Source organism: Azospirillum lipoferum 4B (assembly GCF_000283655.1).
Lineage (GTDB): Bacteria > Pseudomonadota > Alphaproteobacteria > Azospirillales > Azospirillaceae > Azospirillum > Azospirillum lipoferum_C.
Genome location: NC_016585.1, coordinates 5001 through 120343, shown reverse-complemented (window position 1 = coordinate 120343; position 115343 = coordinate 5001). Strand labels below are relative to the sequence as shown.

The 115343-nt window shown below is 67.8% G+C and carries 89 protein-coding genes, 1 tRNA gene and 1 pseudogene (2 of these 91 cut by a window edge); 36 read left to right on the top strand and 55 right to left on the bottom strand.

Annotated elements, in window-relative coordinates:
- Both AZOLI_RS14385 and AZOLI_RS14380 read right to left on the bottom strand, forming a co-directional pair.
- Nucleotides 1-804, bottom strand: the beginning of a protein-coding gene (locus tag AZOLI_RS14385) for a DUF6538 domain-containing protein (protein WP_065814230.1). 1341 nt of this gene lie to the left of the window's left edge; only the first 804 of its 2145 coding nucleotides appear in the window; the start codon lies at nucleotides 802-804; its stop codon lies off the left edge, out of view.
- Nucleotides 805-934: 130 nt separating this feature from the next.
- Nucleotides 935-1008: transfer RNA gene (locus AZOLI_RS14380), tRNA-Gln, on the bottom strand.
- Between the two features lie 216 nt (nucleotides 1009-1224).
- On the opposite strand from AZOLI_RS14380, the pseudogene AZOLI_RS33260 reads away from it, so the two are divergent.
- Both AZOLI_RS33260 and AZOLI_RS31170 read left to right on the top strand, forming a co-directional pair.
- Nucleotides 1225-1503 (top strand): annotated as a pseudogene (locus AZOLI_RS33260) (transposase); the annotation flags it as partial.
- Nucleotides 1431-1979: an IS5 family transposase gene (locus AZOLI_RS31170; protein WP_244442499.1), complete on the top strand. Its 549-nt coding sequence runs from the start codon at nucleotides 1431-1433 to the stop codon at nucleotides 1977-1979. The pseudogene AZOLI_RS33260 and the gene AZOLI_RS31170, both read left to right, overlap by 73 nt.
- A gap of 32 nt (nucleotides 1980-2011) precedes the next feature.
- Here AZOLI_RS31170 and malQ read toward each other — a convergent pair whose 3' ends face one another.
- The 6 genes from malQ to treS all read right to left on the bottom strand — a co-directional run bounded on the left by malQ (nucleotide 2012) and on the right by treS (nucleotide 15383).
- Complete coding sequence (malQ, locus tag AZOLI_RS14365) at nucleotides 2012-4201, bottom strand: 4-alpha-glucanotransferase (RefSeq protein WP_014187893.1); 2190 nt, start codon at nucleotides 4199-4201, stop codon at nucleotides 2012-2014.
- Between the two features lie 110 nt (nucleotides 4202-4311).
- On the bottom strand, nucleotides 4312-5382 hold the full coding sequence (locus tag AZOLI_RS14360) for a response regulator (protein WP_014187892.1): 1071 nt from the start codon (nucleotides 5380-5382) through the stop codon (nucleotides 4312-4314).
- Between the two features lie 160 nt (nucleotides 5383-5542).
- Nucleotides 5543-7681, bottom strand: coding sequence for a glycogen debranching protein GlgX (gene glgX / locus AZOLI_RS14355; protein ID WP_014187891.1), 2139 nt, complete (start codon nucleotides 7679-7681; stop codon nucleotides 5543-5545).
- A gap of 138 nt (nucleotides 7682-7819) precedes the next feature.
- Nucleotides 7820-9280, bottom strand: coding sequence for a class I SAM-dependent methyltransferase (locus tag AZOLI_RS30400; protein WP_014187890.1), 1461 nt, complete (start codon nucleotides 9278-9280; stop codon nucleotides 7820-7822).
- Between the two features lie 273 nt (nucleotides 9281-9553).
- Nucleotides 9554-11857, bottom strand: a complete 2304-nt coding sequence (gene glgB / locus AZOLI_RS14345) for a 1,4-alpha-glucan branching protein GlgB (protein WP_244442578.1) — start codon at nucleotides 11855-11857, stop codon at nucleotides 9554-9556.
- A gap of 148 nt (nucleotides 11858-12005) precedes the next feature.
- Nucleotides 12006-15383 carry a maltose alpha-D-glucosyltransferase gene (treS, locus tag AZOLI_RS14340; protein ID WP_014187888.1) on the bottom strand — a complete coding sequence of 1126 codons (3378 nt, stop codon included), beginning with the start codon at nucleotides 15381-15383 and terminating at the stop codon, nucleotides 12006-12008.
- A 283-nt stretch (nucleotides 15384-15666) separates the two neighbouring features.
- Between treS and AZOLI_RS14335 the strand changes: the two genes are divergently transcribed.
- Nucleotides 15667-16596: a glycosyltransferase gene (locus AZOLI_RS14335; protein WP_014187887.1), complete on the top strand. Its 930-nt coding sequence runs from the start codon at nucleotides 15667-15669 to the stop codon at nucleotides 16594-16596.
- Here the strand turns inward: AZOLI_RS14335 and AZOLI_RS14330 are convergent.
- Nucleotides 16593-18086, bottom strand: coding sequence for a PLP-dependent aminotransferase family protein (locus tag AZOLI_RS14330; protein ID WP_014187886.1), 1494 nt, complete (start codon nucleotides 18084-18086; stop codon nucleotides 16593-16595). The two genes, AZOLI_RS14335 and AZOLI_RS14330, sit on opposite strands and share 4 nt — an antisense overlap.
- A 121-nt stretch (nucleotides 18087-18207) precedes the next feature.
- On the opposite strand from AZOLI_RS14330, the gene AZOLI_RS14325 reads away from it, so the two are divergent.
- Complete coding sequence (locus tag AZOLI_RS14325) at nucleotides 18208-18882, top strand: pyridoxamine 5'-phosphate oxidase family protein (protein ID WP_014187885.1); 675 nt, start codon at nucleotides 18208-18210, stop codon at nucleotides 18880-18882.
- A gap of 152 nt (nucleotides 18883-19034) precedes the next feature.
- Here the strand turns inward: AZOLI_RS14325 and AZOLI_RS14320 are convergent, their stop codons facing one another.
- The 7 genes from AZOLI_RS14320 to AZOLI_RS14290 all read right to left on the bottom strand — a co-directional run bounded on the left by AZOLI_RS14320 (nucleotide 19035) and on the right by AZOLI_RS14290 (nucleotide 24225).
- Nucleotides 19035-19646, bottom strand: coding sequence for an OmpA family protein (locus AZOLI_RS14320; protein ID WP_014187884.1), 612 nt, complete (start codon nucleotides 19644-19646; stop codon nucleotides 19035-19037).
- A 170-nt stretch (nucleotides 19647-19816) separates the two neighbouring features.
- Entirely contained in the window at nucleotides 19817-20353 is a 537-nt protein-coding gene (locus tag AZOLI_RS14315) for a gamma carbonic anhydrase family protein (RefSeq protein ID WP_014187883.1), read from the bottom strand.
- A 165-nt stretch (nucleotides 20354-20518) separates the two neighbouring features.
- A complete protein-coding gene (argC, locus tag AZOLI_RS14310; protein ID WP_014187882.1) occupies nucleotides 20519-21595 on the bottom strand; it encodes an N-acetyl-gamma-glutamyl-phosphate reductase in 1077 nt (358 codons plus the stop codon).
- A 150-nt stretch (nucleotides 21596-21745) separates the two neighbouring features.
- Nucleotides 21746-22234, bottom strand: coding sequence for a 30S ribosomal protein S9 (rpsI, locus tag AZOLI_RS14305; RefSeq protein ID WP_014187881.1), 489 nt, complete (start codon nucleotides 22232-22234; stop codon nucleotides 21746-21748).
- Between the two features lie 2 nt (nucleotides 22235-22236).
- Nucleotides 22237-22701, bottom strand: coding sequence for a 50S ribosomal protein L13 (gene rplM / locus AZOLI_RS14300; protein ID WP_014187880.1), 465 nt, complete (start codon nucleotides 22699-22701; stop codon nucleotides 22237-22239).
- A gap of 181 nt (nucleotides 22702-22882) precedes the next feature.
- Nucleotides 22883-23389 (bottom strand): PaaI family thioesterase, encoded by a 507-nt coding sequence (locus AZOLI_RS14295; RefSeq protein ID WP_014187879.1) that lies wholly within the window; start codon nucleotides 23387-23389, stop codon nucleotides 22883-22885.
- 74 nt (nucleotides 23390-23463) lie between these two features.
- Complete coding sequence (locus AZOLI_RS14290; protein ID WP_014187878.1) at nucleotides 23464-24225, bottom strand: glycine zipper 2TM domain-containing protein; 762 nt, start codon at nucleotides 24223-24225, stop codon at nucleotides 23464-23466.
- A gap of 190 nt (nucleotides 24226-24415) precedes the next feature.
- Here AZOLI_RS14290 and AZOLI_RS32510 point away from each other — a divergent pair, with 190 nt between their 5' ends.
- The gene (locus AZOLI_RS32510; RefSeq protein ID WP_014187877.1) at nucleotides 24416-24583 is read left to right on the top strand and encodes a hypothetical protein; all 168 of its coding nucleotides are present in this window, start codon (nucleotides 24416-24418) and stop codon (nucleotides 24581-24583) included.
- A 96-nt stretch (nucleotides 24584-24679) separates the two neighbouring features.
- On the opposite strand, the gene AZOLI_RS14285 is transcribed toward AZOLI_RS32510, so the two are convergent.
- Entirely contained in the window at nucleotides 24680-25201 is a 522-nt protein-coding gene (locus AZOLI_RS14285; RefSeq protein ID WP_014187876.1) for a ferritin-like domain-containing protein, read from the bottom strand.
- A 243-nt stretch (nucleotides 25202-25444) separates the two neighbouring features.
- Here AZOLI_RS14285 and AZOLI_RS14280 point away from each other — a divergent pair, with 243 nt between their 5' ends.
- On the top strand, nucleotides 25445-26416 hold the full coding sequence (locus AZOLI_RS14280; RefSeq protein WP_014187875.1) for a formylglycine-generating enzyme family protein: 972 nt from the start codon (nucleotides 25445-25447) through the stop codon (nucleotides 26414-26416).
- Nucleotides 26417-26468: 52 nt separating this feature from the next.
- On the opposite strand, the gene AZOLI_RS14275 is transcribed toward AZOLI_RS14280, so the two are convergent.
- Both AZOLI_RS14275 and AZOLI_RS14270 read right to left on the bottom strand, forming a co-directional pair.
- A complete protein-coding gene (locus tag AZOLI_RS14275; RefSeq protein ID WP_014187874.1) occupies nucleotides 26469-27245 on the bottom strand; it encodes a transporter substrate-binding domain-containing protein in 777 nt (258 codons plus the stop codon).
- A gap of 207 nt (nucleotides 27246-27452) precedes the next feature.
- The gene (locus tag AZOLI_RS14270) at nucleotides 27453-28352 is read right to left on the bottom strand and encodes a LysR family transcriptional regulator (RefSeq protein ID WP_014187873.1); all 900 of its coding nucleotides are present in this window, start codon (nucleotides 28350-28352) and stop codon (nucleotides 27453-27455) included.
- Nucleotides 28353-28463: 111 nt separating this feature from the next.
- Here AZOLI_RS14270 and AZOLI_RS14265 point away from each other — a divergent pair, with 111 nt between their 5' ends.
- From AZOLI_RS14265 to AZOLI_RS14255, 3 genes are all read left to right on the top strand, one after another.
- Nucleotides 28464-29096 carry a glutathione S-transferase family protein gene (locus AZOLI_RS14265; protein WP_014187872.1) on the top strand — a complete coding sequence of 211 codons (633 nt, stop codon included), beginning with the start codon at nucleotides 28464-28466 and terminating at the stop codon, nucleotides 29094-29096.
- 32 nt (nucleotides 29097-29128) lie between these two features.
- A complete protein-coding gene (locus tag AZOLI_RS14260; protein ID WP_014187871.1) occupies nucleotides 29129-30025 on the top strand; it encodes a pyridoxamine 5'-phosphate oxidase family protein in 897 nt (298 codons plus the stop codon).
- Between the two features lie 107 nt (nucleotides 30026-30132).
- Complete coding sequence (locus AZOLI_RS14255) at nucleotides 30133-30999, top strand: 5'-nucleotidase, lipoprotein e(P4) family (RefSeq protein ID WP_014187870.1); 867 nt, start codon at nucleotides 30133-30135, stop codon at nucleotides 30997-30999.
- A gap of 52 nt (nucleotides 31000-31051) precedes the next feature.
- Here the strand turns inward: AZOLI_RS14255 and AZOLI_RS32885 are convergent, their stop codons facing one another.
- From AZOLI_RS32885 to urtA, 7 genes are all read right to left on the bottom strand, one after another.
- Nucleotides 31052-31204 (bottom strand): hypothetical protein, encoded by a 153-nt coding sequence (locus AZOLI_RS32885; RefSeq protein ID WP_014187869.1) that lies wholly within the window; start codon nucleotides 31202-31204, stop codon nucleotides 31052-31054.
- 181 nt (nucleotides 31205-31385) lie between these two features.
- On the bottom strand, nucleotides 31386-31778 hold the full coding sequence (locus tag AZOLI_RS14250) for a hypothetical protein (protein ID WP_044551706.1): 393 nt from the start codon (nucleotides 31776-31778) through the stop codon (nucleotides 31386-31388).
- Nucleotides 31779-31895: 117 nt separating this feature from the next.
- Complete coding sequence (urtE, locus tag AZOLI_RS14245; protein WP_044551703.1) at nucleotides 31896-32591, bottom strand: urea ABC transporter ATP-binding subunit UrtE; 696 nt, start codon at nucleotides 32589-32591, stop codon at nucleotides 31896-31898.
- A gap of 14 nt (nucleotides 32592-32605) precedes the next feature.
- Nucleotides 32606-33352 (bottom strand): urea ABC transporter ATP-binding protein UrtD, encoded by a 747-nt coding sequence (gene urtD / locus AZOLI_RS14240; RefSeq protein ID WP_014187866.1) that lies wholly within the window; start codon nucleotides 33350-33352, stop codon nucleotides 32606-32608.
- 3 nt (nucleotides 33353-33355) lie between these two features.
- A complete protein-coding gene (urtC, locus tag AZOLI_RS14235; RefSeq protein WP_014187865.1) occupies nucleotides 33356-34519 on the bottom strand; it encodes an urea ABC transporter permease subunit UrtC in 1164 nt (387 codons plus the stop codon).
- 4 nt (nucleotides 34520-34523) lie between these two features.
- A complete protein-coding gene (urtB, locus tag AZOLI_RS14230) occupies nucleotides 34524-36146 on the bottom strand; it encodes an urea ABC transporter permease subunit UrtB (RefSeq protein WP_014187864.1) in 1623 nt (540 codons plus the stop codon).
- Between the two features lie 227 nt (nucleotides 36147-36373).
- Nucleotides 36374-37624, bottom strand: coding sequence for an urea ABC transporter substrate-binding protein (urtA, locus tag AZOLI_RS14225; protein WP_044551701.1), 1251 nt, complete (start codon nucleotides 37622-37624; stop codon nucleotides 36374-36376).
- 412 nt (nucleotides 37625-38036) lie between these two features.
- Between urtA and AZOLI_RS14220 the strand changes: the two genes are divergently transcribed.
- Both AZOLI_RS14220 and AZOLI_RS14215 read left to right on the top strand, forming a co-directional pair.
- A complete protein-coding gene (locus AZOLI_RS14220) occupies nucleotides 38037-39542 on the top strand; it encodes a L,D-transpeptidase family protein (protein ID WP_014187862.1) in 1506 nt (501 codons plus the stop codon).
- Nucleotides 39543-39549: 7 nt separating this feature from the next.
- The gene (locus AZOLI_RS14215; protein ID WP_014187861.1) at nucleotides 39550-39930 is read left to right on the top strand and encodes a VOC family protein; all 381 of its coding nucleotides are present in this window, start codon (nucleotides 39550-39552) and stop codon (nucleotides 39928-39930) included.
- A 13-nt stretch (nucleotides 39931-39943) separates the two neighbouring features.
- Here AZOLI_RS14215 and AZOLI_RS14210 read toward each other — a convergent pair whose 3' ends face one another.
- The 8 genes from AZOLI_RS14210 to AZOLI_RS14175 form a co-directional block, all read right to left on the bottom strand.
- Nucleotides 39944-40171, bottom strand: coding sequence for a formate dehydrogenase subunit delta (locus tag AZOLI_RS14210; RefSeq protein ID WP_014187860.1), 228 nt, complete (start codon nucleotides 40169-40171; stop codon nucleotides 39944-39946).
- Nucleotides 40172-40195: 24 nt separating this feature from the next.
- Entirely contained in the window at nucleotides 40196-40978 is a 783-nt protein-coding gene (gene fdhD, locus AZOLI_RS14205; protein ID WP_014187859.1) for a formate dehydrogenase accessory sulfurtransferase FdhD, read from the bottom strand.
- Nucleotides 40979-41043: 65 nt separating this feature from the next.
- Nucleotides 41044-43899, bottom strand: coding sequence for a formate dehydrogenase subunit alpha (gene fdhF, locus AZOLI_RS14200; RefSeq protein WP_014187858.1), 2856 nt, complete (start codon nucleotides 43897-43899; stop codon nucleotides 41044-41046).
- Nucleotides 43900-43923: 24 nt separating this feature from the next.
- On the bottom strand, nucleotides 43924-45504 hold the full coding sequence (locus AZOLI_RS14195) for a formate dehydrogenase beta subunit (RefSeq protein WP_014187857.1): 1581 nt from the start codon (nucleotides 45502-45504) through the stop codon (nucleotides 43924-43926).
- Entirely contained in the window at nucleotides 45501-46034 is a 534-nt protein-coding gene (locus AZOLI_RS14190) for a formate dehydrogenase subunit gamma (RefSeq protein WP_081505962.1), read from the bottom strand. Before AZOLI_RS14190 ends, AZOLI_RS14195 begins: the two co-directional genes overlap by 4 nt.
- A 194-nt stretch (nucleotides 46035-46228) precedes the next feature.
- Complete coding sequence (locus AZOLI_RS14185) at nucleotides 46229-47179, bottom strand: LysR family transcriptional regulator (protein WP_014187855.1); 951 nt, start codon at nucleotides 47177-47179, stop codon at nucleotides 46229-46231.
- Nucleotides 47180-47181: 2 nt separating this feature from the next.
- Entirely contained in the window at nucleotides 47182-48087 is a 906-nt protein-coding gene (locus AZOLI_RS14180; RefSeq protein ID WP_014187854.1) for an SMP-30/gluconolactonase/LRE family protein, read from the bottom strand.
- 205 nt (nucleotides 48088-48292) lie between these two features.
- Entirely contained in the window at nucleotides 48293-49000 is a 708-nt protein-coding gene (locus tag AZOLI_RS14175) for a hypothetical protein (protein WP_014187853.1), read from the bottom strand.
- A 510-nt stretch (nucleotides 49001-49510) separates the two neighbouring features.
- On the opposite strand from AZOLI_RS14175, the gene AZOLI_RS31160 reads away from it, so the two are divergent.
- The 3 genes from AZOLI_RS31160 to AZOLI_RS32505 all read left to right on the top strand — a co-directional run bounded on the left by AZOLI_RS31160 (nucleotide 49511) and on the right by AZOLI_RS32505 (nucleotide 52081).
- Nucleotides 49511-50470 carry a RimK-like protein gene (locus AZOLI_RS31160; protein WP_081505961.1) on the top strand — a complete coding sequence of 320 codons (960 nt, stop codon included), beginning with the start codon at nucleotides 49511-49513 and terminating at the stop codon, nucleotides 50468-50470.
- A complete protein-coding gene (locus tag AZOLI_RS31155) occupies nucleotides 50455-51318 on the top strand; it encodes a hypothetical protein (RefSeq protein ID WP_014187851.1) in 864 nt (287 codons plus the stop codon). The genes AZOLI_RS31160 and AZOLI_RS31155 overlap by 16 nt, the downstream gene beginning before the upstream one ends.
- A 136-nt stretch (nucleotides 51319-51454) precedes the next feature.
- Entirely contained in the window at nucleotides 51455-52081 is a 627-nt protein-coding gene (locus tag AZOLI_RS32505; protein ID WP_162488199.1) for a hypothetical protein, read from the top strand.
- 171 nt (nucleotides 52082-52252) lie between these two features.
- On the opposite strand, the gene AZOLI_RS30680 is transcribed toward AZOLI_RS32505, so the two are convergent.
- The gene (locus tag AZOLI_RS30680; protein ID WP_014187850.1) at nucleotides 52253-55453 is read right to left on the bottom strand and encodes a response regulator; all 3201 of its coding nucleotides are present in this window, start codon (nucleotides 55451-55453) and stop codon (nucleotides 52253-52255) included.
- Between the two features lie 294 nt (nucleotides 55454-55747).
- On the opposite strand from AZOLI_RS30680, the gene AZOLI_RS30395 reads away from it, so the two are divergent.
- On the top strand, nucleotides 55748-57682 hold the full coding sequence (locus AZOLI_RS30395; protein ID WP_014187849.1) for an ATP-binding response regulator: 1935 nt from the start codon (nucleotides 55748-55750) through the stop codon (nucleotides 57680-57682).
- 156 nt (nucleotides 57683-57838) lie between these two features.
- Nucleotides 57839-58450, top strand: a complete 612-nt coding sequence (locus AZOLI_RS30390; protein ID WP_014187848.1) for a hypothetical protein — start codon at nucleotides 57839-57841, stop codon at nucleotides 58448-58450.
- 88 nt (nucleotides 58451-58538) lie between these two features.
- Here AZOLI_RS30390 and AZOLI_RS14155 read toward each other — a convergent pair whose 3' ends face one another.
- The 4 genes from AZOLI_RS14155 to AZOLI_RS14140 form a co-directional block, all read right to left on the bottom strand.
- Nucleotides 58539-60092 carry an ABC transporter substrate-binding protein gene (locus AZOLI_RS14155; RefSeq protein WP_014187847.1) on the bottom strand — a complete coding sequence of 518 codons (1554 nt, stop codon included), beginning with the start codon at nucleotides 60090-60092 and terminating at the stop codon, nucleotides 58539-58541.
- 158 nt (nucleotides 60093-60250) lie between these two features.
- On the bottom strand, nucleotides 60251-61105 hold the full coding sequence (locus tag AZOLI_RS14150) for a ParB/RepB/Spo0J family partition protein (RefSeq protein WP_014187846.1): 855 nt from the start codon (nucleotides 61103-61105) through the stop codon (nucleotides 60251-60253).
- The gene (locus AZOLI_RS14145; RefSeq protein WP_014187845.1) at nucleotides 61095-62117 is read right to left on the bottom strand and encodes an AAA family ATPase; all 1023 of its coding nucleotides are present in this window, start codon (nucleotides 62115-62117) and stop codon (nucleotides 61095-61097) included. The genes AZOLI_RS14150 and AZOLI_RS14145 overlap by 11 nt, the downstream gene beginning before the upstream one ends.
- A gap of 348 nt (nucleotides 62118-62465) precedes the next feature.
- Nucleotides 62466-63413, bottom strand: coding sequence for a replication initiator protein A (locus tag AZOLI_RS14140; RefSeq protein ID WP_014187844.1), 948 nt, complete (start codon nucleotides 63411-63413; stop codon nucleotides 62466-62468).
- Nucleotides 63414-64477: 1064 nt separating this feature from the next.
- On the opposite strand from AZOLI_RS14140, the gene AZOLI_RS14135 reads away from it, so the two are divergent.
- Nucleotides 64478-65278 (top strand): MarR family transcriptional regulator, encoded by an 801-nt coding sequence (locus AZOLI_RS14135; protein ID WP_162488198.1) that lies wholly within the window; start codon nucleotides 64478-64480, stop codon nucleotides 65276-65278.
- A 580-nt stretch (nucleotides 65279-65858) separates the two neighbouring features.
- Here the strand turns inward: AZOLI_RS14135 and AZOLI_RS31145 are convergent.
- Both AZOLI_RS31145 and AZOLI_RS14125 read right to left on the bottom strand, forming a co-directional pair.
- On the bottom strand, nucleotides 65859-66146 hold the full coding sequence (locus AZOLI_RS31145; protein WP_014187841.1) for a DUF2218 domain-containing protein: 288 nt from the start codon (nucleotides 66144-66146) through the stop codon (nucleotides 65859-65861).
- Nucleotides 66147-66181: 35 nt separating this feature from the next.
- Nucleotides 66182-68176 (bottom strand): TonB-dependent receptor domain-containing protein, encoded by a 1995-nt coding sequence (locus AZOLI_RS14125; protein WP_014187840.1) that lies wholly within the window; start codon nucleotides 68174-68176, stop codon nucleotides 66182-66184.
- 209 nt (nucleotides 68177-68385) lie between these two features.
- Between AZOLI_RS14125 and AZOLI_RS14120 the strand changes: the two genes are divergently transcribed.
- Complete coding sequence (locus AZOLI_RS14120; RefSeq protein ID WP_014187839.1) at nucleotides 68386-69429, top strand: helix-turn-helix transcriptional regulator; 1044 nt, start codon at nucleotides 68386-68388, stop codon at nucleotides 69427-69429.
- Between the two features lie 217 nt (nucleotides 69430-69646).
- On the opposite strand, the gene AZOLI_RS14115 is transcribed toward AZOLI_RS14120, so the two are convergent.
- Nucleotides 69647-74485 carry an NAD-glutamate dehydrogenase gene (locus AZOLI_RS14115; RefSeq protein ID WP_014187838.1) on the bottom strand — a complete coding sequence of 1613 codons (4839 nt, stop codon included), beginning with the start codon at nucleotides 74483-74485 and terminating at the stop codon, nucleotides 69647-69649.
- 994 nt (nucleotides 74486-75479) lie between these two features.
- Here AZOLI_RS14115 and AZOLI_RS14110 point away from each other — a divergent pair.
- From AZOLI_RS14110 to AZOLI_RS14095, 4 genes are all read left to right on the top strand, one after another.
- Nucleotides 75480-76505, top strand: a complete 1026-nt coding sequence (locus AZOLI_RS14110; RefSeq protein WP_014187836.1) for an ABC transporter substrate-binding protein — start codon at nucleotides 75480-75482, stop codon at nucleotides 76503-76505.
- 5 nt (nucleotides 76506-76510) lie between these two features.
- Nucleotides 76511-77542: a FecCD family ABC transporter permease gene (locus AZOLI_RS14105; RefSeq protein WP_014187835.1), complete on the top strand. Its 1032-nt coding sequence runs from the start codon at nucleotides 76511-76513 to the stop codon at nucleotides 77540-77542.
- The gene (locus tag AZOLI_RS14100; protein WP_014187834.1) at nucleotides 77539-78300 is read left to right on the top strand and encodes an ABC transporter ATP-binding protein; all 762 of its coding nucleotides are present in this window, start codon (nucleotides 77539-77541) and stop codon (nucleotides 78298-78300) included. Before AZOLI_RS14105 ends, AZOLI_RS14100 begins: the two co-directional genes overlap by 4 nt.
- 127 nt (nucleotides 78301-78427) lie before the next feature.
- The gene (locus AZOLI_RS14095; protein ID WP_014187833.1) at nucleotides 78428-79624 is read left to right on the top strand and encodes a porin; all 1197 of its coding nucleotides are present in this window, start codon (nucleotides 78428-78430) and stop codon (nucleotides 79622-79624) included.
- A gap of 190 nt (nucleotides 79625-79814) precedes the next feature.
- Here the strand turns inward: AZOLI_RS14095 and AZOLI_RS14090 are convergent, their stop codons facing one another.
- Both AZOLI_RS14090 and AZOLI_RS14085 read right to left on the bottom strand, forming a co-directional pair.
- Complete coding sequence (locus tag AZOLI_RS14090; protein WP_044551269.1) at nucleotides 79815-80384, bottom strand: GNAT family N-acetyltransferase; 570 nt, start codon at nucleotides 80382-80384, stop codon at nucleotides 79815-79817.
- A gap of 5 nt (nucleotides 80385-80389) precedes the next feature.
- The gene (locus AZOLI_RS14085; RefSeq protein WP_081505978.1) at nucleotides 80390-81655 is read right to left on the bottom strand and encodes an MFS transporter; all 1266 of its coding nucleotides are present in this window, start codon (nucleotides 81653-81655) and stop codon (nucleotides 80390-80392) included.
- Nucleotides 81656-81730: 75 nt separating this feature from the next.
- Here AZOLI_RS14085 and AZOLI_RS14080 point away from each other — a divergent pair, with 75 nt between their 5' ends.
- Both AZOLI_RS14080 and AZOLI_RS30385 read left to right on the top strand, forming a co-directional pair.
- On the top strand, nucleotides 81731-82642 hold the full coding sequence (locus AZOLI_RS14080; protein WP_014187830.1) for a LysR family transcriptional regulator: 912 nt from the start codon (nucleotides 81731-81733) through the stop codon (nucleotides 82640-82642).
- 115 nt (nucleotides 82643-82757) lie between these two features.
- Nucleotides 82758-85268, top strand: a complete 2511-nt coding sequence (locus AZOLI_RS30385; protein ID WP_162488197.1) for a PAS domain-containing hybrid sensor histidine kinase/response regulator — start codon at nucleotides 82758-82760, stop codon at nucleotides 85266-85268.
- A gap of 18 nt (nucleotides 85269-85286) precedes the next feature.
- Here the strand turns inward: AZOLI_RS30385 and AZOLI_RS14070 are convergent, their stop codons facing one another.
- A complete protein-coding gene (locus tag AZOLI_RS14070) occupies nucleotides 85287-85691 on the bottom strand; it encodes a 6,7-dimethyl-8-ribityllumazine synthase (RefSeq protein WP_014187828.1) in 405 nt (134 codons plus the stop codon).
- A 425-nt stretch (nucleotides 85692-86116) separates the two neighbouring features.
- Between AZOLI_RS14070 and AZOLI_RS14065 the strand changes: the two genes are divergently transcribed.
- On the top strand, nucleotides 86117-87223 hold the full coding sequence (locus AZOLI_RS14065) for a hypothetical protein (RefSeq protein ID WP_014187827.1): 1107 nt from the start codon (nucleotides 86117-86119) through the stop codon (nucleotides 87221-87223).
- Complete coding sequence (locus AZOLI_RS14060; RefSeq protein ID WP_014187826.1) at nucleotides 87220-88650, top strand: hypothetical protein; 1431 nt, start codon at nucleotides 87220-87222, stop codon at nucleotides 88648-88650. The genes AZOLI_RS14065 and AZOLI_RS14060 overlap by 4 nt, the downstream gene beginning before the upstream one ends.
- Before the next feature lie 63 nt (nucleotides 88651-88713).
- On the opposite strand, the gene AZOLI_RS14055 is transcribed toward AZOLI_RS14060, so the two are convergent.
- Nucleotides 88714-89709 (bottom strand): bile acid:sodium symporter family protein, encoded by a 996-nt coding sequence (locus AZOLI_RS14055; protein ID WP_014187825.1) that lies wholly within the window; start codon nucleotides 89707-89709, stop codon nucleotides 88714-88716.
- Between the two features lie 302 nt (nucleotides 89710-90011).
- Between AZOLI_RS14055 and AZOLI_RS14050 the strand changes: the two genes are divergently transcribed.
- The 9 genes from AZOLI_RS14050 to AZOLI_RS14010 all read left to right on the top strand — a co-directional run bounded on the left by AZOLI_RS14050 (nucleotide 90012) and on the right by AZOLI_RS14010 (nucleotide 101655).
- Complete coding sequence (locus AZOLI_RS14050; protein WP_014187824.1) at nucleotides 90012-91184, top strand: isovaleryl-CoA dehydrogenase; 1173 nt, start codon at nucleotides 90012-90014, stop codon at nucleotides 91182-91184.
- A gap of 55 nt (nucleotides 91185-91239) precedes the next feature.
- On the top strand, nucleotides 91240-92421 hold the full coding sequence (locus AZOLI_RS14045) for an acetyl-CoA C-acyltransferase (protein WP_014187823.1): 1182 nt from the start codon (nucleotides 91240-91242) through the stop codon (nucleotides 92419-92421).
- 168 nt (nucleotides 92422-92589) lie between these two features.
- A complete protein-coding gene (locus tag AZOLI_RS14040; protein ID WP_014187822.1) occupies nucleotides 92590-93723 on the top strand; it encodes an acyl-CoA dehydrogenase in 1134 nt (377 codons plus the stop codon).
- Nucleotides 93724-93781: 58 nt separating this feature from the next.
- A complete protein-coding gene (locus AZOLI_RS14035; RefSeq protein ID WP_014187821.1) occupies nucleotides 93782-95389 on the top strand; it encodes a carboxyl transferase domain-containing protein in 1608 nt (535 codons plus the stop codon).
- 10 nt (nucleotides 95390-95399) lie between these two features.
- Nucleotides 95400-96182 (top strand): enoyl-CoA hydratase/isomerase family protein, encoded by a 783-nt coding sequence (locus tag AZOLI_RS14030; protein ID WP_014187820.1) that lies wholly within the window; start codon nucleotides 95400-95402, stop codon nucleotides 96180-96182.
- A 5-nt stretch (nucleotides 96183-96187) separates the two neighbouring features.
- Nucleotides 96188-98191, top strand: coding sequence for an acetyl/propionyl/methylcrotonyl-CoA carboxylase subunit alpha (locus AZOLI_RS14025; RefSeq protein ID WP_014187819.1), 2004 nt, complete (start codon nucleotides 96188-96190; stop codon nucleotides 98189-98191).
- 3 nt (nucleotides 98192-98194) lie between these two features.
- The gene (locus AZOLI_RS14020; RefSeq protein WP_014187818.1) at nucleotides 98195-99094 is read left to right on the top strand and encodes a hydroxymethylglutaryl-CoA lyase; all 900 of its coding nucleotides are present in this window, start codon (nucleotides 98195-98197) and stop codon (nucleotides 99092-99094) included.
- 147 nt (nucleotides 99095-99241) lie between these two features.
- Nucleotides 99242-100636 (top strand): YcjX family protein, encoded by a 1395-nt coding sequence (locus tag AZOLI_RS14015; protein WP_014187817.1) that lies wholly within the window; start codon nucleotides 99242-99244, stop codon nucleotides 100634-100636.
- Nucleotides 100633-101655 carry a TIGR01620 family protein gene (locus tag AZOLI_RS14010; RefSeq protein WP_014187816.1) on the top strand — a complete coding sequence of 341 codons (1023 nt, stop codon included), beginning with the start codon at nucleotides 100633-100635 and terminating at the stop codon, nucleotides 101653-101655. The genes AZOLI_RS14015 and AZOLI_RS14010 overlap by 4 nt, the downstream gene beginning before the upstream one ends.
- A gap of 8 nt (nucleotides 101656-101663) precedes the next feature.
- On the opposite strand, the gene AZOLI_RS14005 is transcribed toward AZOLI_RS14010, so the two are convergent.
- The 9 genes from AZOLI_RS14005 to AZOLI_RS13965 all read right to left on the bottom strand — a co-directional run bounded on the left by AZOLI_RS14005 (nucleotide 101664) and on the right by AZOLI_RS13965 (nucleotide 113263).
- Nucleotides 101664-102194: an arsenate reductase ArsC gene (locus tag AZOLI_RS14005; protein WP_014187815.1), complete on the bottom strand. Its 531-nt coding sequence runs from the start codon at nucleotides 102192-102194 to the stop codon at nucleotides 101664-101666.
- Nucleotides 102195-102425: 231 nt separating this feature from the next.
- On the bottom strand, nucleotides 102426-103124 hold the full coding sequence (locus tag AZOLI_RS14000) for a pirin family protein (protein WP_014187814.1): 699 nt from the start codon (nucleotides 103122-103124) through the stop codon (nucleotides 102426-102428).
- Nucleotides 103125-103243: 119 nt separating this feature from the next.
- On the bottom strand, nucleotides 103244-104692 hold the full coding sequence (locus AZOLI_RS13995) for an ATP-binding protein (protein ID WP_014187813.1): 1449 nt from the start codon (nucleotides 104690-104692) through the stop codon (nucleotides 103244-103246).
- A gap of 97 nt (nucleotides 104693-104789) precedes the next feature.
- Nucleotides 104790-105470: an RluA family pseudouridine synthase gene (locus tag AZOLI_RS13990; RefSeq protein ID WP_014187812.1), complete on the bottom strand. Its 681-nt coding sequence runs from the start codon at nucleotides 105468-105470 to the stop codon at nucleotides 104790-104792.
- Between the two features lie 7 nt (nucleotides 105471-105477).
- Nucleotides 105478-105795, bottom strand: coding sequence for a CcdB family protein (locus tag AZOLI_RS13985; protein ID WP_014187811.1), 318 nt, complete (start codon nucleotides 105793-105795; stop codon nucleotides 105478-105480).
- Nucleotides 105792-106034, bottom strand: coding sequence for a type II toxin-antitoxin system CcdA family antitoxin (locus AZOLI_RS13980; protein ID WP_014187810.1), 243 nt, complete (start codon nucleotides 106032-106034; stop codon nucleotides 105792-105794). Before AZOLI_RS13980 ends, AZOLI_RS13985 begins: the two co-directional genes overlap by 4 nt.
- Nucleotides 106035-106161: 127 nt before the next feature.
- Entirely contained in the window at nucleotides 106162-107787 is a 1626-nt protein-coding gene (locus AZOLI_RS13975) for a fumarate hydratase (protein ID WP_014187809.1), read from the bottom strand.
- Between the two features lie 340 nt (nucleotides 107788-108127).
- Entirely contained in the window at nucleotides 108128-112240 is a 4113-nt protein-coding gene (locus AZOLI_RS13970) for a Pls/PosA family non-ribosomal peptide synthetase (RefSeq protein WP_014187808.1), read from the bottom strand.
- 543 nt (nucleotides 112241-112783) lie between these two features.
- Nucleotides 112784-113263 carry an Lrp/AsnC family transcriptional regulator gene (locus tag AZOLI_RS13965; RefSeq protein ID WP_014187807.1) on the bottom strand — a complete coding sequence of 160 codons (480 nt, stop codon included), beginning with the start codon at nucleotides 113261-113263 and terminating at the stop codon, nucleotides 112784-112786.
- Between the two features lie 132 nt (nucleotides 113264-113395).
- Between AZOLI_RS13965 and AZOLI_RS13960 the strand changes: the two genes are divergently transcribed.
- Nucleotides 113396-115343, top strand: partial view of a transketolase gene (locus tag AZOLI_RS13960; RefSeq protein WP_014187806.1) — the 5' portion only. It continues 464 nt past the right edge of the window; only the first 1948 of its 2412 coding nucleotides appear in the window; the start codon lies at nucleotides 113396-113398; its stop codon lies beyond the right edge, outside the window.

Sequence of the window (115343 nt, the reverse complement as noted above, 5' to 3'; positions counted from 1 at the left end):
TTGGCGCTCCAGGACGCCGCGGCTGTTCGGATGGACGGTGATGCCCTCCGCTTCAAATCCGTCGAGAGCACGCTGCACATGAGCCTGCGCCATCTGGCGGTCGTTACGGCGCGCGGCATCCAGGTACGCTCCCTGCACGCCTTGGGCAATGGTCGCGCGGATCGTCGAGGCGGCGCGCGCCGTTGTCAACTCTGCCGGCGGCGCAGGGTTCGCGGCGACGAAGTCGCGAATGGCGCGGTCCAGCTCCGGCGGTAGCCAAAGGCCGCGGTGGACGGGCCCACCGTCGGCGGGCTCCTCCACCATAGTGGCGGTCTGGTCGTTGCTGTCCTGGGCAGGAGCGTCGGCCGTTGGACCCGCCGCAATCCCGTTGGCCCGGCCCTTGTCAGGATCCTTCAGGTCGGCGTCGTCGATGCCGGCCATCGACCCTTGTTGGGCCAGCCAGTGCAGCAGGGACTGGGCGAGATCCTTCGGAGCGACAATGCGGCGCGCCGCCGTAGGGCGTGGCACGAACCCCAGATCCGGCGGCTGCTGGGCGCGTTCGGCCTGCTCGGTGGCCAGGGCGTCGTCACGCACCTTAGCGAGGATGGAGGTCAGCACGGCGGGGTCTAGCGGTGCGTGCAGCATGCGCAGGTCCTCCATTGCCAGATCGAGCGCCAAGCCGACGCGCCGGGCTGCTCGGAGGACGCTCGTACCGAGCGATAGGCTTAGTCTCCCGCGCGGAGACGTCAGCTGCAAGTCAGACGGAACGCGGCGGCGCCAGTGCCAAGTCTGGTGGCGGAGGACGAGGTGCGCGGCTTGGCCCATGCTCGGTACTCTGACGGGACCGGGCGGCGCGTTGGGCAGCAGCTTTGGGCTACAACCATGGGCACCACCTGCGGATCGTTGCAGGAGCGGCGGAACCAAGTGGCTGTTTCCAAAGGGAAGTCGTGAGAGTTGGTTGGGGGACTAGGATTCGAACCTAGGCTGGCGGAGTCAGAGTCCGCTGTCCTACCGCTAGACGATCCCCCAGACCGTCACCGGGGCGGCTTGTTTGCCGTGCCCCGTGGTGTGGGCGGGTTTATAGCGACCACATGTCGGGCTGTGAAGAGCTTTTTTCATTCCGGATGCATTTTTTTCCGAAGCAGTCCGCCGGCCCGGTTTTCCTAGGGCGTGTCGTCAGTTATGGGATTCCCAGCGGTAGGAATGCGTGATTCATAGAGGGTCGGCTGACGGGAGGGCCGACGAATGCGACGCTATGCTTTGCGCGACGATCAGTGGGAGCGGGTCCAGGATTTTCTGCCGGGGCGGGTAGGCCATGTCGGGGGGACGGCGAAGGACAACCGCCTGTTCGTCGAGGCGGTGCTGTACCGTTACCGGGCTGGCATTCCCTGGCGCGACCTGCCCACCCGGTTCGGGGATTGGAAGAACACCCACCGCCGCTACCGCCGCTGGTGCGAGAGCGGGGTGTTCGAGCGCCTTTTCAAAGCCCTGGCCGAGGACAGCGACAACGAGTACATGATGCTCGACGCGACCATCGTCCGCGCCCACCAGCACAGCGCCGGGGCGCGAAAAAAGGGGGCGCCTGCCAAGCCATCGGCCGATCACGAGGGGGGCTGACGACGAAGATCCATGCCATCGTGGACGCCTTGGGCAACCCGGTGGCGATCTCCCTGACCCCCGGTCAGGCCTCTGACTTCAGCCAAGCCGCCCCTCTGCTCGACGCGGTCGAGCCGCAGGCCCTCATCGCCGACAAGGCCTATGATGGCGACGCCCTGATCGACGCATTGAAGGAGCGCGACATCGTCCCCGTCATCCCGTCCAAGGCTAATCGGCTGATCGCCCGCGATACCGATTTCGCCTTGTACCGCGAACGTAATCTCGTCGAGCGATTCTTCAACAAGCTGAAGGGCTTCCGAGCCATTGCAACTCGATACGACAAGCTTGCCAGCACTTTCTTGGCGGCTGTTTACCTCGTGTCGGCTGTCATCTGGCTCAACTGACGACACGCCCTAAGGCCGGCGGCAACTGTCGGTCAGCGCAACGCTATGTTTGTCATCGGGGCGAGGATCCGTCGGAGATCGTCGTCGGCCTCCAACTCCTCCAGCTTGCAAGGAAGGCGGCGACGCCAGTTCGGATGCTGGTCGACGGTGCCGGGAAGATTGGGCTGCTCGTCGTCCGCCAGCGCGTCCTCGATCTGCACCATCACGATGCGGGACGGGGTACGCGCCAGATAGGCGTGGACAGCAGCGGACAGTTCGATGCGGAAGGGCTGGTCGCCGTCCTCGGTCGGATAGCTGTCCGGGCGCAGCCCCTCGCGGGACAGGGCCTGCAACAGGCGCCAGCGGTCGACGCCGCGGTCCCAGCGGTCCTTGTCCCGGCTGGCATCGTCGGGATAGAGGCTGAGACGCTGGCGCCAGTCGAGGTCTCGGCCGGTCCAGAAGCCCTTGAAGGGTGCCAGATCATGCGTGCTGACCGTCGCCATGGAACCGGCGGGATAATCGCCGGGAGGCTTGAAGCCGCCGTCGGCAGTGCGTTCGAAATACAGCACGCGGTAGCTGAGGATCCCGGCCTGCTCCAATGCCGGCCGGAAGCCCTCCGGAACGGTGCCAAGATCCTCGCCGATCACGACGCAACGGTTGCGGCGGCTCTCCAGCGCCACGATGCGCAGAAGGTCGTGGAAGGGATAGGCGACATAGGCGCCGTCGCTGCCGTCCTCCGGAATCCAGAACAGGTGCTGCAACGCCATCACATGGTCGATGCGAAGCGCCGCCGCATGGCGCATGTTGGCCCGCAGGAGTTCGACGAAGGGGCGGTAGGCGGCCTCGCGCAGGCCCAGCGGCGACAGCGGCGCCAAGCCCCAGTTCTGGCCCTTCAGATTGAACTGGTCGGGCGGAGCGCCGACATTGGCGCCCTGAACCAGCATCGACGGATCGGCCCAGGCGGAACCGCCGCCGGGATGGGCGGCCACGGCGAGGTCGCGGTAGAAGCCCATGGCAAGGCCTGCGGACGTGCCGCGCGCCGCCGCCTCGCCCAACTGGCGGTCGGCCTCGAACTGCGCCCAGGTGAAGAAATCGACGCGGTCTGCATGGTCTGCGGCGAAGGCGGCGACCTCGGCGCTCCCCGGATCCTGGAAGGCCGCGGGCCAGCTGCGCCACATCCACAGCGACGGGTCCTTGCGGAAGAAATGCTCGTGCAGGGCATCGAACAGGGCATGGCGGTCAAGCGCCACCCCCATCTTCTGCCGGAAGCGGGCATAGGCAGCCTTGCGCGGGTGGTCGTCGGGCAGGTTGCGGAAGCGCGCGTGCAGTTCCTCCAGCACCGGAAGCTTCAGTGCGGCGACCGCGGGGTAATCGACCAGCTCCGCCTGCCGCGCCGCGGCCAGCGCGGACTGGAAGGCGGGGTCCGCGATCCGGGCACGCAGGTCGTCGGCGTCCGCCAGCTCGGGAACGGAGGACGGGTCGATGTAGAGGATGTTGAGGAATTGGCGGCTGGACGGCGAATAGGGGCCGATATGGTTCGGGTCGGCCGGGAACAGGGCATGCAGCGGGTTCAGCCCGACCAGCCCGGCGCCCAGCCGGCCGGCGACCTCGGCAAAGCCGGAAAGATCGCCGAAATCCCCCATGCCCCAATCGCGGTCGGACCGCAGGGAATAGACCTGCAACCCGATGCCCCAGCAGCGGCCGGCCGGCACCATCTCCTCCACTGTCACGCAACGGTCGGGCGCCACGATCAGGGTGGTGGCACCGGATGGACCGGCGCCGCCAGGGGCCTCCACATGCACGGCCAGCCGGTGGTAACCGATGGGCAGCGACACCGGCAGCAGGCCGCCGAGCGCGCGGCGCTCATAGGCCGTGCCGTCCAGCATGGCGCGCTGCTCCACCGGCAGGTCGCGGACCGTGACGCGGCCACCCTGGGCGCTCGCCCCCTCCGGCGTCAGTTCCCATACCAGCGTGGCATCGTCCAGGCCGGCCGGCAGGGCGACGCCCAGCCCGATGCCCTGCCCTTCCCCGGTGACCAAGACCGGCGGCAACGGGCGGCTCCAGGATCGCCGCTCCACCGTGCGCAGGCTGGCGGCGACCTCCTCGTCCGTGGCCGTCGGCAGCCCCATGGCGGCGACCAGCGCCCGCTTGGTGGCGGCGGAGGTCTCGCGCCGGTTGCCCCAGATGTCATGGTAGAGGGGTTCTACCCCAAGCAGATCGGCCAGCCGGTCGAGATCACTCATGCAGGGTCCCCGCGGGTTGTACGGAAAGGGTGTTGGTGCCAAGGGTTTGGGACGCAAGGGCGCTTGGCGTCAATGCAGAGCGGCGGCCTATGCCATCGGCGCTTCCCCCGTCACCCCGCCGGAAGGGCGGATGCCGCCTGCCCTCCGGCACCCGGCGGAGGGACTGCGGAGGAGAGGGAAGCGTCCTCGGCCGGAACCGCCGGCAACGCGGCCGCCGCCTTGGCCTGAGCGATCTGCTCCAGCCGGCTGCGGTAGCCGGTGACGGCGGCGGACACCTCACGCGTCATCGATTCCAGCGGGCGGTCGGGATCGACGGCCTGCATCAGGGCGCGCGACAGGGCCTGCAACTGCTCCCGGTCGTCGACGGGGACCGGCCCGGTCTCCGCGGCGGCGCGGACCTTGTCGGCCAGCGACTTGACGGCGCGGGCCACCGCCTCCACCGGGGCATGGTCGCCGTCCTCGCCCAGCCGGCGCAGCAGGTCGTCCAGGAAGCCGCCGATGCGGCCGACATGGTCGATGGCCATGCGGTCCGGCACCGGCCGCGCCAGCCCGGCCAGGGCGAATTCCACCAGGAAGGCGACCTGGATGCTGGCGCGCAGCCGCTTCTGGGTGGTGACGGTCGCAACCGCCTCGTTCAGCAGCATGCGGGCGCCGGACTGGGTCCATTGGCCGGTGGCCTTCAGGCGCAACGTGTTGGGGGCGTCCAGAACCGGCACCTGGGCGCCTTCGCGCGGAGATTTGCGGCGGTCGGGGCCGGTGTAGTCGGCGGTGACGACAAAGCCCTTGCGCGCCTCGATCAGGCTGACGATCCGGTCGCGCACCTGCTTGGGCGACACCGGCTTCATCAGCAGGTCGTCGCCGCCGACATTGGTGACGCGGGTCAGCAGAGCCGGAGTCGGCGCCCAGGTGGTGACGATAACGCAGGCGAAGGGGTTCGGCACGGCCGGTTCGTTGCGCAGGGAGCGGATGAAGCGGAAGGCTTCCGAATCCTCGCCGTCGGCGTCGAGCAGCACCAGATCGGGCATGGCGGCGGTCAGCAGGCCGGCGGCGGCCTTCACCGAATCGAACAGCTCAACCCGGCGAAAGCCCAGGCGGATCAGCACGTCGCGGAACACGCGCGCGGTGTTGAGCTGACTGTCGATGATCGCCGCGTCGACCTGCGAGAAATCGTAATCCGGCATCGCCCTACCCGAAGCTCCGCTGCGATCGTGACGGCAACACGTCCAGCAGGTTAACACGCATTGTCTCCGCCCGTCGCGGTAGCATCTTCACCGGGGAAAAGAACAGTGGGCAAAGGACCGCAGGCACCGGTGCATGCCGTACTGCCGCCGCCCCCACCGTTCACATCCCCGCCTGTTCCACCAGGGTGAAGACCAGCACCGTCCGCCCGTCGACCAGCACCGACCGGCCGGCCAGATGCATCCGCTCGTCCCCCGCCCCATCGGCGACGCGGGTGTCGAGCACGCAGCGCCAGCCCCGGCCGCCCGGCACGTCGGGCAGGGTCACGGTCAGGATGTCGGCATGGGCGTTCAGTACGATCAGCAGCACGCCGTCGGACAGAGGCTGCCCGTCCGGCCCGGCATGGGTGCCGGCGCGGCCGTTCAGCAGCAGGACGATGCAGCGCGCCTGGGTGTTGCGCCAATGCTCGGCGGTCTTCTCCACCCCTTGGGCATTGTACCAGACGATGTCCTTCAGCCCGTTGGCCGCCGTTTCCTGTCCATGCAGGAAGGTGGGGCGGCGCAGGACCGGGTGGGCGCGACGGAGCGCGATCAGCCGGCGGACGAAGGACACCAGCGCCCCGTCGCGCTTCGCCCAGTCCAGCCAGGTGATGTCGTTGTCCTGGCAATAGGCGTTGTTGTTGCCGTCCTGGCTGTGGTCCAGCTCGTCGCCGGCCAGCATCATCGGCGTGCCCTGCGACAGCATCAGCGTGGCCAGCAGGTTGCGCTTCTGCCGCGCCCGCAGCTCGTTGATGCCGGGGTCGGCCGTCTCGCCCTCCACCCCATGGTTCCAGGAACAGTTGGCGGAATGGCCGTCGCGGTTCTCCTCGCCGTTCGCCCAATTGTGCTTGTCGTTGAAGGCGACGAGGTCGTGCAGGGTGAAGCCGTCATGGGCGGTGATGAAGTTCACGCTGGCCCAGGGCCGGCGCCCGCGCTTTTCGAACAGGTCGGCGGAGCCGGCGATGCGGCCGGCCAGTTCCGGCAGCATGCCGTCGTCGCCGCGCCAGTAGCGCCGCACGGTGTCGCGGTAGCGGTCGTTCCACTCCGCCCAGCCCGGCGGGAAATTGCCGACCTGATAGCCGCCGGGACCGACGTCCCACGGCTCGGCGATCAGCTTGACGTCGGCCAGCACCGGGTCCTGCCGCACGGCGTCGAGGAAGCCGGAACCGGGGTCGTAGCCGTAGGGCTCCCGCGCCAGCACGGTGGCGAGATCGAAGCGGAAGCCGTCGACATGCATCTCCGTCACCCAGTAGCGGAGGCTGTCCATCACCATCTGGACCACGCGCGGATGGCTGAGGTTCAGGGTGTTGCCGGTGCCGGTGTCGTTGATGTAGTGGCGCGGGTTGTCCGGCATCAGCCGATAATAGCTGAGATTGTCGATGCCCTTGAAGGACAGGGTCGGCCCCAGATGGTTGCCTTCGGCCGTGTGGTTGTAGACGACGTCGAGGATGACCTCGATCCCCGCCTCGTGCAGGCGGGCGACCATCGTCTTGAACTCCGACAGGACGCCGGTGGTCATGTAGCGCGGCTCCGGAGCGAAGAAGCCGATGGTGTTGTAGCCCCAGTAGTTGGTCATGCCGCGGGTGACGAGGTGCTGCTCGTCGGCGATGGCCTGGACCGGCAGGAATTCCACCGAGGTGATGCCGAGCGCCCGCAGATACTCGATCACGCTCTGGGTCGACATGCCGGCGAAGGTTCCGCGCAGATGGGCCGGCACCTCCGGATGGCGCATGGTGAAGCCGCGGACATGGGTCTCGTACAGCACCGTGTCGGTCCAGGGCACCCGGCGGTGGCGGTCATGGCCCCAGGTGAAGGCGCCATCCACCACCCGGCATTTCGGCATGCCGCGGGCATTGTCGCGCCGGTCGAAGGATAAGTCCTCCTTCGTCGAGCCGACCCGGTAGCCGTAATGGGCATCCGACCATTTGAAGCCGCCGAACAGCGCCCTGGCGTAGGGATCGATCAGCAGCTTGTTCGGGTTGAAGCGGTGCCCCTCCTCCGGCTCGTACGGCCCGTGGACGCGGTAGCCGTAGAGCAGGCCGGGGCGGGCATCGGGCAAATAGCCGTGCCAGACCTCGTCGGTGTGTTCGGGCAGCGTGACCCGCTCGACCTCGCGCTGGCCGGTCTTGTCGAACAGGCAGAGCTCCACCCGCTCGGCATTGGCGGAGAACAGCGCGAAATTGACGCCGAACCCATCCCAGGTGGCGCCGAGCGGATAGGGCTTGCCGGGCCAGACCGGGGTGCGGGCGGAGGTGGGGGGCATGCGGACTACCGGTGTGGGAAGACGGGAGAGGATGGCGGGAAAACCACAGCCGGCTCAAGCGGATACGCGATCCGGCACCGCCGGGTCACGAAAATTCCGCTGTACATGGCACCCGCGGAAGGGATCGGCCGGTCCTGGCTAAAGACCGAAATCATGACGGAGCACTCCGACACCGAAGACGCATTCGGTCAGGTGGCGGTCCATGAAATCGGGCTGGTGGAAATCCATCAGTTCCAGCCCGCCCGGCGGAAAGCCCCAGGCGGCATTGTGCGCGATGCGAGCGGGCAGCCAGGGATCCTGCGGCAGCAGCCGTCGCTTCGGATAGGATTTCATCAGGAACCGGTACGGGAAATCGCGCCGGCCGATGAACAGCGGCGCACAGCCGACGGTATCGGCCAGTCCGACCGGATGGGAATCCGGCTGGATCCAGGCGCGCGTCAGGTGGCGGGAGGCCGTCGAGCGGGCAAAGGAACAGATGCCGAAATACGCCTCGGCATCGAGCGCCCGGCTATAGCCGCCGTCTACGGGATGGAAATCCAGCCCGGTGAAGCTCACCGCGTTGAAGCCGCTGGCCTCCACCCCGGCCAACGCCGACCGCAGGGATGGCCCGAGGCCGGTCGGAACCGGCCGCTGGCTTCCTTCCAGCAGCAGCATCCAATGACCTGGGCAGGACGCCGCCACATCCTCCACATGATGCCAGAAACTGTCGAGCTTGCCGTCATCGGCGACCCGTGGGGTCGCGATGTGTTCCAACGCCGCCAGCTTTGCCGACTGGCCGACCAGCAACTCATGGGTGCCGTCGGTCGACCCAAGATCGATGGCGTGGATGCGGATTCCGTCGGCGTGCAGCCGGCCGACCAGCCCCTCGACATGCTCGGCATCGTCGCGGGTCACCAGCACCGCAGTCACCGGACGTTCCTGCCGGGCCATCGCGGCCGGGCGGGCATTGCGGTCGATCACCGCCAGAATGGTGCTCTTCGGCCGGCCGCGGTTGTGCGAAGCGGTCAGTCCGGCATGCATCACCGGCAGGCCGAAGCGGTCCAGCAGGGCGCGGAACTCCGCCAGGGTCCATTCCCGCACATGGCAGGGGTTGGGCGGCGGCCCGGCATGGCCGGGATGATGGGTGCGCTCGCGCTCCGGGGTCGAAACCAGACAGGCCCGCACCGCGGGCGCGATGCCGGCCAGAACCTTCAGCAGCCCATCGGGCCGGACCAGATGCTCGATCACGTCGGAACAGACGACGACGGCGTCGGCCAGGGTTTCCGGACCCAGCGACCGCAGGGCCTCGGCCAGCGCCGGCACTTCCTCCCCATCCAGGTCTACGGTCAACCAGCGGCCGAATGGATAGGTGGCGCGGCAATACTCGATGTTGCCGCCGTAATCGATGCCAATCACCGAATACCGTCCGGCGAGCAGCCCCAGCTTCTTCGCGCCGCCGCAGCCGATATCGATGACGGTGCGGGCGCCGTACCGGTCGGCCAGCACCGCGGCCGCGGCATAGACATCGGGTTGCCAGACCACCCGGCTGCCGGCGGTATCCTCGGTGTAGGCGGGGTCGAGCCGGTGGCGGTAGCCGCTTGCGATGCAATAGTCGTTCATGGGCGCCGCCGTGATCCGTCGGGTTGGGTCGATGGAGTCGCGATGGGCGTTTGGAACAGGATGGAACAGTTTTCCGGCATCTGTTCCACTGTTCCATCCATCGTCCCGACGGAAGGGCGGCGCATCCTGCGTTCGGTCGTCTGGCTGGACATGCGGAAGCCTCCTTCATCCGGGATCGGACTCGTCCCATCTGGGACACTTCCTATCACGGACGGGCGGCGGCGGTAAGTCCGGCACGGCAAACCGGCCGGACTTGCCGCACATTCCGCCCTGCTACTCCGCCTTCCTCTCCAGAATCAGCGTCGACAGCGGCGGGATGGTCAGGTCGAGCGAGTGGGTGCGGCCATGCCAGGGGGTTTCCTCGGCATAGATGCCGCCGCCGGGGTTGCCGACGCCGCTGCCGCCATACTTCGCGTCGTCGGTGTTGATCCGCTCCACATAGCGGCCGGGCAGCGGAACGCCGACGCGGTAGCCGTACCGGGGAATCGGCGTGAAGTTGCAGACGGCGATGACGATGTGCCCGGACTCGTCGGCCTTGCGCAGGAAGGTGAAGACCGAGTTCTCGTTGTCGTTCGACTCGATCCACTCGAAGCCGGACGGGTCGCAGTCGGTCTTGTGCAGCGGCTCCAGCTCGCGATAGACGCCGTTCAGGTCGCGCACGAGGTCGCGCATGCCCCGGTGCATGGGCTGGTCCAGCAAATGCCAGTCCAGGCTCCGCGCCTCGCTCCACTCGCTCCACTGGGCAAACTCGCCGCCCATGAACAGCAGCTTCTTGCCGGGGTGGGCGAACATGAAGCCGTAATAGGCGCGCAGGTTGGCGAATTTCTGCCAGTCGTCGCCCGGCATCTTGTTGATCAGCGAGCCCTTGCCGTGGACCACCTCGTCATGGCTGAGCGGCAGGACGAAGTTCTCGGAGAACTGATAGATCAGCCCGAAGGTCATCTGGTGGTGATGGTAGCGGCGGTGGATCGGGTCGTTCTGCATGTAATGCAGCGTGTCGTGCATCCACCCCATGTTCCATTTGTAGCCGAAGCCGAGACCGCCGAGATAGGTCGGCTTCGACACCATCGGCCATGACGTGGATTCCTCCGCCACCGTCATCGCGCCCGGCTGCTGGCCATAGACCAGCTCGTTCATGCGCTTGAGGAAGGCGATGGATTCGAGGTTCTCGCGACCGCCGAACTTGTTGGGGACCCACTCCCCTTCCTTGCGGCTGTAGTCGAGATAGAGCATGGAGGCGACGGCATCGACGCGAAGCCCGTCCAGCTTGTAATGGTCGAGCCAGAACAGCGCGTTGCCCAGCAGGAAGTTCTGCACCTCCGTCCGGCCGAAATTGTAGATCAGGGTGTTCCAATCCTGGTGGAAGCCCTGGCGCGGATCGGCATGCTCGTAGAGATGCGTGCCGTCGAAATCGCCCAGCCCGTGCGGATCGGTCGGGAAATGGCCGGGCACCCAGTCCAGCAGCACGCCCAGCCCGGCGCGGTGGCAGGCGTTGACGAAGTCCTTGAAGTCCTCCGGCGAGCCGTGGCGGGCTGTCGGGGCATAGAGGCCGATGGGCTGGTAGCCCCAGGACCCATCGAACGGATGCTCGGTGATCGGCAGCAGCTCGATATGGGTGAAGCCCATGTCCTTGGCGTAGGGGATCAGCCGCTCCGCCAGTTCCTGATAGGTCAGGAAGCGGTTGTCCTCCTCCGGCACCCGTGCCCAGGAGCCCAGATGCACCTCGTAGATGGAGATCGGCGCGGTGCGGTCGGAGGTGGCGACCTTGCGGCTCTGCCACTCCAGGTCCCGCCATTCGTAGGACGGCAGGCCGTGGATGACCGAGGCGGTGGCCGGGCGCATCTCCGCCTGGAAGGCGTAGGGGTCGGCCTTGGCCGGCAGCAGGTTGCCGTTGGGCCCGCGGATCTCGAACTTGTAGCGCTGGCCGGCATGGGCGCCGGGAACGAAGATCTCCCAGACGCCGACCTCGACGCGCCGGCGCATCGGCAGGCGGCGGCCGTCCCAGTTGTTGAAGTCGCCGACCACGCTGACGCTGCGGGCGCTCGGCGCCCAGACGGCGAAGGACACGCCGGCGACGCCGTCGACCTCGCGCGGGTGGGCGCCCAGCTTCTCGTAATTGCGCAGGTGGGTGCCCTCGGCCAGCAGATGGACGTCCAGCTCGCCCAGCATGTTGCCGAAGCGGTAGGCGTCCTCGAACTCCTGGGTCGCCAGCGGGTATCGGGCGCGCAGGCGGTAGCGGAAGCGCTCCGTCCGGTCGGGCATCACCGCGAGGTAGAAGCCGTCCTGGTGAATGCGCTCGGCCTCGCCCGCCGGTTCGCCGGTGGCGCTGTCGATCACCCACAGCTTTTCTGCGCCGGGCACGAAGGCGCGGACCTCCACCGGCCGGCCGGGCGCCTCCTGCTGCATGCCCAGCACGGCGAAGGGATCGCCATGGTCGGCCCGCGCGATGGCGTCCGCCGCCGCACGCAGGGCCTCGGCCCGGTGATCGGCGGGCCGCCGATTCGCGGCCTCCTGTTCGTTGGAACGGCTTTCGGGGACGCCGGTCTGCGCCTGGTCCTTGCGGGTGTCCGTCGTCATGTCGCTCGCCATTGGCCAAGTGCCCTTCTTCGTGGAGGCCCCGATCGTCTTCATGGACCAAAACTGTCCCGACGCCGGGACGCCTTCTCCGGACGTGAACATACCCGCGGCGGTTTCGTCACACCATGCCCGCCGCGGATTTGTCCTCTCACCCCTTCGCGCCCGCCTCATCGGCATCGTCGAGCAGGCCCAGCACGCCCTTGACCGGGATGCCGATCCAGCTGGGCCGGTTCGCCGCCTCGTAGCCGATCTCGTAGAAGGCCTTTTCCAGCAGGAACAGGGTCAGCAGGCCGCGCGCAGCCTCGTCGCCGGTCCCATTCCCCGCCGGCCAGACCGGGCAGCCCTCGATGGCCGTGCGGTAGCCGTCGAGGAAGGAGTCGATGCTGCGGCGTTCCCAGTCGAGGGCGGCGGCCAGCGCCGGGCTGTCACCGCTGTTGGCGCCCTCGCCCGCGCTGTCCAGCCGGAACAACGCCGCCCAGGCGGCATAGTTGAAGGAGCGCAGCATGCCGGCCACGTCGCGCAGCGGGCTGGACTTGGCGCGGCGTTCCTCCAGCGTCTTCGCCGGCTCGCCCTCGAAGTCCAGGATGTACCAGTCGTTCTGCGCCCGAACGACCTGACCCAGGTGATAGTCGCCGTGGATGCGGGTCTTGACGCCGTCGATCCGCATCCCCGCCAGCGCGTCGAGCCGCCCCATCGCTTCGGCCCGGCGGGCCAGAAGCTGTTCGGCATCGCCGCTCACATTGGCCGGCAGACGGTCCAGCGTTCCGGGCAGGGCGGCGAAGGCCGCCTCCGCCTGGGCGCGGGCGGCATCGGCCCAGCGGGCCAGATCGTCGGGCGTGATCGGCTCCGGATCGAAGGCCGGCTTGCCGGTGGCCTGGGCCAGCGCCCGGTGCAGTTCGGCGGTGCGCTGCCCCAGCGTGGTCATCATCACCAGATGCATGCCGAAAGGCTCGCCCGATTCGGCGGCGTCCTCGGTGGTGCCGGCGACGCCGAGGCGGATGTCCTCCAGCTGGCGTTCCAGCTCCTCCACCGTACTGGCCCAGCCGTCGCCCTGGTTGCGGACGAAGGCCTGCGCCACCGCCAGCGCGGTGGGCGTGCCGTCGGCCGCCACCTGCTCCACGGTGCCCAGCAGGGCCGGGGTGTTGGCGAAGCCGACCTCCGTCAGGAAGCGGCCCATCTCGACCTCCGGATGCTCGCCCTCCACCAGCCGGCGCAGCACCTTCAGCACGATCTGGCTGTCGACCAGGACGGAGGTGTTGCTCTGCTCCACGCCCAGCCGCCGCACCTCGGCTTCCTCCGACAGGTCGATGGCGGCCAGCGCGTCGGTGGCGGTGAAGCGGATGCTGCCGCTGCCGGCCATCCACTGCCCCGACATCGCCTGCAGCGTTTCGCCACGCCTGAGAGCCTCGATCAGGGCGAGCGCGAAGCCGTCGGCCTGCACCGCGTCATAGATGGCGCCGGTCCTGGGACCCCGCCGCACCTTCGCCAGCGTGTAGGGAAGCAGCGGCCAGCCGGTGCCGCCCGCCCCGCTCTCCCAGCTCATCGCCATCGGCAGGAAATAGCTCTGGTCGGCGGCATCGCCGTCCCCCCCAACCCCACTGAGGCCGACCTGCGTCCTGACCAGCATGAAACCGTCGCCCGGTCCCGGCAGCTGGGCGGCCATGGTGACATGCGAGCGGGTGATGCGGCGGTCCTTGGCGGAGAACCAGCGCTGCTGCGGCAGGAAGGCCTGCAGGATATCGCGGCCCAGCTCGTCCGCCGCCTTGCCGCTGGTCAGGCTGTGCCAGCCGTCGCGGACGACCACGGTCAGCAGGTCCGGCACCGGCTCCGGCGGGGTTTCGTGCCAGGTCGGCAGCTCCGCCTCCGCGGTCAGGGCGAACCAGTAGAAGCCGTAGGCCGGCAGGGTCAGCAGATAGGGAAGGTCGCCAATCGGCGGGAAGACGGTGCGGCCCAGAAGCTCGACCGGGATGCGGCCTTTCCAATTCTTCAGGTCCAGCTCAACCGCCTGGGCCGAGCGCGACAGGTTGGCGACGCACAGCGCGATCTCCAACCCGTTTTCCGTCTCCAGGCAGCGGACATAGGCCAGGACCTTGCGGTTGCCGGGATAGAGCAGCGAGAAGCTGCCGCGGCCGAAGCTCTGGCGCTGCTTGCGCACCGCCACCAGCCGCTTCATCCAGTTCAGCAGCGAGGAGGGGTTGCGGGCCTGCGCCTCCACATTGACGGCCATGAAGCCATAGATCGGGTCGAGCACCGCCGGCAGATAGAGCCGGGCCGGGTCGGCGCGCGAGAAGCCGCCGTTGCGGTCGATGGACCATTGCATCGGCGTGCGCACGCCGTCGCGGTCGCCGAGATAGATGTTGTCGCCCATGCCGATCTCGTCGCCGTAATACAGCACCGGCGTGCCGGGCATCGACATCAGGAGGCTGTTCAGCAGCTCGATCTTGCGGCGGTCGTTCTCCAGCAGGGGAGCGAGACGGCGGCGGATGCCGAGATTGATCCGCATGCGCCGGTCGGCGGCGTAGAAGTTCCAGAGATAGTCGCGCTCGCTGTCGGTGACCATCTCCAGCGTCAGTTCGTCATGGTTGCGCAGGAAGATGGCCCATTGGCAGTCGGCCGGGATGTCCGGGGTCTGGCGCATGATGTCGGCGATGGGATGCCGGTCCTCCATCGCCACCGCCATGTAGATGCGCGGCATCAGCGGGAAGTGGAAGGACATGTGGCATTCGTCGCCGCCCTTCGCAGGATCGCCGAAATAGGGCAGCACGTCCTCCGGCCACTGGTTGGCCTCGGCCAGCAGCATGCGGTCGGGGTATTCGGCATCCAGCGCGGCGCGGATCGCCTTCAGGACGTCGTGCGTCTCCGGCAGATTCTCGTTGTTGGTGCCCTCGCGCTCCTTCAGGTAGGGGATGGCGTCGAGCCGCAACCCATCCACCCCGATGTCCAGCCAGAAGCGCATCACCTTCAGCACCTCCTCCAGAACCTCGGGATTGTCGAAGTTCAGGTCGGGCTGGTGCGAATAGAAGCGATGCCAGTAATAGGCGTTGGCGACCGGATCCCAGGTCCAGTTGGACTTTTCCGTGTCGCAGAAGATGATGCGCGTGCCCTGGTATTTCTGGTCGCTGTCGGACCAGACATAATAGTCGCGGTGGTTGGAGCCGGGAGGCGCCTCCCGCGCGCGCTGGAACCAGGGATGCTGGTCGGAGGTGTGGTTGATGACCAGCTCGGTGATCACCCTGAGGCCGCGGTTGTGGCATTCCTCCATGAAATGCCGGAAGTCGTCCAGGTTCCCGTAGGTCGGGTTGACCGAGGTGTAGTCGGCGATGTCATAGCCGTCATCGCGCAACGGGGACGGATAGAAGGGCAGAAGCCACACCGCCGTCACCCCCAGCTCCTGGATGTAGTCCAGCTTCTGGGTCAGGCCGGCGAAATCGCCGATGCCGTCATTGTCGGCGTCGAAGAACGCCTTGATGTGCAGTTGGTAGATGACGGCGTCCTTGTACCAGAGCCGGTCCTGCCGATCGATCATGAGTCCAGCACTTTCCAGAGGCGATTGACGGAACACGTGTCGCGGGAACACGGGACGGAAACAAGCCACCCGCTCGAAGGTTTCACCCGGCAAGCCATCCCGCAACCCCTGACTTCCGGATAGGCTCGACGGCGAAAGTCAGGGGCCGCAACGGCCGGGAAGAGTTTCGGGGCCACGGTTCGAATGCACGGCAAGCCGGATTGGACGTGGATTGACGCCAAAGAGTTATCCGGGCAGGGTAGGGTCACATAAAACTTTGCGCATAAGGCGTAGCGGTTAGATCATGCTGAGTTCCTTCATCGTCGTGACCGGCGGCGATTCCCGCTATCACCCGCTGATCCGCGAGCTGATCGCCTCGCTGCGGGCTTTGAGGCCGGCGGCGGAGTGCCCCATCGGCGTGATCGATGCCGGGCTGACCGAGGAACAGATCGCGGAGCTGAAGGCGCAGGGCGCCGCGGTGGTGACGCCGCCCTGGCCGGTCAGCATCCCGGCGCACAAGCTGCGCAACCGCATCCACCTGAAGGCCAACCTCGCCAAGCTGCATCTGCCGACCTATTTCCCCGGCTACGACACGCTGATCTGGATCGACGCCGACGCCTGGGTGCAGGATTGGGAAGCGGTGGAGATGCTGCGGCGGGGGGCGGCGTTGAACCGCTTCGCCATCGTCGCCCAATTCGGCCGCTTTTCGGAGACGGAGCTGCGGCTGGACTGGCTGTTCGGCCGCTTCGCCCGGGTGCGGTCCATCCTGTTCAAGAACTCCAGCCGCGCCGGACTGACCACGGCGGAATGCCGGGCGCTGGCAACCCGCCCGACCCTGAATGCCGGCGCCTATGCGCTGAGGGCCGACGCCCCCCATTGGGAAGCCTTCCAGCGCTGGCAGAAGCGGGTGCTGCGCAAGGGCCGCCTGTTCACCTCCGACCAGCTGGCGATGGCGGGCGCCATTTATCTGGACGGACTGCCGGTCGAGCTTCTGCCGGAATGGTGCAATTACATCGGCCCCTGGCGCTTCGATCCGGAGCGGCGGGAGCTGGTGGAGTATTACCTGCCCAACCGCCGCCTGGGCATCGTCCATATGGCCGGCGAGGACGCCATGCGCGCCGACCCGTCGGTGCTGCGCCCGGTTCTGGACATGCAGGACCGCACCCACCAGCTGAGCCTGCGCTACCCGGCCTGGGACGTGCCGGCGGCGGAGCGGGTGACGGAAGCGGTTTAACCCTTCGGCAGCTCGGCCACCAGCCGCGCCAGATCACGCACCGCACGGTCGAGCATCGCCGGGTCATGGGCGGCGAAGCCGAGCAGCAGGCCGTTGCCGGTGGTCCCATCGGCGTCACGGTGGTAGCTGGACAGGGCTGGCGTGGTCAGGCCGATGCGGGCCGCACGCTCGGCCAGCATATGGTCGGGGCAGTCGGGCGGCAGGCGGAGCAGGACATGCATGCCGGCCTCGCCGGCTTCGGCCGTGGCGAAGCCGGCGAAGGCGTCGGCGATCGACTCCAGGATGGCGGTGCGCTTGGCGGCATAGAGCGAGCGCATGGCCCGCAGGTGCGAGGCGAAATGGCCGTCGGCCAGGAAACGGTGCAGGGCCGCCTGCGGCACCACGCTGGTCCCGCCGTCGAAATGGCGCCGCGCGGCGCGCACCGGCTCGACCAGATCGGGCGGCACCACGACATAGCCGAGCCGCAGCGCCGGGAACATCACCTTGCTGAAGCTGCCGACATAAATGACGCGCCCGGCACCGTCCAACCCCTGGAGGGCGGCCAGCGGCGGGCCGGCATAGCGGAACTCGCTGTCGTAATCGTCCTCGACGATCCAGGCGTCGCGCGCCGCCGCCCAGTCCAGCAGGCGCAGGCGGCGCGCGAGGCTCATGGTCACGCCCAGCGGGAACTGGTGGGAGGGGGTGACCAGCGCCAGCCGGGCGCCGGCGCCTTGGGCCATGCCGGCGGCGACGTCGATCCCCTCCCCGTCCACCGGCACCGGGACCAGCCGCGCCCCGGCCCCCAACAGGGCGGCGCGGTTGCCGGGCCAGCCCGGCTCCTCCACCCAGGCCTCGTCGCCGGGGTCGAGAAGCAGTTGCGCCAAAAGCGCCAGCCCCTGCTGCGCGCCGGAAACGATGACGACCTGCTCCGGTTCGCAACGGACGGCACGGACGGCCCGCAGATAGGCGGCGATCTCCGCCCGCAGCGGAGCGTGGCCGAGCGGATCCGGCTCGGTCGCCAGCGGCCGCCCGCCCTGGCGCCAGCTGCGGCCGAGAAGCTGCGCCCACAGGGCGAAGGGAAAGACGCCGAGGTCCGGCGTGCCGAGCGCGAAGGGCCGCCCCACCCGGTCGCGGGCGATGGCCGGCGCCTCGGCCAACACACGGCCGCGGACGGACAGGCCGACACCCCGGCGGACTTCGTCGCGGGCGGGAATGCTGCCGGGCACCGCATCGGGAAGGGAGGCGGCGACGAAGGTGCCGGCCCCCACCCGCCCGGTGACGTAACCCTCCGCCAGCAGCGTGTCATAGGCGGTCACCACGGTGTTTCGCGACAGCCCCCAGTCGGCGGCGAGCGCCCGGCTGGGCGGCAGCCTTTCCCCCGGGCGCAGCCGTCCGTCCAGCACCGCCTGCCGCAGCGCACGGTAGAGTTGGCGGTGCAGCGGCTCCGCACCGGCGCGGTCGAGCGCCACCGGCCCAAGGCTGGAGAGAACCGGAACTGCCGCGCGGGCCATGGCGATCCTCCGAAGGGAGAAGCAAATTGGCCCCTATGGAATTGACATTCCGGACCTTTCGAGAGAACCATTCTGCCGGTCATTCTGGGGCATCGCAACAGTTCCGGCTCCGAGCACGTCCATGACCAGCCTTCTCCCCGATACATCCGCCACCGCTTCTCCCACTACGCTGGCCCAGACGCCGCGTACCCGGCCGGTTCGGCTGGGCGACCGCGGCAGCCATGACGTCGCCCTGATCCACGCCATCATCGACGAGGCGCCGATCTGCCACGTCGGCTTCGTCGACGACTCCATCAAGGGCCTGGGCACCCCCTCCCCCATGGTGATTCCGACGGTTCCCTGGCGCGTGGGCGACGAGCTGATGATCCATGGCGCTTCCTCCAGCCGGATGATCCGCCGGCTGCAGGAGGGGGGCGAAGCCTGCATCACCCTGTCGCTGATCGATGGCTGGGTGCTGGCGCGGTCGGCCTTCCATCACTCCGTCAATTACCGCTCGGTCATGCTGTTCGGCCGGCCGCGGCTGGTGGCGGAGGAGGCGGAGAAGCGTGCCGCCCTGGATGCCCTGATGGAAAAGATCGAACCCGGCCGCAGCGCCAAGGTGCGGGCGCCCAATGTGCAGGAGCTGAAGGCCACTTCCGTGTTGGCCTTCCCGATCGCCGAGGCATCGGCCAAGCGGCGCTCCGGCCCACCGTCCGACGATGCGGAGGATATGGGCCACCCGGTGTGGGCGGGCGTGGTGCCGCTGCGGCTGACTGCCGGCGATCCGGAACAGGACCCGGCCCAACTGGCGGGCTGAGGGGTTTTTGCCTGAGGGATCTTCGGCCGAGAGCAGGCAGAAACGGAAAAAGGCCGCGACGGGCTAACCCGGCGCGGCCTTTTTCCTGCGGTTTCTTCCGCTGGCGGGAAGGCCGATCCGAAACCCCCGGAGCGGCCCCCTGCCTACCGTCCTTAGGACGACGGAGCGTTCATCAGGCGCGGCAGGATCTGCGCACGACGGTTGGACGGCTCACGCACGTTCGGGCCGGTCTGGACCAGCAGCTGGCTCTCGCCCTTGCCTTCGGTCGTGATGTTGGCATTCTGGATGCCCTTGGCGACCAGAGCCTTCTTGACCGCGTCGGCACGACGCAGCGACAGCTTCTGGTTGTAAGCCGGCGAGCCCGACGTGTCGGTGTGGCCGACGACGTGGATCTTGGCGCCACCGTTCTTCAGGATGGCCGACACCGCGTCACCGATCACGCGATCGGCGGCCGGGGTGATGGTCGACTTATCCCAGTCGAAGAACACCAGATATTCGCTCTGAACCGCGGCGACGGCGGCCGGAGCCGGAGCGGCGGCGGCCGGCGGGCACGGATAGCTGCCCTGATGGATGACATAGCCGCCGCTGGAGGTGCGGGCGGCGACGCCTTCCTTGACCTGACCGCTCCAGCCGACGACCGGGTTGCACCACTGGGCGCCGGTGCCGACCTTGCTGGCGTCCTGGGCATTGGCGGCAGCCGACAGGCCGAAAGCGACGATGGCGGCCGGAATGGCAGCCAGACCCGCGCGAACAATAGTCTTCATTGTCTTCACTCCCTTCCAGAACCCTTCCCCATCAGAGTGCCTGCGGGGGATGAACCTATCAATCGAAGCATCCGCCCAAGCGCAAGCGCGGCGACGACCATCCCAACATGTGGTGCACGGCTGTGTTCCGACACCTCAGCCGATTGGCCGAACCGGACCTGTTCTTGGACCTATGCTCCACTTCCATAGCAGCTTTTCCGGTAGGTTTCCGCCAAATCCGTATAACGGTGGCTGAGGACCGGAAAAACCGCGAGATCCTTTTCCGTCAGCTCGCGAACCGGTCTAGCAGGGCAGCCGGCCCACAAGAATCCGGACGTCACCCGCTTTCCAGGTGTCACCAGAGCACCTGCCGCGACCATCGCCCGCGACTCGACATAGGCCCCATCCAGGATGCAGGCCTTCATGCCGATGAAGCAGCCGTCTTCCAGCGTGCAGGCGTGCAGCAACGCCATATGGCCGACGGTGATGTCGTCCCCGATGTAGGTGCCCTGCCCTTCGGCGGCCACGTGGATCACGGTGCCGTCCTGGAGGTTGGTGCGAGCGCCGATTCGGATCTCGTTGACGTCTCCACGCACGGTGCAGCCGTACCAGATGCTGCTGTTCGCCCCGATCACGACATCGCCGATCACCGCCGCCGTTTCCGCGATGAACGCGGTCGGGTCGATGGTGGGCAGGATGCCGTTGAAGGCGCGGACAAGGCCGGTCATCAGGTCGTACCGAAGTCGTGCATGACGGGCGGGATTGAAACACCGTAAGGCTTAAGGCACCACCTGATTTCGCATTGACAGGGCAAAGCAAATCCCGATTGGTGCCTCCGTGCAACAGTGCGGACAGGGGGCCACAACGCTGTCACAGCCCCCCATACGGACCTGTTACGGGAAAAGCGGCGCCTGATCGATGCCGGTGGTCTCGCCCAGCCCCATCATGACGTTCATGTTCTGGATGGCCTGGCCCGAGGCGCCCTTCACCAGATTGTCGATGACCGACACGATGATGGCCCCGCGCGGGGTGCGGTCGGCAACCACGCCGATCAGGTTGTGGTTGGACGCGCGGACATGGCGCGTCGCCGGCACGACGCCGGCAGGCGTGACCCCGACGAAGGGCTCGTCGGCATAGCGGGCGGCGAGCGTCGCGCGCAGGTCGTCGGCGGTGACGCCGTCGGCCATGCGGACATAGATGGTCGCCATCATGCCGCGGTTCATCGGCACCAGATGCGGGGTGAAGGAGACGGTGACCGGACGGCCGGCGGCCAGCCGCAGCTCCTGCTCGATCTCTGGCATGTGGCGATGGTGGCCGACGCCATAGGCGTTGAAGCCCTCCGACACCTCGGTGAACAGGTTGGCCTGCTTGGCGTCGCGGCCGGCGCCCGACACGCCGGACTTGGCGTCGATGATGATGCCGCCCGGCTCGATCTGGTTTTCCATCAGGAGCGGCAGCAGCGGCAGCAGCGAGCAGGTCGGGTAGCAGCCCGGATTGGCCACCACCCGCGCCTTGCGCACGCCCTGGCGGTTGAACTCGGTCAGGCCGTAGGCGACTTCCTTCTGGAGATCGACGGCGCGATGCTCATGCCCGTACCAGATGGCGTATTCGGCCGGGTCGCTCAGACGGAAATCGGCGGACAGATCGACCACCTTCAGCCCGCTGGGCAGGCCGGCGATGACCTCCTGCGTGGTGCCGTGCGGCAGGGCGCAGAAGATGAAGTCCAGGCCGTCCCACTTCAGCTGCTCGATCTTCACCAGATCGGGCAGGCCATAGCCGCCCAGATGCGGGAACACCTCCGCCATCGGCTTGCCGGCCTGTCGTTCGGCGGTCAGGGCCGAGATCTCGACGTTCGGGTGGCGCAGCAGCATGCGCACCAGTTCGGCGCCGGTGTAACCGGAAGCGCCCAGGATGCCGACGCGGATTTTCGAACCGCCGGACGTGCTGCCGAGAATGCTGGTCGAGGCCATGGAGGCAATGTCCTTCGCTGAAGACGATCTGAAGACGGGTGAAACCTGTATCCGGGATAAGCGAAAGCGTGATGACAGAGCAAAAAGAAAGGGGCGCCCCTTTCGGGACGCCCCTCGCTTGTACCGTAAAGACGCGGGCCCGTGTAGGGATTAGCGCTTCGAGAACTGGAAGCTGCGGCGGGCCTTGGCGCGGCCGTACTTCTTACGCTCGACCGTACGGGCGTCGCGGGTCAGGAAGCCGGCGGCCTTCAGCGGCGGGCGCAGGGCCGGCTCGAAGTAGGTCAGCGCCTTGGAGATGCCGTGACGGACGGCACCGGCCTGGCCCGACAGACCGCCGCCGGCGACGGTGGCGACGACGTCGAACTGGTCCAGACGCTCGGTCACGCCGAACGGCTGGGCGATCATCATGCGCAGCACCGGACGGGCGAAATAGACCGACTGGTCGCGGCCGTTCACGGTGACCTTGCCGGTGCCCGGCTTGATCCACACGCGGGCGACGGCGTCCTTGCGCTTGCCGGTGGCGTAGGCGCGGCCCTGGGCGTCCAGCTTCGGAGCGGCCAACTCTTCGGTGACGGTCGCGGTGGCGGCGGCGCCCGTCAGATCCTTCAGGCTGGAGAGGGTGGTGGTGACCTGAGCCATGCTTACGCGCTCCGCTTATTCTTCGGGTTCAGGGCGCCGATGTCGAGGGCGACCGGCTGCTGCGCATCGTGCGGATGCGTGGCGCCCTTGTAGACCTTGAGATGGGTCATCTGCTGACGGCCGAGCGGACCGCGCGGAACCATACGCTCCACGGCCTTCTCGATCACACGCTCCGGATACTTGCCGTCCAGGATCTGGCCCTTGGAACGGCCCTTGATCCCGCCCGGATAGCCGGTGTGCCAGTAGAAGATGTCGGCATCGCGCTTGTTGCCGGTCAGCTTCACCTTTTCCGCGTTGATCACGACGACATGGTCGCCGCAATCCATGTGCGGGGTGTAGGTCGGCTTGTTCTTGCCACGCAGGATGTTCGCCAGGATGCTGGCGAGCCGGCCGAGAACGAGGCCGTCGGCGTCGACGACGTACCACTTCTTCTCGATTTCGGTCGGCTTCAGATTGAAGGTCTTCATCGCCACACTCGTTTCTTCGAATACGGATCGGCAGGCCGCCGATACCGGGGCGCCGAAGCGGACGGCTTTCTACGGGCAGCAGCACGCGCTGTCAATAGAAAAATTTCTCTTTAGTATCAACATGTTGCAGTCGCGGTAATTGGATACCCGATCTACAAACCCATTGATATTAAACGGATTTTTATGAGCCCTCATTGATACGGTAATGAGATACCGCGACAGCGACCGGGTCGTGAGGGGGGATGGAGTAGGTGCCGGTGACATGGGCGACCGGCTCCGGATCGCCTTCGGAGAACAGCAGGATCTCGCCATAGGCCAGCCGCTTGCCCAGCTTCAGGACACGCGCCTCGGCGATGATGGCGACGGGGGGCGGACGGCGCAGGAAGTTGATGGTCATACTGGTGGTCACCGCCAGTTCCACCCGCCCGATCAGGCTCAGCACCGCGCCATAGAGCGCCACATCGGCCAGCCCGAACATGGCGGGCCCCGTGACCGTGCCGCCGGGCCGGACGAAATCGTCCTTGTAGGGCAGGCGCAGGCGGATCGTGCCGGCACCGAGGCTGTCGACGACGATGCCGAAGTTGCCGACCAGGGGAACCCCCTCGCGGATCAACTCCTCCAACTCCTCCTTGCTCATGGCTGGAGTGGGGGCCGGAGTGACGTTGTGTGCGGATTCGACGGCGGACATGGACCCTCGGCCGGTGATCTTACGGTTGGATCACCGGACTGTGCGCCATCCCGTCCATTCGGACAAGTATGGAGCTACCCGGCAGGCTTCGCTTCCGCCGGAACGGGAGCCGGAAGCGGGTCGGCGGAGGGGGTGGACGCCGCGGGCGCCGGGGTGTCGACGGCAGGGGTATTGTCGGTGGGGGCGGTCAGGCGAATGGGACCGCCGCCGCCGGTCGGCGCGGTGCCGGCGGCGGAGTCCGGCGGGGCCGGTGCTGCAAGCGGGGCGAGCGGCACCGCCTTGATGTCCGATTTCGGCGTTTCCGGCTTCGGGAGTTCCGGCTTCGCGGCGTCCGTCTTGGGGGCGTCGGTCTTGGCCGGTTCGGGATCGGCGGGGGTGGAATAGTCGGGCACGATGCGGGCCTGGCTGCCGGTGATGACCAGAACCTTCTGGCCGATGGGCAGCGGCTGCGGCTCCTTCTGGGTCAGCGACAGCAACTCGCCGTTGGACTTGCGGACGATGTATTCCCAGCCGGTGGTGTCGCCGGCGATATGCTCCATCGCCGTGCCCAGCAGGCCGCCGATCGCCGTGCCGCCGACGGTGCCCAGCGCCGCGTTCATGCCGCCGGAGCCGACCTGCGCCCCCAGGATGCCGCCGGCCGCACCGCCGCTGACGGCGCCGACCGTGCCGTTGGCGCTGATCGCCACCTGACGGAATCCGACCACGACCGCCGGCTCCACCTTGTTGGCCTGCTGGACCGCGCTGGAGGAGTAGGTGTTGGGCGAATAGTCGGAGCTGCAGCCCGCAAGACCGCCGGCCGCGACGATGAACAGGCAAAGGGAAAACGATCGGAGCACGGGGAGGGATCCATCCGTATTGAGACCCGTCCTGTCTCTTACGGCAAAGCAAGCCTGCTCGTCACCGGGCAAAAACCGGACAAGGCCGGAAGGCTGCATTGCGGCGCGGCGATGTCCGATGACGGATCGTTGGCAACCGCTGCGCCCCTGCGCTGTTGGAAAGGCATCGCCACAACCGGGAGCGACCACGATGAACGATGCATCCAAGCAGGAAAAGCCGGAAAACGATACGGCCAAGGCCGGCAAACCATCCACCGCCGGCACCGACCAGGACCGTGACAAGACCCTGACCGAGAAATCGGAGGAAAAGGCCGGCGGCGCCAACAAGAAGACCCCAGGCCCCATCTACGACGTCTGATTTCCGCCCGGCGCCACGGACGGGGCGCAACGGAAAACGGCCGGGGAAGAGCCTGTCTTCCCCGGCCGCCTCATTGCGGGCGGATCGTGTCCGGCGTCAGCGGCCGGCGGTCTGGTCTGCGGCCTTCAGCGACAGGTACTTCAACGTCAGGGTCGGCACATTCTCGATCACCCAGGAGGCCATCGCCTCCTCCTCGCGCAGCGAGGTCTGCAGCAGCGGAACGGCGAAGGCGAAGTTGCCGGCATCCGCCACGGTCAGCAGCGACCGGTAGCTCGCCACCTCGAAATTCTCGAAGGCGTAGTTGGCGAATGAGTTCTTCAGGATTTCGTCCTCGGCGAAGCTGTGGCCCAGCGCCGCCAGATTGCCCATGATCGACAGCGCCGTGTCCTTCAAGCCGGAATGGTTTTCCTGCAGCTGGTCCAGAATCTGGTCGAGACGGGTGATCTGCGCCTCGGTCTCGCCACGGTGCATGCGCAGATGGTCGGCGACCTCCGGGTAGTTCACCAGACGGTCCAGCTGGCGGTCCATCAGTGCAAGCGCCTGCTGTTCGACCGCGTGGGCGTTGCGCAGGCCGGTGACGAACAGCGCGCGCGTGAGGTCGGCGGGATAGGCAGCCATGAATGTCCTCCTTGTGGTGTCGGTGCTCCGTTGAACGCCTGCCCGCACCAACAGGACGGCCACGCTTTCGACGCCCTACCGATTTGGACCTACCCCGATGGGACGGGCGGGCGGTCCCTTGGCTGGCGGACCGGCCGGGAGGTGCCCCGAGCAGGACACGGACGCACGGTTGCCGGAGGCGGGTTGCGCCGCGGAAATGACGGGATGACCCACTGCACCTCCCCTGCAAAAGATATCCCCACCATGAAATCCGCCCTGCCCGGCCCGCTCGGCGCCTTGACCGTCCTGGTCCTTCTGCTGGCCGGGCTGACCGCCTGGCGCCGGGCGGAGCCGGAAGACCTGACCGGCTGGCGCGACGAGCGGCTGGCCGCTTTCCAAGGCTGGCAGGCCGCCGGCCCGGCGCGCGAGATCTGGGACCATCCCGACGCCCCGGCGCTGGTGACGGTGCCGGCCGGCAGTTCCCTTCAGGGTGCGCCGGAGACGGAGGCGGAACGCTTTCCGGATGAGCCGCCGCAACGGACGGTGTCGATCCGGCAGCCGTTCGCGCTCGGCAAATACCCGGTCACCCGCGGCGAGTATGCCCGCTTCGTCGAGGACAGCGGATACCGGTCACGGACCATCTGCCGCGGTTATGCCGGGGAAACCGAACTGCTGCCGCGCTGGCATTTCTCCTGGCGCCGGCCGGGTTTCGACCAGACGAACAGCGACCCGGCCGTCTGTATCAGCTGGTACGACGCCAAGGCCTATGCGGAGTGGCTCAGCCGCCGGACCGGCAACGCCTATCGCCTGCCGACGGGGGAGGAGTGGGAGTATGCGGCCCGTGCCGGCACCCGGACCGCCCGCTGGTGGGGCGACGACCCCGCGGCGGGATGCGACGCCGCGAACGGCGCCGACCTGAGCGCCAAGGACCGCTTCACCGATTGGGAGGTGGCGAACTGCCGCGACGGCGCCCTGTTCACCGCCCCCGTCGGCAGCTATCGGCCCAACGGCTTCGGCCTCTACGACATGCTGGGCAATGTCTGGCAATGGGTGGAGGATTGCGCGGCGGACGGATCGGCAGGGTCCGGCGAGGCCGGTGAGACTTGCCCGCGCCGGCTGATGCGCGGCGGGTCGTGGCACAGTCACCCACGCTATGTGCGCTCCGCCGTGCGGCGGGCGGATAGAGCGGAGAGCGGGTATGCCGCCTACGGCTTCCGCGTCGCCCGCGACCCGTAAGCCGCGGACGGCGCCACCTGCCGCTTGTGCCGGATCCTTTCCCGGTTGCCGCTCACTGCATGGCGGCGTCGAGCTTGGCTTTCCACAGCCCGCTGGTCAGCGCCTTGGTCATCCAGGCATCGACGGCCTGCTTCAGCTCCGGGTCCTTGCGCAGCAGGTAGGCGTTCTCGAAATGGGTGAAGGGAGCCGCGACCGGGACGGCACAGAGCACGCCGGCGTTCAGCTTCGCCTGCATGTCGGCTTCGATGCCGTCAGTGACCATGACGTCGGCCTTGCCGGCGGCGATCTGTCCGAAGATGGTCTTGTTGTCGGGCCAGACCTCGATCGGCGCCTTGGTGAAAGTGGCGCGGGCAAACTTCTCGTTGGTGCCGCCGGGATTGACGACGACGCGGGTGGTCGGCTGGTCGATCTTCTCGACGGACGTGAATTTCTCCTTGTCGGCGCAGCGGGCGATCGGGCGCTTGCCGTCGCTGACGTTGGGAACAGAGAAGTCGCCCACCGCGGCACGATCGGGATTGACGGTGATGCCGCCCAGCGCGATGTCGAACCTCTCCGCCTTGAAGTCCTCCATCAGCGTTTTCCAGCTGGTCTGCACGAACTCCACCCGGACGCCCAGCGCGGCTCCCAGCTCCTTCGCCATCTCGATGTCGGCGCCCACCAGCGCGCCGTCGGCCCCCTTGTAGCTGAAGGGCTTGTAGTCGCCGGTGGTGCCAACCCGGATCACCCCGGCCTGCCGGATCGTCTGCAGCACACCGTCGGCCGCAAAGGCCGCCGGAACCATGGTGATGGTCGCGGCAATCATCGCGGCGGCCGTCAAAAGAGCCTTCATTCTGATCCCCTGTCGTTGGTCGTCTTCTGTCATTCTTCGCTGCGGCCGTCTCTCCGGCCGCCTCCCGCCACGGGAGTGCGCCAGTATGACGCCGGGTTCGGCAAATGCATGGTCGGAAAATGCCGATCTGCCATGGGTTCGCGGCAGATCATTGCGCGATCCCGGCCTTCCCCGAGCAATTCCTCCCGAGGCCTGTCGATGCGATGATCAGGCGCGCAGAACGGCCAGCCGCTCCAGTCCCTGGATCGCATGGTCGAGAAAGGCGCGCACCCGGCCGGGCATCAGCCGTGCCGTCGGCACCACGACATGGACCGGCAGCGGAGCCGGCTCGGCATGCGGCATCAGGCGCACGAGGGTTCCGGCGGCGATGTCGTCCGCCGCCTGATAGGACAGCGACCGGGCGATGCCATGCCCGTCGCGCGCGGCGAGCAGGGCCGGCTCGATATGGCTGACCGCCAGCCGCGGCGTGACCCGCACCACCCGCTCCCGCCCATCGACCAGAAAGCGCCAGTCCGGCGGACCGGGCCGGGCCATGGACAGGATGATGTCGTGACCGGCCAGATCCTCCGGCATCGAGGGCGTGCCGCGCCGCGCCAGATAGCCGGGGCTGGCGACCAGATAGCGCGCGACCTGCCCCACACGCCGGGCGACGAGGCCGGAGTCGGGCAAGGGGCCGATGCGGATCGCGACATCCAGCTCCTCCTCGATCAGGTCGAGGTTGCCGTCGGACAGCACCAGTTCGACACGGATGTCGGGGAAGGCGCGCATGAAGTCGAGCACCAGCGGCGTCACATGCTTGCGCCCGAACATCACCGGAGCGGTGATGCGCAGCCGCCCGCGCAGCGGCCGGTCGGTGCCGGTGGCCGCCAGCGCCTCGTCATAGTCGGCCAGCAGCCGGCGCGCCTGCTCGGCCAGCCGCCGCCCGGCGTCGGTGGGTGCAAGGTTGCGGGTGGTCCGTTCGATCAGCCGCAGCCCCAGCCGCTCCTCCAGACCGGACAGCGCGCGGGTGACGGCAGGGGCCGAGCGCCGCAGCCGCTTGGCCGCGCCGGCGAGGCTGCCGGCCTCCAGGATCGCGACGAAGATCGCCAGTTCGTCCAGCCGGTCCACGATTCTTCCGGTTGCTGAAAGAGTACCTTTCGATCAAAGCGCATTCCTGCCGAAGCGCGCAAGTGGTTGGCTGTGGGCATCCGCGAAACAGTCGATGAAGGGACCTGTCCGATGAGCACCACCGCCGAACCCGCCATCACGCTCTACGGCACGCCGCTGTCAGGGCACAGCCACCGGGTGGAAGCCTTCCTGAACATTCTCGGCCTGCCTTACCGCTTCGTCGAGGCCGGCGCGGAACTGCGGCGGTCGGAAAGCTTCCTCGCCCTCAACCCCTTCGGGCAGATACCTGTACTGGTCGACGGCGATCTCGTCCTGCCGGACTCCGTCGCCATCCTTGTCTATCTCGCCGACCGCTACGACGCCTCCGGCCTGTGGAACCCGAAGGCGCCGGAGGAGGCGGCGCGGGTGCAGCGCTGGCTGTCGGTCGCCGCGGGCGACCTGCGCTTCGGGCCGGCGCTGGCGCGCATCCTGACGCTGTGGGGCGGGGCCGCTTCGCTGACCGACGCGCAGGCGGTCGCCGGACGCGTCCTGCGCTTCATGGACAGCCATCTGGCAAGCCGTGACTGGCTGGCGGCGGAGCGGCCGACCATCGCCGACATCGCCTGCTACGCCTATGTCGCCCGCGCCCCGGAAGGCCGCATCCCGCTCGATCCCTATCCGGCGGTTCGCCGCTGGCTGGAGCGGGTGGAGGCGATCCCGGCGCTGACCCCAATGGCCCAAAGCGCCATTCCGCAACCCGCCTGAACGCCCTTCACCCCAAACACAGGAGCACGGCCATGGAGCAGGACCGCATCCCCGATCCCTTCCATCCCGGCGAGCGGGCGGCGCAGGCGCGGGCCGGGTTCCGCGTGCCGTCGGCGCCGATCCGCGACCGGCTGATCTCGCAGCACCGGGAATTCTACCCGCTGCTGCCCTGGCTGCTGGTCGCCACACGGGACGAGGCCGGCGATCCGGCGGCCGGAGTGCTGACCGGCGCTCCCGGCTTCGTCGCCGCCTCCGATTCCAGAACACTGTGGGTGCGGCCGGACCATGGCGCGTGGCAGCCCTGGCCGGCCGGGCCGGCGGTCGGGGATCCGGTGGCGGCGCTGGGCATCGACCTCGGCACCCGCCGCCGCAACCGCGTGAATGGCCGGGTGGTGGCGCGCGACGGGACGGCCTTTGCGATAGGGGTGGAGGAGAGCTTCGGCAACTGTCCGCAGTACATTCATGTCCGCAGGGTGGAAACGGCACCGGCAGCCTCCCCTGGTGCCATGGAAATGCTGACCGGTCTGGACGAGGAGGCGCGGCGCCTGATCGGAAAGGCCGACACCGCCTTCGTCGCATCGGCTTCGTCGCCGGCTGGCGATGCCCGGCTGGACGTGTCGCACCGGGGCGGACCGGCAGGCTTCATCCGGGTCGACGGCGACCGGCTGATCGTGCCGGACTATGCCGGCAACCGCTATTTCAACACGCTGGGCAACATGCTGCTGAACCCGCGCGCCGGGCTGCTGCTGGTCGATGTCGCCAGGGGCGATGTGCTGCACCTGACCGGGGCGGTCGGCATCGACTGGGAGCCCGACCCCGAACTTCCCAACGCCCAGCGAAGCTGGAGCCTGCATGTCGAGCGCGGGTGGCGGCGGAAGGCGGCGATTCCGCTGCGCTGGAGCGAATTGGAGCGTACCGGGACACCGTGACGCAAGCGTACCAGGACACCGTGACGCAAGCGTCACGGGATCATCGCCAAGCGACCTGAACTGTGCTTCGATGACAGTTCCATGACACTTGATGGATGGGTGTGTCGATGCGCAAATCCGCCTGTTCCGGGCGCTGGTCGCTGCTGTCCGGTGCGATTGTCCTCTCGCTTCTGGCCGGCCCTGCCCTGGCTGCCGATCCTGTGCCGCAAAGCGATCTGCTGAACGCCGAGTTGTGGATGCAGCGCTCGGTCGAATACAAGGCGAACGCGCTGGCGGTCTATGCGCTGGGCAGGATCCAGTTGGACAAGGCGCTGGCGGACAAGGCCTGGACCGCGGCGACCGAGCAGACCGGCAATTTCCAGGAGCTGCCGCCGGCCGTGGTGCTGGATTTGGACGAGACGGCGATGGACAACTCCGCCTACCAGGCCGGTCTTGTCACCTCCGGCACCGATTTCTCGCCCAAGACCTGGGATGCCTGGGTGAGGGCGGAAAAGGCGACGGCGGTGCCGGGCGCGGTGGAGTTCACCCAGTATGCCGAGTCGAAGGGCGTCAAGGTCTTCTACGTTACCAACCGCAGCGCCGACCAGGAGGAGCCGACCCGCCGCAACGCGCAGGCGCTGGGCTTCCCGATGGGCGGCAACGTCGATACCTTCCTGATGTCCAAGGAAAAGCCGGACTGGAGTTCGGCAAAGAGCACGCGGCGCGCGGCGATCGCCAAGGATTACCGGATCGTTCTGCTGTTCGGCGATAACTTCGGCGACTTCTCCGACGCCTACAACGGCAGCGAGGCGGAGCGGCTGAAAGCCTATGAAGCGGCGAAGGAGCATTTCGGGCGCGACTGGCTGATGCTGGCCAATCCCGGCTACGGCTCGTTCGAGAGCGCGCCCTATGGGCACAATTTCAAACTCTCGGCCGACGAGAAGCGGGCCAAGAAGATAGGCGCGTTGGAACCCTGGGTAGCGCCAGCCAAGTAAGGGGCCGGATACGGGCCAAAAAACGGGCCAAAAAACGGGAGGTGCGCCGTTCTCAGAAGAACAGGCGCACCGCCTGCACGATCACCACCCAAGGCGCACCGATCATCACGGTCCACACCGCCAGCCGCGGCAGACCGTGCATCTTGCGGACCTTCGGTTCGGCGGAGGGCGTGGCTTCGAACGAGACGGCGTTGTAGATCGACATGGCCTGCTGCTCCATGAGCAAGATGACGGTGAGGACATCTTGCGGTTTCGATCCTTAACGACCATTAAAGAGCGCCGCCTGCGAAGCCGATGTTTGCGAATTACCTCAACAGGATAAGAACACCTCGAAAGATCGCGGCGCCGTGGGGCGGAATGACCACCACGACACCGCGGATTGGGCCTTACGGCTTCGCCACGTGCCAGACATTGTTCACGCCGTCACCCGTGGTATCGCCGGGCTTCATGTCCTTGGCCCAGGTGTAGAGCGGCTTGCCGTCGTAGGCCCATTGCCGGGCTCCGTCGTCGCGGGTGACGACGCTGTATTTGCCCATCGGCTTGGCGGAAGCGGTAGCCATCAGCGGCGGCCAGTTCGTCGCGCAAGGCCCGTTGCAGGCCGATTTGCCTGCCGTGTCCTTATCGAAGATGTAGAGCGTCATGCCCTTCGCATCGGTCAGGACAGGACCCATTGCGGTCTTACCCGTCATGGCCGGTTCCTTGTCCTGAGCGAATGCCGGAGTGCCGAACAGGACGGCGCCCAGGCCGACGGCGGCGACGGTGACACGGAATGCGGACATCATTGCGTGGTTGCTCCCCAAATACCGGTCCGCCGGATGGCGGACCCGATGGATGAAAGACGCAATGGAAACGCGGTTATTCCGTAGACGACCCGTCGAAAATCGCCGCCATCGGCATCACACCGTCAGGTACTTGCGCACCTCCTGCTCGTCCAGGTCGCTGCGGGGACCGGACAGCATCACCTCGCCACGCTCCATCACTACCCAGTCGTCGGCGAGGTCGCGGGCGAAATCGAAATACTGCTCGACCAGCAGGATCGCCATGGTGCCCTTGTCGCGCAGGTAAGAGATGGCGCGGCCGATGTCCTTGATGATGGAGGGCTGGATGCCTTCGGTCGGCTCGTCCAGCACCAGCAGGCGCGGGCGCGTCACCAGGGCACGGCCGATGGCGAGCTGCTGTTGCTGCCCGCCCGACAGGTCGCCGCCGCGGCGCTCCAGCATGGATTTCAGCACCGGGAACAGCTCGAACACCTCGTCGGGGATCGAGCGTTGCGAGCGCGGCAGCGGGGCGTAGCCGGTCAGAAGATTTTCCCGTACCGTCAACAGCGGGAAGATCTCGCGCCCCTGCGGGACATAGGCGATGCCGCGGCGTGCACGGTCGGCCGGCGCCATCTTCGTCACGTCGGCACCGTCCCAGCCGATGGAGCCGCCCGACACCGGCTTCAGCCCGACGATGGCGCGCAGAAGGCTGGATTTGCCGACGCCGTTGCGGCCGACCAGACAGGTGACCTTGCCGATTTCGGCCTTCATGGAAACGCTGCGCAGGGCCTGGGCGGCGCCGTAATGCAGATCGAGGGAACGAACGTCGAGCATCATGGGGTCTCCCGTCAGCGGCCGAGATAGGTGTCGATGACCTGTTGATTGGCGCTGACCGCGTCCAGCGAGCCTTCGGCCAGGACGGAGCCCTCGGCCAGCACCGTCACCTTGACGCCCAGCGCGCGGACGAAGCTCATGTCATGCTCCACCACGATCACCGAATGCTTGCCGGCAATGCTGCAGAGCAGTTCGGCGGTCTGTTCGGTTTCGGCATCGGTCATGCCGGCCACCGGTTCGTCCACCAGCAGAAGCTTGGGGTCCTGGGCCAACAGCATGCCGATCTCCAGCCACTGCTTCTGACCATGGGACAGGCTGCCGGCTTGGCGGCCGCGCAAAGCGGACAGGCGGGTGACGTCGAGGATTTCCTCGATGCGGGCGCGGTCGTCGCGGCTGATGGCGTAGGTCAGCGTCTTCAGCGGCCGGCGCGGCGCCTTCAACGCGAGATCCAGATTGTCCCACACCGTGTGAGGTTCGAACACGGTGGGGCGCTGGAATTTGCGGCCGATGCCGAGATTGGCGATGGCCGCCTCGCGCAGGCGGGTCAGGTCGGTCTGGCCCTCGAACAGGATGGTGCCGGTGTCGGGGCGGGTCTTGCCGGTTATGACGTCCATCATGGTGGTCTTGCCGGCGCCGTTGGGGCCGATGATCGCCCGCATTTCGCCCGGCATCATCACCAGCGACAGGCTGTTCAGCGCCTTGAAACCGTCGAAGCTGACCGACACGCCATCGAGATAGAGAAGGGTGGATTCCGTGCTCATGGGTCAGGCTCCCTTCTGGCCAGCGGTCTGGTTAGCGGTTTGGGCGTTGGGAAGGGCGGCGGTCTTGTTGCGGCGGGGCAGCTTTGCGGTCAGCTGCCCCCACAGCCCGAGCAGGCCCTTGGGAAGGAACAGCGTGACCGCCACGAACAGGCCGCCGAGAGCGAACAGCCACAGCTCCGGCAAGGCGCCGGTGAAGTAGCTCTTGCCCATGTTGACCAGCACCGCGCCGAGGATGCCGCCGGCCAGCGTGCCGCGCCCGCCGACCGCGACCCAGATCACCGCCTCGATCGAGCTGGCCGGGGCGAATTCCGACGGGTTGATGATGCCGACCTGCGGGACGTAGAGGGCGCCAGCGACGCCGGCCATGCAGGCCGACAGGGTCCAGGCGAACAGCTTGTAGCTTTCGGTGTCGTAGCCCATGAAGCGCACGCGGCTTTCCGCATCGCGCAACGCCACCAGCACCTTGCCCAGCTTGGACGCGATGACGCCGGACGCGATCATGTAGGAGAGCGCCAGCGCCGCCACCGTCGCCACGAACAGGGCGACGCGGGTGGTGTCGGCCTGGATGTCGTAGCCGAGGATGTCCTTGAAGTCGGTCAGGCCGTTGTTGCCGCCGAAGCCCATGTCGTTGCGGAAGAAGGCCAGCAGCAGGGCGAAGGTCAGCGCCTGGGTGATGATCGACAGGTAGACGCCGGTGACGCGGCTGCGGAAGGCGAACCAACCGAAGGCGAAGGCCAGCGCGCCCGGCACCGCCAGCACCATCAGCGCCGCGAACCAGAACTGGTCGAAGCCCCACCAGTACCAGGGCAGCTCCGTCCAGTTCAGGAACACCATGAAGTCGGGCAGCTCCGGGTTGCCGTAGACGCCGCGCGGGCCGATCTGCCGCATCAAGTACATGCCCATGGCATAGCCGCCGAGCGTGAAGAAGGCGGCATGGCCGAGCGACAGGATGCCGCAATAGCCCCACACCAGATCGAGCGCCAGCGCCAGCAACGCGAAGCACAGGTATTTGCCCAGCAGCGAGACGGTGAAGACCGACAGGTGGAAGGGCGAGTCCGCCGGCACCCACAGCGTCATCACCGGAACCGCCACCGCCAGGAATGCGAGGATCGTCAGAACGATTCCGGCCTTGCGGTCCAGCCCCATCAGGAAAAAGCGCAGCAGCATCGGATCAGGCCTCCACCGCGCGGCCCTTCAGCGCGAACAGGCCGCGCGGACGCCGTTGGATGAACAGGATGATGAAGATCAGCACCAGGATCTTGCCCAGCACGGCGCCGGCATAGGGCTCCAGGAACTTGTTGATGGAGCCCAGCGTCAGCGCGCCGACCAGCGTGCCCCACAAGTTGCCCACACCGCCGAAGACCACGACCATGAAGCTGTCGATGATGTAGCCTTGCCCCAGGTTCGGGCTGACATTGTCGATCTGGCTCAGCGCAACCCCGGCCAGGCCGGCGATGCCGGAGCCGAGGCCGAAGGTCAGCGCATCCACCCGCGCGGTGCGGATGCCCATGGCGTTGGCCATCGGCCGGTTCTGCGTCACCGCCCGGATCGACAGGCCGAACCAGGTCCGCTTCAGCGCCACCAGCAGGGCGGCGAAGACGGCGAAGGCGAAGATGACGATCCACAGCCGGCCGTAGGTGATGGTCAGGCCACCCAGTTCGAAGGCGCCGGACATCCAGCTCGGCGCGCCGACCTCGCGGTTGGTCGGGCCGAAGATGGAGCGGACGGCTTGCTGGAGCACAAGCGACAGGCCCCAGGTGGCGAGCAGCGTTTCCAGCGGACGGCCATAGAGCCAGCGGATCACGCTGCGCTCGATGACGATGCCGACACCGCCGGAGACGAGGAAGGCGGCGGGCAGCGCCACCAGGATCGACAGGTCGAACAAGCCGGGGGCGTAGGCGCGGAAGAGTTCCTGCACCAGGAATGTGGTGTAGGCGCCGATCATCACCATCTCGCCATGGGCCATGTTGATGACGCCCATCACGCCGAAGGTGACGGCAAGCCCGATGGCGGCCAGCAGCAGCACCGAACCCAGCGACAGCCCATACCAGAGATTTTGCAACGCAGCCCAGAAGGCCAGCTTCTGTTCCAGGGTGGAGACGGCGGCGGCAGCCGACCGCTTGGTGATGTCCGACGCGCCGGATCCGGCAACCATGTTCAGCAGGACCAGCGCGTCGCGGTCGCCACGGGCGGTCAGCGTGTCGGTCGCCGCCTGGATTTCGGCATCGGTCATCATCGACGCGGCCTCGCTGGTCAGCAGGATGGCGGCGCGCGCCTGCTCCATGGCGGCGCGGACGCTCTTGTCCTGTTCCTTGGCGATGGCGGCGTTCAGCGTTTCCAGCGCCTGGGCGTCGCGGCTCTTGAACACCGCATCGGCGGCGGAGCGGCGGACGCCGGCATCTGGGCTCATCAGGGTGAGGGCACCCAGTGAGGCGTTGATGGCGCGACGGAGCGCGTTGTTGATGCGGATCTTCTCGACCGCGGCGGCCGGCGCATCGCCGAGCGCGGCGCGGGTGAGCGGGTCGGTCAGGGTATAGGCGTCGCCGGCCCTGCGGGCGATCACCACGGTGCCGTCGGCCTTGCGAACGAAGAGGTCGCCGGCCTGCAGCGCCTCGATCACCGGCACGGCGGCCGGATCGCCGGCCTCCGACAGTTGCGCCAGGGCCTTTTCGGTTCCGGAATAGCCGCCGCTGCCCAGGGCCTGGACGAGGGGACGGAGGTCGGCGGCATAGGCGGCGGTCGATGTGGCGACCACCACACAGAGCGCCATCAGCCAGCGGAGAGCGCGTCGCATCGCGGGTCCTTCGGTGCGGGGGGCATACAGACGTGCGACGCTTGCCCCCACCCTAACCCTACCCCGCTCTCGGCGGACCTACGGTCCGCCTGCCGCGTCAGCACAAAGCGGAGCTTTGTGCGAGAGCTGGGCGGGGGAGGGGATCTCTCCCTCCCCCGCTTCGCAGGGGAGGGCCGGGGTGGGGGCAAGCGTCGCGACCACTCAGATCAGAGGACGGACACCAGCCCTCACGACCCCTTGCCGCCGCACTTGCCGGTCTTCACGTTGAAGTTGCCGCAGGACATCGGCTTGCGCCAATCGGCGATCAGGTCCTTGCTGTCCGGCAGATAGTCCGACCACTCGTCGCCGGGGACGAGGCCCGAGGTTTTGGAGACGACGTCGAACTGGCCGTTCTCCTGCACTTCGCCGATCAGGACCGGCTTGGTGATGTGGTGGTTCGGCAGCATGGCCGAATAGCCGCCGGTCAGGTTGGGCACGGCCACGCCGATCATGGCGTCGATGACCTTGTCCGGCTCGGTCGTGCCGGCCGCCTCGACCGCCTTAACCCACATGTTGAAGCCGATGTAATGGGCTTCCATCGGGTCGTTGGTGACGCGCTTGTCGTTCTTGGTGTAGGCCTTCCAGGCCTTGATGAAGTCGCTGTTCGACGGCGTTTCGACCGACTGGAAGTAGTTCCAGGCGGCCAGATGGCCCAGCAGCGGCTTGGTGTCGATGCCGGCCAGCTCTTCCTCGCCGACCGAGAAGGCGACGACCGGGATGTCCTCGGCCTTCACGCCCTGGTTGCCCAGTTCCTTGTAGAAGGGAACGTTGGCGTCGCCGTTGATGGTGGAGACGACGGCGGTCTTCTTGCCGCCCGAGCCGAACTTCTTGATGTCCGCCACGATCGACTGCCAGTCGGAATGACCGAACGGCGTGTAGTTGATCATGATGTCCTCGGGCTTGACGCCCTTGCTCTTCAGGTAGGCTTCGAGGATCTTGTTGGTCGTGCGCGGATAGACGTAGTCGGTGCCGGCCAGCACCCAGCGCTGGACCTTTTCCTTCTGCATCAGGTAATCGACGGCCGGGATCGCCTGCTGGTTCGGGGCGGCGCCGGTGTAGAAGACGTTGCGGGAGGACTCCTCGCCCTCATACTGGACCGGGTAGAAGAGGATGTTGTTCAGCTCCTCGAACACCGGCAGCACCGACTTGCGGCTGACCGAGGTCCAGCAGCCGAACACGGCCGACACCTTGTCCTTGCTGATCAGCTCGCGTGCCTTCTCGGCGAACAGCGGCCAGTTGGAGGCCGGATCGACCACCACCGGCTCAAGCTTCTTGCCCAGCAGGCCGCCCTTCTTGTTCTGCTCGTCGATCAGCATCAGCATGACGTCCTTCAACGTCGTCTCGCTGATCGCCATCGTGCCGGACAGGGAATGCAGGATGCCCACCTTGATCGTGTCCTGCGCCATCGCCGGCGCGGACATCGCAGCCATCGCGCCCATGGCCAGACCGGCCAGCGCGCTGATCCCGAAGCTCGACGTCAGTTGCTTGGTCCGCATGAAGTTGCCCCCTTCCTTTGGCGCCCCGGTTGCTCCGGGGCTTCGCCACATCGTCGGAAGGAAGGCTACCGCGCATGCGAAGGACCGTATCTACGTCAAATGACACATACGGACGTGCCCCGGCATTTCAGGCGGTACCACCGGCGGCGGTTCGGAATAAAACCGATGCGGCGGCGTCCACCTGTTTGATGAGCGCGTGTAACGACGATGGCTTCCCGCGAGTGACGCGGCGATGCACGGGAGCAACAGTGTGAACAGCAGAGCTGACGACACCAAATGTCGCTTGCGGATCCCGGATGGCTGGCTGAAGGATACAGCGCTCGATCCTTTCCGTTCACGTTCCGGTCCCATTGCCATGCATGATCGCCGCCGCCCGATCTCCCGCCGCTCCGCCGCCCTCTGCATGGTCGGCGGGCTGGTCGGCGTCATCCTGAGCGGTGCTGCGCTGGCCGCACCGCAGAAGGAGGCGGCCCATGCCGCCAAGCCTCCGCTGGTCGCCGGCTGGGCCGCGGCGCTGGAACGGCGTGCGCTGGAAATCCAGAACGCGCCCAAGGCGCCGGCCACCCGCATCGGCTATGGCGCCGTCGTCAAGAAGGGCGACGGCGGCATGATCGAGGGTGTAGCCCCGGCGGTCGAGCTGCCGTCGGCGGAGGTCCAGCAGGCCCAGGCCCCCACCCTGCCCGGCCTGGAGCCGGTGGAGCCGGCCCCGCCGGTGGTCATCACCGTGCGCTCGCCGCTGGCCGACCGGGTCGGACGGGTGTCGCGCCGCCTGATCGAACTGGGCTATCTGCCCGCCGACAAGTGGACCGACAGCTTCAACGACGATGTCGAGACCGCGGTGCGCGCCTTCCAGCTGGCTGAAGGGCTGCAGCCCGACGGCAAGGTGGGCGAGGTGACGCGGCAGGCGATGGACCGCACCCCCGCCCAGACCGTCGCGCTTCTGCGCCGCGCCGCGGCGGCGATGCGGGCGCAGCAGGCCTCCATCCCCGAAACCACCATCCTCGTCAACCTGCCCGGCCAGTCCGTCACCCTCATCGAGCATGGCCGCCCGAGCTTCACCATGCGGGCGGTGGTCGGCCGACCGTCACGCAAGACGCCGCTGCTGCAGGACAAGGTCACGAGCGTCACCATCAACCCGACCTGGACCGTCCCGCCGACGGTACTGAGCGAGGACAAGTTGCCGGCCCTGCGCAAGAAGGGCACCACCGGCATCAAGAACGCCGCCGTCTATCTGGACGGGACGGAAGTCGTCAACACGCAGTCGGTCAACTGGTGGGGGGTCGATCCCGGCCGCGTCCGCATCGTCCAGAAGCCGGGCGACGACAACGCACTTGGCCGCTTCCGCTTCAACCTGACCAACGGCGACGGCATCTTCCTGCACGGGACCAACGACCCGAAGCTGTTCAGCCGCGACCTGCGCGCCGCCAGTTCCGGCTGCGTCCGGCTGGAGGATGCCAGGATGATGGCGGAAACCCTGCTGGGCGCGGCGAAAATGACACCGGCCAGCATCGGCCAGCAGCTCGACACCGGAGAGACCAAGACGATCCGGCTGCCGAACGCCATCCCCGTGCGCTTCGTCTACTGGAACGCCTCGGTCGACACCGCCGGCGTGGTGCGCGTCCATCCCGACATCTACGAGGATCCGCCCACCCTCGCCACCCCGGCCGGCCAGTCCGGTTCGACTGCTCCGGCGATGTCGGCAAATCCAGCTGGCAACACTGCCGCGACCCCGGTTTCGACGCCGCGCCCGCTTTCCAAGCCGGCGCCGCTGCCGGTCCCGGCTGCCCACGCGCCGACCCCGCTGTCCTCCGCCTCGGTCCCGGCGCCGGCAAAGCCGCTGCCGGCATCGACGGGAATGTGAGATCGCCTTGAAGATCAGCCGCATCGACCATTTCGTGCTGACGGTCGCCTCCATCGAGGCGACCTGCGCCTTCTACCGCGACGTTGTGGGGATGGAAGTCTTCACCTTCGCAGGCGGCCGCCACGCCCTGTCCTTCGGCACGCAGAAGATCAACCTGCATGAGGTCGGACGGGAGTTCGAACCCAAGGCGGCACGCCCGTCCGCCGGCAGCGGCGATTTCTGCCTGATCGCCGACACGCCGCTGGAGCAGGTAATCGCCGAACTCCAGGCCCGCGGCATCGCCATAGAGGAAGGCCCGGTGAGCCGCACGGGCGCCACCGGGCCGATCCGTTCCGTCTACATCCGCGACCCCGACGACAATCTGGTCGAGATCGCAAACTACGTGTGAGGGCGTTATTCCCTCACCGCGCCTGTAGCACCCCGACCGCCCCGCGGGCAACCTCGTGCAGGTCGGCTTCGCCGCCGGCCTGGACATGGGCGAACAGGCCGGCGCGCATGCGCGGATCCCAGAATTTGCGGATGTGGGTCGCCGTCTCCGTCACCGCCTCGTCATGCGGGTAGGTGGCGAAATGGACGGCGATCTGGTTCGCCATCCGGACCAGATCCTTGGCATGGTTCGTGTGGCTCATCGATGTCTCCGGAATGGGTTGAAATCAACGGAACAGGATGACGGTGTCGCGGCGCGACAGCGCACCCAGAGTCAGTTTGGCGTTGCGCGCCAGTTCCAGCGCCAGCGCCGTCGGGGCCGAGATGGTCGCCAGCAGCGGGATGCCCACCGCGGCGGTCTTCTGCACCAGTTCGAAGCTGCAGCGGCTGGTCATCACCACGAAGCCGGTGGCCGGGTCGGCGCCGGAGCGGACGACGGCGCCGATCAGCTTGTCCAGCGCGTTGTGGCGGCCGACATCCTCGCGGGCCATGCGGATGGCGCCGTCCGGTGCGCACCACGCCGCGGCGTGGACCGAGCGGTTGGCCCGGTTCATCGGCTGATGGTCCGGCAGGGCGCGGAAGGCGGCGGCCACGGCGGCCGGGTCCACCTCCAGCGAGGTTTCGATCTTGCGGGGCTCCCGAACGGCGTGGACAAGACTGTCCACGCCGCACAGGCCACAGCCGCTCCGCCCCTCCATGGAGCGGCTGCGCAGGCTTCCACGCAGGAGACGCAACGGGTCGACCGTCAGGTTGACGACGAAGCCCAGCGGCGTTTCCCGCACGGCGATTGTCTCGATATCGGCGGCGGACCCGACGATCTCTTCGGCGAGGCTGAAGCCCAGCGCGAAGTCCTCCAGATCGGCGGGGGTCGCCATCATCACGGCATGGGAGCGGCCATTGTATTCGAAGGCAACCGCGGTTTCCTCCGGGACCTGCCATTCGACGTCCGCGCCCTCCTCCCCCCCGACACCGGCGGAAAAGCCGGTGCCGGTGACGGCGATGGAGCACATGAGGCTATCGTCAGGACGGATGGAACCAGAAGGCATCGCGGTCATGCTTCCCACTCCCCAGGACTTTATTCGGCGGCGAGGACGTTGGCGGCGGCGATGCGCTTGCGCTCGACGTCGTTCTTCGCGTAGTCGACCTGCCAATCCGACGGCTGGTTGCTGCGGGCGACCTGCACCGCCGTCACCTTGTATTCGGGGCAGTTCGTCGCCCAGTCCGAATTCTCGGTGGTGATGACGTTGGCCCCGGTCACCGGGTGATGGAAGGTGGTGTAGACGACGCCGGCCGGCATGCGGTCGGAGATGACGGCGCGCAGCGTCGTCGCCCCCATGCGGCTGGCGAGCGACACCATGTCGCCGTCCTTCACGCCGCGGATCTCGGCGTCCACCGGGTTGATCTCCAGCACATCCTCCGGATGCCAGGCCACGTTGGCGGTGCGGCGGGTCTGGGCACCGACATTGTAGTGGGCGAGGATGCGGCCAGTGGTCAGCACCAGCGGATACATCCGCGTGGTCCGCTCGTCGGTCGGCACATACTCAGTGATCACGAAGCGGCCGAGGCCGCGGGCGAAGCTCTCCTCGTGCATGATCGCCATGCCGGTGTCGTCGTCCTCCAACCCGGTGCAGGGCCACTGGACGCTGCCGACACGGTCGAGCTTCTCGAAGCTGACGCCACGGAATGTCGGGGTCAGCCGGGCGATCTCGCCCATGATCTCGGACGTGGTTTCATAATGCATCGGGTAGCCCATGGCCGTCGCCAGCGCGCAGGCGACCCAATGCTCGTCCTTGCCCACCTTCGACGGCATCGCCTTGCGGACGCGGTTGATGCGGCGCTCGGCGTTGGTGAAGGTGCCGTCCTTCTCCAGGAAGGAGGTGCCGGGGAAGAAGACGTGGGCGAAGGCCGCCGTCTCGTTCAGGAACAGGTCCTGGACGATGACGATGTCGAGCGATTCCAGAGCCGAGGTGACGTGCGTGGTGTTGGGATCGGACTGGACGATGTCCTCGCCCTGCACGAACAGGCCGCGGAAGCTGCCGTCATGCGCGCTGTCGAACATGTTGGGGATGCGCAGGCCGGGTTCCGGATCCAGCGTGACGCCCCAGGCGGTCTCGAACTCGTGGCGGACGAGATCGTCAGAGACGTGGCGGTAGCCCGGCAGCTCGTGCGGGAAGGAGCCCATGTCGCAGGAGCCCTGCACATTGTTCTGGCCGCGCAGCGGGTTCACGCCGACGCCCTCGCGGCCGATGTTGCCGGTCGCCATAGCGAGGTTGGCGATCGCCATCACCGTGCTGGAGCCCTGGCTGTGCTCGGTCACGCCCAACCCGTAATAGATCGCGGCGTTGCCGCCGGTGGCGTAGAGGCGGGCGGCGGCGCGGACCTGATCGGCCGGGACGCCGGTGCGCGATTCCAGATATTCCGGCGAGTTGCGGTGCTCGGCGATGAACGCCTCCCACTTCGCGAACTCCTTGGGATCGCAGCGCCCCTCGACGAAGGCGCGGTTGACCAGCCCTTCGGTGACGATGACGTGGGCGAGGGCGTTCACCACCGCGACGTTGGTGCCGGGCTGGAGCTGGAGATGGTATTCGGCCTGGACGTGCGGGCTGCGCACCAGATCGATGCGGCGCGGATCGACGACGATCAGCTTGGCCCCGGCGCGCAGCCGCTTCTTCATGCGCGAGCCGAACACCGGGTGGCCGTCGGTCGGGTTGGCGCCGATGACCAGGATGACGTCGGACTTGTCGACGCTGCGGAAATCCTGGGTGCCGGCCGAGGTGCCGAAGGTCTGCGACAGGCCGTAGCCGGTCGGCGAATGGCAGACGCGGGCGCAGGTGTCGATGTTGTTGGTGCCGAAGGCGGCCCGGATCATCTTCTGGACGACATAGACCTCCTCATTCGTGCAGCGCGACGAGGTGATGCCGCCGATGGAGCCGCGGCCATACTTGGCCTGCACCGCCTTCAGCCGCTCGGCGGCATAGGCGATCGCCTCCTCCCACGACACTTCGCGCCACGGGTCGGTGATCCGCTCGCGCACCATGGGCTTCATGATGCGGTCCTTGTGGGTGGCGTAGCCCCAGGCGAAGCGGCCCTTGACGCAGCTATGCCCCTCGTTGGCGCCGCCGTCCTTCCACGGCGTCATGCGCACCACCGTGGTGCCCTGCAGCTCGGCCTTGAAGGAGCAGCCAACGCCGCAATAGGCGCAGGTGGTGATGACGCTGTGCTCGGGCTGGCCGTGCTCGATGATCGACTTCTCGGTCAGGGTCGCGGTCGGGCAGGCCTGGACGCAGGCACCGCAGGACACGCACTCGCTGTCCATGAAGCTCTCCTTGGCGCCCGGAGACACCGAGGAAGCGAAGCCGCGCCCGTCGATGGTCAGCGCGAAGGTGCCCTGGGTCTCCTGGCAGGCGCGGACGCAGCGCGAGCAGACGATGCACTTGGAGGCGTCGAAGGTGAAGTAGGGGTTGCTCTCGTCCTTCGCGGCGGCGCGATGGTTTTCGCCGTCGAAACCGTACCGCACGTTGCGCAGGCCGACGGCACCGGCCATGTCCTGCAACTCGCAGTCACCGTTGGCGGCGCAGGTCAGGCAGTCGAGCGGGTGGTCGGAGATGTACAGCTCCATCACGCCACGGCGCAGCTTGGCCAGCTTGTCGGTCTGGGTGTGGACCTTCATGCCGGGGGCGACGGGGGTGGTGCAGGAGGCCGGGGTGCCGCGGCGCCCCTCGATCTCCACCGCGCAGAGGCGGCAGGAGCCGAAGGGTTCCAGGCTGTCGGTCGCGCACAGCTTCGGCACGGTGATGCCGGCGTCCATCGCGGCGCGCATCACAGAGGTGCCTTCGGGAACCGTGATGCTGCGGCCGTCGATCTCCAGCGTCACCAGGGTCTCGGAGACGCGGGCGGGAGTGCCGTAGTCGGTCTCGTGGATGAGGGTCATCTCGGGTGCTCCTGGGGGCGCTCGTTATTCGGCGGCGATGTGGGTGACGCGGACGGCGTGCTGCTTCTTGCGGAAGTCTTCCGGGAAGTGCTTCACCGCGCTGCGCACCGGATAGGGCGTCATGCCGCCCATGGCGCAAAGCGAGCCGTCCACCATCACGTCGCAGAGGTCGGCGAGCAGTTCGAGGTTCGCATCGACGTTCTTGCCGGCGATGATCTTATCCAGCGTCTCCATGCCGCGGGTCGAGCCGATGCGGCAGGGGGTGCATTTGCCGCAGGATTCCGCCACGCAGAACTCCATGGCGAAGCGGGCCTGCTGGGCCATGTCGACGCTGTCGTCGAAGACGACAATGCCGCCATGGCCGACCATCGCCTCCTGCGCGGCGAAGGCCTCGTAATCCTTGGGCAGGTCGAACTGCGAGGGCGGCAGGTAGGCGCCGAGCGGGCCGCCGACCTGCACCGCGCGGATCGGCCGGCCGGTGATGGTGCCGCCGCCGAAGTCGTAGAGCAGCTCGTGCAGGGTGATGCCGAAGGCCTTCTCGACGATGCCGCCATGCTTGAGGTTGCCCGCCAGCTGGAAGGGCAGCGTGCCGCGCGACCGGCCAACGCCGAAGTCGCGGTAATAGTCGCCGCCCTTGTCGAGGATGATCGGCACCGAGCAGAGCGACAGCACGTTGTTGACCACGGTCGGCTTGCCGAACAGGCCTTCCAGTGCCGGCAGCGGCGGCTTGGCGCGCACCATGCCGCGCTTGCCCTCCAGGCTTTCCAGCATCGCGGTCTCTTCGCCGCAGATATAGGCGCCGGCACCGACGCGGACGTCGAGGTGGAAGGTGCGGTTGGTGCCGTGGATGTTGTCGCCGAGCCAGCCCTCGTCATAGGCGAGCTTGATGGCATGACGCAGGGTCGCCGTGGCGTGCGGGTATTCCGACCGCATGTAGACGTAGCCGGAGGTGGCGCCCACCGCGATGGCGGCGATGGTCATGCCCTCGATCAGGCAGAAGGGGTCGCCTTCGATGATCATGCGGTCGGCGAAGGTGCCGCTGTCACCCTCGTCTGCGTTGCAGCAGACGAACTTCTCGTCCGCCTTGGCCTGCATCACCGTGTTCCACTTGATGCCGGTGGGGAAGCCGGCGCCACCGCGGCCGCGCAGGCCGCTGTCGGTCACCGCCTTGACGATCTCCGCCTGGGACATCGCCAGCGCGTTCTCCAGCCCGCGGAAGCCGCCATGGGCGCGGTAATCCTCGACCGACAGCGGGTCGATGATGCCGCAGCGGGCGAAGGTCAGCCGTTCCTGCTTCTTGAAATAGGGGATTTCCTCGGTCAGGCCGTGGCCGAGCGTATGCTCCCCGCCGGTCAGGAAGCCGGCGTCGAACAGGCTGGGGACATCCGCCGCGGTCACAGGGCCGTAGGCGACGCGGCCTTCGGGCGTCTCCACCTCGACCAGCGGTTCCAGGTAGAGCATGCCGCGCGAGCCGTTGCGGACGATGCGCAGCGGCAGGTCGCGCTTGGCGGCTTCGGCGCGGATGGCGGCGGCGACCGCATCGGCGCCGACCGACAGGGCGGCGGAGTCGCGCGGGACGAAGACGGTGATCAGATGGCCGCTCATTGCGCATGCCCCTTATGCTGGCTGAGGGCGCGGGGGATTTGCTGATGGGCCTGCGGGTTGGTCCGCGTCTCGGCCGCCAGCTCGTCGAAGCGGTCGGGAGAGACCCGGCCGTGCAGGTTCTCGTCGATCATGACGGCGGGGGAGAGGGCGCAGTTGCCCAGGCAGAAGACCGGTTCCAGCGTGAAGGCGCCATCGGCGGTGGTGCCGTGGAAATCGACCTGCAGGCTCTTCTTGATGTGGTCGACCAGGGCGTTGGCGCCCATCGACTGGCAGGCCTCGGCCCGGCAGACCTTGACGATGTGGCGGCCGGGCTTCTCGCGGCGGAATTCGTGATAGAAGGAGACGACGCCATGCACGTCGGCGCGCGAGAGGTTCAGCTCCGTCGCCAGCAGGGGGATGGCCTGTTCGTCGATATAGCCGAACTCTTCCTGCAGGGCGTGGAGGATCGGCAGCAGGGCGCCGCGCAGATGCCGATTGTCTTCGACAATCGTCATGGCGCGCTCAGCGCTCCACGGATGGCAAGCGTTCACGGGTATCCCTCCTTGCGATCGTCCGCGCCGCACTTGGGGTTTCCCCTTGGGTCGGCGTCGTTCTGGCTTGGCTCTGTTGGCTTTTTCCGGGCAACTCTCAGCGCCCGGCACCGTCAGAGTGGCGGAGGATACGGTATGCCAGCAAATTTTATTTTCCGATGAGCCGATAGCTTTTGGCTATCAAGAATGGCCCGTCAGCGGATCGCCACCCGCCAGGGGATCATCGCTTCGGCGATGCCGATGGCGACGCGCTGGGCGATGTCGGCGTCGGATGCCGCGACCGCCAGCGCCTTGGCGAGCGGCGGCGGCGGGTCGCGGTCGGCGTAGGCGAGGCCGACGACATGGCTCAGTTCGGGGTCGACCAGCGGCAGGGCGACGATGTCCGGGTGGGGCGGCACGAAGGTCAGCAGCTGGCCGGGGACGATGCTGGCGCAGCTGCCGGCGCGGACGATGGTGTAGAGGGTGACGATGGAGTTGGTCTCCATCGCCGGCTGCACCGTCCGCCCGGTCATGCGGAAGGCGGTGTCGGCGATGCGGCGGTTCTGCATGTCCGGGGTCAGCAGGCAGAGCCGCAGACCCGCCGCCGTTTCCCAGGTCACGGCGCCCTGGGCGATCCGCTCGTCGGACAGGTCGTCGCGGCGGGCCAGCAGATGGTAGCGCTCGGTGTAGAGCGGCAGGGTGCGGACGTTGTTCAGCGGTTCGTTGTCGAGATAGGTGATGGCGGCGTCGAGTTCGAATTCGTCGAGGCCGCGCTGGATCTCGCGCGAACTGAGCGAGACGACGGTGGAGCGGATGTGCGGGAAGCGGGTGGTGAAGGGCGCCAGCACATGCGGCACCACCGGCAGGGCGGAGGGAATCGCCCCCACCCGCAGATGGCCGGTGACGCCCTGGGCGAGCGCCAGCAGCTCGTGGCGCAGGTTGTCGCGCTCGCCGACGATGCGGCGGGCGTATTCGAGGACCGTCAGCCCCTCCGGCGTGAAGCCTTCGAACTTCTGGCCGCGCTCGACGATGGGGACCTGAAGCTCCTCCTCCAACTGGCGGATGGCGTTGGAGAGGGTGGGCTGCGAGACGTGGCAGCTTTCCGCCGCGCGGCCGAAATGCTTCTCGCGCGCCAGGGCCAGCAGATAGACGAACTTCCGGAACATCGTCAGACTTCCGGGTCGAAGGGCGGGACCGGCAGGCCCGGCACATCGACCGTCATGGCGAACAGGCCGCCGGACTGCGGCAGGCGCTCCAGCTCGTCGGCGGGGCGGCCGGCGCTGGCGGTGGTGACGTAGAGGGTGCGCAGGTCGGGGCCGCCGAAGGCCACCATGGTCGGGCAGCGCGCCGGCAGCGGATGCTCCGACAGCAGGTCGCCGGCGGGGGAGAAGCGCGCGACCCGCCCGCCCTCGTACAGCGCCGTCCAATAGCAGCCATCGGCATCCACCGCCGCGCCGTCCGGCCGGCCGCGGTCGCCGTCCTTCGGCTCCAGCCGGACGAAGACCTCGCGGTCGGAGACGGCGCCGGTGGCGGGATCGTAGCGGTAGCGGTGGACGGTGAAGGTCGGGGTGTCGGCATGGTACAGGGTCCGCCCGTCCGGGCTGAAGGCCAGACCGTTGGAGGTCAGCAGCCCGCCGGCCAGCACCGCCAGCCCGCGCCGGTCATAGCGGTAGAGATGCGCCTTGCCGCCGGCCTTGGGCTCGTCCAGCGTGCCGGCCAGATAGCGGCCGGCGGGATCGGTCTTGCCGTCGTTGAAGCGGCTGGCGCCCTGGTCCTCCGGGTTGGCGGCGAGGCAGGCGACCGGTCTCCCCTCCCCGTCCAGCTGCCACAGGCCGGAGCGCAGGCCGGCGATGAAGCCGCCGCCCTTGCGCGGGGCGACGCAGCCGATCTCCTCCGGCAGAGCCATCGCATGATTGGTCCCGCTGGCCGGATCGAAGCGGTTCAGCGCCCGGCCCTTGATGTCGACCCAATAGAGCGCCTGATCGTCCACCGACCAGACCGGCCCCTCCCCCAGCCTGGCACGGGCGTCGAGCACACAGGTGAAGCCTGGGGTAAAGGCGGGGCCGGCGGTCATCGCGTGATCCTCGGGTATTCGAACGGACACGCAGGGTCGGACAGATCGGCGGCGCGATCAAGCATCCCGGTCGGACAGTCCGGCGGGGCCGGTCAGGGTGGGGGTATCGAGGGTGGGGGTATCGGCGGCCTCATCGGGAGCGTGGGAGAGGGGTGGAACGGCGTGGAACAGGATCCGGCGGATGTTGCATCGGCCGGGGGAGCGGTCAGAGGCGATGGGAGAAGGGACCGGCGGCGCGGCGGCTGACCGGGCCGGGGTTGAGGTTGGGGAACTCCTCGTACTCGTTGACGGTCCAGGGGAAGATGCCCTTCGGACCTTCGCCCTCCGGCCGGGCCAGGATGGCGGCGATCATGGCCGGATCGGGCGCCATCCGCTCGCGCAGCTCGCCGGGGATGTCGTCGTCCAGTTCGGGGATGGTGACGGCGGGCGGATCCTCAGGCCTGGGGGCGGACCTGGGGGCCGGCCGGGGAGCGGGCGGCGCGTCCTGTTCGGCGGCTTGCCGCCTGGAGGCCGGGCGGTCGAGGCCGTCGAACAGGCCGAGCCGTTCGGCCATCCAGCGGACGGTGGTGGGATCGCCGGAGGTGACCAGCCGCTCGATCTGCTCGGCCACCAGGATGCGCAGCGAGGACAGGCGCAGCTCGGCCTCGCGGTTCAGCGCCTGCCGCTCCCACCACACCCTGTGACGGAAATCCTTGGAGCCGTAATAGGCCCGCCAGAGCGTGGTGCGGCTGCACCCCATGGCGCGGGAGACCTGAAGGAAGCTGTTGCCGCGCGCCAGCATGCCGGCGGCCATGATCCACTGCTCGTCATGGAACTGCGAACCGGGGACCAGCGAGCCTTCGGACGGCACCGGCGGCTCTTCGGCCCAGGCGGGGAAACGGTCGTTCTGGAAGGTACGGCTGTCGAGGGGCATGGCGCGGCTCCGCGAAGGGGTGGGACCTGGGCGGAGAGGATATAGGAATTTGGTCCGGGGTTGGGGGAGTTTTGTGAAAATGGGGGGTGGAGTAGGTGAAAGCAATCGCCTCTTACCGGAGCAGATACATCAAAGCGCGATACAAGTTGACGCTTACTGCTGCAGCAGGAAAACTTCTCATTCTATAGCTAAATTTCAATTACGCGCCCGACATATGCTCTTGCAGATGGCAAGACTACCATGATATCAAGCCTTTTGTGTTTGATTCATGCGTTTCCCTCAATCTCAAGAAGCATTTTTTAGAGGAGGAAGTGACAATGCACGTCCTGCATCGTGAGGCAAGAACGACAGAACTCAGGGAAATCGAAGGGCCGGAAGATGCGGTATATGACTTCGCATCCGGAGTGTGGCGTAGCAAGGAGGGCCTAATCGCTTACGATTCTCGATATGGCAGGCAGACAAAGAAGAACGACCTTGAGACCGGTGAGGATCAAAAGGGACAATAATCATATGACGGGCGATAGCGTCGATGTTCTTATTCTATCAAGCTTGATGGATTATTCCACCGATAGAATTTGCGACCACCTCTCTCGGCAAAGCGTATCATTTTTACGCATCAACCGGGATCAACTTGCTGATTTGAGGCTCTCCATTGACCCTTTAGCTGCCACCATGACTTGCCGCTACGGTGGAAAAACTTGGTATGTTGGAGCCGGACTGCGTTCGGTGTGGTGGCGACAAGCAACCTTCCAGAGAAATACGCCAAGCCGTGCATTGACAACAGCGGAACAGCTTGAGCGCTCGCAATGGTCGGGAGCCATGCGCGGCATGATGTTGTTCGACCATGCAGTTTGGATGAACCATCCGGCAGTGACATATCAGGCAGAGTCTAAACCCTACCAGCTAAGACGCGCGGCTAATCTCGGTTTTGATGTTCCGCCGACATTAGTGACAAATGACTGCGAGGCTGACGTACCAAGCTTGATTGGCACTCGAGTTGCTCTGAAAAGCGTCGATACAGTACTTCTGCAAGATGAACATCATCAGCATTTTGGCTACACGAGTTTGATTGATTGGAAGGCATGCGCGGATGAGCATTTCCATCTCGCACCCGCAACCTGCCAAAGAATCATCGCCCCCAAGTTAGATCTACGTGTCACACTTATCGGCGACCGCTTATGGTGTGACGCTATCACAGATGAGCATGGAGGCATTGATGGCGATTGGCGAGTACGCCCCAAGAATAAACTGATTTATAAGGATTATGACCTGCCAACCGATGTTGCCGAGCGCTGTCGTTTACTTGTTAGTGATCTTGGCCTGCGATATGGCGCAATCGACCTTGCGTTCTCGGATGATCGCTATTGGTTCATCGAGATAAACCCGACGGGTGAATGGGGATGGCTTGACCGTGACGGACGCGGCTTATCGGTGGCGATTGCGGAGGAACTGGCATGCCCCTCCTGTTAAAGTTACGGCAATGGGCGTGGTGGGCGGTACCCGATGCAATTGGCATGTTTATCGTTAATCGGAACCTAGAGCGCCGGCTTGAATCCTGGAATACAGCTGAGGATTTTGCCGACATCAGGGCTCTCGATACCAGTCAGCTGGAAAAATACCTTGAGACTGAGTGGACGCGCGCTAAGGAGCTCGACGAGAAATTAAATAAACTAACGGCTGCACTGTCGGTGGCCGTCACGGTCGGAGGCGTGGTTTCCAAAACCATTTTCGATGGTCTGGCCGCCACGCCAGCGAAGACAGCCATTGCGGTTCTTCTGTTCGTTTCGATGGGCATGTTTCTATTCGGTGCCATGATCGGCTTCAGCGGCCTACGCCCGAAGCCACGCTTTGGCTACGGCGCAGGTTATCTTCGCGTCATTGCCAAAGGCGGCGATGAGGCTGCGGATGAGATTGTGAAGGCCGCAAGTGGCTTCCAAATTATGAATACTATTCGATCAAACGAAGCATCAACAGCGATCGGACTTATTCGCAACGGCGTGGTCGTGTTCACCCTTGCCATTGCGGCCAGCTTTTTTGCACCCGCCGCAGGACAGGAAACTGTGATGCCACCAGCCTCCACTGCCAGAGCGATCCCGGTCCAAACGCACGAGTTACGGCCGGCAACGCCCGTTCCTACGTCCGCAATGAACACCACAATACCCGAGCCGCTAGCAGAAAATAAAACTACCGATCAAGGAGCATTACTGAATTGTGAGGCGTCATTTCCAGCAGTTCTGCCAGAGCGAGAAAAGAACCCCGCTAAGGACATCACCCCACATCCGTCTACAGAATTAAAATCGCCACCTCCTAAAGAGTAACGCACCTCGGCAGCCTCCGAATGCCGAGACTGAACAGCGGAAGTAGATTTCGGTAGGTTCTGTTGTTACAGAATTCGTTGCAATGGACTGCTTTTTGAGCTCGTTTCCTATACATACAAAAATCGTGGAGATATTAATGGCCAGTGATGCAATGCTTCCTGTAGATCGCCCTAACTTCATTCTGATGCTATTGGAGGGACTTCCTGACGATATAGAGTCAGAATTTCGCACGCAGCTAGGAAAATCGAACTCAAACCTGATGGTAATTCGTCAGCCACACGTTCCCTACGCTGGGATCGAACTCTATCTACCCACAGCCATCGCCTTATTCGTCACGGCAGGATTCTTCAACGGTGTTCTTCAGGAGTTGGGCAAGGACGCATACGGCGCCCTAAAAAAGGCGGCATTCGCGCTGTGGAAGCGCGCCGATGAACAAAATATCACTTTGATCGGCAGTGCCGGCAAAGTGCCCCCTATTCGCCGTTATTCGGCAGCCTACTCAATAACTGGCGAGATTTCACCCGGCATTAAATTCAAATTTATTGTTCAGACCGATATATCTGCTGATAACGCCGAAAGCGGGATTGAAGCATTCATCACGTTGATCGACAACATTATTAAAAACCGCATCAGTGAAGAAGATTTGAATGCACTCCTCACTTACCAACCCATCGGCAGAACTGTACTCGTCACTTTTGACTCAGTAAACCGTAAGATTATTCCTGTCGACGCCCTCGCTGACCGACGTCCGCCTGCCGATTAATTCTACTCATAACATAGCAAAAATGAAGAAATTTAATATACATAAAGTCAATACAGAATATTTTATGGCACTACTCTCAAAGGTGCGACCGTTCTCAGCACAAAGTTGACTGCGTGTGCAGTTCGTCAATTGGTGATTTTTCAGGTACCTGCAGAGATTCACGCCTCCCCCCTACCCCTCCCCCATCGCCTCCACCGCCCGGCGCGAGGCGACGCAGCGGGCGATCTCGGTCAGCAGCAGCACGCGGTCGATGGGCTTGGGCACATGGCAGTCCATGCCGGCCTCGTAGCAGCGGGCGATGTCGTCGGGGAAGGTGTTGGCGGTCAGCGCCACGATGGCGACTCGGCCGGCCGGGCCGGGCATGGCGCGGATGGCGCGCGTCGCCTCCAGGCCGTCCATCACCGGCATGTTCACGTCCATCAGGATCGCGTCGAACGGCTCGCGCCCATCCGCCGCCGCGGTCGCCGCAACCGCCTGCGCCCCGTCCTCCACCGCCGCGACGCTGTGGCCGGCCTGCTTCAGCAGGGTGACGGCCAGCAGGCGGTTCATCTCCACATCCTCCGCCACCAGGATGCGCAGGGAGCCCGGCGCCGATGCCGCGGGGCCGGGCGTTGCGGCAGGCGGCGGGGCGGCGGACGGCGGGGCGGCGGGCGGGATTGAAGGCTCGGCAGGGGGCTCGGCGGCGGGCTCGGGCATGGCCTCGGGCACGGCCTCGGCGATGGGCGGCGGCGGGGCTTCCGCGGCCGGCTGGACCGGCGGGGCGGGCGGCGGGGGGGATGGCTGCGGCGGGGCCTGGGGTGAGGCCAGGGGTGAGGCCAGGGGCGGAGACGGGGCCAGCGGGTGCAGGCGGGCCAGACGGTCGCGCAGCTCCAGCGGGTCGTAGGGCTTGGCGATCAGGTCGTAGCCGCCCAGCGCCACGTCGTCGGCCACCACCGCATGGGCGGCGAAGCCCGAGGCCAGCAGAACCGGAAGGTCGGGGCGCAGGCGCCGCGCCTCGCGCGCCAGCTCCGCCCCGTTCATGCCCGGCGGCATCACGATGTCGCTGAACAGCAGGTCCAGCGGCTCGTCCCCGCGCAGCACCGGCAGGGCCTCGCCCGCGCCGGACGCGCCGATCACCCGGTGGCCCCAGCTGCGCAGCAGGGCGCAGCCGTTCTCCAGGATGTTGTGGTCGTCCTCCACCATCAGGATCGACAGGCCGGGCCGGTCCGACGGCGGGCGGACGCTGCCGCCGCTCTCGTCGGCCAGACGGTCGGGCGGGAAATGGATGGTGACGGTGGTGCCCTGCCCCACCCGGCTCGACAGCGTCATGGTGCCGCCATGCAGCTCCACCAGCCGGCGGGTCAGCGGCAGGCCCAGCCCGGCGCCCTCGGTCTGGCGGTTGGCCGGGCTCTCGACGCGGGTGTAGGCCTGCAGGACGCGGCCCAGATCCTGTTCGGGAATGCCGATGCCGGTGTCGCGCACCTCCAGCAGCAGGCCGCCGTCAGGAGCCGGGCCGGCGGCCAGCGATACGGCGCCGCCGGAGGGCGTGTATTTGACGGCGTTGGACAGCAGGTTCAGCAGGATCTGGCGGAGGCGGCGCTCGTCGCCGCGCAGGAAGCGGGCGGCGGGGTCCACCGTTGCCGAAAGGGCGATGCCGGCGCGGGCGGCGCGCGGGGTCAGCAGGCGGATGGCGAAAGTGGCGGCGGCGTCGAGATCGACCGGCTCGTCCTCCAGCACCAGCTGCCCGGCCTCCGCCCGCACATGGTCGAGGATCTCGTTGATCAACTCCAGCAGATGCTGGCCGCTGTCGCGGATGTTGACGGCGAAGTCGCGGTAATGGGCGTTGCCGACCGGCCCCTCCGACTCCCGCGCGATCAGGTCGGCGAAGCCGATGACGGCGTTCATCGGCGTGCGCAGCTCGTGGCTCAGGCTCGCCAGGAACTCGGTCTTGCTGCGGCTGGCCGATTCCGCGGCCTGGCGGGCGTCCTGAAGCTCCGCCTCCATGATCTTGCGGGCGGTGACGTCGCGCTCGACGCTGACGTAATCCTGCGGCGCGCCCCAGTCGTCGGTGACCAGCCGCACCGCCGCCTCGATCCAGACCCAGCGGCCATCGGCATGGCGCAGGCGGTAGGTGGTGTTCAGGGTCGGGCGGGCGGGCGTCAGCTGCGCCAGACCGGCGGACAGGGCGGCGCGGTCGTCGGGGTGGACCCGCTCCACCAGCGGGCGGCCGATCAGGTCGATGGGGGCGCAGCCAAGGCTGTCGCGCGTCGCCTCCGAACAGAAATTCCGCACGCCGTCCAGACCGATGCGGCCGATGATGTCGGTGACGCTGCGCGCCAGCAGGCGGTAGCGCGCCTCGCTGGCGCGGATCGCGCGCTCGGCCTCGTGCCGGCGGGTGATGTCGCGGGCGCCGACCGACAGCATGACGATGGCGCCGCTGCAATCGCGGATCGGCACCTGCGACACCTCCCACCAGCGGGTGACGCCCTGGTGGGTGTGCTGCTCCTCGAAGCGGGTGGGGGCGCCGGCGTCGATGCAGGATTGCAGGTCGGCCATCGCCTTGGCGGCCAGATCGGGCGGCAGCAGGCTGTCCAGCGGCTTGCCGGCCGCGTCGGCGGCGCGGTCGCCCATCGCGCGCAGGGCGGCGGCATTGGCGCTGTGCAGGGTGAAGCCGCCCTTTTCGCCGACGCGGACGATCGCCAGGCTGTCGGCGGAGCTGTCGAACACGGCGCGGAAGAGGGCGGCGCTCTCCGCCAGGGCGTTCTCGTCGTCGACGCGCCGGTGCTCGCGCGCCAGCATGGTGCCGAGCAGGCCGATGCCGAGCGCGGTGAAGGCGGTCAGCGGCAGCGCCGCCTCCTCCAGCACCCGCAGGGCGAGCCTGGAGTCGGGCAGCAGCATGAAGGCCAGCAGGGTCAGCGGGGTGATGGCAAGGCCGAACAGGGCCAGCAGGCCGAAGCCGTAGGCGCCCTTCACCTGCCGCTGCCCCTGCCCTGGCGCGCGGTGGGCGGCGGCCCATCGCTCCATCGGCCGGGCCAGCAGCGGCGCCACCAGCGCCGTCAGCAGGATGCCGACCAGACCGGTCAGCGAGCCCATGCCGCCAAGCCACAGCCGCACCCCGCCGGCCGCAAGGGCGGAGATCAGGGCGGCCGGCCAGCCGCCGAACAGCCCGGCCAGCCCGATCATCACGTTGCGCAGGTCGACCAGCACCCCGCTCTCGACCGGGTAGGCATCCAGCATCGAGACGGCGGCGGCCACGCCGAACAGCAGGCCGGACAGCAGGGCGAAGGGCAGGCGCCGCGTCCCGAACCGCCGCAGCACATAACGGTAGGCGAGCAGGACCAGCGCCAGCAGCCCGACGCCATGCGCAAGGGCGATGATGATGCCGGTTCCCATGCTCCGCCCCCCAGCGGCAATCCCGATCCCACCCCAATCCCGGAGTCCGAAATCCGGGGCGAACTTTTACACATGCAATCAAACAAGAAAAAGAAGCGATTCGAAACAGTCATATGGGCTTTTTATCTGGAGCCGCCGCCGAATGCGGTCGAACCGACCTCTTTTGCTGGCGGCCGGGGCCGGACCGGGGCCGCAGCGGGACAGGCGCCACGCGGCTGTCGTGTTCGGCCGCCGATTCGGCTAGGATGGCCCGCGCGAATTGTTCGTGGTCGTCGTGTCTTCGTAGGCTTCGGCATGCTGTTCAAGGTTTTTTCACGGAGCCTGGTCGCCCGGACGACGGCATCGGCGGTGCTGCTGGTGTCGGTGCTGATCGCCGTGCCGATGGTGGTGCTGATCCAGGCCGACGTGCGCAACACCCGCGCCGAGCTGGCCATCCGGGCCGAGATGGCGACCAGGATCGTGCTGGACGACGTGGCGAACGCGCTGTGGGACCTCGATCCCGAGGAAGCGGTGACGGCGCTGATGCCGCTGCGCTCGATCGACAGCTTCGCCGAGGCGGTGATCCTGGGCACCCATGGCGAACGCTTCGCCACCTTCCGCAAGCCGGGCGTGACCATCGTCAGCGAGGCCGCCGCCACCGCCGCCGCCGTGACGCTGACCCACCAGGACCGGACCGGCGCCGTCCGCAACATCGGCACTCTGCTGGTCCGGCTCGATACCGGGCCGACCGACGCCGCCATCCGCCACCATGTGATGGTTCTGGGCGGGGTCGGCGCCGTCACCCTCCTGCTGGTGGTGCTGGGGGTGGTGTGGGCGACCCGCGGCATGACCCTGCCCATCGCCGGCATGACCCGCGCCATGGCCGATCTGGCGGCCGGCGACGTGACGGTGGACGTGCCGGTGCGTCACCGCGACGACGAGATCGGCCGCATGGCCAAGGCGCTCGCCACCTTCCGGCAGAACGCCATCGACCTGCGCCTCGCCAAGGAACGGGCCGAGCAGGCGGTGGCGTCGAAGGCCAAGTTCATGGCCGCCGCCAGCCACGACCTGCGCCAGCCGGCCCAGTCGCTGCTGATGCTGACCGCGATGCTGCGCGCCACCGCCCCCAACCCGAAGGTGGCGGAATCGGCGCGCAAGATCGAACAGGTGGTGATGACGCTGAAGCAGCTGCTGGACGAGCTGCTGGAGGTGTCGCGGCTGGATGCCGGCGGCGTCACGGCGAACAAAGGCGTGCATGAGATCGCCGACCTGTTCGACGCGCTGGAATCGCAATACGGCCCGGTGGCGCGCGCCAAGGGGCTGGCTTTCGCCGTGCCGCAATACCGCGCGCCGGTGGTGACCGACCGCATTCTGCTGCAGCGCCTGCTGGGCAACCTGATCGACAACGCGATCCGCTATACCGCCAGCGGGACGGTGCAGGTCGCCTGCCTGGAATCCGGCGGCACCCTGATTGTCGAGGTGCGGGACAGCGGCATCGGCATCCCCGCAGACCGGCTGGACGCCATCTTCGAGGAGTTCCACCAGATCGGCAACCAGGAGCGCAACCGCGACAACGGCATCGGGCTGGGGCTGTCCATCGTCAAGCGGCTGGCGACGGTGCTGGACCATCCGGTGAAGGTGCGCTCCACGCTGGGCAAGGGGTCGGTCTTCTCGGTCACCATTCCGCTGGCGCCGGTGGAAACCGTTGCCGAGCCGGAACCGGCTCTTCCTGACCCCGCTCCCGCCCCAGCCCCAGCCCCAGCCCCAGCCCCAGCCCCTGCGGCAGCGACGGCGACGCTGGCGGACGCCCCCGCGAAAGAGGGGGAGTTCGCGATCCTGGTGATCGACGACGACGGCTTCGTGCTGTCCGCCATCTCCATGTTCCTGACCAGTGCCGGGCATCGCGTGGTCGGCGCCTCCAGCGTCGCCGAGGGGCTGCGGGCGGTGGAGGACGGGACCGTCCGTCCCGATGCGGTGATCGCCGACTATCACCTGTCCGCCACCGAGAACGGCCTGGATTTCATCGCCGCGCTGTGGGCACGGCTGGGCCTGCGGATTCCGGCGGTGCTGATCTCCGGCCGGCTCGACGGGGCGATGACCGGCCGGGCGGCGGAGATGGGCGTGATCGTGGCCGCCAAGCCGATCATGCCCGACCGCCTGTCGATGCTGGTGGACGCGATGACCGCCGCGCGGCCTGCCCTTTCCGCCTCGGTCGATGCCGCCGCGGCGCGCAGGACCCGCCCCATATAAGACGGGCCTGACGGACGTCATCTGTCCCGAGTCGAATACTTAGGACTAAAATTATCTCACATATCCAACTGTGCTGTGGCACAACAGTGGGGTCATGCCCGGAACCAGTCCTGCAACCCGTTTCACGGGCTTGAACAAGCAACTTGGGAGGATTCCATGCACGGCGCCACCACAACCGAGATCACGCGTGCCCGGGACATCATCGCCGGTTTCGACTTTGGCTATGTGGTCGACCGGGCGGTCGCCGCGGGGATGACCCGCGCCACGTCCGAGATCGCGCTGCAGCAGCTGAAGACCTTCCTGCTGGCCTGCGCCGAGCATCCGGACCGTGACATCGTTCCGCAATCGGCCGCCTGCGACGACCTGTGGCATGAGTTCATCGTCGCCGACACCCGCGCCTATTTCCGCTTCTGCGAGGCGGTGTATGGCGAGTACCTGCACCACAACGGTGTTACCGTCCCCGCCGACCGCATGGCGGCCGCCCGCACCGACAGCGCCCGCCTGTTCGCCACCGCGGATTGCCTGCGCGAAGCGAAGAGTGCCGACTGCCTGCGCGAAGCCAAGGCTGCCGATTGCCTGCGTGAGGCCAAGGCCGCCGACTGCTTGCGCGAGGCCAAGGCCGCCGACTGCCTGCGCGAGGCCAAGGCCGCCGACTGCCTGCGCGAGGCCAAGGCCGCCGACTGCCTGCGCGAGGCCAAGGCCGCCGACTGCCTGCGCGAGGCCAAGGCCGCCGATTGCCTGCGCGAAGCGCGCTCTCAGGACGCCTGACACACCCCTGCGGCGTCAACGGAAAGCCCCTGTCCATCAAGCGGACAGGGGCTTTTTTCTTGGCCGCGCCACCCTGCCCTTTGCCGGCTCAGCCGAAGTTGAGACCTCCGAACGGCGTGATGAAATTCTCGCTCAGCACGTTGCCGCGCAGCGCCACGTAATCCGGCACGACCAGCGGGATCACCGGCATGTCCTTCATCACCAGGGACTCGGCATCCTTGTAGACCTCGGCACGGCGGTCGGGGTCCGCGATGGCCATCGCGCGCTCGACCAGCCCGTCGAACTCCGCATTGGACCAGCCGACGGGATTGAAGCGGCTGCGGCTGTTGAACAGCTCATCCAGGAAATTCATCGGGTCGGGATAAGTGGCGGTCCAGCCGAACAGGAAGGAATCATAATCGCGCCGGCGGGAGCGGGCGATGAACTCCTGCCGCGGGACGATGGTCAGCTTCGCCGGAATGCCGGCATTGTTCCATTGCGACACGTAATAGACGAACTCGCGCCGGTATTCCGGAATGACGGCGACGATGAAGGGATCGATGCCGCGCCCCGCCGGATAGCCGGCCTCTTCCAGCAGGCGCGCCGCCAATGTCGGATCATAGGCCAGCGGCTCCAGCCTTTCGTTCGACAGCAGGGCCGGCGGCACGACCCCGTTGTGGACGGTGGCCACGCCGCGGAAGAAGCGTTCCGCCATCGCGTCGCGGTCGATCAGCAGCGACATCGCCCGACGCACCCGCAGATCGGCGAAGGCCTTTACCCGGCGCTGGTCGAGCGCCACCACCCGCATCTGCATCCGCTGCACATTGGTCAGCGACCGCTTGAAACCGGGATCGTCCATCACCCCGCGCAGCGCATCGGTGTCGACGAAGGTGAAATCGACCTGGCTGTCGTTGAACAGCGTGATGCCGTCATTGCCGATGCCGGTGGCGAGGAAGGACACCCGCTCGAACGGCACCGCACCGCCGCGCCAGCCTGGATTGGCCTCCACATCGATGCGGATGCCTTCGGTCGAACGGGTCAGCCGGTATGGGCCGGTGCCCGCCGACATGGTGCGGAACCAGTTGGGACCGGCCTGCTCGGCCGCATCGACGTCGACGATGTGGATGCGGGCGAAGGGGAAGACGGCGTTGGGCTCGTCGCAGACGACCTCCAGCGTCCGGTCGTCGATCACGGTGATGCCCGACAGCTCGGCGGTCGTCTTGGCCCGCAACTCCCGAAAGCCGCGGACCTTGGACAGGGCCAGCACCGCGAAGTTGGCGCCGTCACCCGCCAGAGCCGCTTCGAAACTGCGTTTGACGGCGGCGGCGGTGAAGGGGCGGCCGGTGTGGAAGGTCACGCCGTCGCGCATCGTCAGCCGCCAGCGCCGGGCATCCTCCGAGGCTTCCCAGGCGGTGGCGAGCCCCGGCAGGATGCGGCCCTGCGTATCGACGCTGGTCAGGCTTTCATACATCGAACCCAGGATCTGCCGGGCGACCAGATCGCTGACGGTCAGCGGGTTGAGCGCCGCGGGAAGGGACTTCAGCCCGATGCGCAGGGTGCCGGCGGCGGCCAGCCCCGGCCGCGACAGGGCGCCGGACAGCGCGGCGGCGCCGAGAAGGCCCCCGAACGCACCAAGGAACTGTCGTCTGTGCACAGCCCGCATCGCCGATCCGTCGCCTCGTAAACTTGTCGGCAATCCTTAGCATGGGGCAGGGCAGGCGGTCACCCTGAACGACCGCCAGAGGGTTTCGCACTCGAAAGCAACCGGCGGTCGCGCTTTGCCAAAAAAGCAACTGAAGCGTGCTTTCGAGTGCGAAACCCTCAGCCGCTCAACAGCGCGTCGATACGGTCGCGCAGGGCCTGCAGCCTTTCGCGATGTTCGCGCTGCAGGGATTGGGCGACCGTGTCGATGGCGGCCAGATCCTTGTCCATGCGGTTGATCGCCTTGCCCAGGACCCGCAGCGGCTCGGCCGTCGAGGATGCCGACGGACGGGCCGCCCGCACCGCGCCCACGGTCAACCCGCCGGTGCGCGCCGTCTGCCAAAGCCGGCGCAGCTCCGCCTCGTCCTCGACGAAGGCCAGCTCGACCAGGGCCGAGCGCGACACCGCATCCGGGTTGGTGCGATAGTCGGCCAGGATGTCGTCGGGCAGGCGCAGCACCTTCAGGCGCTTGGACACCTCGGCCTCCGAACAGCCGACCGCCGCCGCCACCTCCGCTTGGGTGTAGCCGTGCGCTTCGATCAACTGCGACAGGCCGCGGGCAAGGTCGATGGCGTCCAGATCCACGCGCTGGACATTCTCGATCAGCGCGATCTCTTCCGGACGGCCCTTGGTGATGATCGCGGCGATGGTGCCGCGGCCGAGCAGCCGGTGGGCGCGCAGCCGCCGCTCGCCGGCCACCAGACGGTAACGGCCCTTCTCCGCCGCTTCCTGCACCAGCACGGGTTGCTGCAGCCCGTGACGGTCGATGGAGTCCGCCAGCGAGCGCAGGGACTCGTCGTCGAAGACCGTGCGCGGCTGGCCGGGATTGGTCTCGACGGCGTCCAGATCGACCTCGACCAGACGGGGCAGCACGCCGCTCAACCCGAACATGCGGTCGGTCTCGGCGGCGAAGCCGGCCTCCTTGGCCTGGAGCACGGTGGCGGCTGTCTGGCGGGTCAGCTTCTTAGGCGGCATCGACGGTCTCCTGCAGGCGGCCCATGGCGGTCAGCAGCGCGGCGGCGATGGCGGCATAGCTCTCCACACCGGGGGCGCCGATGTCGGCATCCAGCGTGATGACATTGGCGCCGGCCGCCTGGGCGTAGATGGTGGCGCGCGGCACCGGCGGGAACACGCGGCGGCTGTCGCCCCACAGCCGCTCGATATCCTCCAGCGACGACCGGTCCTGGGTCTGGCGCGGGTTGACCATGGTCGGCAGGATGCCCAGCACCTCCAGCCGCGGGTTCAGGCGCCGCTGGATCTTGGCGACGGTGTCGAGGAAGGCGCTGACGCCGAGGATGGCATGCGGCTCGGCCTGGCAGGGGACCAGCACGTAATCGGCGGCGGTCAGCGCGTTGATGGTCACCGCGCCCAGGTTGGGAGCGCAGTCGATGACGATCACGTCATAGCGCTCCCGCACGCCGTCCAGCATCTCGGCCAGCGCGGTCTGGGCGTTGGTCAGGTTGCCCGGCAGCTCGGTATCGGCACTCGCCAGCGCGATGCTGGACGGCACGACGTCGAGCCCCTCGACGCCGGTCGGACGGATCACCGCATCGAGCGGCGTCTTGCCCATCAGCGCGTGGTAGAGGACCTTCCCGGCCTCGGTCAGCGCCACCACGTCGGTCTGCGGCACGCCGACATGCACGGTGGCGTTGCCCTGCGGATCGGCATCGACCAGCAGAACGCGGTTGCCGGCGCGCGCCAGGATGAAGGCGAGGTTGATGGAGGTCGCGGTCTTGGCCGTGCCGCCCTTCTGCAGTCCGACGGCGACGGTGGTGCCGGGGCGGGGCAGGGGGCTTTCCGGCCGTTCCAGATCCAGCAGCAGAAGCCGGCCCAGCACGTCGCGGGGCAGGGCCTCCTTGCCGGTCTCCCATTTGCTGAGCCGCTGCTTGTCGTATTTGCGGCCGGTCAACTCGTTGACGAACGCCGCCATCTGCGTCTGGGTCAGGCCGCGCCGTTCCCGCAACGCCTTCAACTGTTCCCCTGTCACGCCCCGTCCTCCTGCACCGGCACCGGTTGCGACGACCCTAGCAAGTCGTCGCCACTCCGGCAACGGGTGTCTACCGAAGGGGTGGGGAGGATTGCATGGAACTCCCTCTCCCGCCCCCCCGGGGCTATGGCATTCACACATCTCAGCGTCACTTAAGACGTTGAAATAAAGCAATTTTGTCGGCCGTCATTCCCGCGAAGGCGGGAATCCAGCCACATCCGCCGCTGATCTGCGGAGTTTCCTGGATCCCCGCCTTCGCGGGGATGACGCAAAGTTCCTTTTGTCTCAGAAGCTTAGCGATGCCTGGAATTGTGTGAATGCCATAGCCCGCCCCTGGGAGAGGGCGATTCACACCGTTTCGTCGTATTCTACCTTGGGAACATCGATCCAGTTCTCGGGCTGGCCCTGGTCCTTCTTCCAGAACAGCACCGGCAGGTCGGCATTCAGGACGCGGCCGAGAACGGCGCCGCGCGCCTTCATCGTCTCCTTGTATTCCGCCGTCTCGACGATGCGCACGCCATAGCCGGGGATGCGGTCGGCGGCCAGGACAGGACCCAGCGCGTTCTTGAACTTGCGCAGGTCGTTGTCGGAACCGACGCGCTTGCGCAGCGGCTCCAGCGCCATCCAGAAGGCATGGCCGCGGGCGAGGTGGGCGCGCGCGATCTCGTAAAGGCGCTTCTCCACCGGCTTCAGCGCGAAATACTGGTCATGGTAGCTCAGCAGATTATGGCCCAGCGCCGCGCGCGTGACCCAGCCCGACAGGGTCAGCTTCAGCCCGCGCACCGCACGCTCGCCGTCCTTCTTGCGCTGGTACAGCAGTTTGTAGTCGGAAATCCACGAGAAGGCGCCGCTTTCGCCCTCGCCGCCGGTTTCCAGGTTGGTCTTGATCTGCGTGCCCTGCAGCCGTTCCAGCGCCCCTTCGATCTTGTCGTAGGCGCTGCCGCCGGCGGTCTTGCCGACGATGCGCTGGAGGTCGCTGGTGGTGAAGTGCAGCTCGCCCAGCTTGGCCGGCATCTTGCCCTGTTCCATCTTCTCGCGCAGGAGCGAGATGGCGTAGAGCAGCACCGCCTTGTCCCAGATCGTCGCGACGCCGACATTCTTCGGCGCCCGCACCTCGATCCGCACCTTGCCGTCATCGTAGGTCGGCAGCGACTCCGCCTTGTCCTTCGACAGGCCGAACAGGCTGTAGACCATCATGTGGCGGTCGTTCTGGACATCGCCGGTCAGCGGAGAATCCAGCCGCAGAGCCAATTGCAGCGGCCGGTCGAGCAGCTCGGCGTTGGTCGTCTGGGTCATGCGATCTCTCCGCGGGTGCTGTGCGGCGTGAAGTGGGTTGCAGCCATAATCCACAAGCCCGTCCACCTGTTCCACAGCTCCGGCCCAAACGTCGCCGTTCTGCCGAAAGATTCCCGTGAACGGCGCGCTTTGCTCCATCGAACGTCGCCGTTCTGCCAGTTTTTCGGATCGCGGCCGATCGGGGGCGGTGGGTGGCGGCCGGGAGTGCGACTGCCGCCCCCCAGCCGGCCGGCGGCAGCGTCAACGTCTGCGTTCTGCCGTGCCGGGGGGTGGCGCAGCGGGTGGGCTATTGCGTAAGCCGCTGTTTTTGTTGGATTAAGCCCCCGCTTTGCAGCCCCGATCCGGGTCGGAATGCCCCCAGGACGGCTCCTGACTGGCAGAACGGCGACGTTCGGACGATCCGCCGAAGGGCCGATTCCCGCCCGATTCTCCGCCGATTCCGGCAGGACGACAGTGGGGGGGGGGAGGGGAGGGCTCCATTATTCGGCAGAACGGCGACGTTCGCGGCCAGGATCCGGCAGACACAAAGCTCCGGTCCCGAAGAATCTTTCGGCACAACGGCGACGTTCGGACCCGAATCATTCGGCACAACGGCGACACCCGCGACCGGACAGCCGATGGAGCGATGCAGCAAGTGATTGATTCCCACTGCAGAATCCCGGATGCACCCTTTGGAACGTCGCCGATGTGCCATTTTCCGAAGACCGTGGACAGACGCGCAACGAGACGTACACATTTCAAAAAACGGGCGAAAACCGCCCTCACGCCATCATCCTGCGTCCATGCCAGTTCCTGGCCGGCGCCACGGGTTTGCGCATCCTGAAGGAGAGCAGCATGACGTAACGGAGGACCGACCTCCGCAAACACAAAAGGCCCGGATTGCTCCGGGCCCTTCGTGTCGGACGGAGGAGACCGAGGGAAACCCGGGCACCCCACATCTGGCGGTTTGGCGACTCCATGATGGCAGGGCAGCCCCGTGATGCCAAGCGGATTCATCCCGAGTCCGTCGACGCTCTCCCCTTGTCTCCACCCGTCCACGGATCGACCGACAGACGGGTGTCTCAATGAAGCCATACATCGACATGTACAGGCGCTGGATCGCCGTGCCCGGCATCCAGGCCGCCGACATCGCGGTGTTGTCCGCGCTCTATGCCCATGCCGACCGCGACGGTGTCTGCACCGCCACGCAAGGTGAACTGGCGGAGGAGCTCGGGCAAAGCCGTGCCTGGTTCAATGCCGTGCTGAAGGGCCTGCAGGAGCCGTCGGCGGCGCTGGTCTGCGCCCAGCCGCGGCGCGGCCTGCGCGGTTTCGCCTATCGGCTGACGGGAATGGAGGGCGTTACCGCCGGCCTGTCCTGTCAGCCGGCTGACAGCGGCGGTTCACCGGCCGGCTTCTCCTTTGATTCCCAGAATCCTGAATCCTCCTCCTCCCAATCGGGCGGGGAGGATCCGCGGCAGGATGGGGCATTGCCCGCCGATTGGCAGCCCGATGCCGGCGATCTCGCCTGGGCGGCGCAGGAGCGGCCGGAGGTCGATGCCGGCCGGGTGACCGCCAAGTTCGTGGCCTGGTGCCGCAAGGCCCATGCCCGCAACGGCTACCGCCCGGCGGATCCGGGGGCCGCATGGCGGCGCTGGATCCTCAGGGAACTGGTCGCTCCGGCCGATGCGTCCCGCGAGCCTGCCGCCGAAGCCTCTCCGTCCACCGCCATTCCGTCCGCCATTCGCAACCACCGCCGGGAGCCCCGCCATGATCGCCGTTCCGTCCTTCCCCGCAGCGGATCCGCGCCCGACGCATCATCCAATGCAGCCGTCCGCAACCGCGAAACCCTCGCTGCCCTGCGCCTTCGCCTCGCTGGCCAGTCTTGAGGTCGCCGACCTGCGGTTCGAGACGCAGGATCTGTCGCCCGAGGAGATCGGTGAGTTGGCCGAGCGGGTGGAGCAGGCCGTCGGCGCGCTGACTCCGCCGATCGGCATCGAGAATGTGCTGATCGGGCTGGAGAAGCTGGCCGACCGCTTCGCGCTGGAACTGCCGGACGCCGAACTGCTGGAGGCCGACGTGCGGGCGATGGCGGATTGGCCGGCGGACCGCTGGATGGCGGCCTTCGACGCCGTCTGGTCGAATTTCCGCAGCGGATGGAGCCGCTTTCCGACCCTGGGCGACTTCCGCGACGCTCTGGCTGCTCTGCCCGCGGTGGGGGAGAGCCGGGCCGCCGACGATCTGCGGCGTCTGGCCTCGCGCCTGCGGCAGGAACAGTGCTTGCGCGCCCGCACCGAGGAGCAGCGCCGTCGTGCCCGTGCCCGCGAAGCGGCGCTGGCCGAGCGGCAGCGGGAACTGGCGCTCGGCCGGCAGGAGGACGCGGGGGCGCGGCGGCTTATTGCTTCCGCGGATCCGGCGGCCGGCGAGGACCGCCGGGAACCGGACCGGCCGGTGTCGGACCTGGGGGTGTCAGCCGGCGGGAGTCCAGTCCGGCTTCAGCCCCTCCTTCCAGGCGAAGCGGATCAGATGGTCGTCCACCACCGCCTTGACGCGGGCCAGCGCCTCGGCGTCCGCCGCCTCCGCCCGCAGGGTCAGCAGCTCGGCGGTCGCCGTCATCGTGCAGCGTCCCCAGGGGAATTGGGCGTCGCCGCTGGCAGCGTCGTAGCGCACCGCGATCTTGTGGGCGAAATGCTTGCAGAGCTGCTGCAGATACCGGCTGGCAAGGGCCGTCGGAACAATAGCCGTTTCGGTCAGCATGGATGCGCTCCCTATGGCGATCGGTTCGGGTCGGCTCAGAACTTGACGGTGGAGGTGAGATAGAAGGTCCGCCCCTCCGCCAGCGCCGGCTGCACGGTGGAGGTCTGGCCGTAGCTGGACCGGCTGACATAGGCGGCGTCGAAGATGTTGTTGGCCTCGGCCCGCAGGGTCCAGTTGGGCGCCGTCTCCAGCGGCTTCCATTCGGTGAAGAGGTTGACCACCTGATAGCCGTCGATGGAGCGGAAGCCGTTGGCCCGCAGCGCGTCGTCCTCGACCTTCAGCGCGATCTCCGCCGAGGCGCCCAGCGTCAGCCGCAGATCCTCGAAGCCGTAATGGCCGCGAAGGGCGAAGAGGTCGCCGACCGGAACCGCCGTGTTGTAGTCCGACGACAGCGCCATGCGGTTGCCGTACTTCACATCGGTGTGGGTGTATTTCGCGCTGATCCCGGCATTGCTCCAGTCATAGCCGGCGGTCAGGTCGAAGCCCCGGCTGCGCAGATCCTCGCCGTTGACGCGGGTATAGGTGGTGTAGTTCCAGGCGACCGGATTCTCCATGTAGGTGAGGAAGGCCGCCGCCTCCAGCCGCAGGCCCTGGTGGGCATAGCGCAGGCCGGCGCGGGTGTTGTGGGCGGTCACCGGCTTCAGGTCGCTGGAATAGCGGTAGTTGGCGGCGTGGAACAGGGCGGCTTCCGCCATCTCCAGCCCGCCCCAATTGTAGCTGTAGCCGCCGAAGGCGGTGAGCCGGTCGGTCACGGCATAATCGGCCGACAGGTTGGGGCTGATGCCGGTGTTGTCGAAGGTCTTGTGGTCGACCGAGCGGTAGCTCTGGTGGTCGATGCGGACGCCGGTGGACAGGCGCAGCCGCTCCACCGGGGCCAGACGGGCCTGCAGGAAGCCGCCGACAGTGGTGATCCGCTCGTCCGCGTCGGTGGTGAAGTGGAAGCGGTCGATGTGGATGTCGTCGCGGGACAGGTCGAAGCCGGCGGTCAGCGTGCCGGTCGGGATGGCGAAGCTGTTCTTCACCGTCAGGCCGATGGTGTCGACCTCGCTGTCGAAGGCGCCATGCGCGGTGGTGCGGCGGTTCTCGTTCGGCCGCTCCAGCGTGTTGCGGGTGTAGGAGACGGTGACGCCGGGATTGAACCAGTCGGTCGGCTGCGTGGTCTCGTAGCTGACGACGGCGGTGGTGCGGGTCGCGGTGTTGCTGTTCATCAGCGGCCCGGTCGGCCCGCCGACGATGCCGAGGTTGGAGCGCAGGCGGCGCACCGCGTCGTCGCGCACATGCTCGCCCGAGACCGAGATGCGGTGGCCGCTGTCGGACTCGTAGGCCAGCTTGCCGAGGCCGCTGACCAGATCGGTGCCGGTGCCGGCCTCGGTCACGCCGTTGCCGTTCTCGTAGCTCTTGCCGCGCGACAGGGTGCCGATGCCCAGGATTTCGAAGCCATGCTTGGCGGCATAGCCGGCGCCGGTGGTCCGCCAGGTCTTGGAGTTGGTGTCGTAACCGAGGATGGCGGTGGCGCCGACATCCTGCCCCGGCAGAAGCATGTCGGTGGCGTTCTTGGTCTTGAAGGCGACAGCGCCGCCGAGCGCGCCCGGACCGGCATCGGCGGGCGACACGCCGGGATCGACCTCGACCGACTTCAGGAAGGTCGGGTCGAGCGTCAGGTTGCCGTTGTGGTGCCAGATGCCGGCGCGCTGGGCGGCGCCGTCGATGGTGACGTTCAGCTTGCTCTGGTCGATGCCGTGCAGATAGCTCTTCTGCGCCGCCGTGCTGCTGCCGGGGACGGTGATGCTCGGCTCGCCCTGGAACAGGTCGCGCAGGGTCTGCGGCAGCTCGCGGTCGATGGTCTTTTGGTCGATGACGGTCGCCGCCTCCACCGAGCGGGGCGCCTCGCCCTCCACCGCGACGGAGGGGAGGGTGACGGCCTTGTCCTGGACTTTGTCTTGGGCCAGGGCGGGGACCGCCTGCGCAAGAAGGGTCAGGGTGAGGAGGGCGGTGGTGCTGGTGATCCGGTGACGGAATCGGCTGGTCATGGTCGGCAGTCCATCCTTTCGCGTCACCCCCGGATCACGCCCGCTGGACCGTCGGCCGGCGCTGTGGTATCCGAGAATGCGACGCATTCGCAACATTAATCCAGCGTCACGGACGCTGTTCACGCTGGTATAGCCCGCGCTGCGCCGACCATGCCTTTGCGCGCCGGTCAAACTCCTTTGCCGGTTCGCCAGATGACGGGGAGAGACCGATGACGGACGGCGACCTGATAAACGCGGAAAGCCCGCTCCGCTGGCGCGATCTGGTGGCGCGCGGCAATCGCGGGGGCGAGGTGTTGCCGGCGATCCTGCCATCGCTCGATCCCGACGACATCGTTCTGCGCGGCCGGTTCCGCATGGACATGCTGCGCAGCGGCCTGTCGCTGCACGCCACCGATGCGGTCGATCTGCGCGACATGACGACGGCGGCGGCGGCCGGGGCCGGATTGACGGTGGCGCTGTTCCTGCGCGGTGAAGTCGACATCTCGCTCGGCGAGCGCCGCTATGTTCTGTCCGCTGCGCGCGAGCCGGTTCTGTTCCTGCTGTCCCGCGCCGAGGAGGACCGGTTCCAGCGCCGTGCGATGCGCGGCAACCGGGTGCGCAAGATCACGCTGGGCCTGCCGCCGGACTGGCTGGACGGTGACGGCGGCGATGGCGGCGGCCCGGCCCGTGCGCCTGTGGCGGGGGAGGGGAGCTTGCGGCGTTTCCGCCGGACGCATGGCGCCAGCATGGTGCTGCGGCCGACGGCGCGGCAGGTGGCGCTGGCGGAACGGCTGACCGGACCCATCGCCTGCCCGCCGATGCTGGAAAGCCTCTATCTGGAAAGCCACGCGCTGGAGATCGTCGCCGAGGCGCTGGGCATGGTCGACATGCCCGCCGCCCACCCCTTGAGCAGCCGGGACCGCGCCCGCCTGCGCATCGCCTGCGACTATCTGGAAAGCCGCGACCCGGACGACGATGCGCCCTTGCGGCTGGAGGAGGTCGCCCGCCATGCCGGAATGAGCGTCAGCACGCTGCACCGGCTGTTCCGCGCCGGCCATGGCATGTCGGTGTTCGAGTATGAGCGGTCCCGGCGGATGGAGCGGGCGCGGACGGCGCTGGAGTGCGAGGGCGTCAGCGTGACGGAGGCGGCCTATCTCGCCGGCTATTCCAGCCCGGCCAATTTCGCCACCGCCTTCAAGCGGCGCTTCGGCCGCTGTCCGCGGGAAGCGCGGGCAACCCGCATCGCCCTGCCGCCGGTCGCGGGCAGAGGTTGAATCGCGGAGCGGTTTGCTATCCGTATAAGTTGCTTTCGAAATAGAAAATGGGCGGACCCGCGGTCAAGCGGATCCGCCCGAGGCAAGGAGACAGAAAGCCGGCGCCCGAACGTGCCTGCAAAGGCGCCGACGTTCCGGCGGCCCGGCTGCGCAAGGCTGCGCGACCGGGCCGTCCGAACCGAGTGTCTCCTATCCCTGTGAGACCACCGGTCTCCGATTACCCCGCGATCAGGCCGCGCAGCTGCCGATTTGCGACAGCCAGCATGGCAAGATCGACCGCCGGCTGGGCGCGCAGTTCGGCCAGAAGCTGTTCGACCCGCTCCACCACCAGGCTCCGGCTGGCGATCCAGCCATCGACCGCCGCGGCTTCGGCGCCTTCGCTCTCCAGCACGCGGATGGTCAGCGCGCTCTGGTGGGCGAACAGGTCGTCGATGATCGCGGCGACCGCCTGACGTTGCCAGTGGTTGTCGACCTTGGCGCCGTCGGCGCGGTCGCGCAGCCATTCCAGCCCAAAGCGGCGGCCCAGCCCGAAATAGACCGAGGCGACGCCTTCCACCGCACGGCCGGTGCGCTCGGCGATCCGCACCAGATCCGGGGCGGCGGCCAGAACCGGCAGGGCGGCGACCCGGCGGGCCAGATCCTCCGGCACGCCCTGGGCGGTGGCGTCGGCGACGCGGGCGGCGAGGCGGGAGGATTCCTCGGCATCGAGGAAACGGTCCAGCCCGGCGGCCAACGCCTCCACCCCCGGACGGAAGGCGGCGGATTCACGGCCCAGATCCAGCGGATGCGGGCTGTGCGCCAGGAACCACGCCACCGCACGATCCATCAGATGGACGGTCTCCAGCATCAGCGTGGTCTGCAGGGTGGCCGGAACGAGATTGTCCAGGCCGTCGATGGCATCCCACAGCGGGCGCAGCTGGAAGACGTCGCGGGTGATGGCATAGGCGCGGGCGACGTCCGCCGGGCCGAGACCGGTCTTCTCCACCATGTCGCGGACAAAGGTGGGGCCGACGCGGTTGACCAGGCTGTTGGTGACGGCGGAGGCGATGATCTCGCGGCGCAGGCGGTGGCGGAAGATCGCCTCGCGATGGCCGTCGCGCAGCGGCTGCGGGAAATAGCGCAGCAGGTCGTCGACCGTCGCCGGATCGTCCGGCAGCTCCGAGGCCAGCAGATCGTCGTACAGCGTGATCTTGGCATAGGCCAGCAGCACCGCCAGCTCCGGCCGGGTCAGGCCGCGGCGCTCGGCCATGCGCTGGGCCAGCTCCTCGTCGGTCGGCAGATACTCGATGGCGCGGTTCAGCCGGCCGCTGCGCTCCAGGTTGCGGATGAAACGGGACTGCGCCTCCAGCAGGGCGGCACCTTGCGCCTCGGCGACGGTCAGCGCGCCGGTCTGCCGGTAGTTGTCGGCCAGCACCAGAGCCGCCACCTCGTCGGTCATCGCCGACAGCAGGGTGTCGCGCTGCTTCAGCGTCATGTCGCCGCGCGCCATGACGTCGCCCAGCAGGATCTTGATGTTCACCTCATGGTCGGAGGTGTCGACGCCGGCCGAATTGTCGATGGCGTCGGTGTTCAGCCGCACGCCCTTGCCGTCGCGGCCCTTCTGCGCCGCCTCGATGCGGCCGCGCTGGGTGACGCCCAGATTGGCGCCTTCGCCGATCACCTTGGCGCGGATCTGGCCGCCGTCGACGCGCAGCGCGTCGTTGGCCTTGTCGCCGGCCTCGGCATTGGTTTCGCTCGACGCCTTGATGTAGGTGCCGATGCCGCCGAACCACAGCAGGTCGACTGGGGCCGTCAGCAGGCGGCGCATCAGTTCGGCCGGGGACAGGTGGGTCTGCTCGATGCCGAAGCAGGCGCGGACTTCCGCCGTCAGTTCCACAGTCTTGGCGCTGCGTTCCACGATCATCGCGCCCTGCGACAGCTTGGAGCGGTCGTAGTCGGCCCAGGAGGAGCGGGGCAGGGCGAACAGCCGGTTGCGCTCCTCCCAGCTGGATGCCGCGTCGGGATCGGGATCGAGGAAGATGTGGCGGTGGTCGAAGGCGGCCAGCAGGCGGATGTGGCGGGACAGCAGCATGCCGTTGCCGAACACGTCGCCCGACATGTCGCCGACGCCGACCACGGTGAAATCGGTGGTCTGGATGTCGGTGCCCATCTCGCGGAAATGGCGCTTCACCGATTCCCAGGCGCCGCGGGCGGTGATGCCCATCACCTTGTGGTCGTAGCCGGCCGAACCGCCCGAGGCGAAGGCGTCGCCCAGCCAGAAGCCATGATCGACCGACACCCCGTTTGCGATGTCGGAGAAGGTGGCCGTGCCCTTGTCGGCGGCGACCACCAGATAGGGATCGTCGGCATCGTGGCGCACGACATCCTTCGGCGGCACGACGGAGCCGTCGGCTGCCAGATTGTCGGTGACGTCCAGCAGGCCGCGCATCAGCGTCTTGTAGCACTCGATGCCTTCGGCGAGAGCCGCCTCGCGCCCGGCGCTCACGGGCGGGGGGCGCTTGACGACGAAGCCGCCCTTGGATCCCACCGGCACGATGACGGTGTTCTTCACCATCTGCGCCTTCATCAGCCCCAGGATCTCGGTGCGGAAATCCTCGCGCCGGTCGGACCAGCGGATGCCGCCGCGGGCGACCTTGCCGCCGCGCAGATGGACGCCTTCCATGCGCGGGCTGTAGACGAAGACCTCGACCCAGGGGCGGGGCAGCGGCAGTTCCTCAATCGATCCGCTGTCGAGCTTGAAGGACAGATGCGGCTTTGCCGTGCCGTCGGCGGCGGTCTGATAGGCGTTGGTGCGCAGCGTGGCGCGGATCAGGTTGGCGAAGCGGCGCAGGATGCGGTCGTCGTCCAGGTTGGTGACGGCGTCAAGCGCGTCCTCGATCTCCTCCAGGATCGGCGCTTCGTCGGCCCGGTTGGCCCGGTGGGCCGGATCGAAGCGGGCGGCGAAGAGGCGGGACAGCAGGCGGGCGATCTGCGGATGGCCGGACAGCGTCGCCTCGATGGTGTCCTGGGCGTAGGCGAAGCGGGCCTGCTTCAGATACTTGGCATAGGCGCGCAGCACCGTGACCTCACGGCCCCCCAGACCGGCGCGCAGCACCAGACGGTTGAAGCCGTCATCCTCCATCCGGCCGTCCCAGACATCGGCGAAAGCCTCCTGGAAGGTCTGCTTGACCTTGACGCAATCCACCGGTTGGCCGGTCTGGGTGCGGGCGGAGAAATCGTGGATCCAGACTGACGGGGTGCCGCCGGCCGGGCGGACCTCGTAGGGCTGTTCGGTGATCACCTTCAGGTCCATGTGCTCCAGCATCGGCAGCACGTCGGACAGCGGCACCGGCCGGCCCTGGTGGTAGATCTTGACGTGCAGCTCATCGCTGTCCGCCTCCAGCGGGTGGAACAGCACGATGCCCAGGCGCTGTTCGGCGAGCGCGCGTTCGATGCGGTCGATGTCGTGGACCGCGGTTTCCGCGGTGAAGGTCTCGCGGTAGCCCGCCGGGAAGGCGTCGGCATAGCGGCGCAGGCGGGCGTTGCCGGTCTCCTCGCCATGCGCCTCGACCAGCGCGTCGCGCAGCCGGTCGGCCCAGCTGCGCGAGACCTGGACCAGCCGGGCCTCGATCTCGCCGATGTCGACGGGGGGAAGCTTGCCCGGCTCCGTCTTCACCATCAGGTGCAGGCGGGCGAGCGCGCTGTCCGACAGCTGGGTGAAATAGGAGCTGCAGGTGCCGTGGAAGGCGGTTTCCAGCACGCCCTGGATCTTGCGGCGCAGCGCAGTGTCGTAGCGGTCGCGCGGCACGAAGACCAGCGCCGAGACGAAGCGTTCGAACGGGTCGCGGCGGACGAACAGGGCAAGCCGCTGGCGTTCCTGCAGGTGCAGGATGCCGACCGCCGTCTCGAACAGCTCGTCCGACGGGGTTTGGAACAGCTCGTCGCGCGGATAGGTTTCCAGGATGTTCAGCAGCGCCTTGCCGTCATGGCCCGACGGATCGAAGCCGGCGCGGCCCATGACGCGGGCGACCTTGCGGCGCAGGAACGGGATCTCGCGCGGGCTGCGGTTGTAGGCGACGGAGGTGAACAGGCCGACCGCCAGCGTGATGCCGAGGACATTGCCCTGCTCGTCGAAACGCTTGACCAGAATGGCGTCGAGCGGAACCGACCGGTGGACGGTGGCTTGCCGGGTGCCCTTGGTCACCAGCAGCGCGCGCGGCTGGTGCAGGAAGGCGCGGATTTCCTCCGGCAGGACGGCGGCGTGGCCGTGCTCGTCGAAGACGGTGATTTCCGGGTCGCGCAGCACGCCGAGGCCGCTGCCGTCCACCAGCTCCAGCCAGGGCTCGCGGCCTTCGCCGCCGACGGTGGCGAGATATTGGCGGCTGCCCAGCAGGGTCATGTTGCCGTCGTCGATCCAGGTCAGGAAGTCGGCGGCTTCCTTGGATTCCTCGGCATCGGGGGCATGGGCGATGTCGTCGCGGGCGGCGCGGACGCGCTCGCGCATCGGGTTCCAATCCTCCACCGCGGCGCGGACGTCGGCCAGCACCCGCTCGATCCCTTCGCGCAGACGGGCCTGGGCGGCCGGATCCGACAGCGGGTCGATGGAGCAGTGCATGAAGGATTCGTCGCGCGCGCCGTCCTTCTCTTCACCCGGTTCGAGCAGCTCGACGATGCGGTCGTCGGCATCGCGGACGACGCGGGTGACGGGGTGGATGACGAGATGGACGGTGACGCCCTGCCGGTTCAGCTCCGCCGTGACGGAATCGACCAGGAAGGGCATGTCGTCGTTGACGATCTCCACCACCGAGCGTTCGGTCTGCCAGCCATGCTCGTCCAGCCGCGGCGCATAGACCCGGACCTTGGGCTTGCCGGGCGTGCGCTGCTGTGCCCATTGCCACATCGCCAGCGCGGCGCCGTAAAGCTGTTCCGGCGTGCCGCGCAGCAGGTCGTCGGGGGGCACGTTGGCGTAGAAGCGCTTCACGAAGCGCTCCGCCCGCGCGTTCGGAACCCGGCTGCGCACCAGCTCGGCCAGCTGTTGCCGCAAGTCGCCCGCCAGATCCTTCGTCGCCGTCCGCATGATGGTGGATGTCTCCTCTCGGGTTTTCTTTGGATTGGTAGTACCATCCCCACCCGATCAATTCGACGGCAAATAAACGGCAGGATTTCTGACCAAGCGGCGATTTGAACTCTTTTGAGGTGTTTCTCCAAAGATTCGGACAATCCAGTGACAGAGTTGCCGAATTTATCCATAGCCCGTTCACATCCCCGCCATCGCCCTCCCGCTGCCGGCACCGCGGCAAAGACGCGCAGCGCCCTTCTGCCGCACCCCCCGGCTGTCGCACGGGGGCTGCGGGGGTGGGGAAGCCGAATCGATACGGCCGGTTCGGCCTTTTGCCGCCGGATCTGCGGAAAGCCTGGAAAATGTGGTGGCAAGAAGGTCAGCAGGGTTGACTGAACGGCGGTTCCGATCTCCGCCGGCATCATTTGCGACAGGGTATGGAAGGCGCGGTGTGGGTGCGCGGAAGGATTGGAAAATTCGCGGCGTGGCTTTCCCGGAATCCCAAAGGCTGCGGATGCGGATCGTGAATTCGCCCCGGCAGGGTGGACGCCCAGGCTGAGCACCGTGTGAAGCGCGCGTTCCCAGGCCGGCGCAAGATCGGCTCGCGTCGGATTGACCCTTGACTTGCAAACGACAATCGTTATCACTTTCAAAACGAAAGCGCTTCGTTCCAAACATCGGCCTCCTCGGTCGATGTGGAAAACAGTGCCCGCAGAAAGCGTCAAGAGGATAGATTCTATGGTTTGAGCCGATATGCTTGGCTATGGAAGGCCATTTTTTTGACTTCTTTGTGTCCGCAATTCAAATTCTGATTGCGGAGCCATTGCCTTGGATGCTGCTCGCCCGCGGCGATTGGCATGGGCAGCTTGACCGAGACATGCGCCAAACCATTGCGACCCCGCCCCAAGTGAAGCCCGCAATCTGCAATGGCATGACAGTGCCGCCGCTCCGCATCGCGGCCAATGGGCCGCCAACGGCGCACCGTAACGACAAACCGGCTTGGAACTCTCCCATGACCTTCGTGAAATCACTGCTGACCGCCGCCGGCCTGTTCGCAGCGGCCGGCCTTGCCGCCACCCCGTCCTTGGCCGGCAGGACGAGCTATCCGCTGACCATCGAGAATTGCGGTGCCCAGGTCACGATCCAGAAGGCTCCGCAGCGGGCTATTGGCCTCGGCCAGAACAGCGCCGAAATCCTTCTGCTCCTCGGTCTGCAGGACCGGATGGTCGGCACCGCCTTCTGGCCCAGCAAGGTCATGCCGCAGCTGGCCGAAGCCAATGCGAAGGTCAAGCTGCTGACCGTCGAGTTCCCGACCTTCGAATCGATCCTGGTCGAGAACCCCGATTTCGTCGCGGCGGCGCTGCCCGTCCTGCTCGGCCCGAACAGCAAGGTCGCCAAGCGCGGCGATTTCGAGAAGGTCGGCGTCCCGGCCTACCTGTCGCCCAGCACCTGCCTCGACACGAAGAATTCCAAGGATGTGTATGGCAGCCGTGCGCAGCTCTGGAGCATGGATCAGCTCTATCAGGAGATCGACGAGCTGTCCCGGATCTTCGACGTCGCGGATCGCGGCCAGGCGTTGATCGCCGATTTCAAGGCGCGCGAGGCGGCCATCCGCGCCAGCGTGCCGAAGGACGGCCGGAAGCTCTCCTACGTCTTCTGGTTCTCCAGCCCCTCGCCGTCGGCCGACGCCTATCTCGGCGGCAAGAACGGCGCGTCGGGTTTCATCGCCGACCTGCTCGGCGGCACGAACGCCATCGCATCGGAGTCCGAATGGCCGACGCTGGGCTGGGAGGGCATCATCGCCGCCAATCCCGACGTCATCGTCGTGGCCAGTCTCGACCGCAACCGGTGGGAACTCGACCGCACCGATGCCAAGATCAAGTTCCTGACCACCGATCCGGCCGTGAGCCAGATGCCCGCGGTCAAGAACAAGGCCATCGTCGTCATGGACGGACAGGCGATGAATCCGACCATCCGCACCCTCTACGGTGCCGAACAGGTGGCCGGGCAACTGAAAGACCTCGGGCTGCTGAAGTGACGGGCATGGGGCAGTCGCTCGGGCGGTTGACCATGCTGGGAGGCATGCTTCTCGCCTCCCTGGCGGCCATCGCTCTCGTCATCGCGGTCAGCGTGGGCATCGGCGATCTGCCGATTCCCCTCGCCACGACCTTCCACGCCGTGACCAACCGGCTGGGCTGGACCTCGGTCGAGCTGAGCCGCATCCATGAGACCGTGATCTGGGACTACCGGCTCAGCCGGGCGCTGGTCGCGGCCTTCTGCGGCGCCGGCCTTGCGCTGTCGGGGGCGATCATGCAGTCGCTCCTGCGCAACCCGCTCGCCGAGCCCTATGTGCTGGGCATTTCGGCCGGCGCATCCACCGGCGCCGTCGCCATCGTCATCCTCGGCGTCGGGGCCGGCGCGGTCTCGCTGTCGATGGGCGCCTTCGCCGGAGCCTTCGCCGCCTTCCTGTTCGTGGCCCTGCTGTCGAACGGCACGCGCGGCGGCGCCGACCGCACGATCCTGGCCGGCGTCGCCGCCTCCCAGCTGTTCAACGCCGCCACGTCCTATGTCGTGACGACGTCGGGCAATGCGCAGCAGGCGCGCGACGTCATGTTCTGGCTGCTCGGCAGCTTCAGCGGCGCGCGCTGGCCGGAGTTCATGCTGGTCTCCATCGTGGTGAGCGGCGGGCTGGTGGCCTGCCTGCTCTCCGCCCGCATCCTCGACGCCTTCGCCTTCGGCGACGAATCCGCCGCGGCGCTGGGCGTCGATGTCGGCCGGGCGCGGCTCCTGCTCTTCGCGCTGACCGCGCTGATGACCGCGACCATCGTCAGCATGGTCGGCTCCATCGGCTTCGTCGGCCTCGTGGTGCCGCATGCCGCCCGCTTCCTGGTCGGCCCGATGCACATCCGGCTGCTGCCGGCCTGTGCCATCGCGGGCGCGATCTTCATGGTGGCGGCGGACATCGCGTCGCGCGTCCTGATCCCGCAGCAGGTCCTGCCGGTCGGCGTCGTCACCGCGCTGGTCGGCGTGCCCTTCTTCTCGGTCATCCTCTACCGGTTCCAGCGTGCGTCATGAGCTTCAAGACCGAACGTCTCACATGGGGAATTGGCGGCAAGACCGTGCTGGACGCGGTTTCGCTGGAAGCCCGGCCGGGCGAGATGCTGGGCCTGCTGGGACCGAACGGGTCGGGCAAGACCTCGCTCCTGCGCCTGCTCGCCGGGCTGAAGCAGCCGCAATCCGGCCGGGTCCTGCTCGACCGGACGGACCTGCGGACCATTCCGCGCCGGACCGTCGCGCAGCGCGTCGCCTTCGTCGAGCAGCATGCGACGACGAACGCCAACCTGAAGGTCGTCGATGTCGTGAAGCTCGGCCGCTTCCCCCACCGCTCGCTGTTCTCGGGCTGGTCGCGGGCGGACGAGGAGGCGGTGGACGGCGCGCTGGAAAAGGCCGGGATGTCGGCCAAGCGCAACGACTTCTGGCACAGCCTGTCGGGCGGCGAGAAGCAGCGCGCCCACATCGCCAGGGCGTTGGCGCAGACGCCGAAGGAACTGATCCTGGATGAGCCGACCAACCACCTCGACATCCAGCACCAGATCGCGCTGCTGAAGCTCGTCTCCGAGCTTGCGGTCACCAGCATCACCGCCCTTCACGATCTCAACCACGCGGCCATGTTCTGCGACCGGCTGGTGGTGCTGAAACAGGGCCGGATCGTTGCGTCCGGCCCGCCGGGCGAGGTGCTGACCGAGGAGTTGCTGAAGACCGTCTTCTCGGTGGACGCCCGCGTGGAAGTCTCCCCCCATCACGCGCGGCCACACATCCATTACCTCCGCTGATCCTCATCGGGACATGGACATGCCTGGCCGACATGCCTGGCCGACAGGCAACCCGGCGCGGAAACGGCGCGTCCGGGGTCCGGATCCCGCCTTGTTTTCTGAAACCGTCGTCATGGAGTCAAAAGCTGTGAATCGTTATCTGCTGGCAGGCTGCGCCGCCGTCACCCTCGCGGCCGGTGCCGGTGCCGCCAATGCCCAGGCCAAGTTCGATGTGAAGGTCAGCGGCGACGCCTATTTCGAAGCCGGCTATGTGAGCCAGGACCTGGACGCCAACACCCGGTCGACCGAGTTCCGCAACCGCCTGCGCGTGAACATCATCCCGACCGCCAAGGCCGACAACGGCCTGGAATACGGTGCCCGCATCCGCATGCGCGCCAACAGCGGCGCCAGCAATGCCCGCAACACGGACGCCGACCGCGCCTTCATCTTTGCGCAGGGCTCCTTCGGCATGGTGCGCGCCGGCGTCGTCAACTCCTTCAGCGACGAGACCTATGTCTCCGCGCCGTCCGACTATGTGTCGGCCTTCGTCGAGCAGCCCGTCTTCTGGGTCGGCCCCAACAACAATATCAACGGCACGACGACCGGCTCGCTGGCGTTCGGCGCGGCCCAGACCACCCGCAACACCATCGTCTATCCGGCCCTGGCCGTCGACGCCAACTCGACGAAGATCGTCTATTTCTCGCCGCGCTTCGCCGGCCTGCAGCTGGGCGGCAGCTACACCCCGCGCAACGACAGCAGCAACACCGACGTCAACCGGTCGCAGTTCACGGCGGACAGCTCGGCCAACATCATGGGAACCGGCATCTTCGAGAACATCTGGGAGGTCGGCGCCAACTACAGCAACAGCTTCGGCGGTGTCTCGGTCAAGGCCAGCGCCGGCTACATGGGCGGCAGCGCGGTCGCCGGCGCTTCGGGGATCGCCTACAACGACCTGACCAGCTGGCAGGCCGGCGTCACGATCGGCTATGCCGGCTTCTCCGTCGGCGGCAGCTACACCGATTTCAACCGGTCGGGTGAACGCCAGTCCTTCTCCGCCACCGCCGGCAGGCCGGCCACCGAAGCGCAGCGCAACTGGACGGCCGGCGTCCAGTACAGCTCCGGGCCTCTGGCCGTCGGTGCCAACTACAAGTTCGGCGCCGATGCCGGGCGCACCGACACGCCGGGCAGCCGCCACATCAACGTCTATGAGGTCGGCGTCGGCTACACCGTCGCTCCTGGCCTGACCCTGCAGGCCCAGTACGACTATGTCGACACCAAGGGCGAGGTCAGCACGCTGGACGACAAGGCCAACGTCATCCTGGCGCGCTCCATCCTGGCGTTCTGACAACAGGGTTGCGCGTAGCGCCTAAGCAGGTTTTCCGAACTCCGCCCACGAATGGGCGGGCTCGGAAAACCTGCAAAACCATAGAGTCCGCAGGTTTCTCCAGGCCGGGCCTGTGGCCCGATCTGGAGAAACCTGCTTAGGGGCTTGGGTGGCGACGGCCTGACGGCCTCGCCCCCCAAGCCGATGGCCCTCACCGCATGCCCACGGGGAAAATCCGCTCCGGCGCCGGACCGTCGCTTCCCTCGCCCAGCGGGCGCTCCATCAGCACGCCGTCCAGCCAGCGGCCGAACTTGTATCCCACCGCCGGCAGCACCCCGACCGGACGGAAGCCGCAGGCGGCATGCAGGCCGATGGAGCCGTGGTTGGCGCTGTCGCCGATCGCCGCGATCATCCGGCGGTATCCCGCCGCCTCGCACATCTCGATCAGCGGGTCCATCAACGCCCGGCCGATGCCGCGCCGGCCCATGCCGTCGGCGACATAGACGGAATTCTCCAGCGTGAAGCGGTAGGCGCTGCGGGTGCGGTAGAGCCCGGCATAGGCGTAGCCGGCAAGCCTCCCCTCGCACTCCGCCACCAGATAGGGCAGGCCGCGGGCCAGGATGTCGGCGCGGCGGCGGGCCATCTCCGCCTCGTCCGGCGGAACCTCCTCGAACGACGCGGTGCCGTGCAGGACATGGTGGGCATAGAGCGCGGCGATGGCGGGGATGTCGGCGTCGGCGGACGCCCGCACGGTGATGGCAGGCCCATTGAGAGAAGGCATGAGTTTCAACTCCGGTGAGGACGGTCGGCGGGAAGAAGAAGGGCGCAGACGGTCGCCAACCCGCCGCCGACGCCGAGAAGCGCGAACCCCCAGCCCCAGGGGGTGCCACCCATCTGGCCCGCCATGCCGCCCGTCTGGTCCAGCACCAGACCGACCGCCAGCGGCGCGGCGCCCCCGGCGCCGAAGCCGAGGATGGAGCGCACGGCAAGCGCCGCCCCCAGGCTGCCGGGCTCGACCGATTCGGTCATCGCCGTGGACAGCACGGGGGAGTCGCCCAGCGCCGAGAAGCCGTAGAGGGCGGCCACCGCCAGCACCAGGACCAGCGGCATCCCGTCCATCCAGCCGATGGTGAAGGAACAGGCGGCGCCCAGCAGTCCCATCGCCACCAGAACGGCCCGCCGGCCCAGCCGGTCCGACGCCCGCCCCATCAGCAGCGACGACAGGAAGCCGGAGAGATGGATGGCCGCGGCGATCCACAGGCCGCGGACGCCGGCTCCGCCCGAGTTGGCGAGGCTGGCCGTCAGGAAGGCCGGAAGCCAGGCCCACATGCCCAGCAGCTCCCAGCAATGGGTGGTGTAGCCGGCGGTCAGCAGGAAGGACCGGCGGTCGGCCAGGAAGCGGAAGGCGCCGCGCAGCCGCCGCGCGCCCCCGCCGGCGACCGGATTGGCGCGCCCGCGCAACCCCGGCGTGGCGAGCAGCGCCGCCAGCAGCGGCCCCAGCCCGCAGGCGATGAAGGCGGCCTCGTAGCCGAACCGCTCCGCCAGCCATGCTGCAAGCGCAATGGAAGCGAAATATCCCAGCGACCCCGCCGCCAGCAGCCAGCCGACCGCCGCCCCCCGCCGGGCGGCCGGCACGCCCTGCGCCACCAGCATGATGGAGGGGGCGTAGGTTCCGCCCTGCGTCAGCCCCACCAGCGCGAACAGCAGCAGCCCGCTTTCCGGAGAACGGGCGAAGAAGGCGAAGGCGAGGCCGGTCAGCGCCGTCGCCCAGCTCGCCCACAGGAAGACGCGCTTGGCGCCCAGGCTGTCGGCGAACCAGGAGGACCCCACCAGCGACAGGGCATAGCCGATGTTGAAGGCGGTCTGGATCGATCCGGCTTCCCCCGCCGACATGCCCCAGGCCTGCATCGCCGGCACCAGCGCGCCGGCATAGACCATGAAGGACAGCGAGGTGGCGAAGCGGCTGGCGCACAGCAGCACGAGCCATGTGGAGGAGGGGGTGGAGGATGGGGCCGGGGAGGGGCCGGGAAAGGAAGTTGCTGCGGTCGTCATGGCCCCACCGTCGCGGACCGCCATGGAAAAGGCAAATTTATTGATTTGATCGGAATCATAAGGAAAGCTGGGGGTATGCGCGGCCTGAACCTCGACCAGCTCATCACCTTCGCCACCGTCGTCGAGCATGGCGGCTTCACCGAGGCGGCAAGCCGGCTCGGCCTGACCCAGCCGGCGGTCAGCATGCAGATCCGCAATCTGGAGGAGCGGTTCGGCGTGCGTCTGGTGGAGCGGGTCGGCAAGCGCGCCCTGCCGACGGCGGCCGGCCGCGACCTGCTGCCCTTCATCCGCCGCATCCGCGACGAGGCGGAGGCGGCATCGACCGCCATGGGGCGGCACCGCGCCGGGCAGGCGGGGCGCGTGCGCATCGGCACCGGCGCCACCGCCTGCATCTACCGCCTGCCGCCGATCCTGACCGCGCTCCGCGCCGCCCATCCGGGACTGGAGATCATCGTCGTCACCGGCAACACGCCCGACATCCTGGACGCGGTGGAAGCCGGGGCGCTGGATCTCGCGCTCGTCACGCTGCCGGCGGTCCGCGCCGGCCTGTCCATCGAACCGGTGTGCAGCGAGGAGCTGGTCTGCGTCGGTCCACGGATCGGGGATGGGACCAGGGAAGCGGATGGGCCGGCGCCGGACGGCATCGCTCCGGCGGCGCTGGCGGACGGGGCGCTGATCCTCTACGAGCGCGGCGGCACCATGCGGGCGGTGATCGACGGCTGGTTCATGGCCGGCGGCGTGCAGCCGCGCCCGTCGATGGAACTCGGCAATGTCGAGGCGATCAAGAACCTCGTCGCCGCCGGGCTCGGCCGGTCGATCCTGCCGTCGGTCACCGTCCAGGGACCGGGCGACCGCGACCGCTTCGCCGTGCGGCCTCTGGCCCCGCCCCTGGTCCGCAAGCTTGGGTTGGTGTTGCGCCGTGACAAAGTGCCGGATTCCGGCGTGCGGGCGATGGTAAGGGCGATTGCGGATATGCGGTATTCATAAATATAAAATTGCTTATTGTTGGCGCTCTACAGTCCTATTTCCTTTGGAGGGTTTACAGAGGCTTTCGGTCTTGCACACTCTCTTTTATTGGGAATTTCGTTTTTCTTGAGCGACTATGACCAAACCGCAGCCTGTCCCGGATGAGCCCGCGACCAGCCGGATGGGGGGCGGGGCGGACCCGGATGCCCAGCCGAAGGCTTCCCCGAACACCCGGCCGACGGTCGATCCGGCCACCGCTCCCGATCCGCGGCTGGCGGCGCGGGTGAACGAGCTGGAGCAGGAGAATGCGCGGCTGCGGGCCGCCCTTGCCACCGCCTGCAGCGGCTGCGACGACCTGCAGACGGTCACCGTGCGCAACGAGGATCTGCGGATCGCCTTCGACGCCCTGGAGCGCAGCCGCGCCGCCCATGCCGACAGCGAAAGGCGGCTGCGCGCCATCCTGGACAGTGCCGTCGGTCATGCCATCCTGACCCTGGCGCCGGACGGCAGGGTGACCAGTTGGAATCCCGGTGCCGTCCGCATCCTGGGCTGGACGGAGGAGGAGGCGCAAGGCCGGCCGGTCGCCTTTCTCTTCCCGCCGGAGGATGTCGTGGCCGGCGTGCCAGACTCGCTGAGGCTGCGGGCGCTGGCCGAAGGGCGCATCCAGGAGGAACGGGCCTTCCGCCGCCGCGACGGGTCCGAGGTCTGGGGAGCGCTGACCATCCTGCCGCTGCAGGGCGCCGAGGACGGCTATCTGTGGATCCTGCACGACCGTTCCGACGAGCGGCGGATGGAAGAGGCCATCGCCGACGCGCGCAAGCGTGCCTGCGACATCCTGGACAGCATCGACGAGGCGCTGGTGGCGCTCGACCGCGATTACCGGGTGATCTACCAGAACCGGCGGGCCGAGCAGCTCGACCATCTGCCGCTGTCGGCGATCCGCGGCCGCCGCCTGTGGGAGATCTGGCCCCAGCTCGCCGGCTCCGACCTTGAGGCGCTGTGCCGCAAGACCATGACGGAGCGGGTGCCGACCGGCATCGAGAAACGCCTGGACGGCGAGGACACCACGCTGTGGCTGGAGATCCGCATCCTGCCGACGGCGGAGGGGGTGGGCTGCTTTTCCCGCGACATCACCATGCGCAAGCGTGCGGAGGAGGAGGTGCGCGCCTCGCACGAGCGGACGGTCATGATCCTGGAGAGCATCAGCGACGCCTTCTATGCCGTCGACCATGACTGGCGCTTCACCTACATCAACCGCAAGGCGGAACGGCTGTGGGGCCGGTCGCGCGACACCCTGCTGGGCCGGCGCATCTGGGAGGCCTTCCCCAACGTGCTGGGCAGCGAGGCGTTCGAAGCGCAGAAGCAGGCGGTGCGCGACGGGCGGGAGACGACCATCGAGGTGAAGTCGCCCATCCTCGGCGACTGGGCCGAGATCAGCATGTATCCCAGTCCCGACGGGCTTTCGGTCTATTTCCGCGACATCACCGCCCGCCGGCGGGCGCAGCAGGCGCTGATGCAGGCGAAGGAGTCGGCGGAGGCGGCCGACCAGGCCAAGGGCAAGTTCCTGGCCGCCGCCAGCCACGACCTGCGCCAGCCGCTGCAGGCGCTGCTGCTGTTCGTCGACGTGCTGAAACCCCATGTGCAGGGCAGCCAGGGCGCCAACGCGCTGATGCATCTCGGCCGCGGGCTGGACGCGCTGAAGGAGCTGCTCGACAGCCTGCTGGACATGTCGCGGCTCGACGCCGGGGTGGTGCAGCCGAACATCGAGAATGTCCCGATGGTGCCGCTGTTCGACCACATCGCCGCCTCCTACCGGCCGGTCGCGGCGGCCAAGGGGCTGGAGCTGCATGTCCTGTCCTGCAACGCCGCCGCGCGCACCGACCGCACGCTGCTGACCCGCATGGTGCGCAATCTGGTGGAGAACGCGCTGCGCTATACCGAGAGAGGCAGGATCGACATCGAATGCCGGCAGGCCGGCGGGCGCCTGCTGATCGAGGTGCGCGACACCGGCATCGGCATCCCGCCCGACCATCTGGAACGCATCTGGGAAGAGTTCCATCAGGTCGGCAATCCCGAACGCGACCGCAACCGCGGCCTCGGTCTCGGCCTTGCCATCGTGCGGCGGCTGTCGCAGCTGCTGAACCATCCCGTCGACGTGCAGTCGAAGCCGGGGCAGGGGACCAGCTTCGTCATCGCCCTGCCGCCCGGCCGGGCCGTCGAGCGTCAGCTCAGCCCGGCGGAGGCGGCGGCGACGACCGGCCACGGCCGCTTCGCCGTGGTGGTGGACGACGACGCCATCGTGCTGCTGGGGCTGGAGACGATCTTCCGCGAATGGGGTTACGAGGTGCTGGTCGCCGGTTCCGCCGAAAAGGCGGTGGAGGCGCTGCGCCGCAGCGGCCGCCGTCCCGATCTGGTCGTCGCCGACTACCGCCTGCGCGAAGGCCGCCTCGGGACCGACGCCGTCGCCGGCATCCGCGCGCTGTTCGAGGAGGCGGGCGGCCCGCCGGTTCCGGGCCTGATCCTGACCGGCGAGACCGGCCCCGAATGCGAACGCGACGCCGCCGTCCTTGGGCTGGGCATCATCCACAAGCCGGTGACCCCGCGCCAACTCAGCCATGCGCTCGGCGAGCTGCTGGGGCTGCGGTGAGCGGGATCGCGTGAGGCGTCAGCCCTGCTCGATCAGGTCGGCGCAGGCCTCCACCGCGGCGGCGGCGTAGGGGCGGATGCGCGGCGGGATCTGGGACGGGTTGATGCCCGGCCCGAGGATGCCGACGCCGACCGGCTTCATGAACTGAAGCTGCAGGTCGATCAGGCTGGAGATGACGGCATGGCCCATGACGTTGCCATGCTCCGTCTCGCCCCGCTCGATGATGCCCAGCGCCACCGCGCCGGCGACGTCGTCGCGCATCAGCAGGCGCTTGATCGCCAGCGGCTTCTCCATCGAGCCGGGAACCCAAACCTCCGCGACGATGCCGAGGCCGCGGCGGGCGGCGACCGCGCGCGCCTCGTCCAGCATCTCCCCCACCTCCTTGCGGTGGAACCGTCCGAGCACGATGCCGATGTTGCTCACCCTCTGTCTCTCCCCTGATTGGCAGCCTGATATCTGGCGGTCTGACGTGTTACGGTCTGAACCTGCGCCCAAACTGTCGCGTCGCCGCGCAAAGCGCAAGGGGCGTCGCCAGTTCGAAAATTTCGGCCTGCGCTTTAAATATTACTTCCCGTTGTTTCGGCCCGAAATCGGGATTTGCAGCGTCCGGTCAAGGACTGGTGGATGCACAAATGCCCGCGGACAAGGTTAAGCTTCGCATACGGTTCGTTCCCGACTGCGGCAGGCCGTCGCAGCGTGCTACAAATCGGCGCAAATTTCTCGCCTCCGCTTGTGTTGCAGCCATGTAATTATGAGCATGTGGGGGTTGCGCCGGTCCTGGCCTGCAGGGCCAATGCAGGAACGGCGCGGCCGCAGAAGATCGGTCAGGCGAATCCGGAACGGCAATCATGTTGAAGGGTGCGATCGAATACGCGCCGTCGACCTTCGAGGAACGGGGGGCCGCGGTGGCCTTTACCACGCCGCTGCTGTCCCAGACCCGCGTGCGCCGCGGCGAACGGTCCAAGCTGGAGGTGCTGATCCCCAGCCTGTCGCAGGGCATGGGCATCTATGTGGTCGCCTGGAAAGCGGTGCCGGAGATGGTGTCGATGACCATGCACGACCGCTATCTCCACGACCTGATCGTGAAGGAGGACGCCTGTGCCCCGCACGAGATCCGGCGGGCGACGCTGAAGGCGGCGCGGCGCGGGCTGGCCGGGCCGAAGGCGGCGCAGGCGGCCCGCCATGCGCTGGAGGAGGATGAGGAGCAGGGCACCCTCACCCATTACCTGCTGATCCTGTCGATCCTGAAGGCGGTCGGGCTGGAATCGCCGGAGATGCTGAAGGCCGGCATCGACACCGACGAAGGGCAGCGGCTGACCCGCCAGTTGATGACCCGCGCGGCGGAAAGCCTGCGGATGGACGCGACCCTGCTCTATTCCCGGCTGGCCGAGATCGCCGCGGTCGCCGCCCCGGTCGGACTGGCGCGCTCGCCCAAGCCCGGCCGGCTGACGCGCGGGCTGACCGACCTGAAGGGTTTCCGCGACAGCCTGACCGACTGGGCGCGCGAGGTGCCGAGCGACGCCGCCCCGGTCGCCGCCTTCTGCGCGGAGGTGGCGCAGCACACCATCGGCATCGGGGAAAAGGTTCTGGGTGACTTCCATCGCCGCATCGAGGCGATCGGTCCGCTGATGCGCGACTGGGACAGCGAGATCGTCCGCGTGCGCGCCCAGGCGGGGCGGATGGCGTGGCTGCTCGACGGCTGGAGCCACATCACCGGAGCCTGGGAGGTGGCGCAGACCGAGGACCATCACCAGCAGGCCGCGACCGTCAACGACCTGTTCCGTATCCTGCCCCTGCTGCCGAGGAAGGAGTCCAGCCGCGACTTCGTGGCCGATTCCAAGCAGGTCAAGCTGGCCCACCGCCGCTCCGTCCGCATGCTGGAGGACTGGCGCACCGGCCAGATGGACATGGACGCCATCCGCCGGATCGAGGCGGTGAAGGCGCGCGCGCCATGACCGAAGCGGTGGACGGAACCGGACAGGGCAAGGTCGACCGCCTGCCAGGGCTGGAAAGCCGGCTGTTCGACATCCCCGAGGACAAGTTCATCGAGGTCGTCCGCCTGCTGGAGCGGGTGCGCGACCATCCCGACGTGCGCCAGACCTTCGCCGCCATCCGCCCCCGGCTGGTCCAGTTGCGTCCCGGCCGCCGGCCGACGATGAAGCGTGTCCTGTGCATGCCGTTCGAGGATGTGCTGGAAAGTTTCAGCGGGGTCGACGTGCCGCTGGGCCGCATCGAACGGCGGGTGATCGAACCGGTCTGGCGGCTGGTGACCGAATACGGGGATGCCGCCCTGATCGACCAGCTCGACCGTCAGGTGCAGGAAACCGCGCCCGGCAACGTCAACGCGCTGCGCAACATCGGGCGCCGGCTGTGGCCGATGGCTGCCGAGGCGATTCGGGGGGCGGTGGAGCAGGATGCCTCGCGCCAGCTGGTCTGGCGGCTGCTGCATGGCGACGAGGATCTGCGGCGGCAGGTTCTGGACGTCGCCGCCTTCCTGGAGATCGGCCTGACGGTGGAGACGCTGAAGGACGCGCTGGCGCCCAAGCCGCTGCCGGCGCTGGACGACCGCCATGTCGACGCCGTCGAGCAGGCGGCCCAGGCGGCGGCGCGCCAATCGCCGACGCTGGTCTATTACCTGCTGCTGGTCGCCGCCTCGCGCATGGCGAACCCGGCCGACCTGCTGACGGTGCTGAACGACATCGACCTGGGCAAGGCGCGGCGGGAACAGCCGGTGATCTTCGCCCAGCTGAGCGGGCTTGTGGTCACCAACCTGGAGGAGCGGAGCGCCCGGTTGGACGGGAACGTCTATGGCAAGGGCGACGGGGCCGGCGGGGCTGTCGTCGCCATCGTCCCGGAGGAGGCCATCGCCATCGCCGAGCGGCTGGTTGCCAGCGTCGCCACCACCTCCGCCGTCATGGATTTCCTGGCCGAGCCGGTCTATCGCGAGCGGCTGGAGGCGGTGAAGGCAGCGGTGCGGACCATGGTGACCGGCAGCGTTCTCGACACGGCGCCCCAGGGCATCCTGACCGCGGTGGCGGCCCCCGCCGCCAATGGCCGGCCGGTCGCCGTCGACGACGACGCCCAGACCGCGGCGGAGGACCATGCCCGCGCGTTGCGCCGCTGCGAGGGGCTGGCCGATGCGCTGGGCCTGCACGAGCCGCTGAAGGACGCCATGGCGTCGATGGAAAAGGGCCTGCTGGAGCGGGCGCACGCCCTGCTGGACCGATATCCGGAATCGGCCGGCGACCCGGACGACGCGGAGACGGCGGAGATCAACCTGTTCTACGCCCTGCGCCTGCTGGAAATGGTCGCCGGCCCCGCCAAGGCCGACCGGCTCCGCACCGCCATCATGGCCGCGACGGGGGAATTTGCGGAGGAGTAGGGGGACCTGCTTCCCCCTCTCCCCAGGGGGAAGAGGGGACTCTATCCGGGAGAGGGTACCCCCTCACGAGGTCGCCGGCAGGGCGTCGCGCGCCTCTTCCTCGTCGGCGTAGCGGCGGGCCAGGACGGCGCCGACCATCAGCTGGATCTGGTGGAACACCATCACCGGCAGCAGCACCAGACCGGCGGTGGCCGGGGCGAACAGCACGCCGGCCATCGGCACGCCGCTGACCAGCGACTTCTTCGACCCGCAGAAGACGATCACCGCCTCGTCGGCGCGGGAGAAGCCCAGGCGGCGGCTGAGCAGCATCGTGCCGACCAGGAAGAGCGCCAGGATGACACCGTCGATCAGCACCACCATGCCCAGCGCCGTCGGCGGCACCTGATGCCACAGACCGTTCACCACCGCCTCGCTGAAGGCGATGTAGACGACCAGCAGGATCGAGCTGCGGTCGGTGAACTTCAGCATCGTCTTGTGCCGCGCCGCCCAGGCACCGACCCAGCGCCGCAGCAACTGTCCGGCAACGAAGGGCAGCAGGAGCTGTGCCGCAATGGTCTGCAGCGTGTCGAGCGACAGCGCCGTCCCCTGCACCTTCAGGAACAGCGCCACCAGCAGCGGCGTCATCAGGATGCCGGAGATGTTGGACAGGGTGGAGCTGCACACCGCCGCCGCGACGTTGCCCCGCGCCATCGAGGTGAAGGCGATGGAGGACTGGACGGTCGACGGCAGCAGGCAGAGGAACTGCACCCCGATGGCGAGTGCCGGCGGCAGCAGGCTGTGCGGCAGCGCCGCCACCGCCGCCCAGCCGATCAGCGGGAAGGCGACGAAGGTCAGGCTGAAGATCAGCAGGTGCAGGCGCCAGTGCGCCATGCCCGCCACCACCTCTTCCCGCGGCAGGCGGGCGCCGTGCAGGAAGAACAGCAGCGCGATGGCCGCCTCCGCCAGCCAATGCACGCCCTGGGCGAGCTGGCCCTGAACCGGCAGCACGGTCGCCAGCCCGACGGTCGCCACCAGGGCCATGGTGAAGCCATCCATGTTCGGGCGCGGTACGCGGATCATCGTCGCAAGGCTCCTTCGCGGCATCCTCAGGTATACAGTATCCAAAGTTTAACCCTGCAGCGCAGCATCAGGAAAGCGTGACCATGCCGCGCCGGGGCCGGGTGAACGCATGGCAGCCTTGAACTGGTTGTCTTTTTCGCCGTCTTTCCACGATGCGGCAGTGTATCCGCAGGCGGCCGGACCGCCTTAATCCCTTGAAGGACTGCAGGTTTCGCGGGCGTCAGCTTCCCCCTTGCCTCGCGCCTCTCCATACGGTAACGTATGGTCAAAGAACGGATGATTTCCCAGGGGAGCGATACGCCATGCTGTCCAACCAGTACCCGAGCCTGAATTTCGACCTGGGCGAGTCGGCCGACATGCTGCGCGATTCGGTGCGCAGCTTCGCCGCCAACGAGATCGCCCCCCGCGCCGCCGAGATCGACCGGACCAACGAGTTCCCGAACGAGCTGTGGCGCAAGATGGGCGATCTCGGCATCCTCGGCGTGACGGTGGAGGAGGAGTATGGCGGCGCCGGCATGGGCTATCTGGAGCATGTCGTGGCGATGGAGGAGGTGTCGCGCGCCTCGGCCTCGGTGGGGCTCAGCTACGGCGCCCATTCGAACCTCTGCGTCAACCAGATCCGCAAGAACGGCAACGAGGATCAGAAGCGCCGCTACCTGCCCAAGCTGATCTCCGGCGAGCATATCGGCGCGCTGGCGATGTCGGAGCCGAATGCCGGGTCGGACGTGGTGTCGATGAAGCTGCGGGCGGAGAAGAAGGGCGACCGTTACGTCCTGAACGGCACCAAGATGTGGATCACCAACGGCCCCGACGCCGACACGCTGGTGATCTATGCCAAGACCGACATCAACGCCGGCCCGCGCGGCATCACCGCCTTCCTGGTCGAGAAGGGCTTCAAGGGCTTCTCGGTGGCGCAGAAGCTGGACAAGCTGGGCATGCGCGGCTCCAACACCGGCGAGCTGGTGTTCGAGGATTGCGAGGTGCCGGAGGAGAACATCCTGGGCGGCGTCGGTCGCGGCGTGAACGTGCTGATGTCGGGGCTGGATTACGAGCGCGCGGTGCTGTCCGGCGGTCCGCTCGGCATCATGCAGGCCTGCATGGACGTGGTGATCCCCTATGTCCACGACCGCAAGCAGTTCGGCCAGCCCATCGGCGAGTTCCAGCTGATGCAGGGCAAGATCGCCGACATGTACACGATCATGAACGCCGCCAAGGCCTATGTGTACGCCGTCTGCAAAGCCTGCGACCGCGGCGAGACCACCCGCAAGGACGCCGCCGCCGCCATCCTGTTCTCCGCCGAAAAGGCGACCTGGATGGCGCTGGAGGCCATTCAAACCCTGGGGGGCAACGGCTACATCAATGAATACCCGACCGGCCGCCTGCTGCGCGACGCCAAGCTCTACGAGATCGGCGCCGGCACCAGCGAGATCCGCCGCATGCTGATCGGGCGCGAACTGTTCAAAGAGACGGCCTGAGGGAAACGGCCTGAGGCCGGAAACAAAGAGCATCGAGGGAAAGGGACCGAGCACCATGACCGACAGCATCGTCATCGCCGCCGCCGTCCGCACGCCGATGGGCGGCTTCCAGGGCGACCTCATGGGCCTGACCGGCCCGCAGCTGGGCGCCGTCGCCATCCAGGCGGCGCTGGAGCGCTCGGGCCTCGCCGCGGACGCGGTGGACGAGGTGTTCATGGGCAACGTGCTGTCGGCCGGGCTGGGCCAGGCCCCGGCGCGTCAGGCGGCGCTGGGCGCCGGTCTGCCGAAGGGTGTCGGCTGCACCACCATCTCCAAGGTCTGCGGCTCGGGCATGCGGGCGGTGATGTTCGCCCATGACGTGATCAAGGCCGGCTCGGCCAAGGTCGTGGTGGCCGGCGGCATGGAGAGCATGTCGAACGCCCCCTATCTGCTGGACCGCGCCCGCGCCGGCTACCGCATGGGTCACGGCAAGGTGCTGGACCACATGTTCTTCGACGGTCTGGAGGATGCCTACGAGAAGGGCCGCCTGATGGGCACCTTCGCCGAGGAATGCGCCGGCAGCTACGGCTTCACCCGCGAGGCGCAGGACAACTACGCCATCGAAAGCCTGAACCGCGCCCGCAAGGCGGTGGAGGACGGCTCCTTCAAGGCGGAGATTGCGCCGGTGCTGGTCAAGGGCCGCAAGGGCGATACGCTGGTCGACACCGACGAGCAGCCGGGCAAGGGCGATCCCAAGAAGATCCCGACGCTGAAGCCCGCCTTTGCCAAGGACGGCACGGTGACGGCGGCGAACGCCTCGTCGATCTCCGACGGCGGCGCGGCGCTGATCGTCACCACCCGCAGCGAGGCGGACCGCCGCGGCCTGCGCGTGATCGCCGAGATCAAGGGCCATTCCAACCACGCCCAGCAGCCGGCGCTGTTCACGACGGCCCCGGTGGGTGCGATGCAGAAGCTGTTCGAGAAGGTGGGCTGGTCGGCCCGCGATGTCGACCTGTTCGAGATCAACGAAGCCTTTGCGGTCGTCACTATGGCGGCGATGCGCGATCTGGATCTGCCGCACGACAAGGTGAACGTCCATGGCGGCGCCTGCGCGCTCGGGCATCCGATCGGGGCTTCGGGGGCGCGGATCATCGTGACGCTGCTGGCGGCGCTGGAGAAGTACGATTTGAAGCGGGGCGTGGCTTCGCTGTGTATCGGTGGGGGTGAGGCGACGGCGATTGCGGTGGAGCGGGTGTAAGGGCAGGCGCTTGCCCCCTCCCTAACCCTCCCCCGCTTTGCGGGAGAGGGAACTGCCGCTGCACTCCCGCAAAGCTCCTGCCCCCTCTCCCTCGAAGAGGGGGAGGGATGGGGAGGGGGCACGGCACCGCACGCCACCAACAAAAATCATCGCCCGAGGAAACGTCCGATGCACCTGACCGAAGAACAGACCATGGTCCGCGACATGGCCCGCGCCTTCGCGCGGGACCGGCTCGCCCCGACCGCCGCCGAGCGCGACCGCAGCGGCGCCTTTCCCAAGGCCGAACTGGCCGAGATGGGCGAACTCGGCCTGATGGGCATGCTGGTGCCGGAGGAGTTCGGCGGCGCCGCCACCGACCATGTCGCCTACGCGCTCGCCATCGAGGAGATCGCCGCCGGCGACGGTGCGGTGTCCACCATCATGAGCGTCCACAACTCGGTCGGCTGCATGCCGATCCTGAAATTCGGCACCGACGCCCAGAAGGACCGCTTCCTCAAGCCGATGGCGCGCGGCGAGATGCTGGGAGCCTTCTGCCTGACCGAACCGCAGGCGGGGTCCGACGCCTCGGCGATCAAGACCCGCGCCCGGCGCGACGGCGACCACTGGGTGCTGAACGGCACCAAGCAGTTCATCACCTCGGGCTCGCAGGCCGATGTCGCCATCGTCTTCGCGGTGACCGATCCGGCGGCCGGCAAGAAGGGGCTCAGCGCCTTCATCGTGCCGACGAACACGCCGGGCTATCAGGTGGCGCGGACGGAGGAGAAGCTGGGCCAGCACTGCTCCGACACCTGCCAGATCGTCTTCGAGGAGTGCCGGGTTCCGGCCGATCTGATGCTCGGGGCCGAAGGCGCCGGCTACAAGGTGGCGCTGGCGAACCTGGAGGGCGGGCGCATCGGCATCGCCTCGCAGTCGGTCGGCATGGCCCGCGCGGCGCTGGACCACGCCGTCCGCTATGCCCAGGAGCGCCAGAGCATGGGCGTGCCGATCATCCAGCATCAGGCCATCGCCTTCCGCCTCGCCGACATGGCGACACGGGTGGAGGCGGCGCGGCAGATGGTGCTGCATGCGGCATCCTTGCGCGATGCCGGGGTGCCCTGCATGAAGGAGGCGGCGATGGCCAAGCTGTTCGCCTCGGAGATGGCGGAGAAGGTCTGTTCCGACGCCATCCAGGTCCATGGCGGCTATGGCTATCTCGCCGATTTCCCGGTGGAGCGCATCTATCGCGACGTCCGGGTCTGCCAGATCTACGAGGGCACCAGCGACATTCAGCGGCTGGTGATCAGCCGCGCGCTCGTCCAGTAACGCGTCCAATAACCGAGACCGCCAAAAACCAAAATCGCCAAACCGGGAGGAAGACGGCATGACCGTCCTTAAGAGCGCCCTGAACGCGCGCTCCGCCGAGTTCCAGGCCAACGCCGACGCCATGCAGGCCCTGGTCGACGATCTGCGCCGGAAGGTCGCCGCCATCCAGCAGGGCGGCGGGGCGAAGGCCCGCGAAAAGCACCTCGCCCGCGGCAAGCTGCTGCCGCGCGAGCGCATCCGCCAGCTGCTCGACGTCGGCTCGCCGTTTCTGGAGCTGTCGCAGCTGGCCGCCGACGGCGTCTATGCCGAGGACATTCCGTCGGCCGGCATCATCGCCGGCATCGGCAGCGTCGCCGGGCAGGAATGCATGATCGTCGCCAATGACGCGACGGTGAAGGGCGGCACCTATTACCCGCTGACGGTCAAGAAGCATTTGCGGGCGCAGGAGATCGCCCAGCAGAACAACCTGCCCTGCATCTATCTGGTGGATTCGGGCGGCGCCAACCTGCCGAACCAGGACGAGGTCTTCCCCGACCGCGACCATTTCGGCCGCATCTTCTACAACCAGGCCAACATGTCGGCCGAGGGCATCCCGCAGATCGCGGTGGTGATGGGAAGCTGCACCGCCGGCGGCGCCTATGTCCCGGCGATGTCGGACGAGGCGATCATCGTCCGCAACCAGGGCACCATCTTCCTGGGCGGCCCGCCGCTGGTGAAGGCGGCGACCGGCGAGGTGGTGTCGGCAGAGGATCTGGGCGGCGCCGACGTGCATTCCCGCACCTCCGGCGTGACCGACCATTACGCGATGAACGATGCCCACGCCCTGGCGATGGCGCGCCGCGTGGTGTCGAACCTGAACCGTGCCAAGCACATCGACCTGGATCTGCGCGAGCCGGAGGAGCCGGCCTTCGACCCGCGCGAGCTCTACGGCGTCATCCCCAGCGATGCCCGCAAGCCCTTCGACGTGCGCGAGGTGATCGCGCGGGTGGTCGACGGTTCGCGCTTCGACGAGTTCAAGCCGCTCTACGGCACGACGCTGGTCACCGGCTTCGCCCATATCTTCGGCTATCCGGTCGGCATCATCGCCAACAACGGCATCCTGTTCAGCGAATCCGCCCTGAAGGGCGCCCATTTCGTCGAGCTGTGCTGCCAGCGCCGCATCCCGCTGGTGTTCCTGCAGAACATCACCGGCTTCATGGTCGGCCGAAAATACGAGGCCGGCGGCATCGCCAAGGACGGCGCCAAGCTGGTCACCGCGGTCGCCTGTGCCAAGGTGCCGAAATTCACCGTCATCATCGGCGGCAGCTATGGCGCCGGCAATTACGGCATGTGCGGCCGCGCCTACAGCCCGCGCTTCATGTGGATGTGGCCGAACGCCCGCATCTCCGTCATGGGCGGCGAGCAGGCGGCCGGCGTGCTGGCCCAGGTCAAGCGCGACGCCATGGAGGCCCAGGGCAAGCCGTGGTCGGCCGAGGATGAGGAGGCGCTGAAGGCCCCCATCCGCGCCCAGTTCGAGCGCGAGAGCCACGCCTATTACGCCAGCGCCCGGCTGTGGGATGACGGCATCATCGACCCGGCCGATACCCGTATGGTTCTGGGCCTCGGCCTGTCGGCCTCGCTGAACGCCCCGGTGCCGAAGACGCCCTTCGGCGTCTTCCGGATGTGAGGAGAGAGCCATGAGCGATATCCTCATCGACGTTGCCGACACCGGCGTCGCCACCGTCACCATGAACCGCGGCGACGTGCACAACGCCTTCAACGAGCAGGTCATCGCCGACCTGACATCGGCCTTCCGGCGGGTGGGCGAGGATCCGGCGGTGCGCGTCGTCCTGCTGCGCGGGGTGGGCAAGAGCTTCTCGGCCGGGGCGGATCTGTCCTGGATGAAGCGGATGGCCGGCTACTCCCATCAGGAGAATCTGGCCGATGCCATGGGCCTTGCCACCATGCTGCGCACGCTTGACGAATGCCCGAAGCCCACGGTCGCCGTGGTGCAGGGTCCGGCCTTCGGCGGCGGCGTCGGGCTGGTTTCGGCCTGCGACATCGCCATCGGCGTCGAGACCGCCACCTTCGCCCTGTCGGAGGTGCGGCTGGGCATCATCCCCGCCGCCATCAGCCCCTATGTCATCGCCGCCATCGGCGAGCGCGCCTGCCGCCGCTATTTCCTGACCGGCGAGAGGTTCAGCGCGGCGGAGGCCCACCGCATCGGCCTGCTGCATGAACTGACCAGCGCCGAAGGGCTGGAAGACATTGTGGCGAAGACGGTTAGGGCCCTGATGGACAGCGCGCCCACGGCGGTCACCGCCGCCAAGGAGCTGATCCGCGCCGTCGCCCGCCGGCCGCTGACCGAAGAGGTGATGCGCGACACGGCGGAGCGCATCGCCCGCCAGCGCGCCAGCGCCGAAGGCAAGGAGGGCGTCGGCGCCTTCCTCGAAAAACGCACCCCGTCCTGGCGGAGCTGATCCACATGTTCGACAAGATCCTGATTGCGAACCGCGGCGAGATCGCCTGCCGGGTCATCCGCACCGCCCGCCGCATGGGCATCAAGACCGTGGCCGTCCATTCGGAGGCCGATGCCAAGGCGATGCATGTCCAGATGGCCGACGAGGCCGTCTGCATCGGCCCGGCCCCGGTCGGCGAAAGCTATCTGCGCGGCGACGTCATCCTGGATGTTGCCAGGCGCACGGGCGCCCAGGCCGTCCATCCCGGCTACGGCTTCCTGTCGGAGAATGCCGGCTTTGCGGCGGCTTGTGCGGAGGCCGGTGTCGTCTTCATCGGCCCGCCGATCGAGGCGATCCGTGTCATGGGCTCCAAGGCGGAATCCAAGCGGCTGATGGCGAATGCCGACGTGCCGCTGGTGCCGGGCTATCACGGCACCGACCAGGATTTCGCCACCCTGTCGGCGGAGGCCGAGCGCATCGGCTATCCGGTGCTGGTCAAGGCGTCGGCCGGCGGCGGCGGCAAGGGCATGCGCGTGGTGCGCGCCGCTGGGGAGCTGGCGGATGCGGTGGCCGGCGCCCAGCGCGAGGCCAAGGCCGCCTTCGGCGACGACAGCCTGCTGCTGGAGAAGTATCTCGGCCGGCCGCGCCATGTCGAAATCCAGGTCTTCTGCGACACCCACGGCAACGGCGTCTATCTGTTCGAGCGCGACTGCTCGGTCCAGCGCCGCCACCAGAAGGTGATCGAGGAGGCGCCGGCCCCCAACCTGCCCGACGACCTCCGCCGCCGCATGGGCGAGGCTGCGGTTGCCGCCGCCAAGGCGGTGAACTATGTCGGCGCCGGTACCGTCGAGTTCCTCTATGAGGATGGCGGCTTCTATTTCATCGAGATGAACACCCGCCTGCAGGTGGAGCATCCGGTGACCGAGAAGATCACCGGCCTCGATCTGGTCGAGTGGCAGCTGCGCGTGGCGGCCGGGGCGGAGCTGCCGCTGCGCCAGGACCAGCTGACCCGCAGGGGGCATGCCTTCGAGGCGCGGCTCTATGCGGAAGACCCGCAGCGCGACTTCCTGCCGGCCATCGGCAAGCTGGTGCGCCTGCGCCCGCCGGCCGAGAGCGATCATGTCCGCGTCGACACCGGTGTGCGCGAGGGCGATTCGGTGACGATGTATTACGACCCGATGATCGCCAAGCTGATCGTCTGGGACGAGGACCGCGACAGCGCGCTGCGCCGCCTGCGCGTGGCGCTCGCCGAATACGAGGTGGTCGGCGTCACCACCAATGTCGGCTTCCTCGGCGCCATCGCCGGCCATCCGGCCTTCAAGGCGGTGGAGATCGACACCGGCTTCATCGAGCGCCACCGCGCCGACCTGCTGCCGCCGCCGGCCCCGGTTTCGGACAGGGCACTGGCCGCCGCCTCGCTGTCGGTGCTGCTGAAGCGCCGGGAGGAGGCCCAGGCCGCGCTGCGCGCCCGGTCGGACCGCTACTCGCCCTGGCTGCTCGCCAATGGCTGGCGGCTGAACGAGGAGAACCATTACGACCTGCGCCTGATGGACGGCGACACGGCGCGCGAGGTGACGCTGCATTTCCGGGCAGATGGCTATGAGGTCGCGGCGGATGGCGGCAAGCCGATGCCGGTGACCGGGGTCAGCCTGACGGACGGCCTGCTGACCGCGACGCTGGGCGGCATGCGCACCCGCGCCACCGTGGTGCGGCAGGGGCTGGACATCACCGTGCTGATCGACGGCGCGGTGTACCGCCTGACGCTGGACGATCCCAGCGCCCGCGCGGCGGAGCAGGAGGGCGGCTCCGGCCGTCTCACCGCGCCGATGCCGGGCACCGTGGTCCGCGTGCTGGTGGAGGCGGGCCAGAGCGTCGAGGCCGGCGCGCCGCTGATGCTGCTGGAAGCCATGAAGATGGAGCACACCATCAAGGCCCCGGCGGCGGGCACCGTCAGCGCCGTGAATTTCGCGGCGGGCGATCAGGTGTCGGAAGGCGTCGATCTGCTGGTTCTCGACATCGCGGAGGGCTGATCGATGCTGCTGCCGAAATTCGTCCGCATGGTGGAGGTCGGCCCGCGCGACGGCCTCCAGAACGAAAAGTCCATGGTGCCGACCGCTGTGAAGGTGGAGCTGGTCGACCGCCTGTCCGACGCCGGGTTGAGCGTGGTGGAGGCGGCCAGCTTCGTTTCGCCCAAATGGGTGCCGCAGATGGGCGACAGCGCCGAGGTGCTGGCCGGCATCGCCCGCAAGCCCGGCGTCCGCTATGCCGCCCTCACCCCCAACCTGAAGGGGCTGGAAGGCGCGCTGGCGGCCAAGGCCGACGAGGTGGCGGTGTTCGGCGCCGCGTCGGAAAGCTTCAGCCGGAAGAACATCAACTGCTCAATCGCCGAAAGCCTGGACCGCTTCTCTCCCGTCATGGAGCAGGCCAAGGCGGCGGGCGTGCCGGTGCGGGGCTATGTGTCCTGCGTGCTCGGCTGCCCCTATGAGGGGGAGATTGCGCCACGGGCGGTGGCCGATGTGGCGGAGCGGCTGTTCGCCATGGGCTGCTACGAGATCTCGCTGGGCGACACCATCGGCACCGGCACGCCGACCAAGGCTCAAGCGATGATCGCCGCGGTGGCGGAGCGGGTGCCGGTGGAGAAGATCGCCGTCCATTTCCACGACACCTACGGGCAGGCGCTGGCCAACATCCTGGCGGCGTTGCAGATGGGGGTGGCGGTGGTCGACAGCTCCGTCGCCGGTCTCGGCGGCTGCCCCTATGCCAAGGGGGCCAGCGGCAACGTGGCGAGCGAGGATGTGCTGTACATGCTGAACGGCCTCGGCATCGAGACCGGGGTCGATCTGGACAAGCTGATCGCGGCGGGGGCGTTCATCGGCGACGCCATCGGCCGCCCGACCGCATCGAAGGTGGCCCGCGCTCGTGGTTGTGCGTGAGGGAACCTTCGGCAACGAAGGGCCGCGCTTCCGGAAGGGGGTGCGGCCCTTTCGTATCCGCGGGGATGGCCTCTTCGCAGCCCCTTCGCATCCTGCGCGTCCCACCCCATATAGGGCCGGTCCTTGGCCAGACGTGAACGACCGCCCGTGCGTATCCCTCACCTGAACGACCTGTACGATGCCGGCAGCCGGCTTCTTTTGGAATCGACGGTGCGCGTTGGCGTCACCGGGCTGCGGCGGGCGGGCAAGACCGTCTTCGTCACCGCGCTGGTCGACAACCTGTTGAAGGCCGGGCGGCTTCCCTTCCTCGACGTCATGTCGTCGGGGCGCTTCCAGGCGGCGCGGCTGCGGCCGCAGCCCGATCCGGACGTGCCGCGCTTCGATTTCGAAGGCCATCTGGCCGCCCTGACCGGTCCCGATCCCCATTGGCCAGAGCCGACGCGCGGCATCGGCCAGATGCGCGTTTCGCTGCGCTACCGCCCGGACTCCGCGCTGAAGCGCGCGGTGCAGCCGGTGGCGACGCTGAACCTCGACCTCGTCGATTATCCGGGCGAATGGCTGCTCGACCTGCCGCTGCTGCGCCAGAGCTTCGCGGAATGGAGCGCGCTGACGCTGGAGCTTGCCGCCCGGCCGCCGCGCGACGAGCTGTCGGCCTCCTGGCGCGGCTGGCTCGCCACCATCGATCCGATGGCAGCGGCGGAGGAGGAGACGGCGCGGCGCGGGGCGGCGCTCTACACCGACTATCTCCACGCCTGCCGGCGGGCGGACACGCTGCTCAGCCTGATCCAGCCCGGCCGTTTCGTCGAGCCGGGCGACATGAAGGATGCGCCGCTGCTGACCTTCTGCCCGCTGCCCCCGCCCCAGGCCGGCGGGTCGCGGGGGCGCGGCAGCCTGTGGGCGCTGATGGAGGAGCGATACGAGGCCTACAAGACCAACGTCGTCCGCCGCTTCTTCTCCGAGCATTTCGCCCGGCTCGATCGCCAGATCGTGCTGATCGACGTGCTGGGCGCGCTGAACGCCGGGCCGGCCGGGATGGCCGACATGAAGCGGGCGCTGGAACTGAGCCTGGAGCCCTTCCGCCACGGCTCGTCCGGCTGGCTCGACTGGCTGCTGGGCACCAAGATCGACCGCGTGCTGTTCGCCGCGACCAAGGCCGACCACATCGCCGCCCACCAGCATGCCCAGCTGCGGGCGCTGCTCGACCGGCTGGTCGGCGACGCCCGCAACGCCATCCGCTTCGAAGGCGCCCAGGTCGAGACGATGGCCATCGCCGCGCTGAAATGCACCGACAGCGTGGTGACCGAGCATGAGGGCCGGCAACTGCGCTGCGTGCGCGGCGTGCCGGTCGGGCGCGACCGTCCGACCGTGCTGTTCCCCGGCGAGATCCCGGAGGATGCCGAGGCCTTTCCGCCCGGCCGCGACCGCCCCTATAATTTCATGGCCTTCCGTCCGCCCGACGATCTCGGCCGCGACCCGCGCGGCCTGCCGCACATCCGCGTCGATCAGGCCCTGCAATTCCTGCTGGGGGATTACCTGCTGTGACGGAGCGCGACAGCGACAGCCGCAAGGCCGCGAAGGGCTGGGTCCCGCCGATGGAGCTGGAACTGGACCGCGCCGCTCCGGTTTCGGCGGAGGAGGAGACGGCGCTGCTGACCGGATCGGGCGACCCGGCGGAGCTGCTGCCGGCCCCGGCGGCGCCAGTGCGGACGACGCGCAGGCTCGGGCGCTGGCTGTTCGGGGCGCTGGCGGCGCTGGTGGTGGTGGCGCTGGGGTTCGACACCGCCGACCTGCTGAACCGCGCCTTCGCCACCAGTGTGGTGCTGGGCGTGCTGGTGGCGCTGCTGGCGGCGACGGCGGGCATCGCCGCCGTGGCGATGCTGGTGAACGAGCTGTTGTCGCTGCGCCGCCTGCGCCGGATCGAGGAGTTGCGGGCGGAAGCCGGGCGGCTGGAAATCGAGGCGCCGGGCGGCCGGGCCGACCGTTTCGCCGGGTCGCTGGTGGCGCTCTATGCCGACCGGCGGGAATTGGCCCCGGCGCTGGCCCGCGTGCGCGACCATGTGACCGATGCCCATGACGAGCATGAGGTGGTGCGGCTGCTGGACCGCGAGGTTCTGGCTCCGCTCGACCGCGCCGCCTATCAGCGGGTGCTGCTCGCCTCGCGCGACACCGCCGTCGCCACCGCGCTGAGCCCGGCGGCGCTGCTGGATTTCGCGGTGGTGCTGTGGCGGAACCTGAAGCTGGTGCGGGAGATCGCCTCCCTCTACGGCGCCCGGCCCGGCTATGTCGGCTCGCTGCGGCTGCTGCGCCGGATGCTCGCCAACATCGCCGTCGCCGGGGTGACGGAAAGCGCCCATCATGTGGCGGTGGAGGCGCTGGGCGGCTCGCTCGCCGCCGCGATTTCCACCCGGATGGGGCAGGGGGTGATCAACGGCCTGCTGACCGCGCGGGTCGGGCTGACCGCCATGCATCTGTGCCGCCCCATCGCCTTCGGCACCGAGAACCGCCCCAGCCTGAACCGCATCAGGAAGGAACTGCTGTCGGTGCCCAAGCAGGTGCTGTGAGCCGTGCCTCAGGCGTCGGCCATCGTGTCCGCTTCGGAGCTATGGACGGTGCCGATGGCATGCAGCGAGCTTTGCAGGGTCAGCCGGTCGAGCTGTTCCACCCGCAGGCTGGCGAAGATCTTGATGCGGCTTTCCAGCTCCACATAGGTGCGACGGAAAGCCATGCGGATGCGGTCCTCCGTGCCGGTGGCGGCCACCGGATCCTCGACGCCCCAATGGGCGGTCAGCGGGGCGCCGTTCCACACCGGGCACAGTTCCCCCGCCGTCCGATCGCAGACGGTGAAGACGAAATCCAGCGCCGGCGCGTCCGGGCCGGTGAACTCGTCCCAGCTCTTGGAACGCAGATCGGCGGTCGGCAGGTTGAAGGCCTTCAGCGTGGCCAGGGTATGCGGGTTGATCTCGCCCGCCGGGAAGCTGCCGGCCGACCACGCGTTGAAGCGGCCGGCGCCCCACCGGCGCATCAGGCATTCCGCCATGATGCTGCGCGCCGAATTGTGGGCGCAGAGAAACAGGACATTGTAGGTCTTCTTCTCGGTCATGGCCTACCCCTGGGTTCGGCCCACCGACGGAAGCGACGGCGGGACTGGGATGGCGACACTGTGCCGCCAGCCCCGTTCCCGCTTCAAATCAACCTTTTGTGTCAATTCTGACACGTTAGATCGGATCGCGTAAAATCGGAATCGATTTGGAGCGTGAATCCGATCGCCAAACATAAAGCTACAGCGTCGTGCGTTTCGTATTAAACGCACGACGCTGTAAGCCCATCCGTATCAGGCGAGGTCGAAGACCAGCACCTCGGCGTCGTCGGCGCGGTCGAGCGTCACCGCCTCCTCATCCGTCAGCGCGGCGCCGTCGCCGGCCTTCAGCAGGGTGCCGTTCAGATGGACCCGGCCGCGGGCGACCTGGACCCAGGCATGACGGCCGGGGCGCAGGGGCAGGGTGGCGCTTTCCTCGCCGTCCAGCAGCGTGGCGTACAGGTCGACATCCTGGTGGATGGTGACGCTGCCGTCGCGCCCGTCACGCGACCCGACCAGCTTCAGCGTGCCCTGCTTCTGCTCGGCCGGGAAATCCGCCTGCTGGTAGCCGGGGGCCAGGTTGTTGGCTTCCGGCAGGATCCAGATCTGCAGGAAATGCACCGGCTCGGTGTCGGACGCGTTGTACTCGCTGTGGCGGATGCCGCGGCCGGCGCTCATCACCTGGACCTCGCCCGGACGGATCACCGACCCGGTGCCGATGGAGTCCTTGTGCTCCAGCGCGCCGTTCAGCACGTAGGAGACGATCTCCATATTGGCATGCCCATGGGTGGGGAAGCCGGCGCCGGGGATCACGCGGTCCTCGTTGATGACCCGCAGGGCGCGGAAGCCCATATGGCCGGGGTCGAAGTAATGGCCGAACGAGAAGCTGTGGTTGCTGTTCAGCCAACCCATGTTGGCGACCCCGCGCTCGTCGCGATGGCGAATGGTGATCATGATGGAACCCTCCGTACCGTTGGGGTGTGTGCCGTTGTCTGGAGGGGAATTTGGCACCGGACGGCACGCGGAACAATCAGGTGCATTTGCATCAGATCGTTGCTGATGGAGCTACAATGTCAGCCCGCCAGCGGCACCCCGACCGCGAACACCGTGCCGCGCCCTTCCGCCGAGCGCACCGTCACCGGATGCTCCAGCAGGCGCGCCAGCCGTTCGACGATGGCGAGCCCCAGGCCGATGCCCTCGCTGCGGTCGCGGTCGGGGCGGTCGAGCTGGACGAACTCTTCGAAGATGCGCTGGCGGTCGGGTTCGGCGATGCCGCGTCCGGTGTCGTAGACCTCGATCCACAGCCGGTCGCCGCGGGTGCGGCAGCCGACCAGAACGCCGCCGGTCTCGGTGTAGCGGATGGCATTGGCGATCAGGTTGCGGACGATGCGCTCCAGCAGCGCCGGGTCGCTGCGCACCACGGCATTGGTGGGAACGGCGCGCAGCCGCAGTCCCTTGGCCTCCGCCAGCCCGGCGAACTCCGCCTCCAGCTGGTCGAGCAGGGGGGAGAGCGGCAGGTCGGCCGGCTTCGGCGTCACCGCGCCGGATTCCAGCTTCGAGATGTCGAGGATCGCGTTCAGCAGGTCGCGCATCGACCGCTGCGCCGCCTTCAGGTCGGTCAGCAGGGCCGCCGCCTTGGCGCTCTGCGGCTGGCGTTCCAGCATGCCGGTGAACATGCCGATGGCCTGGAGCGGCTGTTGCAGGTCGTGGCTGGCATGGGCGAGGAAGCGGGACTTGGCGCGGTGGGCCTGCTCCGCCGCGGATTTGGCGGCGTGCAGCTCGGCCGTGCGCTCGCGAACCTGCTGTTCCAGCGTGGCGTTGGCCCGCTCGATGGTCTCGGCCATGCGCAGGATCTCGGTGAACTGGCGGCGCACCTGCCGGGTCATCGGCCGGAAGATCGCCAGCGCCTCCACCGCCAGGATCAGCAGGGTGATCAGCAGGGCCGCCAGCCCCAGCTGGTGCAGGGTGTGGAATCCGGCCTCGCCCTCCTCCTGGTAGAGGGCAACCATCTCCTCCAGCCGATCCAGCAGCGGGCCGAGGGCCTGGGAGGTGATGCGGTCCGCTTCGGCCGGATCGGGCGGCTGGCCGGCGGCTGCGGCGGCGATGACGCGGCGCAGGGCGGCGATGTGCCCGGTCACCACCGGGTCCAGCGGATCGGCGCCGCCATGGAACAGGTCGTTGGGGGGCGGCCCCAGCGGCGGGCCTTCCTCCGGCCCGGCCCGGCCGCTCAGCCGGCGGTGGGCCGCCTCGAACATGTCGGTGGTCTCGGCCAGCTGGCGAGCGAGGTCGGTGCGCACCGCCGGATCGGCGGCGGTCTTCAACCGCTCGACCAGAAGGGCGGTCCGCTGCGACAGCATGCGCTGGCGGCCGGAGACGTTGACGACCTCAAGCATCCGTTCGTGCTGGCCGATCACCCCTTCGGTCATGACGAAGCCGGCCAGCGTGCCGAGCGCGATCAGCGTCAGCGCCAGGGCATAGCGCACGGTCATCCAGCGGGCCGTGGTGGTGCCGGTCGGTATCATGCCCTCTTCCCCTCGGCCGCGATGCCCATTGCCATCGTTGGACAGCATAATCGGGTCATCTGCCGCATTGCGGCAATGGGCGAGGGTAGCCTTGAGGCTATGAAGGCTCGGTAAAGCCGCAAGCCTCCAGCGCCGCCCGCATGTGGGGCGGGACCGGCGCCACCGCGCCCACCGGATCGCGCTTCGGGTAGAGCGGCAGCGAGATGGCGCGGGAATGCAGGTGAAGCGGCTTGCCCTCCGGCCCGCCATATTGCGGGTCGCCGACCAGCGGGCAGCCGATGGAGGCGCAATGGACGCGGATCTGGTGGGTGCGGCCGGTGTGGGGCGTCAGCTCCAGCCAGGTCAGCCCGTCCGCTTGCCCGCGCACGACATAGTCGGTCACCGCGGTCTGCCCGTCGGGCGAGCCGACGATGCGCCAGCCGCCGGTCTTGTTGGAAACCTTGGCGAGCGGCAGCTCGATCCGCCCGGACTCCTGCGGCGGCGCCCCGGCGACCACTGCCCAATAGGTTTTGTCGACCTTGCCGTTCTGGAACAGGATGCCGATCTTGCGCAGCGCCTTGGCATGGCGGCCGAGGATAAGGCAGCCCGACGTGTCGCGGTCCAGCCGGTGGGCCAGCGACGGCGGCTTGGGGAAGCCGAAGCGCAACGCGTCGAAATGCCGCTCCAGGTTCGGCCCGCCGGCAGGACCGGCATGGACCGGCAACCCGGCGGGCTTGTCGAGGATCAGCATCAGCCCGTCGCGGTACAGGATGCGGTCTTGGATTTGGGCGGGTGTCACGGGCAACTCATCCCCAGGCGCGGGAAATCAGGAGGTCGATGGCGGCGATGATGCGGTCGCTGTCGTCGGCGAGGGAGCAGACTTTCTCGCCGAGCCGTTCGGTGCGGACCGACACGGTCTGTAGTGGATGAAGAACCACCGAGCGTCCATCGATTTCAAAAGACGGATTCAATTGGGGATCGATGGGCGGCTCCGCGCGCTTGTCGACCATTGGAATGACGACGCGGCTGCGTGCTCCGTCAAACCTTCGCGATTGAACGACAACCACGAACGGAGTCGTCTGACGACCGGCCCCGATGTTTCTGTGGACGTCGAACTGGCTCATAAGATGTCATCGACATGCTGGTCAGCGAAAGAGCCATGCTTCTCGTCGAAGCGGTTCCATGCTTCGATCACGTCATCCAGGCGACGTTCACGGTCGGCTTTCGCCACCTCGTCGGCCAGCAACTTCTCGACCCGTTCCGACAGGTCGCCGGGGAGGGACTGCGCGCGGTGCAGGATGTCCTCGTCCAACGACAGGGTGACGTCCCGCTTCGGTGCGCGCCGGTCATAGACACCGTCCATTGCAAAGCCCTCCCCCGATCCCGATGCACTGAAGATAGGCGCCCCCGGTGCCGTCCGGCAAGCAGGCAGGAAAAGGGCGCGGCCACCGCAAGGCACCGCGCCCCCTTCACAGCCGGTCAGGTCCGGATCAGGCGAGCTTCAACTCCTTGAAGAAGTCGTTGCCCTTGTCGTCGACGATGATGAAGGCCGGGAAATCCTCGACCTCGATGCGCCAGATGGCTTCCATGCCGAGTTCGGGATACTCGACGCATTCCACCTTCTTGATGCAGTCCTGGGCCAGACGGGCGGCGGCGCCGCCGATGGAGCCGAGATAGAAGCCGCCATGCTGCTTGCAGGCCGCCGTCACCTCGGGGCTGCGGTTGCCCTTGGCCAGCATGACCATGGAGCCGCCCGCCGCCTGGAACTGGTCGACGAAGCTGTCCATGCGGCCCGCCGTGGTCGGCCCGAAGGAGCCCGAGGCGTAGCCTTCCGGCGTCTTGGCCGGGCCGGCATAGTAGATCGGGTGATTCTTGAAATAATCCGGCAGCGGCTCGCCGGCGTCCAGGCGGGCGCGCAGCTTGGCGTGGGCCAGATCGCGGGCGACGATCAGCGGGCCGGTCAGCGACAGGCGGGTGCGGATCGGATACTGGCTCAGCGTGGCGCGGATCTGCTCCATCGGCTGGTTCAGGTCGATCTTCACGACCTCGCCCGACAGATGCTCGTCGCCGATCTCCGGCAGATACTGGGCCGGATCGGTCTCCAGCTGCTCCAGGAAGATGCCGTCCCTGGTGATCTTGCCCACCGCCTGACGGTCGGCCGAGCAGGACACGCCGATGCCGATCGGCATGGAGGCGCCGTGGCGCGGCAGGCGGATGACGCGGACGTCGTGGCAGAAATACTTGCCGCCGAACTGGGCGCCGATGCCCATGTTCTGGGTCAGCTTGTGAACTTCGGCCTCCATCGCCAAGTCACGGAAGGCGTGTGCGTCCTCGCCGCCCTCGGTCGGCAGATTGTCGAGATAGCGGGCGGAGGCCAGCTTCACCGTCTTCAGGTTCTGCTCCGCCGACAGGCCGCCGATGACGATGGCGAGGTGGTAGGGCGGGCAGGCCGAGGTGCCGAGATAGCGGATCTTGTCTTCCAGGAACTTCAGCAGCCGGTCGGGCGCCAGAACCGACGGCGTGGCCTGATGCAGGAAGGTCTTGTTGGCCGATCCGCCGCCCTTGGCCATGAACAGGAACTTGTAATAGTCCTCGCCCTCGGAATAGATGTCGATCTGCGCCGGCAGGTTGTTGCGGGTGTTCTTCTCCTCATACATGGAGATCGGCGCCAGCTGGCTGTAGCGCAGGTTGCGCTTCAGATAGGCGTCGCGGGCACCTTCGGACAAGGCGGTCTCGTCGCCGCCCTTGGTCCAGACGCGGCGGCCCTTCTTGCCCATGATGATGGCGGTGCCGGTGTCCTGGCACATCGGCAGGGTGCCGGCGGCGGCGATGTTGGCGTTCTTCAGCAGGTCGAGCGCCACGAAGCGGTCATTGGCCGACGCCTCCGGATCGTCAAGGATCTTGGCGAGCTGGGCGAGATGGCCCGGACGCAGCAGATGGTTGATGTCGGAGAAGGCAGCCTCGGCCAGCAGGCGCAGACCCTCCGGCTCGACCTTCAGGATCTGTTCGCCGTCGAACTCGACGACCGAAACGTGATCCGAGGTCAGCTTGCGGTAGGTCGTGTCGTCCTTGGCGAGCGGAAACAGGCCGCGGGCTGAGGCGATGTCGTCGGGCATTGGGGCGTTCCTTCGTGACGATCCAACGGCCTCCGCGAAACCGCGCCCGGCCGGGCGCGCGAAGGGGGCAGGCCGCGCTCGGCCCCCCTTATACACCGCTGCGGGGCGGAGACAACCATCGGCGGGACGGAAGGCGGCGCGGCGGTTTGTCGTGGGGGAGATGGTGGGGAAGTGGTCGTACCGGTGGCGTTCGGTGCCCCCTCCCTAACCCTCCCCCGCTATCGCGGGAGAGGGAACTCAGTTGCACTCCTGCAAAGCTCCTACCCCCTCCACCGCGATCGGATCGGCCTTTGGCCGACCGAGAGCGGGGGAGGGATGGGGAGGGGGCACTGAACGCCCCCTACGCCGCCGCCTTCACATGCCCGTCCACCGCCTCATGGCCGTGGACGGCCGGCTCGGCCGGGGCGCCGACCCAGTCGCCGTGGGCGGGGATTTCCTCGCCCTTCATCACCAGGGTCAGCGGACCCAGGCGGGCGAAGTCGCCGACATGGGTGTCGTACAGCACGGTGGCGCCGGCCCCGATGGTGACGCCGGTGCCGACGCTGACCCGGCCCACCTTCATCACGCGGTCCTCGTACAGGTGGGTCTGCAGGGCCGACAGGGCGTTGATGGCGCAATGATCGCCGACCGACACGCAGTCGAATTCCGTGATGTCGGTGGTGTCCATGTAGACGCCCTTGCCGAACTTCGTGCCGAAGATGCGCAGCACCCAGGGCAGCATCGGCGTGCCGCGCAGATGGTCGAGCAGCACCTTGCCGGCCAGACCCCAGTACAGCACGGCCACCGCCTCCGTCCGCATCGCCCACCAGGACCACATCGGCTTCATGGTGGGGGCGTAGCGGCCCATCAGCAGCCATTTCACCAGCGCCACCACCAGAACCATCGCCGACGGGATGGCGACGCTGACCGCCAGGAACTGCCAAAGGAAGGTGCCCCAGCGCCCGTCCAGGATGGCGGGGGCGAAGAACTCCACCGCGAAGGTGCCGAAGGTGATGAACAGCATCGTCGGCATCGACAGGCTGAAGGCCTCGAACACGGCGCGGCCGAGACGGCGGGCGCGCGACGGCTCGAAGGTCCAGTTGGCCGACACGGTGTCGAACTTCTGGCGCACCGGCAGCCTGATCGGCGGGCTGCCGAACCAGGTGTCGCCGGCCTGCATCTCGGCATTGGCCGGCGGCTTGGACTTGATGCCGATCAGCGTACCGGTGGGGATGGAGGCGCCCGGCGGAACCACGGCGTCGTTGCCGACGAACACGCGGGCCTCGGTCTTCACCGGCTGCAGATGCATCCAGCCGCGGCGGATGTCCTCGTCGCCCAGCACCACCTCGTCGGCGATGAAGCATTTCTCGCCGATCTCCACCAGATCGTAGCGGCCGGCGAGGTTGGTCGAGATCTCGGCGTCGCGGCCGATCTTCGCCCCCATCAGGCGGTACCAGGCCCGCATGTAGACGGTGGCGTAGAGGGAGCTGAGGGTGTCCAGCATCACCTCGGTCGCCAGGGCCACGATCCATTTGCGGACATAGAACCAGCTGTGGACCGAATAGGATCCCGCCTCCACCTTCGGCAGCACGATCCAGCGGGCGGCGGCGATCAGCAGGACGGTGATCGCCACCAGGAACATGGCGGTCGGCCAGGCGATGGCCGGGACATAGAACAGGTAGTTGACCTTGAACAGCCCGCCCATCCAGGCGTCGAGCTTGTCGAAAAGGTAGAAGGCCGGGAAGATCGGGATCAGCGCCACCGGCGGCAGGCCGACCACCGCCACCAGATAGACCAGCCCCTGGATCGCCCGCCTGACGACGCCGGCACGCGGAGCCTGGGGCAGGGCGGCGCGGTCGACCGTGCCGACCTTGCGGGCGGGCGAGCCGTCCCAGGATTCATAGGCGCCGGTGCGGGTGCCGGCGGCGAGCGCGGTCAGGTCGGCCAGCTCCGTGCCGGGGGCGACGACGGCGTCATGGCCGATCACGCAGGAGGTGCCGATATAGGCGTCTTCGCCGATCTCGATGGTGCCGATCACCAGCTCGTTGCCGATGACCTCGGCATTGGCCAGCTTGACCTTGCCGCCGGTGCAGGCGCCGCGGCCGATGCTGACCAGATCGATGGCGCCGGATTCGAACTCGCCGATCATCGCGTCGGCGCCGATCCGGGCGCCCAGCGCGCGCAGGAGCAGCCGCATCAGCGGCGATCCCTGGAACCATTTCAGGTGGACCAGCGCGATGAAGCGCTGGGCCAGCCACCAGCGGTAATAATAGACGCCCCACAGCGGATAGCGGCCCGGCTTGGTCCGGCCGATGATCAGCCATTTCGCCGCGATGGCGATGGCGACGGTGGCGATGTTGATGACGACATAGACGCCGAACAGCGTCGTGATCTCGCCCAGCAGCCCGGCATCCTCGCCCGACAGCAGCATGTAGCTGACGAAGACGCCCAGCCACTGCATCGTCATCAGCGCCAGGATGACCGGCAGCGCGGCGGCCTGGGCCAGACCGCACAGCAGGCGGCGGCGCAGCGGCGGCGGTTCGAAGGACAGGTCGGCCGGCTTGGTCCCGCGGCCGGACGGCGCCTTGGCGTCCTGCCGCTCGGCCATCGCCCGCAGCGTGCGGGCGCCATAGACGTCCTGCAGGGTCAGGCTGGCCAGCCCGGCGGTCTCGCGCACCGCCGAGACGAAGCGCGCCGCCAGCAGCGAATGGCCGCCGAGGTCGAGGAAGAAGTCGGCCTCCAGCGGGATCGACTGGCCGGGGAAGACGCGGCGGGCGGCCTCCAGCAGGGCGGCCTCGGTCGGGCTGCGCGGCTCCTCCTGCTCGGCCGCGCCGGCATCCTCGGTCAGGGCCATCGCCTGCAGGGCCTTGCGGTCGGCCTTGCCGGAGGTCAGGCGCGGCAGCTCCGCCACCTGCTCGTAATGGGCCGGCACCATGTAGGCCGGCAGCTGGGCGCGCAGCGCGTCGCGAAGCGCGGTCTTGTCGAGGGAGGCGCCGGGCTGCGCGACCAGGAAGGCGACCAGACGGTCCAGGCCATTGTCGGTGCGCAGCACCACCGTGGCCTGGGCGATGCCGGGCAGGTCGGTCAGCTTCGCCTCGATCTCGCCCAGCTCCAGACGGAAGCCGCGGATCTTGACCTGATCGTCGATGCGGCCATGGAAGCGCAGGTTGCCGTCGGCGTCCAGGCTGACCGCGTCGCCGGAGCGGTAGAGCAGCGGGTCCTGAAATAGAGATGGGTCATCGGCGCGGAAGGGGTTGGCGATGAACTTCTCCGCCGTCAGCTCCGGCCGGCCGAGATAGCCCTGCGCCACGCCGGGGCCGCCGATCAGCAGCTCGCCCTGGGCGCCGGGAGCCACCGGGTTCAGCGCCTCGTCCACCACATAGCAGGTGTAGTTGGGGATCGGGCGGCCGATGGTGACGGGGGTGTCGGGCAGCACCTCGGCCACCGTGGCGACGACGGTCGCCTCGGTCGGGCCATAGCTGTTGAACAGGCGCCGGCCGGGACGGCACCAGCGCGCGGCGATGGCCGGCGGGCAGGCCTCGCCGCCCAGGATCACGACGCGCAGCGACGGCACGTCCTTCGGCAGCATCGCCAGCAGGGTCGGCACCGTGTCCAGAACGGTGACGCCGGCCTCGGTCAGCACGTCGGCCAGCCGGTCGGCCTCGTCCAGCACCTGACGGCTGGCGACCCACAGGGTGGCGCCGGCCAGATAGGGGACGAAGATCTCCTCCAGCGACAGGTCGAAGGCCACCGATGCGCCCTGGAACGCCACGTCGTCGGCGGTGATGCCGTAGACGCTGTTGGCTGCGCGCAGGTAATGGCAGATGTTGCGGTGGCTGATGACGATGCCCTTGGGCTTGCCGGTCGAGCCCGAGGTGTAGATGGCGTAGGCCGGGCTGTCCGGCGTCACCCCGTCGGCACGCAGGTCGAGCGGACGGTCGTCGTCGCCCAGCACGTCGCCGATGCGCAGGACCTGGATGCCGGCGCCGGTGTCGGTTCCGGTATTGGCCCCGGTATTGGCCAGCGTCGCTGCCTTCGTGCCGGTCACCAGATCGATCAGGATCGCCGGGGCGGCGCAGTCGGCCAGGCTGACGGCCACGCGCTCGGCCGGTGCGTCGGCATCGAAGGGCAGATAGGCGGCACCCGCCTTCAGGATGCCCAGCAGCGCCACATGCAGATCCAGCGACCGCGCCATCCACAGCCCGACGAAGCAGCCGGGGCCGATGCCGCGCGCCCGCAGGCCGCGGGCGACCCGGTTGGCGCGCGCCTCCAGCTCGGCATAGCTGACACGCCGGCCTTCATAGACGATGGCCGTGCGGTCCGGATGCGCCGCGGCGGTCGCCTGCGGAATGTCGGACAGCAGTTCGTCCCGCAGCAGGGAGGGGTCGATGGGGCCGCTCAGCGTCGGCGGCGCCGGAGTGGCGGTCCGGGAAACGTCGGTCGGGCCGTCGGCCCGCGCAGTCAGCAGAGTCACGCTGTGTCAGCCTTCCAAAGGGAATCAGCGCGGTGGCGCCAAAGAGACCCGTTCATCGGCTGGTCCCGGCGGTCGGCTGAACGCGGCGATGAGCCGCGCGCATGGTGTGGCGCTTTATGGTTAACGAATGCTTGCCATCCGTATGACGGCACCCGTACCGACGCGAGACGGCAAGTCTTGGGCTTTCCAAGCGCTGTGCAAGCAACATTGGCGCCCCAGCCAAAAGAAAGAACAAGACCTGCCGGCACCGGATACATGCGTATACATGAACGGGCGGACGGCGCTTTCATGATCCGTTGCGGCGCCATGGTCAAGGGTGTCCTTATGTATGCCTGCCTATGCGCCGGGGCATGTGTCGGCGCCACCACAGGCCCGGCCCCTCGCTGATGTGGGGTTGGCGGCTGCGTCGGCATCCCCTTGCCTTTGCAAGGCTGCCGCTTGCCGGGGACGGCCTTTTTCGCTGATTTTTCATGATGCCGTCATGGGGACGTCAGCTCTTGCCGCCGGTCGCCGCAGCCGGTCATTCTCGCGCGACAGGGCCTATCACCCCAGATGCTCCAGCGGCAGGGCGGTGCGGTAGCGCACCTGCTTCAGCGCGAAGCTGGAGCGGATGCTGGCGACGCCGGGGATGCGGGTCAGATGTTCCTTCAGGAAGCGCTCGTAGCTGGCGAGGTCCGGCACCACCACCCGCAGCAGGTAGTCGGCATCGCCGGTCATCAGATAGCATTCCAGCACCTCCGGCCGCGCCATCACCGCCGCCTCGAAGCCGTCGAGCCGCGCCTCCACCTGCCGTTCGAGGCTGACATTGACGAAGATGTTGACCGGCAGATCGACGGAGGCCGGATCGACCAGCGCCACATAGCGGGCGATCACCCCCGCCTCCTCCAGCGCCTTGACCCGCCTGAGGCAGGGCGAGGGCGACAGGCCGACCCGTTCCGCCAGCTCGTTGTTGGGCAGGCGGCCATCCTGCTGGAGGGCGGCCAGAATCTTGCGGTCGATACGGTCGAGGGGATGCTTTGGCATCGGATGCCGTTTCCTGCGATGTCCTGGCATCCAATGCTAAAACGGAACCTTGACCGACGCCAGTTCGCAAGCATCTGCCGGATCGCAAATGATAGGCTGGTCAAACCATAACCGCCATCCGGGAGCCTCTCCATGACCGCGATCCAGCCGTCCTCCGCCGATCTCGCCTGTCTGGCCGAGCTGGAGCGCAAGGTCCTCTGGCTCGCCTCCTGGACCATCCACAACGCCAACCATGTCCGCCCCAACCTGGACGGGCTGAAGATCGGCGGCCATCAGGCCTCCAGCGCCTCGCTGTCCACCATCATGACGGCGCTCTATTTCGCGGCGCTGCGGCCGGAGGACCGGGTGGCGGTCAAGCCCCATGCCAGCCCGATCTTCCACGCCATCCAGTATCTGCTGGGCAACCAGACGCGGGAGAAGCTGGAGAATTTCCGCGGCTACAAGGGCGCGCAATCCTACCCGTCCCGCACCAAGGACGTGGACGACGTCGATTTCTCCACCGGCTCGGTCGGGCTGGGGGTGGCGCAGACCCTCTTCGCCTCGCTGGTGCAGGATTACCTGAAGGCCAAGGGCTGGGCACCCGGCCTGCCGGAGGGGCGCATGGTCTCGCTGGTCGGCGATGCCGAGATGGACGAGGGCAACATCTTCGAAGCCCTGCAGGAGGGCTGGAAGCATGGGCTGCGCAACACCTGGTGGATCGTCGACTACAACCGCCAGAGCCTGGACGCGGTGATCCGCGAAGGGCTGTGGGAGCGGCTGGAGAACATCTTCCGCGCCTTCGGCTGGGACGTGGTGATCCTGAAATACGGCAGCCTGATGCAGCAGGCCTTCAAGGAGCCGGGCGGCGAGCGCCTGCGCCGGTGGATCGACAGCTGTCCGAACCAGCTCTATTCGGCCCTGACCTACCAGGGCGGTGCCGCGTGGCGCCGCCGCCTGATGGACGATCTGGGCGACCAGGGCGACGTCTCCCGCCTGATCGAGCGCCGCAGCGACGAGGAACTGGCCCGTCTGATGGGCAATCTCGGCGGCCACGACCTGCCCTCGCTGCTGGAGGCCTTCGCCGAGGCACGCACCCATGACCGGCCGGTCTGCTTCATCGCCTATACGGTGAAGGGCTTCGGCCTGCCGCTGGCCGGCCACAAGGACAACCATTCAGGATTGCTGACGCGCGAGCAGATGGACGGCTTCCGCGCCGCCAACAAGGTCCGCCCCGGCCATGAATGGGACCGCTTCGAGGGCCTCTCCCTGCCGCAGACCGCGCTGGAGGAGTTCCTGCGCCGCGTCCCCTTCGCCCAGAAGGGCCGCCGCCGCTACGAGGCGCCGGCCGTCGCCGTGCCGGCCGCCCTGCAGACCCCGACGCAGAAGAGCCTGTCGACCCAGGCGGCCTTCGGCCTGATCCTGAACGAGATCGGGCGCGAGCCCTCGGCTCTGGCGGAACGCATCGTCACCACCGCGCCGGACGTCACCGTCTCCACCAACCTCGGCGCCTGGGTGAACCGGCGCGGCCTGTTCGCCAAGAGCGAGATGGCCGACCTGTTCAAGAAGGAACGCATCCCCTCCACCTACAGCTGGGACTTCTCGCCGAAGGGGCAGCATCTGGAGCTGGGCATCGCCGAGTCCAACCTGTTCATCCTGCTGTCGGCGCTCGGCCTGTCGCACAGCCTGTTCGGGGAACGGCTGCTGCCGATCGGCACCGTCTACGACCCCTTCATCATGCGCGGCGCCGACCAGCTGAACTACGCCTGCTACCAGGATGCCCGCTTCATGCTGGTGGCGACCCCGTCCGGTGTCACGCTGGCGCCGGAGGGCGGCGCGCACCAGTCCATCGCCACCCCGCTGGTCGGCATGGCGCAGGATGGCTTGGCCTATTTCGAGCCCGCCTTCGCCGACGAGCTGGCGGTGGTGATGCGCTGGGCCTTCGACTACATGCAGCGGGATGGGGAGGGGGTGCCGGACGAGCGCAACTGGCTGCGCGACGAGACCGGCGGCTCGGTCTATCTGCGCCTGTCCTCCCGCGCGTTGGAGCAGCCGACCCGGACGATGGACGAGGATCTCGCCCGCGACATCGTCGACGGCGCCT

Bases quoted from the DNA above. Each gene is read 5' to 3' on its own strand.
- malQ (WP_014187893.1), bottom strand. From the start codon at position 4,201: ATGAGTGATCTCGACCGGCTGGCCGATCTGCTTGGGGTAGAACCCCTC.
- AZOLI_RS14360 (WP_014187892.1), bottom strand. From the start codon at position 5,382: ATGCCGGATTACGATTTCTCGCAGGTCGACGCGGCGATCATCGACAGT.
- glgX (WP_014187891.1), bottom strand. From the start codon at position 7,681: ATGCCCCCCACCTCCGCCCGCACCCCGGTCTGGCCCGGCAAGCCCTAT.
- AZOLI_RS30400 (WP_014187890.1), bottom strand. From the start codon at position 9,280: ATGAACGACTATTGCATCGCAAGCGGCTACCGCCACCGGCTCGACCCC.
- glgB (WP_244442578.1), bottom strand. From the start codon at position 11,857: ATGACGACGGACACCCGCAAGGACCAGGCGCAGACCGGCGTCCCCGAA.
- treS (WP_014187888.1), bottom strand. From the start codon at position 15,383: ATGATCGATCGGCAGGACCGGCTCTGGTACAAGGACGCCGTCATCTAC.
- AZOLI_RS14335 (WP_014187887.1), top strand. From the start codon at position 15,667: ATGCTGAGTTCCTTCATCGTCGTGACCGGCGGCGATTCCCGCTATCAC.
- AZOLI_RS14330 (WP_014187886.1), bottom strand. From the start codon at position 18,086: ATGGCCCGCGCGGCAGTTCCGGTTCTCTCCAGCCTTGGGCCGGTGGCG.
- AZOLI_RS14325 (WP_014187885.1), top strand. From the start codon at position 18,208: ATGACCAGCCTTCTCCCCGATACATCCGCCACCGCTTCTCCCACTACG.
- AZOLI_RS14320 (WP_014187884.1), bottom strand. From the start codon at position 19,646: ATGAAGACTATTGTTCGCGCGGGTCTGGCTGCCATTCCGGCCGCCATC.
- AZOLI_RS14315 (WP_014187883.1), bottom strand. From the start codon at position 20,353: ATGACCGGCCTTGTCCGCGCCTTCAACGGCATCCTGCCCACCATCGAC.
- argC (WP_014187882.1), bottom strand. From the start codon at position 21,595: ATGGCCTCGACCAGCATTCTCGGCAGCACGTCCGGCGGTTCGAAAATC.
- rpsI (WP_014187881.1), bottom strand. From the start codon at position 22,234: ATGGCTCAGGTCACCACCACCCTCTCCAGCCTGAAGGATCTGACGGGC.
- rplM (WP_014187880.1), bottom strand. From the start codon at position 22,701: ATGAAGACCTTCAATCTGAAGCCGACCGAAATCGAGAAGAAGTGGTAC.
- AZOLI_RS14295 (WP_014187879.1), bottom strand. From the start codon at position 23,389: ATGTCCGCCGTCGAATCCGCACACAACGTCACTCCGGCCCCCACTCCA.
- AZOLI_RS32510 (WP_014187877.1), top strand. From the start codon at position 24,416: ATGAACGATGCATCCAAGCAGGAAAAGCCGGAAAACGATACGGCCAAG.
- AZOLI_RS14285 (WP_014187876.1), bottom strand. From the start codon at position 25,201: ATGGCTGCCTATCCCGCCGACCTCACGCGCGCGCTGTTCGTCACCGGC.
- AZOLI_RS14280 (WP_014187875.1), top strand. From the start codon at position 25,445: ATGAAATCCGCCCTGCCCGGCCCGCTCGGCGCCTTGACCGTCCTGGTC.
- AZOLI_RS14275 (WP_014187874.1), bottom strand. From the start codon at position 27,245: ATGAAGGCTCTTTTGACGGCCGCCGCGATGATTGCCGCGACCATCACC.
- AZOLI_RS14265 (WP_014187872.1), top strand. From the start codon at position 28,464: ATGAGCACCACCGCCGAACCCGCCATCACGCTCTACGGCACGCCGCTG.
- AZOLI_RS14260 (WP_014187871.1), top strand. From the start codon at position 29,129: ATGGAGCAGGACCGCATCCCCGATCCCTTCCATCCCGGCGAGCGGGCG.
- AZOLI_RS14255 (WP_014187870.1), top strand. From the start codon at position 30,133: ATGCGCAAATCCGCCTGTTCCGGGCGCTGGTCGCTGCTGTCCGGTGCG.
- AZOLI_RS32885 (WP_014187869.1), bottom strand. From the start codon at position 31,204: ATGTCGATCTACAACGCCGTCTCGTTCGAAGCCACGCCCTCCGCCGAA.
- AZOLI_RS14250 (WP_044551706.1), bottom strand. From the start codon at position 31,778: ATGTCCGCATTCCGTGTCACCGTCGCCGCCGTCGGCCTGGGCGCCGTC.
- urtE (WP_044551703.1), bottom strand. From the start codon at position 32,591: ATGCTCGACGTTCGTTCCCTCGATCTGCATTACGGCGCCGCCCAGGCC.
- urtD (WP_014187866.1), bottom strand. From the start codon at position 33,352: ATGAGCACGGAATCCACCCTTCTCTATCTCGATGGCGTGTCGGTCAGC.
- urtC (WP_014187865.1), bottom strand. From the start codon at position 34,519: ATGCTGCTGCGCTTTTTCCTGATGGGGCTGGACCGCAAGGCCGGAATC.
- urtB (WP_014187864.1), bottom strand. From the start codon at position 36,146: ATGCGACGCGCTCTCCGCTGGCTGATGGCGCTCTGTGTGGTGGTCGCC.
- urtA (WP_044551701.1), bottom strand. From the start codon at position 37,624: ATGGGCGCGATGGCTGCGATGTCCGCGCCGGCGATGGCGCAGGACACG.
- AZOLI_RS14220 (WP_014187862.1), top strand. From the start codon at position 38,037: ATGCATGATCGCCGCCGCCCGATCTCCCGCCGCTCCGCCGCCCTCTGC.
- AZOLI_RS14210 (WP_014187860.1), bottom strand. From the start codon at position 40,171: ATGAGCCACACGAACCATGCCAAGGATCTGGTCCGGATGGCGAACCAG.
- fdhD (WP_014187859.1), bottom strand. From the start codon at position 40,978: ATGTGCTCCATCGCCGTCACCGGCACCGGCTTTTCCGCCGGTGTCGGG.
- fdhF (WP_014187858.1), bottom strand. From the start codon at position 43,899: ATGACCCTCATCCACGAGACCGACTACGGCACTCCCGCCCGCGTCTCC.
- AZOLI_RS14195 (WP_014187857.1), bottom strand. From the start codon at position 45,504: ATGAGCGGCCATCTGATCACCGTCTTCGTCCCGCGCGACTCCGCCGCC.
- AZOLI_RS14185 (WP_014187855.1), bottom strand. From the start codon at position 47,179: ATGTTCCGGAAGTTCGTCTATCTGCTGGCCCTGGCGCGCGAGAAGCAT.
- AZOLI_RS14180 (WP_014187854.1), bottom strand. From the start codon at position 48,087: ATGACCGCCGGCCCCGCCTTTACCCCAGGCTTCACCTGTGTGCTCGAC.
- AZOLI_RS14175 (WP_014187853.1), bottom strand. From the start codon at position 49,000: ATGCCCCTCGACAGCCGTACCTTCCAGAACGACCGTTTCCCCGCCTGG.
- AZOLI_RS31160 (WP_081505961.1), top strand. From the start codon at position 49,511: ATGACGGGCGATAGCGTCGATGTTCTTATTCTATCAAGCTTGATGGAT.
- AZOLI_RS31155 (WP_014187851.1), top strand. From the start codon at position 50,455: ATGCCCCTCCTGTTAAAGTTACGGCAATGGGCGTGGTGGGCGGTACCC.
- AZOLI_RS32505 (WP_162488199.1), top strand. From the start codon at position 51,455: ATGGCCAGTGATGCAATGCTTCCTGTAGATCGCCCTAACTTCATTCTG.
- AZOLI_RS30680 (WP_014187850.1), bottom strand. From the start codon at position 55,453: ATGGGAACCGGCATCATCATCGCCCTTGCGCATGGCGTCGGGCTGCTG.
- AZOLI_RS30395 (WP_014187849.1), top strand. From the start codon at position 55,748: ATGCTGTTCAAGGTTTTTTCACGGAGCCTGGTCGCCCGGACGACGGCA.
- AZOLI_RS30390 (WP_014187848.1), top strand. From the start codon at position 57,839: ATGCACGGCGCCACCACAACCGAGATCACGCGTGCCCGGGACATCATC.
- AZOLI_RS14155 (WP_014187847.1), bottom strand. From the start codon at position 60,092: ATGCGGGCTGTGCACAGACGACAGTTCCTTGGTGCGTTCGGGGGCCTT.
- AZOLI_RS14150 (WP_014187846.1), bottom strand. From the start codon at position 61,105: ATGCCGCCTAAGAAGCTGACCCGCCAGACAGCCGCCACCGTGCTCCAG.
- AZOLI_RS14140 (WP_014187844.1), bottom strand. From the start codon at position 63,413: ATGACCCAGACGACCAACGCCGAGCTGCTCGACCGGCCGCTGCAATTG.
- AZOLI_RS14135 (WP_162488198.1), top strand. From the start codon at position 64,478: ATGAAGCCATACATCGACATGTACAGGCGCTGGATCGCCGTGCCCGGC.
- AZOLI_RS31145 (WP_014187841.1), bottom strand. From the start codon at position 66,146: ATGCTGACCGAAACGGCTATTGTTCCGACGGCCCTTGCCAGCCGGTAT.
- AZOLI_RS14125 (WP_014187840.1), bottom strand. From the start codon at position 68,176: ATGACCAGCCGATTCCGTCACCGGATCACCAGCACCACCGCCCTCCTC.
- AZOLI_RS14120 (WP_014187839.1), top strand. From the start codon at position 68,386: ATGACGGACGGCGACCTGATAAACGCGGAAAGCCCGCTCCGCTGGCGC.
- AZOLI_RS14115 (WP_014187838.1), bottom strand. From the start codon at position 74,485: ATGCGGACGGCGACGAAGGATCTGGCGGGCGACTTGCGGCAACAGCTG.
- AZOLI_RS14110 (WP_014187836.1), top strand. From the start codon at position 75,480: ATGACCTTCGTGAAATCACTGCTGACCGCCGCCGGCCTGTTCGCAGCG.
- AZOLI_RS14105 (WP_014187835.1), top strand. From the start codon at position 76,511: ATGGGGCAGTCGCTCGGGCGGTTGACCATGCTGGGAGGCATGCTTCTC.
- AZOLI_RS14100 (WP_014187834.1), top strand. From the start codon at position 77,539: ATGAGCTTCAAGACCGAACGTCTCACATGGGGAATTGGCGGCAAGACC.
- AZOLI_RS14090 (WP_044551269.1), bottom strand. From the start codon at position 80,384: ATGCCTTCTCTCAATGGGCCTGCCATCACCGTGCGGGCGTCCGCCGAC.
- AZOLI_RS14085 (WP_081505978.1), bottom strand. From the start codon at position 81,655: ATGACGACCGCAGCAACTTCCTTTCCCGGCCCCTCCCCGGCCCCATCC.
- AZOLI_RS14080 (WP_014187830.1), top strand. From the start codon at position 81,731: ATGCGCGGCCTGAACCTCGACCAGCTCATCACCTTCGCCACCGTCGTC.
- AZOLI_RS30385 (WP_162488197.1), top strand. From the start codon at position 82,758: ATGACCAAACCGCAGCCTGTCCCGGATGAGCCCGCGACCAGCCGGATG.
- AZOLI_RS14065 (WP_014187827.1), top strand. From the start codon at position 86,117: ATGTTGAAGGGTGCGATCGAATACGCGCCGTCGACCTTCGAGGAACGG.
- AZOLI_RS14060 (WP_014187826.1), top strand. From the start codon at position 87,220: ATGACCGAAGCGGTGGACGGAACCGGACAGGGCAAGGTCGACCGCCTG.
- AZOLI_RS14055 (WP_014187825.1), bottom strand. From the start codon at position 89,709: ATGATCCGCGTACCGCGCCCGAACATGGATGGCTTCACCATGGCCCTG.
- AZOLI_RS14050 (WP_014187824.1), top strand. From the start codon at position 90,012: ATGCTGTCCAACCAGTACCCGAGCCTGAATTTCGACCTGGGCGAGTCG.
- AZOLI_RS14045 (WP_014187823.1), top strand. From the start codon at position 91,240: ATGACCGACAGCATCGTCATCGCCGCCGCCGTCCGCACGCCGATGGGC.
- AZOLI_RS14040 (WP_014187822.1), top strand. From the start codon at position 92,590: ATGCACCTGACCGAAGAACAGACCATGGTCCGCGACATGGCCCGCGCC.
- AZOLI_RS14035 (WP_014187821.1), top strand. From the start codon at position 93,782: ATGACCGTCCTTAAGAGCGCCCTGAACGCGCGCTCCGCCGAGTTCCAG.
- AZOLI_RS14030 (WP_014187820.1), top strand. From the start codon at position 95,400: ATGAGCGATATCCTCATCGACGTTGCCGACACCGGCGTCGCCACCGTC.
- AZOLI_RS14025 (WP_014187819.1), top strand. From the start codon at position 96,188: ATGTTCGACAAGATCCTGATTGCGAACCGCGGCGAGATCGCCTGCCGG.
- AZOLI_RS14020 (WP_014187818.1), top strand. From the start codon at position 98,195: ATGCTGCTGCCGAAATTCGTCCGCATGGTGGAGGTCGGCCCGCGCGAC.
- AZOLI_RS14005 (WP_014187815.1), bottom strand. From the start codon at position 102,194: ATGACCGAGAAGAAGACCTACAATGTCCTGTTTCTCTGCGCCCACAAT.
- AZOLI_RS14000 (WP_014187814.1), bottom strand. From the start codon at position 103,124: ATGATCACCATTCGCCATCGCGACGAGCGCGGGGTCGCCAACATGGGT.
- AZOLI_RS13995 (WP_014187813.1), bottom strand. From the start codon at position 104,692: ATGATACCGACCGGCACCACCACGGCCCGCTGGATGACCGTGCGCTAT.
- AZOLI_RS13985 (WP_014187811.1), bottom strand. From the start codon at position 105,795: ATGAGCCAGTTCGACGTCCACAGAAACATCGGGGCCGGTCGTCAGACG.
- AZOLI_RS13980 (WP_014187810.1), bottom strand. From the start codon at position 106,034: ATGGACGGTGTCTATGACCGGCGCGCACCGAAGCGGGACGTCACCCTG.
- AZOLI_RS13975 (WP_014187809.1), bottom strand. From the start codon at position 107,787: ATGCCCGACGACATCGCCTCAGCCCGCGGCCTGTTTCCGCTCGCCAAG.
- AZOLI_RS13965 (WP_014187807.1), bottom strand. From the start codon at position 113,263: ATGCCAAAGCATCCCCTCGACCGTATCGACCGCAAGATTCTGGCCGCC.